Origin of the sequence: Pantoea sp. A4 (assembly GCF_000295955.2) — a bacterium.
GTDB classification, from domain to species: Bacteria; Pseudomonadota; Gammaproteobacteria; order Enterobacterales; family Enterobacteriaceae; genus Pantoea; species Pantoea multigeneris.
On the sequence record NZ_ALXE01000068.1, the window covers coordinates 1 to 115,343 of the forward strand.

The window sequence follows — 115,343 nt, forward strand, 5'->3', positions numbered from 1 at the left end:
ATGCATCGCGAAAGCAACAGACTTGCTGATGATTAAGGGGATTGTGCGGGGGAACAGACAGGAAAAAAAGGGCGGATAAAAAGATAAATAACGGGGCCAGCACAGTCGCCAGCCCCTTAAAACTCAGTCGCGCGGATACTGGTCGCTGTTCACCCAGGCGTGATCTTTCTCCCAGGTAAATTTCCACAGACGCACCGGCCCTGCCATCACGTTCAGGTAGTAGTTGTTGTAGCCTGCGATGGTTGCCACCGGGTGATAGCCGCGCGGCACGGTTACCACATCGCGGTTATACGGGGCCATGGCTTCATCCAGCGAGCGGTCATCGGTGTAGACGCGCTGCAAGGCAAAACCCGGTTCCGGGTCGAAGCGATGATAGTAAGTCTCTTCGAGGTAGGTTTCGTTTTCGCTGTCTTCTTCGTCGTGCTTGTGGCTCGGGTAAGAGCTGGTATCGCCTTCGTTGGTATAGACTTCCACCACCAGCAGGCTGTCAGCCGGTTTGTCATCCGGCAGGATGTTATGGACCAGACGCTTATTGTGCCCTTTGCCGCGCTGTTCGACGCCGACATCGCCCGGCGCAATCAGACGCGCAGGCAGGTTGCCCTGGCTCGGCGCATTACACACCGCCAGTTCCAAATCGCTCTCTGCCACCACTTCAACCTCATCGTTGTGTGGGACATAGACAGAATAAGGAGGGATGCGCTCGAACGGCGACATACGTCTGCCGATGTTCGGGAATTCAGCGTTACGCGTTTTTACTGAGGCCAGCCCGGCAACCAGTACCAGACACAGCTCTTTATCTCCGCTATTCAAACGCAGCGTATCGCCTTTTTTCAGCAGATAGGCATCAAAACCAACGTAACGCCAGCCTGCGTTCTCCGGCGTAACGTGTTGAATACGCCCGTTGCTGTCCGGCTTCTGTGCTTTTGCGAGTAAAGACATCCTGATCCTCCGTCATACTTCGCGTTACGGCCGTAGGGTCGCAACGCGCAGGGAATTAATAGCAGATGGGCTGCAGCGGCATTTCGCCCACTGCAGCCCAATCAAAGCCTGGCCGGATAAGATTAGCCCAGCGTTGGCATACTGAACTCAGACACCGTCTGCTGACCGCTCGGCCAGCGCGCAGTGGCGGTCTTCATGCGGGTGTAGAAACGCACGCCGTCTGGACCATGCACGTTCAGGGCACCGAACACGGAACGCTTCCAGCCACCAAAGCTGTGGAAGGCCATTGGCACCGGTACTGGCACGTTTACGCCAACCATGCCCGCTTCAACTTCCTGCACGAAGTCGCGAGCGGTGTTGCCGTTGCTGGTGAAGATAGCGCTGCCGTTGCCAAATTCATGGCTGTTAACCAGTTTCAGGGCGCTCTGGTAGTCTGGTGCACGCACAATGCTCAGCACCGGTCCAAAGATCTCTTCACGCCAGATGGTCATATCCGTGGTCACGTTGTCGAACAGCGTGCCGCCAACGTAGTAACCTTCTGCGTGGCCCGGCACCTGATAGTTACGACCATCAACAATCAGGGTCGCGCCTTCCTGCTCACCTTTGTCGATGTAGCCCAGCACTTTCTTCTGGTGCGCAGCAGATACCACCGGCCCCATTTCATTCTCTTCTGCACCCTGCTTGTGGCCAGGGCCAACGCGCAGGGCTTTCACCAGCGGCGTCAGGCGGCTGATCAGTTTGTCTGCGGTTTCATCGCCCACAGCAACCACAACCGGCAGCGCCATGCAGCGTTCACCCGCTGAACCAAATGCACCGCCCATGATGGCGTTTACGGTGGCATCCAGATCCGCATCTGGCATGACGATAGCGTGGTTTTTCGCGGCACCAAACGCCTGCACGCGTTTGCCGTGTGCGCTGGCGGTGGTATAGATGTGTTCCGCAACGCCGGAAGAACCAACGAAGCTAACTGCGGCAATACGTGGGTCTTTGTACAGCTGCTCAGCATCTTCGTTAGAGCTGTGTACCACGTTGAATACGCCATCTGGCAGGCCTGCTTCGGTCAGCAGTTCCGCCATGCGTACTGCGGCTGATGGGTCCAGGGCTGGTGGCTTCAGGACGAAGGTGTTACCGCACGCCAGTGCGATTGGGAACATCCACAGTGGCACCATCGCCGGGAAGTTAAATGGTGTGATACCCGCAACCACGCCAACCGGCTGCATCAGCGAGTAGCTGTCAACGCCAGTACCGACGTTAGCGGAGTATTCGCCTTTGATCAGGTGTGGAATACCGCAAGCAAATTCAATCACTTCAATACCACGCGTCAGCTCGCCCAACGCATCCGACCACACTTTACCGTGTTCAGAAACAATCAGTGCGGCCAGCTCATCACGGTGCTGTTCCATCAGCGCTTTGAAGTTGAACAACACGCGAGCACGACGCAACGGTGAAGTACGAGACCAGGCCGGGAAAGCGGCATGAGCGACTTCAATCGCATGGGCGACTTCATCAGCAGTGCTTTGCGTCAGCTCACGTACCACTTTACCAGTGGCAGGATCGTACACAGGGATGGTTTCGTTGCTGGCGCTGAAGGTCGTTTGACCGCCAATAAAGTTTCCTACGATAGTCATGTTGTTGCCTCTTTGAATGTGATGAGTTCCCTGCAGAGCTGCCGTGCTTAAGATCACGCTGCCTGACCAGGCAAAACCGAAAAGCGTGGTATGAACCTATTACAGTGGAATAAATTTTTCAAATAAATCTTTTTGAAAGATTCAATTTTAGAGGCCTGGATCGCATTTTTCTTCACAGGTGCATTACAAAACTGAAACGTCTACACCGCCCGCCGTGATTAGCGCTATAACCGCTATCGCCCCGCGCAGAAAGGAGTTTTACCGCGTCATATCGCCACGTTTTTTACCAGAGCCAGAAACGGAAAATGAAATTATTGCGAGGGAGATCTAATAATCTACATTTCATAATTCACTTAAAATGAAATAAATGTTTTCTTTAGGGCTGATTTTTTGTTTCGCTTCTTACTGACTTGTACTTGCTTACCTTACCTACAGGAGCCGTTTCCATGGCTATCGATCCAACCCGTTTTTGCATTAACCGTAAAATCGCACCGAATCTGTCTATTGAAGCCTTCTTCCAGTTGGTCACGCGTCTCGGCCTGCACAAAGTGGAGTTGCGTAACGATATGCCGAGTGGAAAAGTCACCGATGATTTGACCCCGGAACAGCTTCGTGCGCTGACGGAAAAGTACAACATTGAAATTATTACCATCAATGCGCTCTATCCGTTCAACCAGATCAGCGATGACCTGCTGGCCCGTGCTGAAGCACTGCTGCAAGAGGCGAAAAGTATTGGTGCACAGGCACTGGTGATGTGCCCGCTGAACGACGGCACCCGCATTGATGCACAAACGACGCTGGCAGCGCTGAAAACCCTGGCACCGTTGTTTGAAAAATATGGCGTGAAAGGTCTGGTCGAGCCGCTGGGCTTCCCTGTCAGTTCGCTGCGTTCGGCGGTTGAAGCACGCAATCTGATCCGCGAAGCCAGTCTGCCGTTCCAACTGGTGCTGGATACCTTCCATCACCATCTGTATGAAAATGCAGAGCAGGAGCAGGCCAACGCGGACATTACGCCGGACATTGGTCTGGTACACCTGTCCGGGGTGGAAGATCCACGCCCTACCGCAGCGCTGACCGACGAAGAACGCATTATGTTAACCGAAGAAGACCTGCTGAAAAGTGTGCAGCAGGTACAGGCACTGGAGAAACGAGGCTATAAGGGCATCTACGCCTTTGAACCTTTCTCTTCTGTGCTGAGCAGCTGGGATGAAAAGGAGATAGAACAACAAATTCGCCACAGTATCGCCTTGCTGCAAGGCTAGTATCGCGCGGAGTCGGTTTGCTGGCTCCGCACTACAGATCCTTATCTGTGTCTGCGGACACATTTTTTGGCCTCGGTCGGAGGCCGCTTTTTTCTTCTCTTCTCGTCAATCAACCCTGCCTTATTCCCTGCCACCCGGTAGCGCCTTGGTTCTGCCTGACGCGGCTAGCGTATGAAAACCCGCGGTGCCGAGCGGATACAACTGACGATATGCTTGCCCAGTTTCAACACATGATTCGCGGCCACTTACCCCTGATGGACTTCGCTGGGGGTTTCCGGCTCACGTCGCCGCAGGCGCAGCGTGCAGTAGAGCGCCAGGCACACCAATAATCCGGTCAGCAGATAAACAAACGAAAAGCCCACCAGGCTCATGATCAAACCCGCCAGCGGGCCAGTGATGCCAAGGGAAAGGTCCATAAACGCCGTATAGGTTGCCAGTGCGCTGCCCTGGTTTTGCTGCGGCACGCGCTTAACGGCCACCACGCCAATTGCCGGGAACACCAGTGAGAAACCCGCTCCGGTAAGAAACGCGCCCAAATTAGCCAGCCAGGGAGCAAAGGCACCCGCGACGAAAAACAGCCCTAATGCTTCCACAGCAAGACACACTGCCGCCACGAATAGCCCGCCATGACGATTAATCGCGTTCGGGAACAGCAACCGCGTGCCGACAAAAGCCGCACTGAAGAGCGAGAGCGCAAAAGCCGCTCCTTCCCAACCTCGCGCCTGATAGAACAGCGTAATAAAGGTCGCAATCACGCCAAATCCGGCGGAACCCATTGCCAGAATCAGGCCGTAGCCATACACCTTCCCCAACACCGCGCGGAACGGGAGCGGCTTGTTTTTACTGCCTTTAACACCGGGCTTCGGCAGCGCCAGCGCAATACCCAGCACGCATATCGCAATAACCACAGCCGCCAGCCACAACAATCCCCCGGTGCGATAGATCACCACGCCCAGTGGCGCACCAATCGCCATCGCCCCATAGGTGACAATCCCGTTCCACGAAATAACGCGACCAATGTGCAGCGATCCCACCTTTGCCACACCCCACAGTGAGGTGCCGGTACCACAGAAACTCTGCCCGGTGCCCAGGATGAGCCGCCCAATACACAACAGTACCAGGCTAATCACTGGCGTGTGCTGCGTAAAAGCCGCTAACAGGGTAAAGACGCCGCTGACCAGACATCCCGCCATGCCAAACACCACCACGCGTTTCGGTCCCCAGAGGTCGGCATACCGTCCGGCATGAGGGCGAGTAATCAGCGTGGCAACATATTGCAGGCTAATCACCAGACCGGCCCAAAAGGCGCTATATCCCAGGCTGTCATGGACAAAACCCGGCAGCACGGCCAGCGGCAAACCGATGGTGAGATAGCTGGCGAAATTGAAAATCACAATCGAGAGAATGACCAGGTTGAGCTGAAAACCGCTGGGAGCCGCTGCTGGTGTGGCTGGTTGGGGCATGACGTATTGCGCTCGTGATTGATTGAATTTGATTACGGTAAAATCACTATACCGCTTTTGCCGCCGCTTGCACTCACGCGGGTGCGCTGCTTCATCATTTCGTCATATCCCATCGCCAGACTAGCCGCCAGTAAATCCCAAAGAGGATCACAATCTGATGAAGCCTGCACCTGTTCAGGTGGCAGTGCGCGATCTCAACTGGTCAGTTGGGAAGCAGCGCATATTGCACAACCTGTCACTCACCTTCCCGGCGGGTGAAACCGTTGCCCTGCTCGGCCCTTCCGGCTGTGGCAAAAGCACCCTGTTAAAACTGCTGGCGGGCCTGACCCAGCCAGAAAGCGGCGAGATCTGGTTTGACGATCGCTGCATCGCTTCCGCCCGTTTCTGCACTCCGCCAGAAGGCCGCCAACTCGGTATGGTTTTTCAGGACTACGCCCTGTGGCCACACATGAGCGTTGCCCAAAATATTGCCTTCCCACTGCGTATGCGCGGCGTGGAGAAAGCCACGCTGCACTCGCGTGTGGAAGAGATGCTAACGCGCGTGGGGCTAGAGGGTTTTGCCCAACGTAAACCTTCCGCGCTCTCCGGCGGCCAGCAGCAGCGCGTGGCGCTGGCGCGGGCCCTGATCGCCGAACCTGCCATTCTGCTGTTTGATGAGCCGCTCTCCAACCTCGACCGGGATCTGCGTGAATCGCTGGCCCACAGCATGAAACAGCTGCTGCGCCAGAGTGGCACCACTGCGGTTTACGTCACCCACGACCGTGAAGAAGCGAACATCATTGCCGACCGAATTGTCCACCTGGCGCAGGGCCAGGTTCACTCCATCACCCAGAACGCAGGAAACCCCGATGCCCTCACACAACCGTTTTAAAACCAGCGCGCTTGCCGCCCTGATGATGACCAGTGCCATGATGGTGCAAGAAGCCCACGCCCTCACGGTCTACACCGCTGGCCCCGGCGCACTGGCCAAAAGCCTGGCGAGCGGCTTTGAGAAGCAAACCGGGATCAAAGTAAATATTTTCCAGGCCACCACCGGCAAAGTCATGGCGCGCCTGGAGGCAGAACAAGCCAATCCGCAGGCCGATGTGCTGATATCCGCCTCATGGGATACCGCAGAAGATCTGCACCAGCGCGGTTGGTTGCTGCCTTACCAAAGCCCGAATGCGGCCCAGGTTCCAGACGCCTATAAAAGTGCCGATTTCGTTGCCCAGGGGATCTCCGCACTGGGCATCGTGTGGAACAGCAAAAGTAATACGCCTGAGCCAAAAAGCTGGAGCGACCTGACTGGCCCGGCGTTTAAAAACAACGTCACTATGCCCGATCCGGCGCTGTCAGGTGCCTCAGCAGATTTGCTCATCGGGCTGCAAAACGCCGAAGGCGAACAGGCGTGGCAACTGTTTGATCGGCTGAAAAGCAACGGGCTGGTGATCAGTGGGCCAAACGCACAGGCCGTCGCACCGGTGTTGCAGGGGGCGAAAGCCGCAGTGTTTGGTGCGGTGGATTACGTCACCTACAACAACATTGCCCAGGGTGAGTCGGTGAAAGTCGTGTTCCCGCAGGATGGCACCGTCGCGGTACCGCGCCCGATGATGATTCTGAAAAACAGCCAACACGCCGCCGATGCCAAAGCCTTTGTGGATTACGTGTTGTCGCCAGAAGGTCAGCAGCAGGTTGCCGCCGCCTGGTTGATGCCAGCGCGCACGGATATCAAAGCACAGCGCCCTTTGATCACCGAAATCAAATTGCTGCCGCAGCGCGCCAGCGAAGGCAGTGAACGCGCCGCCACGCTACAACGTTTCCGCACGCTGTTTGGTCAGTAATATGCCACGCTCCTGGCTCAACCTGGCTATTTTGCTGGCGTTACTGCTGCTGGTGGCCCTGCCGCTGCTGTTTATTGTGTTGCAGGCGATCTTCCCGCTGCTCAGTGAGGGACGCTGGAGTGGGGCGTTTTCCGCCCTACCGCGTCTGTTAAATGACAGCGAACTGGTGCCGATGTGGACTGGCACCCTGAAGATCGGCGTCGGGGTAGCGCTGTGTAGCCTGATCCCCGGCCTGCTGTTGGGTAGCCTGCGTGGGCTGTTTCGCCTGCCCGGCGCTGCCCTGTGGGACCTGCTGTTGGTGGTGCCTTTCCTGACGCCGCCCTATATTGCGGCGTTAAGCTGGACGCTGGCGCTGCAACGCAACGGCTATGTGCAACAGCTCACCGGCATTAATTTCGACGGCCTGCTCTTTAGCGCCAGCGGCATGATGCTGGTGATGACGCTGAATATCTTTCCGGTGATCTACTTCGCCGTGTCGCGCACACTGCTGAGCAATGGGCAACGGCTGGCTTCCGTGGCTCGCGTCCATGGCGCTTCCCCGTGGCGCGCCTGGTGGCATATCACCCTGCCTCTGACGTTGCCTGCGCTGGCGGGCAGCCTGCTGCTGGCCTTCACCATGGCCATTGATGAGTATGGCGTGCCAGCGGCTCTTGGCACCCGCGCACATCTGACCTTGATGACGGTAGGCATTGAGCAGAAGCTGGGCGACTGGCCCATCGACCTGCCGGGCGCTGCCAGCCTGTCACTGCTGCTGAGCATGGTGGCGCTGGCAGCCTGGCTACTCCAGCGCCGGTTGAGTCAGCAGGAAGTCACAACGCAAAACGGCAAACCCAGTGCTTACGAAGGCATTCAGGCGGGCATCTGGGTTTACCCCATGTTGCTGTTGTTTGGGCTGACGGTGTTTCTGGCGGTGGTACTGCCGCTGTCATCCATGACCCTCAGTGGGCTGCTGAACACGCTATCCGGCGGCCTTGAGTGGAGCAACCTGTCGCTGCGTCATTTCTCCGCGCTGTTTAGTGCGCAGGGCGAGGCGTTGGGCGCATTTTCTACCAGCATCGGGTTGGCGCTGGCCGCCGCCCTGCTGACCGGGCTGCTGGGTTTCCTGGTGGCAACGCGCGTCAGTGAGGGCAAAAGTCGCGGCCTCGCCTGGCTGGATGGGCTGGCGCTGCTGCCCGCGGCCATGCCCGGCGTGGTGATTGGCGTGGGCCTGATTTTGGTCTGGAATCGCGGGTTTTGGCCGGTAACGCCTTATAACACGCTATTTATTTTGCTGATTTCCTATTGCTGCCTGCTGCTGCCGTGGCCGGTGCGCTATGTCAGCGGCGCGCTGCGTCAGCTTTCGCCTGCACTGGAATCTGCCGCCCGTGTGCACGGCGCATCGCGCTGGCAGGCGCTGCGCTGGGTGGTGCTACCGCTGGTGTCCCCTGCGTTGATTGCCGCCATGATGATGGTGTTTGCTATCGCCTCGCGTGAGCTGGTGACGTCTTTACTGTTAGCCCCCGCAGGCAGCCAAACCGTGGCACTGTTTATCTGGCGGCAGTTCGAGCAAGGTTCCGTGGGTGATGGCATGGCAATGGCCACCCTCACGCTGGTGGCTACGCTTACCCTGATGGCTCTGGCTCAGAGATTATTGCACCGCCAGCAACGTTGATTGACCGCCACCCGCGCCGCTCAGGCGCGGTGTGGCATCTCCTCCCTTCCTGAAATTCTCCGGCGCACGAAATAAAAGTAAAAAACCGGCTTCACGGGTCGATAAACCGTCAGTGGGCGCTGAATTTATCAGCGAAAAGCACGCTCGGCGTGGCGCAGGAACATGCTATGCTGCGTAAGCCCCTGCACCACCTGACTGACGCATTTCACTTCAGAGGACTCCGTGGTGCCGCCATTAAAACAAAAACGTGATTTAGGCTGGCTGTTGATCGTCTTAGCAGGATTGTTGCCACTGGTATTGGGCATTATCAGCACCGCTATTGAGGCTAAAAACAGCGTCCAGCACCAACAGGCTCTCGCAGCCAACACCCTGATCTCTCAGGCAGAAAAGATGAGTGACAGCGCATGGAATATGATCACCTCTCTGCGCCAGTATCACTACCAGCCCTGCGACAAAATTGAAAAACAGCTCCAGTTAGCTGGAACGCTGAACGCCTATTTTCGCTCTATCGGCACGTTGCGTGGCGATAACGTTAACTGTTCCTCCGCTTACGGCAATAACCCTGGCACCTTGCAGCAGATGATCCGCCGCGCCGTGCCGGTCACGGGCAAAGCCTGGTGGAGCCTGTCGATTGCCGGTACAGCGGGCGTGCCCGATCGCTCTGCGATTGTTTTTGTCCGCCAACTGCCGGACGGAGAGGGTTTTTGGGCGATTATTGACGGCCAGTATTTGCTGGACTTTATGAGTGCGGTTGGCAGTTCACAGGGTTATCAAATGCGCATGCAATTCAGCGGAGGCAGCGTTATTAGCCTCAACCACCCTGATAATCGTACCTCACTGTTTCACTCTATGACGTATCACGCCAGCTCATCCCGCTATCCGATTGATGTCACGTTAGTTGCACCCGGCAGCGAACTGGGCAACGCATGGCAGCGGGTGATGTTTATTTTTATGCCCATGGCGGCGATTTTTTCCCTGCTGCTGATGCTGTTAACCGCCAACTGGCTGCGGCGGCGCATCTCATGGCGTGATGAAATCCGCCGGGCCATTCAGGCGAAGCAGTTCCATATGAATTATCAGCCCATCTACAACAGTGAGAAGCAGCGTTGCGTTGGCGTCGAGGCGCTGATGCGCTGGCGTCGGCCCAATGGCGAACTGGTGCGACCCGATATGTTCATTAATGCAGCCGAAAGCGAAAAGATGATCATCCCACTGACTCATCATGTGCTGCATTTGATTGCTGAAGATGTGCAGCAATGGGCAGTGGAACCGGGCTTTCATCTCGCCATTAACGTGGCCGCAGAACATTTGCAGCACCCGGATTTCGTCAAAGATGTGCTGACCTTCGCACGCCGCATCGCCGACAAAAAACTCACCATCACGCTGGAGCTCACGGAGCATAGTCTGATCAAAGATGGTCCAGGCGTCGCGGCAAAGCTGGCTTCCCTGCGCGAGCGCGGGATTAAAGTCGCCATTGATGATTTTGGCACCGGCCACTGTTCTCTCAGCTATCTGCAAACTTTCGAACTGGATTACCTGAAAATTGATCGTGGCTTTATCAATGCCATTGAGCAACTTAACGGCGAGACGCCGGTGTTGGATGCCATTATCGCGCTAAGCCATAAGATCCAGTTGCAGGTACTGGGCGAAGGGGTTGAGAGTGCTTTGCAGTATCTTTATCTGCGTCAGCACGGGGTAATGTTTATTCAGGGGTTCTTTTATGCCCGCCCGATGGATAACGATCGTCTACGCAACTGGCTGAAAATTGAGGGAAAAACGCCGCTTGAAGGCGACGCAGTCGATTAAACCGGTTTGTCACCGCCCTCGCGTCGCTTCATCACGATGCGCAGGGCCACTTCAACACTGTCATCCTCCTGCTCTCTTTCCTGCCCATGACGCGCGTCCATCCGTTGGTGGATGCGCTCCAGCGTCGGCATCAGTTGCCCCATCAAATGCTGGTACTCTTCCATTGGACTGCTGGCACCGCGAGTGGGGTTGCGTTGCAACTCCTGCCAAACGCGCTGCACGCGGCGAATCTGTTCCAGGCTCTGCGCAGTGAGCCATCCCGCCTTGAACCAGCTATCCGCCTGCTGTACTAGCTCATCGGGATGCGCCGCCATACGCGCCAGCATGCTTTCCGCCCGCTCACCGCAGTGAATCCAGGCATGGGGAATCCCCTCTTTAACAGGCTCCGGGTGCTTGTCGACATAATACATTAATTTTTTTTCTACACTGTCGATCATCGCCAGCCAGGGATTAGTAAAAGGCTCGGTCTTTTTTCTTTGCATTATTCCTCCGCCCTCTGCGAGGCGCAGAGTATTACCGAATGTGATTCGGCTGGCAAGTCACAGGAGAAAAACCCTTTAAATCATAAATTAATCTTATGTTTATGATGATTCTCTTAAAAGCACGTCGCGAAATTTTTTTTCACCGCGAAAACCGCAGAATTTTTAGAGGAAAAAGCCAGTAGAAACGGGGCTTTCGGGTGAAATGTGACAACAATCACATAAAAACGCTATACTCTGTGGCGGAAAGCAATAATTTTAATAGTAATTATTGTGACGCATAGACAGGGAAATTTCGTTAACAGCGCTATGCTTTAATTTTCTCAACGCTGCGGTCTGAAGGCACTGAATCGGTTCGCACCGTTGAGGACTTTCATGTTCCAGAACAGGGTAAATATATGAAACTACGTAGGAAGCGTGTAAAACCTATTGGGCTCAGTGATGTCACCATCATTGATGATGCGCGGTTGCGCAAAGCGATCACTGCTGCGTCGCTGGGGAACGCGATGGAGTGGTTTGACTTTGGTGTTTATGGCTTTGTCGCTTACGCATTAGGGAAAGTGTTTTTCCCAGGGGCTTCTCCCGGCATCCAGATGATTGCCGCACTGGCCACCTTCTCCGTTCCCTTCCTTATTCGTCCGTTAGGCGGATTGTTCTTCGGTATGTTGGGCGATAAATATGGTCGCCAGAAAATCCTCTCCATCACCATCGTCATCATGTCCGTCAGTACCTTCTGTATCGGGTTAATCCCCTCTTATGCTTCGATAGGCATCTGGGCACCGATATTGCTGCTGCTTGCCAAAATGGCCCAGGGCTTCTCGGTAGGCGGTGAATATACCGGCGCTTCGATCTTTGTCGCCGAATATTCCCCGGACCGTAAACGTGGCTTTATGGGTAGCTGGCTCGACTTTGGTTCGATCGTTGGCTTCGTGATGGGCGCAGGTGTCGTGGTACTGCTCTCCACCATCATCGGCGAAGAGCGCTTTATGGAATGGGGCTGGCGTTTGCCGTTCTTCCTGGCACTGCCGTTAGGGATTGTGGGTCTGTATCTGCGCCATGCGCTGGAAGAGACACCTGCCTTCCAGCAACACGTGGACAAACTGGAACAAGGTGACCGCGAGGGCCTGCGTGACGGGCCAAAAGTGTCGTTTAAAGAGATTGCCAGCAAGCACTGGAAGAGCCTGCTCTCCTGTATCGGACTGGTGATCGCCACCAACGTCACCTACTACATGCTGCTCACCTATATGCCGAGCTATTTGTCGCATAACCTGCACTACTCCGAAGATCACGGCGTACTGATCATCATTGCGATTATGATTGGTATGCTGTTTGTGCAGCCGGTAATGGGCATGCTGAGTGACCGTTTTGGCCGCCGTCCGTTTGTGATTATCGGCAGTATTGCGTTGCTGATTTTCGCCATCCCGGCCTTTATGCTGATCAACAGTAATGTGCTGGGGCTGATTTTCGCTGGCCTGCTGCTGCTGGCCGTGATCCTCAACGCCTTCACCGGCGTGATGGCCTCCACCCTGCCAGCGATGTTCCCGACGCATATTCGTTACAGCGCCCTGGCGAGTGCGTTTAACATTTCAGTGCTGGTGGCAGGTTTAACGCCAACGCTTGCGGCGTGGCTGGTTGAGAGCACCAATAATCTGTATATGCCTGCGTACTATCTGATGGTGATTGCGGTGATTGGTCTGGCAACCGGTATCTATATGAAAGAGACCGCCAACAAGCCACTTAGCGGTGCAACGCCTGCGGCTTCGGATATCGAAGAAGCGCGTGAGATCCTGCAAGAGCATCACGATAACATCGAGCAGAAGATCGAAGATATCGACGTTGAGATTGCCCGCCTCGAAGCCAAACGTAAGACGCTGGTGCAGCAGCACCCGGATATCAACGAGTAATCTGCCTCTCTCGCCCTCTCCCTCTGGAGGGGGCTTTTTCTACCGCACACAAACCTTCATACCTGCTCTGTAAAAGGAGTACACTATTGACACTTTTTTATACTGTGTAGAAACGAGTATGTCTGACTTTTCCCTGATCCAGCGCCCGAGAAGGCTGCGCAAAAGCGCGCAAATGCGCGAACTCTTCCAGGAAACCACGCTGAGCCTCAACGATCTGGCCTTGCCGATTTTTGTTGAAGAAGGTGTGGATGATTACAAACCGATTGAAGCCATGCCGGGCGTGATGCGCATTCCTGAGAAGCGTCTCGCGTATGAAATTGAACGTATCGCGAAAGCGGGTATCCGCTCGGTGATGACGTTTGGTATTTCTCATCATACTGATGCCACCGGTAGCGATGCATGGCAGGAGAATGGTCTGGTCGCGCGTATGTCACGCATCTGCAAAGAGACCGTGCCAGAGATGATCGTGATGTCGGATACCTGTTTCTGCGAGTACACCAGCCACGGCCACTGTGGCGTGCTGTGCGATCACGGTGTGGATAACGACCAGACGCTGATTAATCTCGGCAAGCAGGCGGTGGTGGCTGCGCAGGCCGGTGCGGACTTCATCGCGCCATCGGCGGCAATGGATGGCCAGGTGAAAGCGATTCGTCAGGCACTGGATGCGGCAGGCTTTACCGACACCGCCATCATGTCTTACTCCACCAAGTTCGCTTCATCCTATTACGGCCCGTTCCGTGAAGCCGCAGGCACCGCGCTGAAAGGCGACCGTAAGACCTACCAGATGAACCCAATGAACCGTCTGGAAGCGATTCGTGAATCGCTGCTGGATGAAGCAGAAGGCGCGGATTCACTGATGGTGAAACCTGCGGGTGCTTATCTCGACGTACTGCGTGAAATTCGCGAACGCACTACGCTGCCGCTGGCGGCTTACCAGGTCAGCGGCGAGTACGCGATGATCAAGTTTGCGGCTCAGGCAGGCGCAATTGATGAGCGTAACGTGGTACTGGAAAGTTTAGGTGCCATTAAACGTGCCGGTGCCAACCTGATTTTCAGTTATTTTGCCCTTGATTTAGCAGAGCAAAAAGTGCTCTGATCCTCTTTAAACTCTGCGGCTGCGCTTTGCCGTCGCAGAGCTTTTCGTGAACACCAGTGAGTCACACCTGTTTTCTTATAATTAAAGAGTAAGACACATGAAAGCTCCCGAACTTCCGGTAGACGAACCCCAACGTCTGCAACAGTTGCGCGCGCTCAATCTGCTGCATACCCCTGCGGAGGAGCGCTTTGACCGTTTAACACGTCTTGCCCGTCGGCTATTTAATGCGCCAGTTGCGTTGGTGAGTTTGCTGGAAGAGGATCATCAGTGGTTTAAATCTGCCGCCGGTTATGCCGCGCAGACCGCGCCGCGTAATACCTCTTTCTGCGGCCATGCCATCTTGCAAGATGATGTGATGGTGGTGGAGAACGCGCTGGAAGATGAGCGTTTTCATGATAATCCGCTCGTGAATAATGAGCTGCCCGTCCGTTTTTACGCCGGTTGCCCGTTGCGTACCCCGAGCGGTGCGAAAGTGGGTACGCTGTGCATTATTGACCATCAGCCACGCCATTTTGACAGCGAGGATTACACCACGCTGCGCGATTTAGCGGCGATGGCGGAGTCAGAGCTGACCGCCTTCCAGACCGCAACGTCTGATGAGTTAACCCGCATCACCAACCGCCGTGGCTTTATGACGCTAGGCCAGCTGCTGTTAAACGAGTGCCTGGTGAAGCATCAGCCTGCCTGTCTGACCTTTCTCGACCTGGATAAATTCAAGCAGATCAACGATACCCTTGGGCACAAAGAGGGAGATCACGCGTTGATCGATTTCGCCGATGCGATGAAAGTGAGTTTCCGCAACGGTGACCTGTTTGCCCGTCTCGGCGGTGATGAGTTTGTTGTGCTGTTCCACGGCCTGCATCTTGATGATGCGCATCGCGTGCTGGTGCGCTTTGACGACTATTTGCAGCAGCACACGGAAAGTCGTCATCGACAATATATGCTGCATTTTTCCAGCGGCATCGTGGAGTTTGACCCGCTCCATCCGCTGAGCCTGGAGCAGCTACTGGAAGGCAGCGATGCCCGCATGTACGCAGCCAAACGCGAGAAGCACCAGACGCGGCAGTGATGATCCCTGCCGCCAATCCGACGTCAGGAACGTGAAAGGTCATTCAGCAGCTGTTGATTGAAGTGCGCCGGATCTTCCATTTGCGGGGCATGGCCCATACCGGGGAATTCGATCAGGTGCGCACCGGGGATCAACTGTGCCGCCTGTTTACCCAGCACATTGTAGTGTCCCAGTTTCGCCTTCACCGCAGGTGGCGCAATGTCGCTGCCAATCGCGGTGGTGTCCGCCGTCCCAATCATCAGCGTGGTTGGCACTTTAATGTCTTTCAGTTCGTAATAAACTGGCTGGGTGAAAATCATGTCGTAAATCAACGCCGAGTTCCACGCCACGCGCTGATGGCCCGGCCCGCTGTTCAATCCTGCCAACATATCCACCCATTGGTCATACTCTGGCTTCCATTTCCCTACGTAGTAAGTGCTTAGTTCATACTTCTTGATGCCCGCAGCATTGAGCTTCAGTTCACGCTGATACCACTGATCAACACTGCGCCACGGTGCGCCTTTCGCTTTCCAGTCTTCCAGACCGATGGGATTCACCAGCACCAGTTTGTGCGTCTGCTGTGGGTACATCAGCGCATAACGTACCGCCAGCATACCGCCGGTAGAGTGGCCGACGATGGTGGCATCCTCCACCCCAAGGCTCTGCAATAACTCATGGGTATTCTGCGCTAGCTGCTGGAAGGTGTACTGGTAATTTGCCGGTTTTGTGGAAGAGCAGAAGCCGATTTGATCGGGGGCGATAACCCGGTAGCCCTGCTGACTGAGTGCTTTGATAGTGCTGTCCCAGGTGGCTCCGCAGAAGTTCTTACCGTGCAGCAGCACCACGGTTTGTCCGTTAGCAGACTTTTCCGCAGGAACATCCATATATCCCATGCTCAGTTGCTGCTGCTGAGAAGCAAAACTGAAGTGATGCAACGGATAAGGGTAGCTAAATCCCTCAAGCTGCTCGCCATAAACATGCGCGGCAGAAGCTGAAGCACTTCCCAACAGCGCCAGTGAAACACACATCAGTGCCAATGGCTTCCTGAATGAAAACATCTGCTTATCTCCTGAGACGAAACGCGCAGTATGGCAATCAATGCGCGCGGCTGTATTGATGCCCCGTGCCTTATGCCGTCCAATCAGCAATCGCTCATCATGTGACCGGTAACACTGTTTTCCTGGCGATGCTTATCTAACATTACCTTTCTTGACATAATTTTAAGGAGTTCAGGATGAGTGCCCAACCTTTTTCAGGGAAAAAAAATCAGTCGTTTATCTGGTTTGTCTGTTTTATGGCAGCGCTGTGTGGCCTGCTGTTTGGTCTGGATATCGGCGTGATCGCCGGGGCGTTACCGTTTTTATCTAAAGATCTCAATATCAGTAATCATGCTCAGGAGTGGGTGGTCAGCAGCATGATGTTTGGTGCTGCCATCGGTGCCCTGGGCGCAGGCTGGCTCTCTTCCCACCTCGGACGTAAAAAAAGCATGCTGGCCGGTGCAACGCTGTTTGTGATTGGCTCGCTGTGGTCTGCTTTCTCTCCCAGCGTGGAATCGCTGATTGGTGCCCGCGTTATTCTCGGCCTCGCGGTGGGTATCGCTTCTTACACCGCTCCGCTCTATCTGGCTGAAATTGCCCCCGAGCGCGTGCGCGGCTCGATGATCTCCATGTATCAACTGATGCTGACCACCGGCATCTTAGTCGCCTATCTGTCTGACACCGCCCTGAGTTACAGCGGCAGCTGGCGTTGGATGCTGGGCGTGATCGCTTTCCCGGCGCTGATTTTATTCATCGGTGTCCTGTTCCTGCCAAACAGCCCGCGCTGGCTGGCCGCCCACGGCCGCTTCAATGAAGCACAGCGCGTGTTGGCGCGTTTGCGTAGCTCCGATGAACAGGCAAAGCAGGAGTTGGACGAGATCCGCGAAAGCTTGCAGGTCAAGCAGCATGGCTGGTCGCTGTTTAAGAGCAACAGCAACTTCCGTCGTGCCGTGTGGCTCGGCATTCTGTTGCAAGTGATGCAGCAGTTCACCGGTATGAACGTGGTGATGTATTACGCGCCAAAAATCTTCAGTATTGCGGGCTTCTCTAACACCCACGAGCAGATGTGGGGCACGGTGATCGTTGGTGCGGTGAACATGCTCTCTACGCTGATCGCCGTAGGTCTGGTGGATCGCTGGGGCCGTAAGCCGATGCTGGTGACCAGTTTCCTGATCATGACGGTGGGTATGGGCGTACTCGGCACGCTGTTGCATATGGGCGTAGAAACGCCGTTCCGTCAGTATTTCGCTATCGCTATGCTGCTGATGTTTATCGTCGGCTTTGCTATGGCCGCAGGCCCGGTTATCTGGTTGCTGTGCTCGGAGATCCAGCCACTGAAAGGACGCGATTTCGGGATCACTGCCTCCACTACCACCAACTGGGTTGCGAATATGGTGGTTGGAGCCACCTTCCTGACCTTGCTGGACACGTTAGGTAATGCGCCAACGTTCTGGTTGTATGCCGCGCTGAACGTGGTGTTCATCCTGATCACCATTTGGCTGGTGCCTGAAACCCGCCATGTCACCCTGGAACACATCGAACGTAACCTGATGCAAGGCAAAGCATTACGCGACATCGGTTCCTGATTGACCGCGAAAGGTTTTGCGGTACTGCTGCGGCGTCACGTTAAGCTGTTTTTTAAAATGACGCCGCAGCGCCAACGCTGAAGGAAATCCAGCCAAAAGTGCAATCTGCTCGACTGGGCGGTTGGATCCTTCCAGATAGCGTTGAGCCAGTGCAATACGCTGCTGCTGTAGCCATTGGCTAAAACACCCACCGGTGGTTTGCTGGAAGCGACGGGAAAAACTGCGGGAACTCATCAGCGCCTGGTTAGCCAGTTGCTGCAACGTCAGCGGTTCCTGGAGATGTTCAGCAGCCCAGTGCAGTGCTGCCATAAAGCGATCGCCATCTGGTCGGGTTATCACCGGCTGTTCAACATATTGCGCCTGCCCCCCTTGCCGATGAGGGGGGATCACCAGCATACGCGCCACCTGATTCGCTATCTCCATACCCCAACTTCTTCGCACCAGGTGCAAGCAGCAGTCGATACTGGCGGCAGTACCCGCCGATGTGATCGTCTGACCAAGATCGACATAGAGCACATCACGATCGATATCCACCGAGGGATAACGTGTGCTAAATGCCTGCATCCAGCGCCAATGGGTGGTGGCTCGTTTCTTCTCTAATAAACCCGCCTCAGCCAGAACAAAAGCACCCAGGCACAGCCCAACGATAGTTGCTCCGCGATCGGCCGCTTGCCGTATCGCCGATAGCAGCTCTGCTGACGGTTGTTTCTCATTCCAGCTCGGTACAACCACCACGTCCATCTGTTCCAGTTGCTCAAGACCCTGCCCGGCCACAATCGAAAATCCGCTGCTGGTGCGAAGCTCGCCGGGTTGCGTCGCACAGATATGTATTTGGTAGCACGGTGCACCCTCCCCCTGGTGAGCCGCCTCGAACACCGCCAGTGGCACAGAAAGATGAAAAGGGATGATGCCATCAAACACCACGACACCCACACGAATGGCCGGGCGAAATGGCGCAATCTGCACGTTCTTTGTCATTCACGGTACTCCTTGCGGGCTGCACTTCCGCACATACTGCGAGACAGAAAACAGCCCAACACCACGGAAATAATAAGGAACTGATAATGAAAAAATTGTTTACTTCTGGCACTTTGGCATTAGCAATGGCTATCAGTGGCAGCGCTATCGCCGAAACCCGAGAGGCGGCTAAAGCACCGACTATTCGTACACTAAGTAGCGCGCCTGCAACTACTGAGCTGGTAAAAAACCAGACGGCGCTGATCTTAATCGACTTCCAAAATGAGTATTTCCCGGGTGGAAAAATGGTCATCCCGGACGGCGAAAAAGCGCTGAACAACGCGAAACGCCTGACGGAATATGCGCATAAAAACGGTATGCCCGTCTTTTTTGTACGCCACCTCGGCCCCGCCAATAGTCCGCTGTTTGCTGAAGGTAGCCGGTTCTCCGAATTCCACCGCAATTTGCAACCCTCTACAGCGAAAGGCGACCGGATTATCGCCAAAGCCACACCCAGCTCGTTTGTTGGCACCGACCTGCACTCACAGCTGGAATCCCTGGGGATTAAACAGCTGATTGTTGCCGGACTGATGACCCATATGTGTGTCTCAAGCACCGCGCGTGATGCGGTACCGCTCGGTTACAGCGTGATTATTCCAGAAGATGCCGCTGCCACACGTGACCTGGTAAGTTGGGATAATAGCGTGGTTGATCATCGCTCACTACACCGTGCTGCATTGACGGGTGTTGCCGACGTGTTTGCTGAGATCAAAACCACGCAACAGGTGATCGACATGCCGTTAAAATAAGCGCTGTGCTCACAGATTCAGGCGTTGTGTAGCATCTATTGTTGCTACAGAAGAACAATCCGGCGGAGGGTTGCCGCCGGAGATAAAACCCGTAATATCGAAGGCAACAACACCGAATTATCTTACCCGAACCGGTTTCGGGGGTTTTAACAGAGGCCTAATCATGAGCAACAAAACAGTACAGTGGAACGGCGGCTTACAGCCAGAAGCGATCGAAATCCTGGCCAAAGAAGGCGGCATGATCGTCAGCCCAACCAAAGTTGGCTACATCATCATGACCTCTGATAAAGCCGGCCTGGAGCGTAAATTCGACGCTAAACAGCGTAACCGTAACAAGCCAGGTGTGGTTCTGTGCGGCTCAATGGAGCAGTTGAAAGAACTGGCTCAGCTGAACCCAGAAATCGAAGAACTGTATCAGCGCCACTGGGATGGCGATGTGCTGTTGGGCTGCATCCTGCCGTGGAAACAGGAAGCACTGGATCGCATCCCAACCGACGGCTCTAAAGAGCTGATGATGGATGGCCGTGAAACCAGCTGCTTCGTGATCAAGTTCGGTAAGCCGGGCGAGATTCTGGCGAAAGAGCTGTGGGAAAACCACGGTAAGTTCTCTTTCGCAAGCTCTGCTAACCCATCAGGCAAAGGCAACCGTGGCCTGGTTGAAGGTATCGGCGAGCGTATCGAAGAGCACGCTGACCTGATCATCGCTGCGAACGACTACGTGAAGTCTATCCAGCCAAACGAAGACCAGAAAACCCGCTATGAGCAGGGCGTGATGGTTTCCATGGTAGACAGCACCGGTAAACTGGTACCAGAGCAGAAAGGCGAACGTAAAGTCTCTCCTTGCCCAATCCTGATCCGTAAAGGTCTGGACGTAGACAAGATCATGTCTCACCTGTCGGACATTTTCCCTTCATGGGATTACCGTCACGGTGATTACTACTGATTAGCAGCGTGATGCTGTAAACCAAAAGCCTGCACATGTTGCAGGCTTTTTTGTGCCCGATTGACTTACGATCGGGCGAAAAACTGCTACCTTACAGCCCCTGCGCGCACGCCCAGGCGGAACTCCATGCCCACTGGAAGTTGTAGCCGCCCAGCCAGCCGGTGACATCCACCACTTCGCCAATAAAGTACAGCCCCGGAACGGACTTCGCTTCCATGGTCTTTGAAGAGAGCTGTGCGGTATCCACACCGCCTAACGTCACTTCCGCCGTGCGGTAACCCTCGGTGCCGTTGGGTTGCACCGGCCAGTGGTGCAGCAGCGTCACTAACGCCGCCTGCTGCTTGCTGTTTAACTGCTTGAGGCTCACATCCGGCAACTGCTGTAGTAATTGCAGAATTTCGACCAGCCGTTTTGGCAGGATCTTCGCCAGGCTGTTTTTCAGGCTGAGATTCGGATGGGCCGCACGCTGCACATTAATAAAGTCATCCAGTGAGGTTTCCGGTGAGAGATCGACATGCACAAACTCACCCGCCTGCCAGTAGCTGGAAATTTGCAGTACCGCCGGACCAGAGAGACCACGATGCGTAAACAGCATCGCTTCTTTAAATAGCGTGCCATCCTGCGCGGTAATGGTGGTTGGCAATGCCACACCAGACAGCGCCTGAAGCTGCTCCAGCAGCGGCTTATGCAAGGTAAACGGCACCAGACCTGCGCGAGTAGGCAGTACCTCAAGGCCGAACTGTTGTGCCAGCTGATAACCAAACGGCGAAGCACCTAATCCCGGCATAGAAAGCCCGCCACTGGCGACCACCAGTTTTGCTGCCTGCACCGTCGTGCCATTCAGCGTCAGGGTGTAACCCGCTTCATCGCGCTCCACGCTGATAATCTCGGTGCGCAAACGCAGCGTCACCTGGCCCTTCTCACACTCAGCCAGCAACAGATCGACAATCTGCTGCGCCGAATCATCACAGAACAGTTGGCCCAGCGTCTTCTCATGCCAGGCAATGCCATGACGATTGACCAGGTCGATAAAATCCCACTGGGTATAACGCGCCAGGGCAGACTTGCAGAAGTGCGGGTTTTGCGACAGATAGGCCGCAGGTTCGGCATAGAGATTGGTGAAGTTACAGCGACCACCGCCCGACATCAGAATTTTACGCCCGGCTTTTTTGCCGTTATCCAACAGCAGCACGCGCAAACCGCGTTGCCCGGCCTGAGCCGCACAAAACATCCCGGCGGCTCCAGCACCGATTACGATAACGTCAAATTTTTCCACGATGGTCACCTGTCAACTCTCAGAGGCGCAGATTGTAGTGAACGACTGGCGGCAAAGCTACCTTGGTGCGGGGTTATCCCCGATAAAGATGAGTGTTATTGCAGCGAAATGTCGTTAACCGGGCGATAAACCACGCGAATGGAGCAACGGAGTCAAAAAAATGCCGTAAATATGTCATATTGTAACACGCTCATTTTTAGGGATTTTTCCCATAACAAACCGCCGAAGTTACATAATTAAGTCAAAAAAGGGCTATATTTTCCTTTCCCATACAGCACGTTGTCGCGGATAATGCGCCGCGTTCATGTCCTCCAAAATGGCGTAACGCTTATGCTACATCTGTTTGCCGGGCTCGATGTCAGTACCGGCCTGTTATTAGTTTTAGCCCTGCTGTTCGTATTGTTTTATGAGGCAATCAACGGCTTCCACGACACTGCCAATGCGGTTGCTACGGTTATTTATACCCGTGCAATGCGGCCACAGCTCGCCGTGGCGATGGCGGGTATCTTCAACTTCTTCGGCGTCATGCTGGGTGGATTGAGCGTTGCATATGCGATTGTGCATATGTTGCCGACCGATCTCCTGCTGAATGTCGGTTCTGCACACGGTCTCGCCATGGTCTTCTCCATGCTGCTGGCGGCGATCATCTGGAACCTTGGCACCTGGTATCTGGGCCTGCCTGCTTCCAGCTCACACACGCTTATTGGCGCCATCATTGGTATTGGGTTAACCAATGCACTGATGACCGGCACTTCCGTGGTGGATGCGTTAAATCTGCCTAAAGTGGTGAATATTTTCCTGTCCCTGATCCTTTCGCCGATCGTCGGTCTGGTGATTGCTGGCACGTTGATTTTCCTGCTGCGTCGTTACTGGAGCAGCACTAAGAAGCGTTCACGCGTGCATATGACACCCGCCGATCGCGAGAAAATTGACGGCAAGAAAAAGCCCCCGTTCTGGACACGTATCGCCCTGATTGTTTCTGCCATTGGCGTGAGCTATTCACATGGTGCGAATGACGGCCAGAAAGGTATTGGTTTGATCATGCTGGTCCTGATTGGCGTAGCGCCTGCCGGGTTCGTGGTCAATATGAATGCCTCCGGGTATGACATCACCCGCACGCGGGATGCTGTTAATCACCTGGAACAGTATTATCAGCAGCATAACCAGACGCTGACGGAAATCGTGGCGCAGGCTCCACCTGCCGTGCCAGCTCCGGTTGAAACCGTGAATGGCCCACAAGAGTTCCATTGCGATAGCGCACGTGCGCTGGTTGCGGTGCAACACGCTCAGGGCTTGCTGAATAACCTGCAAAGTTACGATCAGCTCAGCATCGAACAGCGTGGCCAGATGCGCCGTCTGCTGCTGTGTATCGCAGATACCGCAGACAAAGCGTCTAAGCTGCCGGAAGTCAATGCCGACGACAAACGCTTCCTGAACAAGCTGAAAGGCGACCTGACCAGCACCATCGAGTACGCTCCGGTGTGGATTATTGTCGCTGTGGCGTTGGCGTTGGGCATCGGTACCATGATTGGCTGGCGTCGTGTGGCAACCACCATCGGTGAGAAGATTGGTAAAAAAGGCATGACCTATGCACAGGGTATGTCAGCGCAGGTGACTGCGGCCGTCTCCATCGGTATCGCCAGTTATACCGGTATGCCGGTCTCTACCACGCACATTCTCTCCTCTTCGGTGGCGGGAACCATGCTGGTAGACGGCGGTGGGCTGCAGAGCCGCACCATCAAGAATATCGCGATGGCATGGGTGTTTACCCTGCCGGTGTGTATTCTGCTCTCAGGCTCGCTCTACTGGCTGGCACTGAAGCTGGTGTAACCTCTAAGGGCGACGCAAGTCGCCCTTTTGCTTTCTGGCGTTTTAGGAAACAGCCCAAATTTACTTCCCTCCTTACTACGACTATATTTTTAGCAGTAGCGAAAAATATCCTGTCTGCTTTACATAATTCCTTAGCGCTACAGAACAACTTTGACGATTCACTTTTGACCTGAAAATTCATCAACTATCACGTCACTTTCATCGGTGAGGAGTGGTTTTTTCATGTCAAACGAGACGCGTTTTGCCCAGCACCACCAAGCTGACCATTTGAATAATACGCCCATTGATGCAGAGGGGGATCTTGAATCTTTGCGTCAGGCGGCACTGATACCGCTCTTCAGAGACCGCGGGGCGTCAACGATTGATCCCCCTTCAGAGGCAGCTTCCGGCCAAATCCAGCAAGATGAACCTTCCAGGGTTATGGATCATCTGCTACGCAACACCTATAGCCAAATGGTAGCCAGCATCCCCGGCAGGGCGATCGGTTTTGCCGCACAAACCATGGGAGCGCCTGTCTTTTATTTCCAGGCAGCAAAAATTGCTGGCCAGCTAGCGCTGGAACTTTTCCGTGCGTTTCGTCAAAGCCCAGGTTGGGTTGGCGTTTTGCTGAATTCGATGAATGCACTTGAGGCAGCACTGGCCTCAACCGCTATGGCCGCTTTATCGACCCCCACTGCGCAGGTACTGCTTCCCTATATCGCAGAATTTATGCTGGGCCATTTGCCCGCAACCATTGCTGAATCGGTTGCGATGATTGGGTGTGGGGCATTAAGTGGGATCAGCATGATGCCAGGCTTAGGGTCAGCCGGGTTTATTTTCTTACTGGCCCTCCTTGCCGCTTATTGTTACAGACATCGGCAGTTGCCTCCGCCTGAATCACTTCTGGGGAAAATCATTACCCGCGTACCCAATTTCTCCGCAGCAGCCAGTTCTGTGCTAAGCACGTTGAGCCTGCTTGCCCCACCGCGGGTAGGTTTGCAAAATCTTCTGTCAGGCGACTCAGTCATCGGCGAAAGCTCTACCGATTCTGATAATTTACAGGCTTCAGAGAACCCATCAGCTAGTCTGCCTTATCCAACGCCCGGTGAAAGGGTCAATCCAGTATCACTACCCGTTCCGCCACGAAATATCTCAGAACCGACCATCAGGCTGGGTTCACACGCCATCAGCCAGGATGTCACCACCTGGACATCACTCAATATTGCCGAGGGTGAAGCTGAAAGAGAAATCACCCGATTTAGCCACAGTAATAATGCAACACAACACAGCCATGAGAGCTGGAACGAAACAGCGGCTCAGGGCAAAGAACGTCTGGGTCGATTGACACAGCCTGGCACTTCTCCTCGCGAGAATCCCTTACTGGGTGCTTCAGCTAAACCGCCCCATAACAGCGTTGTTGGACCTGATGTCACCACCACCTTCCATCAACTGATTGATGAAGAACAGCCATTCCGTGGGGTGTATGTTGAGTTGGCAAATTTTGATCTTTCCATTGAACAATTAGCCCGACCGGAGAGTGATGTTAAAACGTCTCGCGCAACGCTTCCCTGGCTAGCCCGCTACACAATATTCGTGTCAGATCCGGCAGGCGAGGCGGTAACGGAGGTGCAGCGATATACTGATGTTCTTAACGCCGAGCAATATCAAAAGTTAGCGCTAACTCTGAACGCCCCAGTGCAAGATGTAGCCGCTATCTCAGTCTTAACGGATGGCTCAGATAACTTACCAGGGCTCAGAGCTGCACTGAATACTTTAGCGTCCCATGGAGACACGCAACGCTCTTCATTTGGAAATAAAATTAGCATTGTAGATATTGGTGAGAAAAAACATATTTCATCTGCTGGAAGCACTCACCCTGATAAAATCCCCACAGATAATATTTACAATAACGCTATCACCTCGGTGAAGTTATTAGCATCCGCAGCGACGGGAATAATTAATAAAAACCTCTCGGTTATATTAACATTTTTGACGTTAATTGATAACGCAATGACTAAACCTGCGCCTCAGGATGATTCTTATAAGGAAGAAAACGATGATTTTTCTGCTGAACTCATTGCATCTGATGAAAACACACTCAATCCTGATAGCGCTATTGATATACTTTTCAAGTATGAAAAATATTCACAAGCAACCGTAAAAATACTTAGAGAAATAGCTTATCAGGAAACTACAAAACATCTGAACATAGCAACTGTAAACTCTTCTGAGTTTCTTATTGACGTTGATAAAAAAATCTACAATGAAATTGTAGCCCAAAGAGGGAGAGAAAACCATACCATTGTAAATGAATTGATAGATGCATCAGAGCACCTTCACTCGATGCTGAGTAAAGATGATTCGGTGTATACTCTGGCTTATCTTTCTTCTTTATCTGGCACCATGAGCATACGCCCGCATCGATATGGAATCAGACAAACAGCGATTATAAAAAAGAGCATCGAAAATTTAGACATGCACAGGATAACCAACGCAATTAAAGAGTATGAAAGAAATTATAACAATCCAAATCATGTGTATAAAAAAGAAAACCTTGATCTGATAAAAAAAATTGAAACGATATATTCTTCAAATCTTAATGAAGTGCAAATCCAAAACATGATGACATATTATGACAGTGCGATAAATAGAGTAATTTATGACACCGGAATTTACTATGGTTCTGATAAAAAATCTAAAATAACAAAACACCTTGAATACATACTCATTTATAGAAATATGTTAGAACAGCTCGACAATGGGATTAAAATAAAAAAACCTCAGTATTTACGCCAAAGATATGACATCTCTGACAAGAACGAGATTCTTTATAACGAAACAAAAGCACAGAATGCATTTAAAGCGGAGATCGACGATTCATCTCCTCTTTTTACGAGGGAACACACGTATGCAAGGGGTGCAGAGATTCATAAAGAGGAATACAATAAATTTGACCCTGCCAGACCAGTTATTGTGAGCCTTGAGGAAGAAAAAGTACGTCTCGAGAAAGAAATAACAACAAAATATGAACATGCAGAATATGCTATACAATCAGAAATGGATGAAAAAACCATCGTCCAACGTATCAATAGTGTAATTTCTTATCAGTTCGCACTTTATTGCGTTGAAAAAGATATCGAAATACAAAAAGAATTTGATGTTAACAGAGAAAAAACAAAGTCAGTTGAACTTGAAGCCATACCCGATGGATTTTACCAGCTAAAAGCAGCAAAAGCTTATGCTGTGCAAAGAATCCTTGGAACAGAAAGCAATGAAAAATTAACATATCTGGATGATAAAATCGTTGAATTTGATCATTACCCAAAGGATGGGGATAAATACTTTGAATTAAATATTGCTGTTGCAAATATATTGCAGCAGCATAACAACAAAAAGGAAAACTTGTTTTATCGCGACGCTTTAAAATACTACAAGTCATTTAAAGAAGGTCTTATTGAAGAACAGAAAAGGGTTAGTGAATATCATTCGCTATACGATATGAAAAATAGCACGGTGTTCACTGATTCTGATGCCGGCATAGCTGAAAACCTTATCACTAACAGCGTATCTAATGCATATCTCGCTTCCAATGCGTCTGGTGCAGATATCGTTAAAACAGTATTTTTCCCGCTATCAATTTTAATTGGTAAACTAAACACTTCCGGAAATCATGGTGAAGGGTTGATAAAATATTACAAACAGTTTTCAGATTATTTAGAAAATGATATTGATAAAGAAAAAGATGCTATGGCTGATGAGGTTTTAGATAACGCAAATATAGATACCAACATGATATACAAGAGGGCTACATTTCATTCTTCTTATAAGGTAGAGATTCATAACCACAGGTTTCAACCTGTTGCTTTTGCTCCTCATATGTTTGATAAACCCATTGGTTCGGTGAGTTTCTTTAGCACTTCGGATGGAGTTAACTATATTTTCAGCACTATACATGGCCAAAATATCATTAAGAGAGACATCCGTGAGGTCAATGGCAAGAGAATGCATGGTTTCTATAAAAATTTATTATGGCAAGCTAATGGTGCACTAAGTATTACAGAAATGGATGATTTGATCGGCTATCTCTGGAATGGTAAGCCTCCCTTTAAAAAAGCGACACGGGGAGAAGAATCAGGAAAATACCTACATGATGAATATCTAATAAAAACATACGATATCTCAGAAAAAAGTATCTCAGTAAAAAACCTTGTTATGTCTTTAATAAAACTTAGTCTGCAAGAGAACCTGAAAATAATTAAGGAGAGCAAAAGAGTTAAAAAATGGTGGGAACACCTGTGTTCAATGATTCCTTTTTTTGACGTCATTCAAAGAAGCATGGTTGATGAGGGCTATAATTTTGAACTGGAGGACGTTATTCTTGATGCGATAGAACTAGGTTTTACAATTTTGAGCTTTGGGATAAGTGCAGCAGTGACAATCCCCGCAACATCCCTGAAGGTGCTTAATAGAGTTTATAAGACGGCTAAAGCTAGTGGCATAACGGGTAAAGCCATGAGGAATATCATGCGTAAAGCCATAACCAAAGAACTCCTAAAATTCACAGGTAATATTGCAAAATCTGCGGCAAAACATGTCGAATCTTTGGTTTTACCTTTGTCGCCATCAGACATAGTCAGTAAAAAATTGAAAACGATTTCTCTACCTAAAAAACTCATTTTAGAGCCTAACTCGCCCATCAATCAAAATAAAATTTTTAACGCCGCTGATTATCATGGTATTGAAAAGAAGTTGATACCCCAAGATCTTAGAGGAAAAACACTGAAGAATACGCTTAATCCTAATCTTTCTCAATGGGATGGCGGTCGTATGATTAGTCAAAAAATCGATCAAAACAACGCAGTAGGTAGGAGTATTATAAATTTCGAAGAGGATTTTATAAAAGACACAATAATGGTAAGAAGCAATGGAGCTCATAACCAACAGGGTGGCTTCGTTTCTTTAGGTCAGAGACATGCGATTCATCTGCAAGATAGTGATCTAATAAATGCCTATAAAGCTCTTAGCGAAAGCACGAAAGATACTATTGATATGTTTAAAAAAATAGAAGGTAAAATATCTTCTTCTCGCCAGGACGTAGTGGATTTTTTAAAAAATGACCTGCAGATTAGCGATGCCAGCGCTAAAAAATTGCTGAAAGATTTTGAAGACAAATTAACCCCGACATCAGGCATTGTACAATACACTGATGATGTAAATCTTGAAAATGTATGGTTAGCTGACACCGAAAATTACGCCGGGCTATCTCACCCCGGAGATCCTATGAAACGTATAGCCATAGGTTATAGCTCATTATTTGAGCCCAGAAACAAAAGAGTTTTCGCGCACGAAGCCAGCCATTATGGAGCTAATACCGATGATATTCTTTACCATGCCCCTATCGACCCCATAAAAAAATACAGCGACATTCGAGGTAATATTTATGATTCCATAACTAAAAGACCTTTTCCTGAAGACATGGGGAAGCATTTAAAAATACTCACTGACTCTGACTCACAGCTCGAAAACTTAAACAAAATAGAGAAAAATCTTGTCTCAAGCGTTATAACGAATGCCAATGGAAAAAAAACATTAGATGCCAAACAATTTGATATAGAAATGGACGATCTTTTGACTAAAAGAAATGATAAATCATTAGCTTGGGAACAAAGAATAGATGCTGATAAAAAGTTACAATCAGTCAAGCAGACAGTGGCTGATGTATTTTTAAGTGATGAGAAAAATCTTATTTACCTGTTCGATAAAAACGCTGACTCTTTCGCTTTATTATCCCAGGCAATGATGCATCGTTTTTTCCCTGGTCATAAAACTATAGAGTGAAATGCTTCTTCGACCATCTCAGAAGAAACTTTCCTCCGGAAATAGTGTAAAAAGTGAAAAGAAAAACCTTTTCTGGTTGAGAAAAACCTTCTCATGAGATAATGCATCTACTGATGTATATGTCCAGACAAATGACAGCCAGATAAATTTTCCCGCAGGCCATTTACATGGCCTGCTTTTTTTAATGCCAGATAATCAATCCCACCAGACTTACCACCACTAACCCGCACAGTGAACTGGTCAGAATAAACTGCCCACGCACCCGCTGGCAGCGGCGGATGAACTCATCGTCGTGGTGATCAAGATAACGCCGCGCCCAAATGTAGCGCACCAGCCGTACCTGCTTGCTGGGTTGACCGTGCGAAGTGAAAAACCCTGCGCCATCCACGTACTGGTACAGCAACGGATCGCAGCCGCGCAGCACCGCCAGCAGCGCTCGCAACGAAGAGAAATACCGCGCCATATTCACCAGACAAACCACACACAACGCCCAAAAGAGCGCGATAGTGCTGATCATGTTTACCTCCCGGCTGCGCTGTGCTCATCGCCAGACATCAGTGTTGTCGTTGTTATTGTGACCTGGACCGGCCAGAAACCCTGCCAGCTATTTTTAGTGTAGGAGAAACGAGAAAATTTTTTCCAGCGATGTTTAGCGTTTCACGCAACAGAGGCGCGACCTTTTTTGATCTACCTCACAGGCAAGCTGGGTTCTACAGGATTTTTAACACAACGGTCTATAATCAAGGTATAACAATAAGCTGCCGTTACCTGAGGCAACGCCCTGATGGCACAGCTTTATAACGGATGGCACCATCATTGACACGGCAGGCGCGTGGGTTGCCATCATGAATCTCGAGGAAGGAGTAATATCATGGCTTATAAACACATCCTGATTGCAGTCGATCTCTCTCCGGAAAGCCAGCTGTTGGTAGACAAGGCAGTTTCTCTGGCACGCCCTTACGATGCCAAAATTTCGTTGATTCACGTGGACGTAAACTATTCCGATCTCTACACCGGCCTGATTGACGTCAACTTAGGTGACATGCAAAAACGCATCTCCGAAGAGACACACAGCGCGCTGAAGAGCCTCTCTTCCAATGCCGGCTATCCGGTGACAGAAACCCTGAGCGGCAGTGGCGATCTTGGTCAGGTGCTGGTTGATGCCATCAAAAAATATGAAGTGGATTTGGTCGTGTGCGGTCACCATCAGGACTTCTGGAGCAAACTGATGTCCTCTGCACGCCAGCTGATCAATACCGTGCACATCGATATGTTGATTGTGCCGCTGCGCGACGAAGAAGACGAATAGTGAACCGGGCGGCGTAAAAGCCGCCCGTTTTATTTACGCCAGCGGCGGATAGATATCAAACCGATGACTTTTAGTCGTTACCGCATCCTGGGTGACGACGCCAGCTAACGGCTCTGCATAATCAGGCCGCTTCACCACAATGCGTTTTTTAGCCAGTCTGCGTGCCGGTTCCAGCAGCGCATCAGCATCATCATCAGCCCCTACCAGCGACTGAAACACACGCATCTCTTTCTTCACTAACGCACTTTTCTGCTTGTGCGGATACATCGGATCGAGATAAACCACGTCCGGCTGCGGTGTGATTTCGCTCAACGCCACCTGGCTGGCAACATGCAGCAGCGTCAGCCGCTCGCGCAGCCAGCCGCCGATCTCAGCATCCTGATATCCGCGCTGCAAGCCATCGTCCAGTAGCGCAGCCACCACCGGATGGCGTTCCAGCATGCGTACCCGACAACCTAATGCCGCCAGTACAAAGGCATCGCGTCCGAGTCCTGCGGTCGCATCCACCACATCCGGCAGATAGCCGCCTTTGATGCCCACGGCTTTTGCTACTGCCTCACCACGACCGCCGCCAAAGCGCCGACGGTGCGCCATCGCGCCAGAAACGAAGTCGACAAAGATCCCGCCGAGCTTCGGTTCATCCCGCTTGCGCAGTTCCAGATGCGTAGCGGTCAGCACCAGCGCCATCGGGTGAGTCTCATCCTGCTCTAAGCCCCAGCGCTGTGCTAAAGCCAGTAAGGCACCGTCTCCGGTGCCTGTTTCATCAACTAAACCAATTTTCACGCGGACGCTTCTTCCCGGATACCGTAGTGATCCAGCATCGCATCCAGCTGTGGTTCACGGCCACGGAAGCGTTTGAACAGCTCCATTGGCGCTTCAGAACCGCCACGCGTCAGAATGTTGTCGAGGAAAGACTGACCGGTTTCGCGGTTGAAAATTCCCTCTTCTTCAAAGCGTGAGTAAGCATCTGCGGCCAGCACGTCGGCCCACAGGTAGCTGTAGTAACCGGCGGCGTAGCCACCCGCAAACACGTGGCTGAAGGCGTGCGGGAAGCGACCCCACGACGGGCTTGGCACCACAGCCACCAGGCTTTTCACTTCACGCAGGGTTTCAAGGATTTGCGCCCCTTTTTCCGGGTTGAATTCGGTGTGCAGACGGAAATCAAACAGGCCGAACTCCAGCTGACGCAGGATAAACAGCGCCGCCTGGTAGTTTTTCGCCGCCAGCATTTTATCCAGCATCTCTTTTGGCAGAGGCTCGCCGGTTTCGTAGTGGCCAGAAATAAACGCCAGCGCTTCCGGCTCCCAGCACCAGTTTTCCATAAACTGGCTTGGCAGTTCGACGGCATCCCACGGTACCCCGCTGATACCAGAAACCCCAGCCGCTTCGATACGCGTCAGCATATGGTGCAAGCCGTGGCCGAATTCGTGGAACAGCGTGGTCACTTCATCATGGGTGAACAGCGCGGGCTTGCCCTGCACGGGACGGTTGAAGTTACAGGTGAGGTAGGCCACCGGTTTTTGCAGTGAACCATCCGCTTTACGCATCTGACCCACGCAGTCATCCATCCATGCCCCGCCACGTTTGTGCTCGCGCGCGTACAGATCAAGGTAGAAGCTGCCGCGCAGCTCACCGCTTTCATCAAACAGATCGAAGAAGCGCACATCTGGATGGTAGACATCCACATCTTTACGCTCTTGCGCGGTGATGCCGTAAATGCGTTTTACTACTTCAAACAAACCGCTGACGGCACGCGCTTCCGGGAAGTACGGGCGCAGCTGCTCATCGCTGATGGTATACAGGTGCTGTTTCTGTTTTTCACCGTAGTAGGTCAAATCCCACGGCTGTAGCTCGCTGGCACCGAACTCTTTCTGTGCAAACGCACGCAGGCGAGCCAGCTCTTTTTCACCCTGCGGACGCGCGCGGGTCGCCAGGTCATTGAGAAAGTCCAGCACCTGCTGCGGATTTTCCGCCATTTTGGTGGCTAAAGATTTGTGGGCGAAGGAGTCGAAGCCCAGCAGCTGAGCCAGCTCGTGACGCAGTGCCAGCTCCTCTTCCATGATCGGGCCATTGTCCCATTTACCGGCATTCGGGCCTTGATCTGAAGCGCGGGTGGAATAAGCGCGGTACAGCTCTTCTCGCAGTGCTGCGTTATCGCAGTAGGTCATGACTGGCAGGTAGCTTGGGATATCCAGCGTCAGCAGCCAGCCCTGTTGCTCTTTAGCTTCCGCCTGGGCTTTGGCCGCCGCCAGTGCGCTTTCCGGCAGACCAGACAGCTCACTTTCATCGGTGATCAGCTTGCTCCAGCCCATGGTCGCATCCAGCACGTTGTTGCTGTAGGCCGAGCCTAATTCCGACAGACGTGCAGCAATTTCACCGTAGCGCTGTTGCTTCTCTTTGCTCAGGCCGATACCGGAAAGCTCGAAGTCGCGCAGTGCGTTATCAACGGCTTTCTTCTGGGCGATATCCAGCCCGGCATACTGCTCGCCCTCTTTCAGGTCACGATAGGCCTGATACAGCCCTTCATGCTGGCCAACCCAGGTGCTGTACTCAGACAGCAGCGGCAGCGTCTGCTCGTAGGCTTCACGCAGTTCCGGGCTGTTTTTAACGGAATTCAGGTGGCTTACCGGAGAGAAAACGCGACCCAGATGGTCGTCCACTTCCGCCAGCGGCTGAACCAGGTTATCCCAGCTATACGGTGCGCCCTGCGCAACCACTTTTTCTACCTCAGCACGGCACTGCGCCAGTAACTCAGTAACCGCAGGGACGACATGTTCAGGTTTGATGGCAGAGAAAGGTGGCAGGGTAAAAGGCGTGAGTAACGGATTGGTCATAGCGCTGTCCTTGTATCGAAGTATGGGGCGCGGGGTCCGCGCAACGCAATTCCACTAACATGCGGCTAAGTGTAGTGAAAATCAATGGCAGCAGGGGTGTTAGAGGTGCGGAATGAGGTACCCCCACGATTAGTGAGCTGCGCAAAAATTTGATGATTACAAAATTGTGATCTCTGATTACATTTAAGTAACACTTCATTGATTTTAATCAAACGCCAGTCATTACAAGATTAATCAGGCTTGAAATGATAATAACATCAAGTTACTAATGCTGTGTTTGCAAATAGCATCACTAATTAACCTGGCAAATATTATAATTTAACCATTAAAGGATATAGATATGGATACGGTAGAAGAACTTAATGGAACTTATTTTTTTGATGGAATGCATAACTTAGATAAAATAGAATTATTATTTTGGGTTTTTATAGATGAGGCTGACAAACAACTTGGAGGTGTAAAGGATATTTTTGCACTGGCCTCTATTATAGGTGGATTGCCATTGATACCTGTAAGAGGAAAAATAGATGCTCGTAATGCTACAAAAGGAACCAGTTTTTTGTCATTAGCGGCTCGAACCCTTATAAAAGGAAGATTTAGAGAAAAAAAACTCACTCTGACATGGAATAACATGATCAAAGGAAAACCTACCTATACTAAAAATATAGGTGCTTTTGTTGGACGATGGGTTCCTTTTTTGGGAGTCGCAATAACTGCATATGATGTTACCATGATCACAACCAATGCTATTCGCCGTTATAACTTGATTGTCAAAAAGGTGGACAGAATACAATGAATAAATCCAATGAAATTATGCATCTCATCCAACAACATTTTTGGGAAATGTCTGAAGAGACCTCGCTGAATCTTGGCAACGAGCCGGTATTGCCGGAGGATGCAGAAGCTTTTTTTGTCGAGTTTTTTCAACGGTTCGCAGTAGATGCTGAGAATTTTGACTTCAGCCGCTATTTTCCTAATCCAGGCATTCGATTTTTACCCAATCGCATTCTGCCGGACTACCTGAAAACCCAACATCAGCCCGCGCAAAATCTGACGGTGAAAATGATTGTTGCCTCTGGCATCGCCGGAAAATGGCTCTACTGATCGGCCCAAAAGTCCTGAAGCCGCGTTGGAGATTACCCCGCATCTGTACGCCATCCCTGATATAATCCTCCGCCACAATCGGTTCTCATGCTTTTTCCTGCCATATCGCTGTGCGATAGCCTGTGGGGTAATCCGTGGGGTAATTTTTGTGCAAAAATTGACTAAAAATCAATTAAATTACTTTATATTCAACAGGATAAGACAGAATGCTTAGTTATCGCCACAGCTTTCACGCTGGCAACCACGCCGATGTGCTGAAACACACCGTTCAGAGCCTGATTATTGAATCGCTGAAAGAGAAAGAGAAACCGTTCTTCTATCTCGATACCCATGCGGGCGCGGGTCGCTATCAGCTGAGCGGCGAACACGCCGAACGTACCGGAGAGTATCTCGAAGGGATTGGTCGTATCTGGCAGCAGCCGGACGCACCTGAGCTGCTGGCACCGTGGCTTTCCGCAGTGAAATCGCTGAACCACAGCGGCAACCTGCGCTACTACCCAGGCTCACCGCTGATTGCCCGCCACCTGCTGCGTGAAGACGACAAGCTGCAACTGACTGAACTGCACTCCAGCGACTATCCGCTACTGCGCAATGAATTCAGCAAAGATGCACGCGCACGCGTAGAGCGTGCTGATGGCTATCAGCAGCTGAAATCAAAACTGCCACCGCCCTCGCGCCGTGGTCTGATCCTGATTGACCCGCCGTACGAAATGAAAAGCGACTATCAGGCCGTGGTGAAAGGGATTCAGGAAGGCTACAAACGCTTTAATACCGGCATTTTCGCACTGTGGTATCCGGTTGTGATGCGCCAGCAGATCAAACATATGCTGCGCGATCTGGAAGCCACCGGCATCCGTCGTATCCTGCAAATCGAGCTGGCGGTTCGCCCAGACAGCGATCAGCGCGGTATGACTGCCTCCGGCATGATTGTGATCAACCCACCGTGGAAGCTCGAGCAACAAATGCGTGAGCTGCTGCCGTGGCTGCACAAGACTTTGGTGCCAAACGGCAACGGCCACACCAAAGTAGAGTGGATTGTGCCAGAGTAAGACCTGAATCTGCGACGTGGATAGCGTGGTGCATTACGGCAGTGGTTGATTTACACAAACATAACCGGGAGCCTGTGCTCCCGGTTTTTCAAAACTCAAATACGGCAAAATCCTGCGCCAGTTCTGTGGCGGGAAACACCGCCTGGCACTCGGCCAACAGACGTTCTTTATCTTTCGCGATATAGCGTGAGCTGAAATGGGTCGCAATCAAGCGCTTCACCCCTGCCTGTTGAGCAACGCGTGCCGCCTGCACGGTGGTGGAGTGCCCGCGTCCGTTGGCTTTCTCCTCCATTGCCGCTTCCAGCGTGGTTTCATGCACCATCAGGTCCGCGCCCGCCGCCATCGAGAGCGCCGCTTCACAGGGCGCAGTATCACCAAACAGCGCCAGCACTTTGCCTTTGGTGGAGGGGCCAAGGTAGTCCGCCCCGTTGATCACCCGCCCGTCTGGCAGCGTCACGGTTTTTCCCGCTTTTAAATCCTGGAACCACACGCCACGCGGTACGCCTTCTGCCTTCAGCCGTGCCGCATCCAGAAAGCCCGGCTTGTCATATTGCTCAACCCGATAGCCATAGCACTCCACCACATGGTTCATCGGCCAGGCAGTCACGCGAAACTCGCCGTCATCCACAATCAATCCGGCTTCAATCTCGACGATTTCAAACGGAAAGGTGACAAATGAGCTGCTCAGCGTCAGGGCGGTTTCAATAAAGGCGCGAATGCCTTTTGGCCCATACACGGTTAACGGCTCCGGGATTGAAGCCATCGAACGGCTGGTGAGCAAGCCTGGCAGGCCAAAGATATGGTCACCGTGCAGGTGGGTAATAAAGATCTTCTGTAGCCGGCCTGGCTTGAGCGCGCTACGCATAAACTGATGCTGGGTGGCTTCACCACAGTCAAACATCCAGCTATCACCCCGTTCGTTGCGGGTCAGCGCGATGGCGGTTACGTTACGTTGCAGGCTTGGCGCCCCTGCGCCAGTGCCGAGAAATGTCAGTTGCATGCTATGCTTCCCTTTTAGCGGAAAGTAAATGTAAACCTCTTCCAGCTATAGGTGCAATCTTTGTGCTGGCCGCTGCGGCGGCGTTAAACTCTGTTCCACTCCCTCTATTAACTGAACGGACACACCATGACCCGACATTACGATTACCTCGCCATCGGCGGCGGCAGTGGCGGCATTGCTTCAATTAACCGTGCGGCGATGTATGGCCAGAAATGCGCCCTGATTGAAGCGAAAGAGCTGGGCGGCACCTGCGTTAACGTTGGCTGTGTGCCGAAGAAAGTGATGTGGCACGCGGCCCAGATTGCCGAAGCTATCCATCTGTATGGCCCGGATTATGGCTTTGATACCACCGTAAATCATTTTGACTGGCAGCGTCTGGTGGCCAATCGTAGCGCCTATATTGACCGCATCCACACCTCTTACGACAACGTACTGGGCAAGAACAAGGTGGATGTCATTAAAGGCTTTGCCCGCTTTGTGGATGCACATTCGGTTGAGGTTAACGGTGAAATTATTACCGCGAATCACATTCTGATCGCCACCGGTGGCCGCCCGGTTCAGCCTGATCTGCCAGGGGCAGAATTCGGCATTGATTCCGATGGCTTCTTCGAGCTGGATGCACTGCCAAAACGTGTGGCAGTCGTCGGCGCAGGTTATATCGCCGTTGAACTGGCTGGCGTCGTTAACGCGCTAGGCGCAGAAACGCACCTGTATGTACGTAAACATGCGCCGCTGCGCAGCTTCGATCCCCTGCTGAGTGAAACGCTGGTTGAGGTGATGAACACCGAAGGCCCAACCCTGCACACCCATGCCACGCCAAAAGCCGTGGTGAAGAATGCAGATGGCAGCCTGACCCTACAGCTGGAAAATGGCGATGAGCAAACGGTAGATTGCCTGGTATGGGCGATTGGTCGTGAGCCCGCCACCGACAATCTGAACATTACCGCCGCAGGCGTAGCGCTCAATGACAAAGGCTACATTCAGGTAGATAAGTTCCAGAATACCAACGTGTCTGGCGTGTATGCCGTGGGTGATAACACCGGCGCCGTTGAATTAACGCCGGTTGCCGTTGCCGCAGGCCGCCGCCTCTCTGAGCGCCTGTTTAACAACAAGCCGGATGAACACCTCGACTACCGCAATGTCGCCACCGTGGTCTTCAGCCACCCGCCGATTGGCACCGTAGGCTTAACCGAGCCCGAAGCGCGTGAGCAGTATGGCGACGACCAGGTGAAAGTGTATAAATCGGCCTTTACTGCGATGTATACCGCTGTGACCCAGCACCGCCAGCCGTGCCGCATGAAGCTGGTGTGCGTTGGCCCGGAAGAGAAGATTGTCGGTATCCACGGCATTGGCTACGGCATGGATGAGATGCTGCAAGGCTTTGCGGTGGCGTTAAAAATGGGCGCGACGAAAAAAGATTTCGATAACACCGTGGCGATCCACCCCACCGGTGCGGAAGAGTTTGTGACCATGCGTTAAGCCCCCTTTCACGCTTTGCGACCTGCCTAAACTGGCCCAACCGGGCCAGTTTTTTCTCTCAATAGTGCTGTTCGCCCTCCACTACAATGGCGGTTAAAGCTGGAACCCTGCCTGCATCTGCTCCAGCAAAAAGGCCACCAGCAGGCGGATTTTAGGTAACTGCTGCCGGTCGGCAAAGGTGAGAATATGCACCGGCATGGCGGGTGGCGTGCAGTCCGGGAGTAGTACTCTCAGCTTGCCTGCCTGAACGTCCTCAGCCAGCAGGACTTCCGGCTGCATAATAATCCCCAACCCCTTCAATGCAGCCTGGCGTAAGGCCTCGCCATTATTGATTGCCATGACCAGATTCACCGGCACTTTAACCGCCCGACCGTGCTGTTCAAATCCCCACTCATGGCCCGCACTGGGATGGGCGAACCCCAGGCAACGATGCTGCTGCAATTCATGGGGTGAGGCCGGAACACCGGCACGCTCCAGATAAGCCGGTGACGCGCACACCAGCGAGCGATACACCGGTAATGGCCGTGCGACCAGCGAGTTCATCTGCTCCAGAGGGCCGATATGAATGCGCACATCAATGCCTTCATCCGCCATATCCAGCACCCGGTCACTTAACACTAAATCCACCGTAACCTCGGGCCACTGCGTCAGGAACTGTGCCAACAGGGGCGTGAGCACGTGTACGCCTAAGGAGACCGGACAAGCCACCTTAAGGTGGCCTCGCGCTGACTGTTGCAGGTTCAACGCCGCTGACTCTGCATCGTCAATATCCGCCAGAATTTGGCGACAACGTTGATAATACTCCTGACCAAATGCCGTAAGACTTTGGCGGCGCGTGGTGCGATTGAGCAAACGCGTGCCGAGATGCTGCTCCAGCCCCTTAATATGCAAACCTATCATCGTTCCACTCAGGCGCAGTGTTTCTGCCGCCGCCGTAAAACTGCCCTGCTCGACCACCCGGACGAACACGCTCATGCTCTGTAATTTATCCATGATTACCTAGTGTGGCTTGTAGATGATGCAAACAAAACGGCGTTTATCCATTCAGCGTTTTCAATTTAAATCAGGCTTCACCTTTTGAGGAGCCAAAAATGATTTCAAATCCTGAACTACGTCAGCGCGGGATGGCGCTGTTTAACGCCCTGTATGGCAGCGGAGCCGGTCAGGCGCTGGAAGAGGATATGGCCGGGTTATGCCCTGATTTCACCGACATCTCTATTGAGTGGGCGATGGGCGGGATCTTGTCGCGGAGTGGTTTAGACCACCTGACGCGGGAGTTGGTGGTGATCGCTTCCTGCGTCACGCTCGGCCACACCGTGCCGCAACTGCGCGCACATACGCAGGCCGCGCTGAATGCCGGTGCCACGCGTGAGCAAATCATTGAAACCATCCTGCAACTGCTGTTCTACGCGGGCGGAGCCGCTGTACGGAACGCGCTGGTGAATGTGCGCGATCTGCTTAACCCCGCAGAAACCACAAAGTAGGATGTAAATTTGATGAACATATGATCTAAATAAAATCATATGTTAAATCGTAGTCAACGCCAGGTTAAGAAATAATTAGTGACTTAGCTCTCTGTTATGCCTTTATTTGCTATCTGCAACCATTTTCGCCCTGTATCTTTTGTTCTATTAGTGTTCGTTTGTTTAGTGGTGTCGATTGGCATTTACCGCTGAAGGCACCCGCACTTTGCAAAACAGACTCAACCAGCGGAACGAGGAGGCGACAGTGGAATACGGTATCGACGCCAGTAAATCGGCAGGACAGGAACGCTTTTACACGATCTATCTGATTATTATTGCCTGTATCGGCTGGTCGCTGGCGTCTTATGACGTCAACCTGCTGGTGCTGGCGCTACCGGACATCGCTCGCGAACTGCGGATCAACGAGCAGATGCTCGGCATTCTCGGCACCTTTGTCTATGGTGCGCAGTTCATCATTACGCTCCTGGTGGGTTACAGCATGGATCGCGTCGGCCGCAAGCTGCTGTGGATGGTGTGCCTGTGCGGCACTGCGCTATTCACCGGCATGACCTATTTTGTGCAGGATTTCTGGCAACTGGTGGCGGTGCGGGCGCTGGCTTCCGGGCTGGCTTACGCCGAACTGGCCGTGTCAATCACCCTGGTTAACGAACAGCTTCCGGCGAAAAATCGGGGTTTGCTCTACTCGATTGTTCAGGGGGGCTACCCGCTTGGGGTCTTCCTCGCTTCGGGCGTGTATATGCTGTTTGGCGATCACGGTTGGCGCACGGTGTTTCTGTTTGGCGCACTGCCTATCGCTGCCGTGATTATTGGCCGGGTGTTTATTCGCGAGTCCCACCGCTTCGAAAGTGAAAAGCTACAGCACAAGGAGGCCGACATTAATCCGCTGCGGATCCTGCTCACCTCGCCTCTTCTGCGTAACCGGTTGATCACTATGGGGCTATGCTGGATTTCCTACGGCATTAGCTATGTTGCGACCAACTTTTACATCACCTGGTGGCTAACCGAGCGCAAAGACTTTAGCGGCCATCAGGCCAGCGAACTGATGCTGTGGTGCGGCATTCTCGGTTTCTTCTTCTATATTCTCGGCGGTTGGATCGGCGAAAAAATTGGTCGTAAAAAAGTGATTACCTTTGCCGCGCTGTCTGTTGCCCCACTCTGTCTGCTGCTGCTGTGGTCGACCCAGTTCTGGCTGGTGGTGCTGCTCTATTTCCTGATTTTCCAACTGACCAACGGCATCTGGGCAGCGGCGGGCTATGTCTATCAGAGTGAAAGCTTCCCTACCCACGTGCGCGGCACCGCCATCGGCATTCTTTCTGCCATGATGGTGCTGGGCTTTATGCTCGGCAGTGCCCTGTGGACGCTGGCTTCCAGTCTGAATAGCCCCTCAGCCACCTGGATCATCGTGGCAGTGCTTGGCTCGCTGGGTACCTGGCTGACGCTACGTCTGAAGCATATCGAACCCGGCCAGGACATAGATGCCGGATTTGCAGCGCAGGAGCCACGCAATGGATGATCTCTTGCTGCGCTACGGCACGCGTGAGCTGCCGGAAAAAGGTGAAACCATTCGCTTTGGCGACTGGAGTTTTGAACTGGTGGCAGGCGACATTAAAAATATCTGCTTTGCCGGGACCGAGATAGTCCGCGCCATTGGCTATGTGGTACGAGATGCAAACTGGGGCACCTGGCCGCAGCAGCACCTGCATCCCACGCTTACCCGCACCGCACAGAGCCTGACATGGCGTGGCACTAGCCACTGCCATACGGAAAACGGCTGCAAGCTGACCATAGTGCGCGAGCTGGTCCTGACGCGTGATAACCAACTGCGCTACTCGGCCAGCGCCTGCCCGGATCGCGCCATGGAAACGGCCCGAAGCGGCATTACCGTGCTCTATCCGCTGCAAGGCGTCGCAGGCTCGCCAGTGGCGGTAACAGGCACCGATGGCTCAGTCACTCACGCCCACTTTCCTCTGCTGATTGAACCCTGGCAGCCGTTCCAGCACATCGCACAGTTGCGCTATCAACACGCTGCGGGCTGGCTGGTGAACACCGGGTACGCGGGTGAAGTATTTGAGATGGAAGATCAGCGCGCCTGGTCGGATGGCTCCTACAAAGTTTATTCCCGCCCGCTGGCCCTGCCGTGGCCCTACCGGCTAGCCGCTGAGGAGGCGCTAACCCAGTCAGTTTCACTGTCCGTTACGGCTATCAGCCCGGCCAGTAAAGCCTTACCCGCACTTCATCCCCTGGATGCGCACAATACTCTGCCCGCTACCGGCCTGCTGCTGACGGAGGCGCAGTGCGAAGAGCCGTCGCACGTAGTGGATGCACTTGCAGCGCTACGGCCTCAGCATCTGCTCGCGCACTATAACCCTGAGCAAAATAGCCCACACTGGCTGGCAACCCTGGCATGGATTAAGCGACAGAGTCAGCTACCACTGCTGCTGGAGTACGTATTACCGGTGCGGCAAGGAGAAGATTTCCGTCCTGCACTGGCGTTATTACAACAGCAGTTGGCCGAGGCGCACTTGCAGCCCGACGCGCTGATCCCTTCTCCCGCCCCCGATATGACCTCAACCCCGCCAGGGAGTGAATGGCCCTGGACACCCGCTCTGGAGGCAATCTACCGCACCACGCGGGAACTGTTTCCTGACTGCTCGCTCGGTGGAGGGATGCTAAGTTACTTCACGGAGCTGAACCGCAAACGCCCACCGCTCGGCCTGACCGATTTCATCACCCACGCCACCTGCCCGATTGTGCACAATGCAGATGACCGCTCAGTGGTGCAAACGCTGGAATCACTGCCTTACATCACCGCCACAACGCGATCGTTTATCGGTCGTCAGATGCCCTACTATCTCGGCCCGTCGATGATCAGCATGCGCAGCAACCCTTACGGCAGCCACGTTTATGCGAATCCGCAGCAGCGGCGGTTAACCATGACCCATGAAGATGTGCGTCATCGCGGCCTGTTTTTTGCCAGCTATCTGGTGGGCTATATGGCGGGGATTGTCGATGCGGAGGTCAGCCACTGGTGTCCGGCGGCGCTGTGCGGCTCCCTTGGCTTGCAGCCGTTGTTGAGCAGTAACCTGACACGCTGGCCCGCCTGGTATGTGGTGCGCTGGTTTGCAGCCCATGCGGGCCAACGCTGGAGAGCAGAGACGCCGCAACAAGGCGCGGTGGCGATCGTGATCGAAAACGGTGAGCAAGATCCGATCTGGCTGATCGCCAACCTCAACGATCGTGCGGTGACGATCCCCCTGCCGGAGGGATCGGTACAACAAAGCTGGTCGCTGGACAGCTACGGCTACCGGGAAAAACAGCGCCCGCTAGGCGGCACCATTTTTACCCTGGAAGCCTGTGCCGTGTGCGAGCTGACTATTGGGTCATATTGAGGATAGTACGGATGTTCTGCGCGGTGGTGGCGATGATATCAATCGCGCCGGTGCGCAACGCACCGAGGATTGCCATCGCTTTGGTGTTTTCTGAAGCGATGGCAATCACGCAGGGAATTTTGCGCAGCTCATCAATGCTCAGGCCAATCACTCTGTCGTTCATCACCGTATCCACATGCTGGCCCTGGGCATTAAAGAAGTCATAGCCCGCAATATCCCCGGTGACACCCTGATTCAGACTGGCATCAATGATTTCATGCGGGGTAAACCAGCCCAGCTTCACCATGTAGCTGTTTTCGTTCATATCGCCGATGCCGACCAGTGCGATATCGGCTTTACGTGCGCGATCCAGCGTCTCTTTAATCGTGCCATTCTGCATAAACGCGTCTTTTAACGCGCGATTTTCCACGTAAGCCGGTGCGTACAGGCTTTCGCTGATCCCACCAAATTTTTTCGCCAGGCGGCGGCTGATATGGTCGGCATTAATCGCATCGCCGGGGCGATGGGTACCGCCAATGCCACAGATAAAGTGGCAGTTACGCGTAGGCACCTGGCCTGGATAATCCGCAACGGAAGCCACATTGCGCCCCTGACCCACGGCGACAATCGCGTTGTCTTTCAGGTTCTGTGCCAGATGGCCGGACACCAACGCGGCGACCTGACGACGCTGCTCTTCGCCATCCTGGAGATCGAGGGCAATCAGCGCGCGTTGCAGTTGGGGAAAACGATCCAGCAGCTGTTGTTCCAGGCGGGTACTGAACACCGGGTGATAGCGAACGTTGATCTCAACGATCCCTTCTTCCCGCGCACGCTTCAGCAAACGACCCACTTTGATGCGCGAAATCCCAAATTTCCGCGCGATCTCCTCTTGGGTGATCTCATCCTGATAGTAGGCTACTGCAATTTCTGTCAGCAGTTCAAAGTCCTGAGATTGCGTGTTTTTATCCATCTTTTACCTTCTGGCAGCGGCAGGCAGCCTGAAAAGGTTCAGGCCTATCTGGACAGGAGTTATATCATTGATGCGGCTCATATCGCCAGGCATTGGCGCTGAGCCGCAGAGAGGGTCACGCTTTAGCGGCGAATAGCATCGATCTTCAACATGCGGGCAATCACAATATCCAGCTCTTTCTGGTCGAAGATCTGTTTCCAGTCAGGTTTAACGATCTTCTCACGCCCGTACTCCATGGCGATCATGCAGGCATCCGAGAATGGGTTGGTGGCGCGGAAAGCCACCGCCAGCGCAATTTGAATATGGCCGTACAGCATCGCTTTGGCCGCTTCTTCCGGTACACCGCTGTGTTTTACCGTTTCGTCCAACGCCTCTTTCATAAACGCCCCCACCATGCAGGCAACGGTTTCAACCAGCGTCGGTTCGAGGTAGGCAAGCTGCGTGACCGTAACCCAGTGCACCTGCTCTACCGGGCCATACATCACTTTGATGACGTTGCTCAGTTCGGCCTTCTGCTCTGCACTACCGGCCTCATAGGCGGCGGCAACGTGCTGTAGCGCGGCGACGCCGCCAAAAGCATCAGCGTGCTCTTCTTTGGTGTAACGCTCAAGGAAGACGGAAGGATGGCACGGGTGCGCCACGGCATACTCAATATCCGCTCGTTGGGCGATCAGGTTGGCGTAAGCCGCAGCGGGATCGAGGGTCAGCAAGATGGCACCGCTTTTCATCTGTGGCACCACACTTTCAGAGACTTTGCCCAGTACGATATCGGGTACCGCCAGGATCACCACATCGCTCAGGGGGACCACGCTGTTAGCGTCCGAAATTTCACGCCCTTCTGCCGCCACGCGCTGCTGGCCTTGTGGCGCACTTTCACAATAGAACATCTGATAGTCACTGCGTTGCAGATTGGCGGAGATACGCATCCCCATTTTGCCACCGGCACCAATCACGCTCACGGTTTTGATCTGGCTCATCGTTACTTCTCCTGATTCTGTTTACTACGTAAGAATTCGACGGTACGGGCGGTCCATTCGGCTTCACGCTCGCAGGTAGTCACGGCATCTTCCTGCCAGGGCAGCCAGTGTTCGACAATCTGGCTAATCCCCCGCTCCTGCGGGCGCACTGCCGCAATCATCGCGTCATAGTCCAGTAACCCACTGCCCATAGGCGCACCGCTAAAGGTGAAACCGACCCAGCCATCGCGTCGGGTAAATGCAAAATCTTTGATATGCAGATTGCCAACGCGTGCCGCCGTATTGGCAATCACATGCGCGGGCAGCTCCAGCCCGGCAACGCAGTTGGCCGGATCGAGACACACCGCCAGCCAGGGTGACAGGAAGCGGTTGATCACCGCCATCAGCGTGGTGCTGCTTACCTGCTCATAGGTTTCCAGGCACAGCTTCACCTGCTGGCGCGCAAAATCAGGCAGCACTTCGGCAATCAGCTCTGTGGCCTGCTCCGGGGTAGGCCGCAGCGTGGCGCTGTTAAACATCGAGCGAATAATTTTTGCACCCAGCCGTTCAGCCAGTTGCAGATAGCGACGCAGGTGCTCACTCTCCAGCCCACGTGTACCCAGCTCCAGCGTGATGCCAAGGCGATCCGCCTGCTGTTTCAGCGCATCCAGCTCCTCATCACGCCAGTTTTCCAGACCGGGATAATCGCAAATCTGAAACAGCGATAAATCGAGGGCGGCGGTCTGCTCCAGCATCTGCGCCAGCGTTAAAGGCTGTGGTACCCGTGCGGACATGCGCCAGAAAAAGGCGTAAGTACTGAGGCCGATCTGGCTCATAGTGCACCTGCCTGTGCCAGGGTACTGGCTTCATCAATGATGCGTTTAAGCGCGGCGGTATCATGGGCAAAACGTCCGAGGAACAGGCCATCCACATCCCCTCCGAGGCGCTGAATCAGCCCCGGTCCGGCGCTGCCACCGTAAATTACCCGATGGGAAATACCCGGCGGGGTGGCCAGTTGTTGCAGGCCAGCGCAGACCGCGCGAATGTAGCTGTCGGGGGCGGGTTGCGGTGCGCCAATCGCCCATTGCGGCTCATAGGCAAACAGAATTTCACCCTGCAACTGCTGCGCGGCCGCCTGGGCCAGCGCTTCGGCAAACTGTTGCTGGCAGAGCGCAATCGCCTGCTCCGGTGAGCCAGGCATCGCTTCGCCAATGCATAAAACCGGCGTTAAACCATGCGTCAGGGCTTGTGCGACCTTGGCCGCAATTTGTGTAGCATCTTCGTTGAAGTGACGACGACGCTCGGCATGGCCGATCTCAGCCAGCGTACCGCCCAGTTCCTGTAGGGTGCTGGCACTGACTTCCCCCGTCCAGGCTCCGTTTTCCGCCTGACAGATGTTCTGCCCGCCAAAACGCACTGGCGTGCCATGAAAAATCTCTGCAACCGCAGGGATCGCGGGGAACGAAGGCAGGATAAATAGCCCGACTTCGCCCTGCTGAATGGCCGGATGCTGGCGCGCTAGCGCTGCCACTTCACGGCACCATTGCAGGGTCTGTTGATAGCCAAAGTACATTTTCAGGCTGACGCCCAGCCAAATTACAGGTTGTGTCATCCCTTGCTCCTTAAACCGGGGTTTTGTCGTGCAGCAAACTGCCAACCGTGTTCACAATCAGCGCCAGTGAGATGGCTCCTGCGTCCGGCGTACCGAGACTTTTTTCCGCCAGTGGACGTGCCCGGCCCATTTTGGGTAACAGCTGCGCCGTCGCCTGTGCCGCGTCATGCGCCACCGTGGCCGCCTGTTGCCAGGCATCGCTCAGGCTGGCACCTTGCGCTACCGCCTGGCTCAGATGGTCACTAAACGGCACCAGCACATCCACCATGGTTTTATCGCCCGGCTGGGCTTTACCAAAGTGCATGATGCCTTCACGCGCATGGCGCACCCCAGTGGCTACGCGGCTGGCATCCGGCTCGTACTGATCGCCCAATGCAGTGCCGATGGCGGTTAATGCCACCCCCCACAGTGCGCCAGACGTGCCGCCCGCCTGATCGGCCCACGCATCAGCGGCACGGCATAACAAAGTCCCTGCGCCCGCGCCGCGAGCGGCAACCTCACGGGCTTTAGCCACGGCACCCAGCACACCACGCTCCATACCAATGCCGTGATCGCCATCGCCTGCAACGGCATCAATCCGCCCTAACTCTTCAGCACTGGCCTGAATTTGCTGCGCCATGGCTTCCAGTAGCAACAGCACTCGCTGCGCACTCTGTTGCGATACGGCAGAGGCTTCAGGCAGCGTCTCCTGTACTGGCTCTTCGCGCTCTGCCGGACTATGGGCTTCCGCGACAATCACACTCCCTTTGCGATAGGCAGGTGCATTGGCCGGGGCGTGCCATAAGGTTTCTAATGTCTCATCCAGCCACATCAGCGTGAGCGAAGCCCCCGCCATATTGAAGCTGGTGACAAACTCACCCACTTCCGGTTCTACCACCGTCACACCGGCGCTTGCCAGCAGTTGTGCCACCCGGCGGTAAACCACAAACAGCTCTTCATACTTCACAGATCCAAGGCCATTCAGGATGGCCGCTACGCGCTGACCCTTGGCCGCTGCAACGCCGGCAGGCAGCTCACTCAGCAGGTTGTCGACGAAAATCTCGGCCAACACATCGGCACGGGGGACCAGCGTATCCTTAATGCCTGGCTCACCATGAATGCCCATGCCCAGCGCCATATGGCCCTTTTCCACTTCAAACAGCGGATGCGTCGCGCCGGGCAAAGTGCAGCCAGAAAAGGCCACGCCAAAGGAACGCGTGCGCTGATTTGCGTGTTGCGCCAGACGGAAGACCTCCGCCAGATTGTGGCCCGCTTCCGCCGCTGCGCTGGCAACCTTGAACACCGCTAAATCCCCCGCAACACCGCGACGTTTCTCAATTTCGCTCACGCTCGCGCTGGAGATATCATCCGTCACCGGGAGCAACTCGCACGGGATACCATCAGCACGCAGCCGCTCACAGGCCTGGCCGAAGTGCAGTACATCCCCTGCGTAGTTACCAAATCCGAGCAGTACACCACCGCCATTATTCGCCGCCACGGCCACGTTGTAGATCTGCTGAGCAGAAGGCGAAGCGAACAGGTTGCCCATCGCCGCACCGTGCGCTAAACCCTGACCCACCAGGCCTGCAAACGCCGGGTAATGTCCCGATCCACCGCCAACGACAATCGCGACCGTGCCTGCTTTGCTGCGAGTACTGCGCACCACGCCACCCCGAACCTGACGGACTTTATCGGCGTTAGCCGCCACAAATCCTTCAATCAGTTCTGCCGCAAACGCTGAGGGTTGGTTAAACAGGTAAGTCATAATTAATGCTCCTGAACAAAGGGGGTGACGGGCAGAGGTTGGGAACGCTGGCGATTGAGCCACAGCATGAGCAGTGCAGAGAGCAGCATAAAGCCACCCACCACCAGCATCGGCAGGGTGTAGGCACCTGTTGCGTCATGTAACGCCCCCGTGATGTAACCCGCAGAGAATCCGGCGACATTGCCGAGGGTGTTAATCAGCGCTATTGCCGCAGCCGCTGACGCACCGCTCAGGAACTGGGTAGGCAGTGTCCAGAAGTTAGGTAGCGCCGCAAAAATCGCGCTGGCCGTGACAGCGATAACCAGCATGGTAGCCAGCGGAGAATCCATGTAGAGCGCGAGCGGGACGCTGATACCGCCCACCAGCGCTGGCAGGGCGATGTGCCAGGTTTTACAGCCACGTCTTGCCGCATCACGTGACCAGAACACCATCACCACCGCAGCCACCAGGTAAGGCGCGCCGGTAATAGCCCCTTTTTCCATGATGTTGAAGGTGGTGCCGAACTGCTGCTGGAAACCGCCGATAATGGTTGGCAGGAAGAACGCGAGCGCGTACAGCCCATAGATAAAACCGAAGTAGATCAGGCACAGCGTCCAGACGCGGCCGTTACGCATAATGCCGCGTACGCTGTGGTGGGCAGCCTGGCTTTTCGCCGCATGCTCCGCTTCCAGCGCCTGTGTAAGCCACTGCTTCTCTTCATCATTCAGCCATTTCGCCTGCTGTGGACGATCCACCAGCCAGAACAGCGCCAAAATACCGAGTGCAATGGCAGGCAGGGAAACGCCGACGAACATCACGCGCCAGCCCGCCATGCCAAACAGGCCATGCTGTTCAATCAGCGCTGCCGCCAGCGGCGCACCAAACACCACGGTCAGCGGTTGCGCCAGGTAGAACAGTGAAAGAATGCGGCTGCGCTGATGCGCGGGCACCCAGCTGCTGAGATAAAGGATCGCGCCAGGAAAGAACCCCGCTTCTGCAATACCCAGCAGCACGCGCAAGGTATAGAGCCCCTCAACGCTGCTCACCCAGGCAAACAGCAGTGAGACGATACCCCAGCTCACCATGATCCGCGCCAGCCAGCGGCGTGCGCCAAAGCGATGCAACGCCAGGTTGCTAGGCACTTCCAGCAGGATATAACCGATGAAAAACAGGCCAGAGGCGAGGCCAAACTGCAAGGCGGTTAATCCCAGATCTGCCGACATGCCGTTGGGTCCAGCGAAAGAGATGGCAGTGCGGTCGAGAAAGTTAATAAAGAACATCAGCGCGACAAACGGCACCAGCCGCCAGCTGATTTTGCGCATGGTGCGCTGTTCTACGTCTTGCTCATTGCGTGATGTCATGGCGGGCCTCGCTTAAAAGTGGGGGATAAGCAAGGGGTACGCAGGGTACGTATCCCATGGTGGTGTCGGAAAGATGTTCTGCTGTACGCATCATTGAGTCCTCTCGGGTCTTCTTGTGTACTGATAACGAACAAATGAACACTACATGTATAATTGAACATCTGACAGATGCAAACCTGAAATTTGTGATCTGACGCATACCCGGTGATTTTTCCTCATAAACCCTGCTCACAGCGCTAATGACCGCAAAAATGCACCACAAAAACAGTGGCGCAGACCACAAAAAGCGACGACCACAAAAAACAAATGAAACTATATTGAACATATGCTCAGTTTTGTGGCAGGCTAAAAATGAAGCTTCAGCCGCCTGCGGTGTTCAGGCCGCTGTACCCTGTAAACTGGTGGAGAAGATCATGAAAACGATTGCAATTGGTGCCGATGATGCAGCTATTGAGCTGAAAAACCTGATTAAAAAGCAGCTGGAAGAGAAGCAGTACGAGGTGCTGGATTACAGCAATGATGCGCGTAATGACCGCCCGATGTACCCGGATGTCGCTTTTGCGCTGGCGACAGCAGTGAAGGAGGGTCATCACGAGCGAGGTATCCTGCTGTGCGGCACAGGGATTGGCGTGGCGATTGTTGCGAATAAAGTGCCGGGCGTACGCGCAGCGCAGTGCCATGACACCTTCTCCGCCGAGCGGGCGCGGAAAAGTAATAATGCCCAGATCATGACAATGGGCGCACGCGTGGTGGGACCAGAGTTGGCGAAAACGATCGTTAACGCCTGGCTGGCGTCAGAGTTTGAAGGCGGCGGCTCTACCGCAAAAGTGGATAAGATCGATTACTACGAACAGGCTTGCCAGGCGCATTCCGCCTGATAGCGGCTCGTTTTTTTAGCGCGTCTTAGCAGGGTGATGGCCCTGCTAATCTCGCTGCGCAAAATGAAACATTTACGCTACATCACTACCCCTAACAAATGTTACTTACAAGTAACTTTTGTTAGCTAACCTGCGCGTTATGGCTTGAATGTCAGCCCACCATAGAGAAATTTACCGCGCTCAAGGCTGATTGCCGCCAGCGACTCGCTTTGCGGTTCCTGCAACAGCGTTTGCAGCAGTACACCGAGGTAACAACCCGCCAGCACTTCCACCGGCACTTCGGCTGAGAAGAAACCTCTTTCCTGCTCAATGCGCATATTACGGGCGATCCAGCGCTGGAGTTTGCGCCGCGTTTCTGCGTCCTGCGGCTGCTGGAACAGGCTAATCCGGGTCAGATTGCGATTACTGGTGAAGAAGGTCAGGTAGCGGTGGAAGCTTTCCGTCAGATTAGAGAGCACATTTTCACGCGGCAGAGCGGCATCAATCAGGAGCGAAACCACCAGTTCTTCCAGCTCTTCATCAAAGCGAGCAATCAGCTGCTGGTAGATCGCCTCTTTACTGGGGAAATAGCTGTAAAAGCTGGGCTGAGTCACCCCGGCGGCCTGCACAATATCGCTGATACGTGTGCCGTGAAACTGCTTTTCCGCAAACAGATCGGCAGCCACTTCCAGTAAGCGTTCGCGGGTTTTTTCGCCTTTGGTCAGCGAGGATTTTTTCGATTGCATAACAGCGCCTGCGGTAAAAATGAGCGATTACAGTAACATAGTTTGCCTGCCACGCTGAGTGCAATCGTCACGATCCGCCCGGATCGGCACGGCTTTGGCGATCGCTAAACCGTGCATAAAATGCTTAAAACTTACTATCGAGTAAGTTTTATCTGGAAAAACCTTCGCGCCATATGTAATTTACGTTAACTGTTTGTAAAGAAACCTCAGATACAGACAGCCTTCCCGATCCCCTTTTTCAGGAAACTAACGTGAACTCTTCAATACCTGATACATCGCACCCCAGCCTGCTACTGCGTATTTCCGCCGTAGTGGTGCTGCTGTTTGGGCTGGCGCTGGCCGGTGGCGGCCTGTGGCTTGCCGTACTGGGCGGTTCCTGGTACTACCTTGTTGCAGGGATTTTACTGCTGGTAAATGGCGTTTTACTGTGGCGCGCCAGTCGTCTCACCACCCTGCTGTTTAGTCTGATCTTGTTTGGCACCACCCTTTGGGCGCTGGCCGAAGTCGGTTTTAGTTTCTTCCTGCTGGCACCCCGCCTCGATATTCTGGTGCTGCTCGGCGTGTGGCTGCTGCTGCCATTCACCTGGCGTTCTCTCCCGGCGGAGCAGCGCCCAGCGCAAAAACCACTGCAGGGTGCGCTGGTGCTGGCCATACTGACGCTGGGTGTTTCACTGCTGTTTACCCATAACGACATTGAAGGCAAGCTGCCCGAAGCCACCGCCAGCGAGAGCAGTGCGCAGCAAGATCCCGCAGTGCCGGATGGCGAGTGGCATGCCTATGGCCGCACCCTGGCGGGTGAGCACTCCTCTCCCCTGAAACAAATTACGCCGCAAAACGTTGATAAGCTGAAAGTCGCCTGGACCTTCCGCACGGGCGATATCATCGGCAAAAACGATCCGCTGGAGTCGACGTTTGAAGTCACGCCGCTAAAAGTCGGACATACCGTTTATCTTTGCAGTCCACATCAGCGGGTGTTTGCGCTGGATGCCAGCACCGGCAAACAACTCTGGACGTTTGATCCTCAGGTCAAAGATGACCCCACCTGGCAGCATCTCACCTGTCGCGGCGTCTCTTATCACGCGACTCCGGCTGATGCACGCGCCAGCGATGGCACGACACCCCCTGCCGAATGTCAGCAGCGTATTATCCTGCCAACCAACGACGGTCGGATGTTCGCGCTGGATGCCAACAGCGGCCAGCGCTGCCAGAACTTTGGCCAGAACGGTGAAATCGATCTGAAAGATGGCATGACGGTGAAAACACCGGGCTTCTATCAGGGAACCTCACCGCCCGTGGTCACGCGCCAGCTGATCATCATGGCCGGTGCCGTCACCGATAATTACTCCACCGAGGAGCCTTCTGGTGTCGTGCGTGGTTTTGATGTCTACACCGGCAAACTGGTGTGGGCGTGGGACCCTGGTGCGGCGGATGAAAATGCGCTGCCCTCTGCGACCCATCACTACACGCCGAATTCGCCTAACTCGTGGACGTTGCTGGCAGCCGATGAAAAACTCGGTCTGGTGTATGTGCCGGTGGGCATGTCGACGCCGGATATCTGGGGCGGTAATCGTACGCCGCTGGGCGAGCGCTATACCAGTTCACTGGTAGCGTTGCAGATTGCCACCGGCAAACGCGTCTGGTCTTATCAAACCGTTCACCACGATCTGTGGGATATGGATCTGCCGTCCCAGCCGAGCCTGGTCGATCTGAAAACCGATCACGGCGTCGTCCCGGCGATCTATGCGCCAGCGAAAACCGGTAACATCTTTGTACTGGATCGCCGCGACGGTAAGCTGATCGTGCCCGCGCCAGAAACCCCCGTACCGCAAGGTGCAGCGCCTGGCGATCGCACATCGCCAACCCAGCCTTATTCGGAGCTGACGTTCCAACCCAAGCAGAAGCTGACGGACAAAGACATGTGGGGTGCCACGATGTTTGACCAGCTGGCGTGCCGCATTATGTTCAAGCAGATGCGCTACGATGGCCCGTTCACGCCACCCAATACGCAAGGCACGCTGGTGTTCCCCGGTGATGTCGGGATGTTTGAGTGGGGCGGCATTGCGGTTGATCCACAGCGCCAGATTGCGATTGCTAACCCAATGGCATTCCCGTTTGTGTCGAAGTTGATTCCACGCGGGCCGGGAAATCCGGCGGCACCCAATGCAGAGCATCCACCAGGCAGTGAGATTGGCGTACAGCCAATGTATGGCACGCCTTATGGTGTGGATCTGCATCCGTTCCTGTCACCGGTAGGCTTGCCTTGCCCGGCTCCACCTTGGGGTTATATTGCCGGTATCGATCTGCGTACACATCAAATTATGTGGAAGCACATCGTCGGCACCACGCGTGATGCCACTCCGCTCCCCCTGCCGTTTAAGGTCGGTATGCCAATGCTGGGCGGCACCATGGTCACCGCTGGCGGCGTGACCTTCCTCACCGCCACAATGGATAACTATATCCGGGCATTTGACGTCACCACTGGTAAAGAGCTGTGGAGCGATCGCCTGCCCGCTGGCGGCCAGTCCACACCGATGACCTACAGCGAAGGCGGCAAGCAATATATTGTCACCGCCGCAGGTGGCCACGGCAGCTTTGGTACCAAACAAGGCGACTATGTGGTCGCTTACGCCCTGCCTTAAGCACTTACCGCACAGCCTCCAACAGGAGGCTGTGCATTTTCTCATTCCACCTTCACAATCACACGGCGATAGCTAGTGAGGCTTGGTGAGCCATTATCCGTGACGGCCAGAATCACATGTTCCGTGCCGCTGTGTTTTGCCTGCACGTCGATTTGCTCACCGCTGTCTTTGGCGTAGTGCAGAACCTCCGGGGCTTCCAGCGCCTCCTTATCGCGGCTGGCTTGCAGTTCCGCGATCAAAGCAGGATTAGACACCTGCACTGCCGCTTCCGGGTAGGCAATCCAGCGATAGCTCAGCGGGTTCCCATCCGGATCGTGCGAGCCTTTAGCGGACAACGTGAAGTGTTGTCCGACTTTGACATTGATCCACAGCGGTTGCAGTCCGGTGCTGTTATTCACCACCGCCACAGGGTTGTGGTTGGCGGACGCATAGTCTTTGATGGTCCAGTCCATGCGCGCCGCGAAATCATGCTGGAAAGCCTCGCGCCAGCGCCAGATGCTGGCCTGATTTGAGGTGTAGGTTTTGCCATCACTGCCGGTCACCGTATCGGCGGCATTGGGATTGCCAGGGAAGAAGTCACCCCCGCTGGTCCAGACAGGATGTGGCTCATTTTGTGGCTGGCGCAGAATATAGCGCCCGCCCCAACCGCCCCAGCCGGGGTTCATTTCGCTATCCAACCCGTTACGAATCAGACCAAGGAAAGCAGGCGTATCCCCTTCCATAATAAAGGCGTAATGCAGGTAACCTTTGCCCATTGGCCCTTTACTGCGGATATTTTTCTCCAGCCACTCTTGTGACACCGTGGTGAAATCAGCACCCGGTGCATTGCGGTAGTAGCGATCGCCGCTGATGCCGGTCCAGGTGGCGCGGGCATAGTCTTTACCATCCTGGCTGGAAGGATCGACGATATAGGTAATGGCAGGATAGTGGCTGCGCACCCAGTAGCCCGCATCATCCTGGTCGGAAATGGAATACACCACCAGGTTTTGCGTCAGTGCCGTCACCTGGTTTGCCGGGAGCTTAGCGGAGAGATCGGTCAGCGCCTGCGCCAGCGTGTTAGCACCGCCCCACAGGCCAATAAACAGCGGTCGGCTGCTGTCAGTAGAACGTTCAATGGCGGCCAGTAAATGCTGTGCTCCCACCGAGCTTTTCCCCGGCCCTACATCTGCCATGCCGTAACCCGGCTGACCTGCTGCAATCACCGCTTCCAACGTCGCAGCGCTGGGAAAGTGGGGATCGTGTTTCAGCAGATTAGGTTGTACTGCGGCGTAGTGGCTGAGCACCAGCCGCATTTTGTCCGGGCTGACGGTATTTTTTTGCCAGGTGGAGGTGGTTGCCACTAACCCTTCAATGTCCAGCTCATTGCTATAGACCAGCAGGCGCGTCAGCGACATTTGATCGTCGGGCTCATTACCAATGTCTGACAGCACAAACACCCGTGGCTTGGCCTGATAGGGCAGAACCTTTTCCGCCGGTTGCTCTGCGTGGGCCATGCAAGTCATACCCGCCAGCATCAGTGCCAGTGCGGTTTTTTTCATGATCATTATCGTTATCCCTGTTGATTTCCTTGTCCGGGCCGGAGGATTTTTCTCGCCCAAAACCAACTTAGTTAACAAAGTTAATTAAGTAAACGGCGCTGTATCAGGCTGTTAACGGGATCACAAAAAAGTCAGGTTAGGCAGGCAGAAACCGCTTCCGCGCTCAGGGTTAACAGGCCTTGCAAACTCTGGTTGTGGCCTAGTCGTAGCCAGGTGATGTCCAGGGTATTCATCTGTTCAAGCGGGTGCTGTGCCAGACGTTGACGCAGCTGCGGGATCAGCGTGTCAGGCGCACTTTCAAAGAACTCACCCGCCAGCACGACGTGACGAAGGTTATGAACCGGTGCGGTACAGCAGATGGCAAAACACAGCGCTTCCAGTGCATTTTGCTCCTGCTGGGGCTGGAAAGCCTTTTCCATCCCGCCCGCAAAAGGCAGGTGCACGATCTCCGGGTAGTATCCGTTATCCCCCAGAACCACCGATCCATTGAGGAACAGGCCATAACCCAGGCTGCCAAGGCCGGGCAGCAACGCCAGCCAGGAGTTCAGCTGTGGTAAAGCACGCTGGATCATTACGCTGGAGCACCAGGCAATGTTCATCACCGCCACATCTATGCCGATCTGCTCACCCAGTTGTGTCTTGAACGCTATCTGAGTTTCCTGGAACAGCGGGCATCGCCGCACCACGCCACTGAACTGCTCAATCCCTCCTTGCAGCGCAATACCGACATGCCGTAGCTGCTGGCGCGAGACGTGTGCCGCAGCCGTCAGTTGAACAATGACCTGCTCTAGCTGGTGGAGGACCGCAGCAGTACTTTGCGCGGAGATAAAATCATGGTCGCATTGCGCCAGCGTGACCGTCGGGCAGGCGTAATCACACAGGTAGGCTTCCAACCGATAGCCCCGCACCATCACACTGATGCTGTAGTAACGACCTTGCGCCAGCGCCAGTAGCATGTGCGGACGACCAAAATCGCCCTCCTGCGCCCCCTCTTCGACGATGGTGCCCTGCGCAATCAGTTCACTGCTCAGGCGAGTCATATAGGCACGCGTTACACCCAGTTGCTGTGCCAGCGTCGCACGCGAAGCCGGGGCGATCAGCAGGGAGTTGAGCAGTTGCTGGCGATAATTCATGGGCGGGATCTCTTAACAGGAAGCGGCTGTTATAACATTGTTGAAAAGCGGGTTGAAAGCGCCAGTAGCCGCTTATTGATGTTTCATGGCACTGAGTCGATAAGCGCAGCACATATCCGCCAGCCGGGCAGCGTAGTCACTGAGCTCCTGCTGTGAGCGGGCGGTTTGTGACAGACGTTTCCCCACCGAAGTCAGCGTGGTCCAAATCAGGGTGGCGACCTGCAACCGCTCTTCCCCTGCAACCCCGGCCAGCACCTGCGCCATCATCAGTTCGATGGCTTCCTGCTCCCGATCTCTTGCCTGATGAACTTCGGGCGCATCGTGATAGTAGGGGGCGGCATGTTCCAACGCGCTGCGCAGAGCCACTTCGTCATACTCCGACTGCACAAACGTCAATACCAGCTGCCGCAGCCGCTGTTCGGGTTGCAACGTTTCATCCAGCAGGATCGAACGTAATAGTGTGCCGTTTTGCTGCCACTCATCGCTTTGTAAGGCAAAGAGCAGCGCGGCTTTGTTGGGAAAATACTGGTACAACGAACCGATACTCACACCCGCCCGTTCCGCTACGCGTGCCGTGGTAAAACGCGGCATCCCTTCTTGCAGTAAAACCTGAGTAGCTGCCTGCAAAATAGCCTCAACCAGCCGTGCTGATCGCGCCTGCTTAGGGGATTTTCGTGAGGAAATACAGGGGGTTTCACGCTGGCTCATCGACGTCTCCGGGAATGCGATTATTAAATGCGATGAATTATTCGTATTCTGACTCTAGCACAAACGCACACCTTAAAGGCTGGAAAATACGCATGAACACCCTGACTACCGCACCCGTTGCTCCACTGTTAGAACAGCTCCTGATCGCCTCTGAAAGCGCCTGGGAACAGGACAGCGAACTCAGCCGTTTTTGGCACCAGCTGGACAAAAACCAGCGGCAGGAAATGATGCAAGGCAAAACGTCCTACATTGAGTTGTACAGCGCACTGCGTGACATGCCGCTGGCCGTATCCCGTGAGACGGGCAAGTTGCTGTATATGTTAGCGCGCTCAAACCGGGCGCAGAACGTAGTGGAGTTTGGCACCTCATTTGGCGTTTCGACCATTCACCTTGCTGCCGCCTTGCGCGACAACGGGGGTGGCCGCCTGATCACCACGGAATTTGAGCCATCTAAAGTCGCGAAAGCCACTGCACATCTGCAACAGGCGGGTCTGGCGGATTTAGTCGAGATCCGCACCGGGGATGCGCTGCAAAGCCTGAGCCACGATGTCCCCGCCGGGATTGATTTACTGCTGCTGGATGGCGCAAAAGGCTTGTATCTCGATATCCTGCGCCTGCTCGAAGACAAGCTGCGCCCTGGCACTATTATCCTCGCGGACGATGCCGATCACAGCCCGGAATACCTGCACTACGTACGCAACCCCGCTTCCGGCTACATGACCGTGGCGCTGGCGGAAGATATTGAGATCACCTTGCGACTGGGCTAACTGCTCTTTTTCATCACTAAATTATTTTTTAAAAGGTCAAAATAGACCTCTAATATTCGAATATCGCCCATAAGAGGTCTATAATGACCTCTTGATGTTTCGTATACTGAGGTTCAGTTATGGCAAATTTAATGCATTTGTTCTCAAACCCCACAGAGATTGCCAGCGGTATTGGACAAAACGTACTGAAACTGCGACTTGCAAAGAATCTCTCTCGGAAAACACTGGCACAACGTTCAGGTGTTTCAGAGTCTTCAATAAAACGTTTCGAGACCTCAGGCACCATTTCTCTGAGTTCGCTCATCCTTCTGGCCATTGCGCTGGATGAAATTACCCCAGTGGCACAACTGTTCCAATCCGTACCACCACGCACCATTGAGGAGCTGAATAACCGTCATCGTCAACGGGGCACGCGCTAATGTTCAAATCAACCCAGGCACTGCAAGTCTCTATGAACGGTATCTTAGTAGGGAAACTGCAGAAGATTGATGGCTCAGGCATCCATTTTAGCTATGCAAAATCCTGGTTAGCAGAGGGTTTTAACCTTTCGCCTTTCACCATGGATTTCACGGAAAAGCCACAGCTCGCCAAAGATAATCTGTTTCGCGGATTACACGGACCGTTTGCTGATTCATTGCCAGATGGATGGGGCTTACTGTTAATGGACCGCTTTTTTGACAGTCATTTTGGCGATGGCACCGCGAGAAAGCTGACCCCCCTGGATCGCTTAGCCTATCTAGGCGAGCGCGCAATGGGCGCTTTTGAGTATCACCCTACTGTCGAATATGGGGAACATAGTAATGACATCAATCTGGCCGAACTCTATGAAGCTTCCGTTGAAATACAATCTGGGCAGACTAATGAAGTCTTACAATCATTACGTATGGCTGGTGGCTCACCCGGCGGTGCCCGGCCTAAAGCGATCGTAGCGATTTCACGCGAAGGTAACCAGGCTAGCTCAGCTTTTGAATCCTTACCTGAAGGTTTTGATCACTGGATAGTCAAATTTCGAGCCCTGGATGAGCCTTGGGAAACCGGAGCAATTGAGCAAGCTTATGCCATCATGGCTGGACAGGCTGGCATCGTAATGCCTGAAACGCGGCTACTTGAAATTCCAGTTCAGAATGACCAACGTAATGAGCGCATATTTGCCACCAAACGCTTTGATCGCGTAGGTAACAGAAAGCGCCATATGATCACCGCGTGTGCTTTAGCTTATGCCAACTTTAGAGAACCATCGCTGGATTACAGCGACCTGCTTAAGCTAACCCATATGCTGACAAAAAATGCGGTGGATGTGGAAAAAATGGCCCGCTTAATGGTTTTTAATGCCCTAACTCACAATTACGATGATCACAGCAAAAACTTCGCGTTCCTGTATAACTCAGACAGCCGTACAGCAGAGGAAGACAACTGGAGTCTGGCTCCCGGATATGATTTAACCTTCTCTGAAGGTATGGGAGAACACACTACTGCTTATGCGGGTAGAGGAAAGCCCAATCGCAAATCAATTCTCGATTTATGCAAACCCTATCCATTTTTGAAACCTGATGAATACATTGAACAAACCTTAGATGCCCTGGCTAACTGGAAAAACGTTTTCAATCAGTTAAATATCAATGATAAAGCGGGTAAAGGAATATTCAAAATTCTTGAGCAGCAATGGAAACAATTTTAGCCATTGAAACAAGCCTTCTTTGAATGTGCTCAGTCAACCAGCATCAGCTCCTTAGCCCACTGGCCGATCAGTTCGGCGGCGGGGCGCGGTTGCGCCAGGGCCACCGCTTGTCCGGCCCAGTAAGCGCCATACCCGGCGACCTGCTGGGCACTGGCCGCCTGCGCCAGCGCTTTGCCTAGCGCATAGGTCAGCGGGTAATCGGGGATCTCCTCGGCGGTCGCGGTGCGGGTTTGACGGGTGAATGCGCTTTCCAGACTGCGCGCTGGACGGCCTGAGATTGCCGCCGTCATCACCGTGCTGGCCGGGTGACTGGCGCGGATCATCTCACGGTAAGTCGCATCGCTGGCGGCTTCCGGGCAGAGTAAAAAAGCACTCCCCAACTGCGCGGCCTGAGCGCCCAATTGCAGTGCGGCCGCAATGCCCTGGCTGGTCATGATGCCGCCTGCCGCAATCAGTGGGAGATCAACGGCCTGATGCAGAATCTGCACCAGCGCCAGCGTACTCAGCTGTTGATCCGGCTGCTGTGGATCGAACATGCCACGATGCCCACCCGCTTCATAACCCTGTGCCACAATGCCATCGATGCCGCTGGCAGCACTCTGTTGTGCCTCTGTCAGCGAGGTCGCCGTGGCGAGCAGCACAATACCCTGAGCTTTCAGTTTTTCAATCACCGCCTGTGGTGGGAGGCCAAAGTGAAAACTCACCACCGCTGGGCGAGTTCTGAGTAGCACATCCAGTAACGCATCATGGTGATTAAAACTGGTGTAAATCTCCGACAGTGCCGCAGGGGGAGAAGCATTGAGACGGGTAAATTCTGGCTGTAAACGCGCGATCCACGCCTGCTCTTGCGTTGGGTTACGTCGTGCAGGTTGATGACAGAACAGATTGACGTTAAACGGACGGGACGTCAGTGCCTGGGTTGCCTTGATCTGCGCCTCCGCCTGCTCTGCCGTACTGGCTCCCAGCCCGAGAGACCCCAATGCACCGGCATTACTGACAGCGGCCGCCAACTGCGGGGTGGCAACACCGGCCATCGGTGCCTGAATAATCGGGAGTTTCACACCTAATCGATCGCTTAACAGAGATTGCATCACACACTCCTGCTTGAACTTCGCCATTTGCTGCCCCTAAAATCTCCTGGTGAGAGGTAAACTTCAACATCGTTCCCATTTTGAGAATCAAACATGAACCATACTTCACTCGAAATTTTTTGCGTGGTGGCTGGGGAGCTGAGTATTACCCGTGCGGCCAGGCTACTGGGGCGCGTACAGTCCAATATCACCACCCGTATTCAGCAGCTAGAAGAAGAGTTAGGCGTGGCGCTGTTTGTACGCGAAAGCAAACAACTACGGCTGTCTGCGGAAGGGAAACAGTTTTTGCAGTATGCCAAAAAGCTGCTGGCGTTAGCCGAAGAGGCGCGTCAGTCATTGCACCCACAGCATCCGGCGGGCACTTTGCGCCTCGGGTCGATGGAGTGTACCGCGGCTAGCCGCCTGGCCGGGCCACTGGTGGCGTTCAGTAAGGCTTTTCCCGACGTGCAGCTCACCCTGACTACCCAACCCACCCAACAGTCTCTGGCGGCAGTGGTTAACGCGGAGCTGGATTGTGCGCTGGTGGCCCTGCCCCGTGCCGCTGATGGCACGCCGGTGTGTCCACCCGAACTGAGTGCGCTGCCGTTATTTGATGAAGCTTTACTGCTGTTACTGCCGGTGAGCTTACAGGGGATAGGTGATTACAGCGAGGTGCAGGGCGTTACGCTGGCAACCTTCCGTGCCGGATGCAGTTACCGGGCGCTGGCGGAGCAGTATTTACCTGCCCCGCTGTCGATGCAGGAAGTCAGTTCTTATCACACCATGCTGGCCTGCGTGGCGGGCGGCAACGCGGTCTGCCTGTTGCCCGCCAGCGTATTAGCGTTGATGCAGCACCCACAATCGCTGCACAGCCTGCCGGTGTGTAACGCCATGACCTGGCTGGTATGGCGTAATGGCTACAGTTCGCCCGCTTTCAACCAGCTTCGCCATCTGCTGAGCGAGGCAGCAAAGTCAGCAGCGCGGCAATAAACAGAGCCGCCGCAGCGCTAAACAGCGAAGAAGCAAATGAACCAGACAGGCTGTATAACGCGCCTGCGAGCAGCGGGCCGACAATCTGCCCGATGCCATACAGTGCGGTCATCGCGGCAATCATATTGAAATTCACCACATGCGCCAGTCGACGTGCGGCTGAGAGGGCGATAGTCACCGTCCCCATAAAGGTGAAACCTACCAACAGTGCGCTGGCAAGGCACATCAGCAGGGACTGGCTGAACGCCGGTAAACTGACGCCCACCGCCTGCACCAGCAGGTTGGTGGTAAAAGCGGGACGGTAGCTAAAGCGTGCCACCAGGCGGTGCCAGATAAAACAGGAGGGCACGGCTGCCAGGCCGAATACCGCCCAGATCTGAATCGGATCAACCCCTTTCAGCGAGCCACTCAAAAACAGCGGCAGGTAAGTCGCGGTAATGATGTAGCCGAACCCTGCCAGCCCGTAAATCGCCAGCAGACGGTAGGCCTCACGCGAGTTTTCACCCTCACTGCTGTGCTGCGAACCCTGCTGCACAGTGGTCGTCAGTAAATTCGCCGGGCTGCTAAAGAGCCGGAACACCAGCGCCAGCAGAACCAGCGCACTCAATGCACACACGCCCCACAGGGTATAGCTGGAGAGTGTTAACGCTTTACCCAGTGAGATAAGCTCTGCCGAAATAAAAATACCCGCGCCTACGCCAGAAAACAGCAGCGGTGCGCCTTGCATATGTTTCATGTGCTGGAGCAGCCATTGCGAACCGGCTACCAGCGTGAAGGCACTAAATACCCCGGCCAGGCCACGAATCGTAATGATCCAACCCGCCGATGAAACCACGGCCAGTAATCCCATTGCGGCAATGGTGCCGAGCAGTGCCAGGCGGCAAAACAGGCTGGCACGCTGCGGCTGGAGCTTAGCCAACAGAAGTGCCCCCGCGAGATAGCCCGCATAGTTGGCGGATGCGGCAAGGTTGGCCTGATGCAGCGTCAGCACCCCTTCACTCAACATGCGTGGAAGAATGCCGGTATAGGCAAAGCGACCATAGCCCATGCCAATAATCAGCACGACGCAGCCTGCCAACGCTAGCAGCAGGCCGTGGTGCTCGGGTTTAAAACGGTGGGCGGATAACATGTCTGCTCCTGGTGGGAAGAACGATCAATCGTTTAATCTCAAAAAAAGAATGATGGTAATTAAGTAATCTTTTATTGAGATATTATCGATTCGTGTACAGCCCGACAAGCGCAAGTTTATGTTACTTTGAGCCACTTCTCTGCGAAGAGAACCGCGTTATGCCAGGAGAAGTTGCTGCCACAGCGCCTGCAAACGCGGGCTGATTTCCGCGTGATCCAGCAGCTGTTGTGCTGATGCCTCCGGGAGCACCAGCGGAAGATCCAGCGAAGCATATGGGCTGCATGCCTCAAGGACGTTGCCGCCCATCAGACCCAGCGTGGTGGTCAGCTGCTGTTGCGCCGCCACCGCCCGCACCGAGACGTTAGGAAAGGCAATCGGTTTATCGGTCAGCTCCCCGCTCCCGACAATCCAGTCGAGGGCATTCTTCATCACGCCGCTGACGCCCAATGCATATTCGGGGGAGGCCAACAACACAAGATCTGCCCGCGCTAACGCAGCACGCCATGCACGCACTGCCCTGTCGTCACACCCGTCACGATCCGGATTAAACAGCGGCAAATCGGCCAGATCCGGGTAGATCTGATAATTGACCGATGCGGGAGCCAGTAGCTCCATCGCACGTAAAAAGCGGAGATTCAGCGACTCCGCGCGTAAACTCCCGCAAACCGCCAGCACATTTTTCCTGTTGCTCATGTTGATGCTCCATATCGTTGAAAAGCCAAAGCAGCACCAGCTTACCGGTCTGGGGCACAAATATGGCTAACTAATCCGTTATATTTTATGATTGCCCCGCCTATACCTCATCAAACACTCGCTGTAGTGAAGCCTCTTCCAGCGCCTGATATAAGCTGAATTCATCCGTGACCCGGCAGCCCAAAGCCGCTTCAAACGCCGCTTTATTGGGGCTACCCTGGCTCACGCCGCTGCGTTCACTATCAAGATTAGACTGGAAGATCCCTGCGGCACTGACCGGTAAGAAGTCTTCGTAGATGATCGGGGTTGCTGTGATGACCCCGGCGGCCAGTAGCGCTTCCAGATGCTGGCGGGAATTCTGTGCGGCGGGCAGTGGTTGTCCTGCGGCCAGCGCATAGCGGAAATAGCCGAGCTTTTGCTGGCGTAGCGTGGTTTCATCGTCCGGGAACTGCGTGAAGGCGGCGGCATCATTCTGTTGTAGCAGGCGATCGTACAACGCGCGGCCTGTTGGCGTCAGCGCCATACCACGCTGTTCGATCTCCCCGAAGCGGGCAGTATGTTTGCCTTCTGCATGGTCGCTAAACACAATTTGCTCGCTCAGCGCCTTAAAGCTGGTTTGTCGCAGCAGGATCGGCACCTGACGGCGCGGCGGTCCCTCAATACTCTCTTTTGGCGTGATCTGGTACTCCGGCATCGCCGCCTGCACCGCATCGATGTTTAGGGTACGCGGCGTCAGGTGGTTAATGTGTGGGCCTTTGAAGCACACCACGTCAGCCACGAGCCGATGCTGTTCTGACAAGGCATTGTAGGTGGCAAAGTCGACCTGAGCCTCCCGATGCCAACGGAAGGTTTCCAGTGCTTCACGCACAAATTCATCGGCTTCTGCATCGTCCAGGCCACCTTGCTGCTGGCTATGTGCGATCAGTTCACGCGCGCGTGGCGTGAAGATATCGCGCTGGTTCAGGATGGACTCTGCCCGCTGGCGCAACTGGTCGTCAGCAATCAGCTCTAAGCGGAGCAGCGAAGTAAAGACGCGGAACGGGTTGAAGCGCAGTGAAGCTTCATCGGTGGCGCGGAAGGCGGTGGAGTGTACCGGCACTCCGGCAGCAGAGAGATCGTAATAACTGACCGGCTGCATCCCCATCACCGCAAACAACTGGCGCATAGTAGAGAGCTCCTGCGCGGTCCCGAGGCGGATGGCGCCGTGGCGCTCAACGTTAAGGCGGTTAAGTTCTTCCTCACGTTCATCGGCGCTGAAGGTCGCGGGATATTGCTGCAAATACGCGCCGTTAACGCGCTGTACAATTTGCAGTAGCGTGCCATATTGCGGCACCTCGCGCTGGTACATCTGCGACATCGCTTTAGAAAAACGATCGCGAATCACATCCGGGGAAATAAAGCGCTGCATCTTTCTCTCCTTAAACCTGTAGGGTATAAAACGCCTGTGCAGTGACTGGCGCAAAATAGCGATCTGGCGACCACCCCGCGGTGTGCACGTTGATGAATAGCGTAGCAAGATGTGGGAGGTCGGTAGCGCGAGAGGTGTCACGAATAGGGTGTTTCCCTATGAATTTCTTACACATCGCGCCGGTTATCCCGCATGGAAACAAAAAAGGGGCAGGTCACTCAAACGAAAAAAAGCCGGGTATCCATTCTTTTTTTTCCTGTCATCAGGGCGCTGGACTGGCGACACGTGACTGGATCCAGTCGATAAAGCCCGTCACTTTCGCTGCGTGGCGCGCATTTTCAGGCACGGCGATGTAGTAAGCATTTTCAGGCGAAACCATACTGTGCGACCACGGGATAACTAACTTTCCTTCCCGCAACTCCTCTTCCACAAACATGCGCGGCACCAGCGCAACACCACAACCGACCTTCGCCGCCTGAATCGACATTAAAAAGGTTTCAAAACGGGGGCCGTGATAGCTGTGTTCGGTATGCAGGCCCTGCGCTTCATACCAGTCATGCCAGGCTTCAGGCCGGGTAGCACTCTGCAATAACACCAGGTGCGTCAGCTCCAGAGAAGAATTTAAAGGATGAGGCGGTAAAATTGCCGGAGAACACACGGGCACCACTTCTTCATCCAGCAATTTAATACAGCAAGCTTTGGGCCAGTTTGCACGGCCATAATAAAAAGCGATGTCGATATTCTCTTCATCAAAATCAAAAATATCGATCCGACTCGAAATATTTAAATAAACATTGGGGTGTTTAAAACGGAAACCATTCAGGCGTGGCATAAGCCAGTGGACGCCAAAGGTGGGCAGCGCATTGACATTGAGCACCTCATTACGGCTACCGTAGGAGAGCATATAACGGGTCGACATTTCGACCTGCGTTAATACTTTTCTCACTTCTGTGAGATAGATCGAGCCCTCCTGCGTCATCTGTAATCTTTTTCGCACGCGTTGAAACAGGCTGGTCGCCAGAATAACTTCCAGTTGGCCAACCTGTTTACTCACCGCACTCTGGGTAATGTTTAACTCTTCCGCCGCTTTCGTGAAACTTAAATGTCGGGCAGAAGCTTCAAAACACTGCATTGAAATCAACGAGGGCATATAGCGACGATTCATATCACCTTCACAACTTTACGGAATGAATTAAATCAAAAATGTCGTTTGTTCCAACTTGCCAGCGCCGTCAATACTGGCTCAGGGAAAGTTTTTGTCAACTAAATAATAGGTGATGGAATGATTAAGGATCTGATGCTGCGCCTCGGCGTTGAAGAAAATACCTGGCTGGGCGGGGATTATGCCGTCAATTCGCCAATTGATGGCAGTGTAATTGGCAGGATTAAATTTCATTCTGCCGAGGAAGTGGATCAACGCATTGCAAAAGCGCAAGACGCCTTTTTACTCTGGCGTCAGATCCCGGCACCACGTCGTGGTGAACTGGTGCGACTCTATGCCGAACAGCTGCGCCGCCACAAGGAAGAACTGGGCGCATTAATCACCTGGGAGTGCGGAAAAATCTTGCAGGAAGGACTGGGTGAAGTACAGGAGATGATAGACATTTGCGATCTGGCGGTGGGCCAGTCGCGCCAGCTGTATGGCCTGACCATCGCCTCAGAGCGCCCAGGTCACCATATGCGCGAAAGCTGGCACCCGCTGGGGGTCATCGGCATTATTACCGCGTTTAACTTCCCGGTCGCACCGTGGGCGTGGAATGCTGCCCTGGCGCTGGTATGCGGCAACAGTCTGCTGTGGAAACCCTCGGAAAAAACGCCACTTTGCGCCTTAGCCGCGCAGGCACTGTTAGACAAAGCGATTGCGCAGTTTGGGCCAGAAGCCCCAGACGGGCTAAGCCAGGTCATTCTTGGAGCGCGCACGCAAGGCGAACAGCTCACTAATGACCGCCGCATCCCTTTGATCAGCGCCACGGGCAGCACGCGTATGGGGCTTGAGATTGGGCCGCAGGTTGCAGCACGCTTTGGTCGTAGCATCCTTGAGCTGGGCGGGAACAACGCGATGATCGTCTCTGAACAGGCCGATCTCGATATGGCATTACGCGCCATTGTTTTTTCTGCCGTCGGCACCAGCGGCCAGCGCTGCACCAGCCTGCGCCGTTTGATTGTACAGCGTTCGGTATTGGCAGATTTACTGCCACGCCTTAAGCAAGCTTACAGCAATGTCAGTATCGGAAATCCGCTCAATGGCTCGCTGCTCGGCCCACTGATTGATGCTGATGCCTGGGGCGCCATGCAGCAAGCCCTACAGCAGGCAAAAGCCGCCGGAGCCCGTATCTCCGGCGGCGAACGCGTTTTAGAGAACAAATATAGCGCGGGTTATTACGTCTCCCCGGCGATTGTGGAAGTGGATCGCCAGCATGATTTTGTCCGTCGCGAGACATTCGCCCCCATCCTCTATGTGCTGCCTTATGACACGCTGGATGAGGCGATAGCGCTGAATAATGATGTGCCACAAGGGCTCTCCTCCTGCATCTTCACCACCGATGTCCGTGAAGCTGAACGCTTTATTTCGGCTACCGGCAGTGACTGTGGCATTGCCAATATTAATATCGGCCCCAGTGGGGCAGAAATTGGTGGGGCGTTTGGTGGCGAAAAAGAGACGGGCGGCGGGCGTGAATCCGGCTCGGATGTCTGGAAAAGCTATATGCGTCGCCAGACCAATACCGTCAACTATTCCCGAGAGTTACCGCTAGCTCAGGGGATTAAATTTAACTAAATCCAACGTGAAAGCTGCCGTCTCATCGGCAGCTTTTTCTATCACTATTTCCTATGGTAATGCTGCTTTTTTTCTTCGCTTTCCGGCCGCAAAAATAGATTAACCCATCATATTTAATGCAGTTCCTTCTCGGGAGTTTGTATGGAACAGAGGTGTTTATGGGAAAGTACATCGCCTGAATCAGCGCTGACCTTTCCGGTTTTATCTTCAAAGGTAGAAAGTGATGTCGTTGTGATTGGCGGGGGCATTACGGGCTTATCCACCGCCCTGCACCTTGCTGAACGCAATATGTCGGTCACCCTACTGGAAGCAGGTGAGATTGCACAGGGTGGCTCCGGGCGTAATGTCGGTCTGGTTAACGCGGGAGCGTGGATCCCACCGGATGATATTCGCGAGGTGCTCGGCAACGAGAACGGCGAACGGGTAACCCGCATGATGGGCGAGGCACCAGCCCTGGTCTTTTCCCTGATCGACCGCCATGGTATCCGCTGTGATGCCACACGCAGTGGCACCTTACACCTTGCACACAACGCCACGGGGGTGAAAGATCTGACCCGCCGTTTTCAGCAGTTGAGCAGCCGTGGCGCGCCCGTTGAGTTGCTGAATCAGTTTCAGGCACAGCAACTGGTGGGCAGTGCCAGCGTCCCCGCTGCGCTGCTGGACAAACGGGCAGGTACGCTGAACCCCACCGCTTACACTCGTGGGCTGGCACGTGCAGCCGCCGCCGCGGGTGCACGTATTTTCACGCAAAGTGGAGTCACTGGCTTGAGCCGCAACGGGTCTGGCTGGCGAGTACAGACAGCCCGTGGCGAGGTTAAAGCCGACCGCGTAGTTTTAGCGACCAATGCCTATACCGAGGATGACTGGAACTGTATTAAAGCCCACTTTTTTAAAGCCTACTATTTTCAGGTGGCGTCAGAACCCCTTAGCCAGAGCGATGCGCAGATCATTTTCCCTGAACGCCAGGGCTCCTGGGACACCAAAACGGTGCTGAGCAGTATTCGTAAGGATGTGCATGATCGGTTACTGTTCGGCACGATGGGCTCCGCTTCCCGTAAACCGCTCGCCTGGATTCGCGGCTGGGTCAATAGCCAACTGCGCTTCTACTTTCCATTCCTGCGTAACGTGAAGTGGGAATGCAACTGGACCGGCACCATTGGCTTTACCCCAACCCACACCTTTCGTATTTTTGAGCCCCTGCCGGGCATGTTAGCGGTGAGTGGTTACAATGGCCGGGGTGTCACCACGGGAACGGCGGTGGGGAAAGGTTTTGCACACTATCTGGCTACCGGCAGTGAAGATTGCCTGCCGCTGCCGCTGTTGCAGTATTCGCCGGTAAGTAATACGACGTTACGCTCGGCGGTGTTTGAAAATGGTTTTACCCTGTATCACTCGGGGCAGATTTTGCGGGTATTTGCCTGATCATTGTTATGTCCGTGCGGCGGTAAACACCGCACGGGCAACAGTTTATTTCGTTGTCTGATACGCCGGTTTACGAAGATGACTCTGCGCAGTCCCCACCAGATCAGCCTTGCGTCCACGGGTGGTATACAGCCCACATCCCAGCATAATTAGCGTGACTGCGGCCGTCATTAGCGTCTCATAACGATACTGCTCAGACACGAACATATAGCCCAATACCGCCACAATCACCGCAATCGTTGCCAGCGTCAGCCACGGGAACAGCCACATGCGGAACTCCGGCTCAATGCCCTGCCGCTGTAAGGCGAAACGCATACGCAGCTGGGAAATCGCCACCACCAGATAAACGATCAGCGCGATTGCGCCCGTGGTAGAGAGCAGGAAGTCGAACACTTTGCCAGGGAACGCGTAGTTGGCGAAGCAACCGACAAATCCGGCCAGCGTAGAGCTCAGCACAGCAATGCGTGGAACGTTTCCTTTAGAGACACGGCACATTCTGGCTGGCGCATCACCACGCGTTCCAAGGGAGTAAAGCATACGTGAAGCCGTATAAAGTCCCGAGTTCATGCAGCTACAGACCGCGACAAAGACCACGATATCCACCATCAATTTCGCGCCCGGAATATTCAGCTGAGAGAGCGCATACTGGAAGGTGCCCTGTGTCTTCAGGCCCGCGTCATTCCAGCCTACCAGTGAGACAACGAGGAAAATCGAGAGGATATAGAACAACGCGATACGGTAGACCACCAGACCATTGGAACGCCGAATCTGCTCTGCTGGATTATCTGACTCCGCTGCGGCAATAGTGACAATCTCCGCGCCAAAGAAGGAGAAAATGGTAATCAACACACCGGAGAGGACTGCACCGAAGCCATGTGGCATAAAGCCGCCATGATCCCACAGGCGTGAAACACCACTGATATTGGAAGTGGGTAAATGGCCAGTTATCGCCACAATACCAATCACAATAAAGGCAATAATTGCCGCAACTTTTACAATAGAGAACCAGAACTCAAATTCACCAAAGTTTTTCACATTAAACAAATTGGTGATGGTTAACAGCACCATAATGGCAACGGTAAATAGCCATGCTGGAATTTCAGGCACGGCGGCATTCAGGATATTAGCGCCCGCAATAGCTTCCACTGGAATAATAAGTACCCAGAACCACCAATATAGCCAGCCGATGGTAAATCCTGCCCAGGGACCAATCGCTTTGGTCGCATAAGTTGAAAATGATCCCGAGTCCGGGTGTAATACCGCCATCTCACCCAGCATTCGCATTATCACTAATACCATTAATCCGGTAATTGCATAAGAAATGAGTATGGCTGGCCCCGCCATCGCAATGGCACTGGAAGAACCAACAAACAGCCCTGCACCGATAATTCCTGCAATAGAAATCATAGCCACTTGCCTGCTGGACAAACCATTCCCGAGGGATGAAGCATTATTATCTGTCTGATTCATAGGAGTTCCTGCGTGGTTGTGATGATGTCTGGCTTTCTCTGGCAATACAGGTAACAGGTGAGAGTAATAATTATCGCCATAATGTCGGAGAGAAAGAAATCATCAAGTTGGTTTGCAATAATATTTTCTTATCTTCCTGATAATTATTTATATTTATCCTTGAGCGTTATTGAGTATCTGTAAGAGTAAATAAACTTCCAAACGACAATTGGGAATGAGTTGATTCTTTTTTTTCCTGACTTTTTACTGTTCTCCAGGGGAGATTATTTCCCTGTCCGGTTGTCAAACCGGCCACAATCCTTTCATCAACACTGTGTACCCGTTCACACCCCTGGCGTTTCCTCTGGGTCAAATGAGTGATACATTCGCACCCCTTAGACCGAGGAGATCGTATGACGGATTTTGCCACCCTGGCGCAGTCACTGCAGGCACAAGCAGAAAGTGAAAAACAACAACGACAAACCGCAGATAAACACCTGATTGAGCAAGTGGTTGCTATTTATGGTCAAAAAGCCGTGGCAGAACTGCTGCGTCAGGTGGATGAACGCGAATGGAGCAGAGAGTCGCTTAACCGCTGGATTAACGGCAAATGTGCCACCAAAGCGCTGACCTCATCTGAAGTGCGTCTGTTAGAGCAGATGCTGCCACAGCCCCCTGCACATCACCCTGATTATGCTTTCCGTTTTATCGACCTGTTCGCCGGGATCGGCGGTATTCGCCGTGGCTTTGATGCCATTGGCGGCCAATGTGTCTTCACCAGCGAGTGGAATAAAGAGGCGGTGCGCACCTATAAAGCTAACTGGTATCACGACCCGGAACATCACCAGTTCAACACCGATATCCGCCAGGTGACGCTTAGCGACCAGACGGACGTGAGTGAACAGCAGGCCTATCAACACATCAATAGTCAGATTCCCGATCACGATGTATTGCTGGCGGGCTTCCCGTGCCAGCCCTTTAGCCTGGCGGGTGTGAGTAAAAAAAATGCGCTGGGGCGCGCACATGGTTTTGAGTGTGAAGCCCAGGGCACACTGTTCTTTGACGTTGCCCGTATCATTACCGCTAAGCGTCCGGCCATTTTTGTGCTGGAGAACGTGAAGAACCTCAAGAGCCACGACAAAGGCAACACCTTCCGCATCATCATGGAAACCCTCGACGAGCTGGGTTACGAAGTGGCCGACGCCGACGCCGGTAAAGACGATCCGCGCATTGTTGATGGCCGTCATTTCCTGCCACAGCACCGTGAGCGTATCGTGCTGGTCGGTTTCCGTCGTGACCTGAATCTGCATCAGGGCTTTAGCCTGCGCGATGTCCAGCAGCATTATCCTGCCCAGCGCCCGGCTTTTGGCGACCTGCTGGATGCAGAAGTCGATCCCCGCTATATCCTGAGCGAAAAGCTGTGGGACTATCTCTACCGTTATGCGAAAAAACATGCAGCGCGCGGTAATGGCTTCGGTTTCGGTCTGGTGAACCCGCAGGATGCCAACACGGTGACACGCACCCTGTCGGCACGTTACCACAAAGATGGTTCGGAAATTCTGGTCGATCGCGGCTGGGATCGTGCTGTAGGGGAAGAGAACTTCCAGGATGCAGCCAATCAGCTGAACCGTCCGCGCCGCCTGACGCCGCGCGAATGTGCACGACTGATGGGCTTTGAACAACCTGGCGAGAAACAGTTCCGCATTCCGGTATCAGATACGCAGGCCTATCGCCAGTTTGGTAATTCGGTGGTGGTTCCGGTGTTTGCTGCTGTCGCCCGCTTACTCCAACCGCGCATTTTACAGGCCGTTGCGGCGCGGAAAAAAAGCTAATCTGAGCCGCGCATAATCAGTGCTGTAATCGGCATTTAATGCGATCGCGCTGCCACGACATAATTCATGCAACCACGGTTCCTACCCGGAGAATGAACTATGTCTGGCAGTGCGCAATCCCCTGTGGCGATCTCCCATATCGCCTTTCTTACCCCTGGAAACTACCCCGATCATCACCCACTGAGCGGCCTGGAAGAGACGTTGCAGCTTTTTACCTATGGTGAAGAGCTAGGCTACAACGGAGCATGGGTGCGCCAGCGCCATCTTGAACATGGCGTCTCTTCTGCCAGCACTTTTCTTGCGGCGGCCACCCAGCGCACCCGCAAAATTGAGCTGGGCACCGCCGTGATCCAGATGGGTCTGGAGAGTCCCTTCCGCCTGGCAGAAGATTTGCTGACGGTGGATGTGCTCTCGTCCGGCCGACTCAACGTGGGCCTGAGCGCCGGGAAACCTAATCATGTGGAGCTGGTGGGCCATTCCGTCTTCCACGGCGAGTGGGAACAGCAGGATTTCTCTTACGATCGCGTGCTGGCACTGCGTGAAAACCTCAGCGGTCGCTACTTCGGGGATGAGGAGACCTATATTGTCTCTCCCGGCAATCGCCAGCGCCCGCGCGTGCAGCCCCCTTCACCGGATCTCGCTAACCGCCTGTGGTACGGCGGCGGCTCGTTGCGCTCGGTGCAATGGGCGGCGGAAAACCAGTTCAACCTGCTGATTGGCAACCTGACCTCCGGGGAAGATACCGATGACTATTATCAGGCTCAATTGACACAGCTAGCGCATTTTCAGGCGCATCTGCCTGCGGGAACGACGCGTAAGCCGCGCATTGCCGCAGGCCGCGTGATTATCCCGACCGACAGCGCCTCTGCGACCACCCGCCAGCGCTACCGGGATTTTGCCGCCAGCCGTTATGAACGCACGCTGACACCACAAGGGCCAAGACGCACCCTGTTCTCGCGCGATATTGTCGGCAGTAGTGAAGAGATACTGGCACGCCTGCTGCAAGATCCCGTTCTGCGTCAGGTTGATGAACTCCGGCTGGAACTGCCTTATGAATTTACCGTCAGTGAGTATCGCCAGATCCTCACTGATTTTATTACCCGCATTGCACCGGGCTTAGGCTGGAAGCCTTAAACCTGCCCTGAACACCACTCCGTTGAGTGGTGTTTTCCTTCCCGATACCGTCAGCCAGATAGTCAACTAAATCGTGACAGTGATTGCCATTGCAGCCGATTGTTGAACAAATTCGTTTACGTATAATTCATCACATCGGAAGCGCAAACGCCTTCCCCCCTACTAACCCAGGAGCACATCATGATCGAGCAAAGATTGTCAGAACAACGCGGTGTTGGTGATCACGGCTGGCTGAATTCACGCCATACCTTCTCTTTCGCCAGCTACTGGGACCCAGAGCAGGTTGGCTTCTCTGACCTGTTGGTGATTAACGACGACCGTGTCGCGCCTTCACGTGGTTTTGGTGCTCACCCGCACCGCAACATGGAGATCATCTCCTATGTGCTGGAAGGTGCGTTAGAGCATAAAGACTCAATGGGCACCGGATCGGTCATCGTCCCTGGCGATGTTCAGCTCATGAGCGCAGGTTCTGGTGTCACACACAGCGAATTTAACCACTCCAAACAGGATGGAGTGCACTTCCTGCAGATCTGGATTGTGCCGGAAGAGAACAATACGCCACCGCGCTACCAGCAAATCTCCGTGCCTGCGGCAGAAAAACAGGGCCATCTGCGTCTGATTATCTCGCCGGAAGCGCAAGAAGGATCGCTGAGCGTGCGTCAGGACATCCGCATCTACAGCGGACTGTTCGACGGTGATGAGCAGCAGACTTTCGCGCTGGATGCTGACCGCTATGCTTACATTCATGTGGCCCGTGGCAGCATCAAAGTGAACGGTATTGAATTTAAAGCCGGTGATGGCGCACGCGTTCGTAACGAAAGCAGCCTGACCTTTAGCGAAGGCGAACAGGCCGAAGTCTTGCTGTTTGACCTGCGTCCGGTTGAAGTGAACCATCCAACCCGTTAATCATCCCTCTCTATCGGCCACTGTTAAGTGGCCGTTTTTAATGAACTTTTTCTATTTTCAGTACACCCATCTCATTGCCTGACTTCCAGGCGGCTTCCCTTTTCCTAAGGAGTTTCAGATGGACGTACAAAGCGCCCTGTATCACATACACAACAACTTCAAAACTTTCGACCAGGACAAAAGCGGCTGGCTCGATATGAAAGAGCTCAGCAATATTGCCAATGGCACCGGCGGCACTTACAGCCAGCAAAAAGATCGCGAGGCGGCACAAACACTGCTCAATAATCCCGAATATTTTGCGAAAGCGGATAAAACCCACTGGTGGCAAAGCCGCGATGGCCAGGCCACTCAACAGAGCCTGTACGAAGTGGCTAAAAAGACGCCTTCAGGCATAGGCGCGCTGGATTTTAGCCAAACCAGGCCGGGTTGCGAGATGGCAGCCATGCCTGGCTGGGGCATTGGTAATGGTAATGGTTTCAGCGGCGGTAACGGCTTTGGTAACGGTAATGGTTTTGGTAGCGATAATAGCTTCGGCGGCAATAATCAGTCAGGCCTGCTCTCCCAGATGGGCAAGATGATGAGCACAATGATGGAGAGCATGATGTCGATGTTTAAAAACCTGATGAGCTTCAGTCCGTTTCGCTTTTAACCTTCCAGGGTAGCTACGGCTACCCTCCTTACCCCGTAACACGTTACCAGTCGATTTTCTGTGATGTTGCGCGTAGGCTAGTCGTTATCAATTGCTTACACGCCCTCTCAACTTATGATTATCCGTCCGCAACAGCACTGGTTCCGTCGGCTGCTTGGCTGGCATGGTTCAGTACTGCCGCACATTCTGTTTCGCCTTGGGCTTAATCTGGCAATGTCGGTGATCGCAATTCTGACCTACCAGTGGTATCAGGGTTTTGGCTTCCGCCTGACCATTGCGCCTTTTAGCCTGCTTGGTGTTTCGATTGCTATCTTTCTTGGCTTTCGCAATAACGCCAGCTATGCGCGTTTTATTGAAGCCCGCTTACTCTGGGGGTCGTTGGTGATCACCCACCGCTCGCTGTTACGCCAGATCAAGAGCATTCTGCCGCAACAGGAACAGGCTGCACGTGAGTTTGCGGCGCTGCAAATGGCTTTCAGCTGGAGTCTGAAACATCAGTTACGTGAGACCAGTGGCCGGGAAGATCTGCTGAGATTAGTACCAGAACGCTGGCGCAATGAGGTGATGAACAGCCCGCTGCCCACCAACCGGCTGCTGCTGTGTATGGGAACCTGGCTGGGCGAACTGCGCAGCAAAGGCGCAATCAGCGATATTTTATGGCAAAGCGTGGACGCCAATCTAAATCAGCTTTCCGCAATCATGACCGGCTGTGAGCGTATTGCCGGTACACCGATTCCGTTTGCCTATACGCTGATTTTGCATCGCACCGTTTACCTGTTCTGTAGCCTGCTGCCGTTTGCGCTGGCCGCCGACCTGCATTTTATGACACCGCTGGTCTCGGTATTTATTTCCTATACTTTTCTGTCGCTGGAGTCACTGGCGGCTGAGCTGGAAGCGCCGTTTGGTGAAGAACCTAACCACCTGCCGCTCAACGCGATGTGTGTCACCATTGAACGCAACTTGCGGGATATGAACGACGATCTGCCGCTGCCCGCCCCCGCTCTGCCCGACAGCAACTTCGTGCTGAATTAAGTGGGCTAACCCAGATTATCCAGCCAGCGCACATAGGCCTGATCCCACAGTGCCGCTGGCGTCCCCGCTTTACCCAGTCCAAACCCATGCCCACCCTGGCTAATTTGAATCAGCTCAACCGGCACGTGATTACGGCGGCAGACATCACGCATGAGTTCAGTGTTATAGGGGTTAGAGGTATGGTCATCTTCAGCCTGTGCGAGAAAGGTCGGCGGATAGTGGCCAGTGACATAATTTTGCACGGACCAACGGGCTTCATCACTGGCCGTCGCGTCTTTACCCACCAGGATCAGGTGGGTTGAAGTGTGCTGATACGGTGCCTCGAGAGTAATCACCGGGTAAATTAAACCGGCGCTGTCCACCGTCGGCGTAATATCATCGAGTGCATCCTGGCGTGGATAAGAGGAAAAATCCGGGCGACCAGCGGCCATTCCCAGCAAATGCCCACCTGCAGAAAACCCCAGCACATGAACTTTTCGCTCAAAAGAGCGCACCAGCCGAATCGCGCGTTGGGCGTCCTGGAGCGGAGCCAGGTGCCCCGCTTGCCACTGCTCATGAGGTAAACGGTAGCTCAGCACATAGGCGGTATAGCCATTGGCATTGAGCCAGCTTGCCACCGGCCAGGCTTCACGCCCCATGCCAATTTGACGGTAGCCACCGCCTGCGGCGATCAATACGGCTTCACCATTCGGGTGCTCAGGTCGGAAACGTTGAATTGAGGGGCTGACGATATTGGTCCACGAGCCGTTACGGCTGATTTTGATCGGACCAGACGGGCCTCCCCCTCCGGGCGGATCATCTGGCCAGAGGGGAATAATGTCATCCCGGGCAAATAGCTTGCCCGCTGTCATCGAAAACAGCACGACTCCAGAGCCGAGTAAAAAGTGACGACGCGTAATCATAGAACCTGCATTTATCAATCAAAAGGTCATGCCAGCCTTTTAATGGCTGGGTCTTATTGTCATGCAGGTCCTGTGCCAGACGGCGCAGATTATGTGCGCAATTGTCAGGCGAAATCCAGCGTATTTATGTGACAGTTTGCAGAAATTTTACTCAGCCTGCGTGGCGTTAATCTTCCTGCTGAAACTGTGTCATAACCGACTGGGTACATTGCTGTTCGTTGACGCGCAGCTTACTGCGCTCTGCGTCATCCAGCTGTAACCAGGCAGCCGCAACTTCGCTGGCTTTTTCTTCATCAAAAACAGGTTGTTGCAGTGCTGAAGATGACTGACTGCCTGCAATTCCACTTTTGATTTTCGCCACATAGCTCTCTGCGGTTTGCGTGGTTTTTTCGCTGTGCACAATGTGACACAGCTGGCTGGCGTATACGCTCTCTTCGCCGTCGTCAGCTGCCCAAGCCCCTGCTGAAAGCAGCATACCCGACACGATCACTACGCTAAATTTCATTTTGTTCTCCTGTTGTGCAGAAATGTACGGAGCCTATTTTAAATCTGATTGCGTTGGCGTGCAGCACGCCAGTTAAGGAGTGGCGTAACCGTCACACCATGCACCACAATGCTGCAAACTACCAACGTCAGGGCCATATCGATTACCACCTGCGCCTGGTTTCCCACCATGCCGTGCACCCACGCCCAGGCAATGTAGTTGATACTGCCAATGCCGCGAATCCCCAACCACCCAATCAACAGCCGTTGGTCCAGAGGAATGCCGCACCCCAGGGTCGTTAGCCACACCGCCAGCGGGCGCACGATGGCAAATAACAACAGACCCAACAGAATGCCGGTGACGTTCCAGTGCTGCGCCAGCGTCACGCCAAGCACCACCATCATCGCGGCAGCCAGCAGGCGTTCAATGGTGTCACCAAACGACAGAGCATCGCCGACCACCAGACCCACGGATTTCACCATGCCGCTGCCGCCGTGTTCTAAACGCTGGTTGGGATTCACCAACGTTTCCGCAGGCATCACTCGCTGCTCTTCAGGCAGATCTTGCGGCGGATAACGCCGCACCACCTGCAACTCAGCCCGTCGTAACCCGACGCCAGCGGCGAAAGTGGCGAGGAAACCGGAAGCATCCAGCGACTGTGCAATCGCATAGCTCAGGGCGATCAGCGCCAGGGCGAGAAAATCATTCGGCGCAGTATCCTCATGTGCGCTGCGCAGATGCGTGGCTAACAGGCCAATCAACCGGCCTAAGGCATAGCCCAGGAGGAGGCCGCCGCCAATCGCCCAAAGGACATCGACGCCAAACCAACTGCCCACCGCAGCCAGGTTGGTATTGTCATAATTGAGCAGCAATACTGCCAGCATGAGCAGCGGTAGCGCAGAGCCGTCGTTCATGCCTGCTTCGCTGGAGAGGGCAACGCGCAGCGCATCGTCATCGCGAGCATCATTCACGGAAATCAGGCTGGCTAACACCGGATCGGTCGGGGCGACAATCGCGCCAAACGCCAGACACAACGGCCAGGAGAATCCGGTTAGCCAATGCATCAACAGCGCCATCCCGGCTACCGTTAGCAGCATCGCAGGGAAGGCTAACCTCAACCCTATGCGCCAACTGTGCGCGCGCAGCGGCAGGCGTAGCTTAAGGCCCGTGATAAATAACGAGGCCGCCATCGTGATTTCGGTGATGTGCAGTGCCAGAGTGGCATGGGAGATAATATCGAGGTGCAGCAGGTCAAGCATCCACGGGCCACAGAGGATACCGGCCAGCAGATAGAGTCCAAATGACGTCACTGGTCCACGGTGAATCCACCCTGAAGCCAGTGACATTAAGAGCAGTAAAGCGCCAGTTGCTGCAGTCCAGGCCAGAAAGTCCATCATATTCCCACAATCGCTGAAGATGATGTTTAAGCCTGGCACAGGATTGCGTTTCTATCGGCGATCAGTTTTTCAGGTGGCTGCTGCACAGGCGGACAATCAAACTTGCCGCACCCGCTACCGTGGCCAGCGTCACTACGCCAGTCCAGCCGAAGTGGGCCAACGCTGCGCTGCCCAGCGCCGCACCTGCCGCCATACCAATAAAGACCACCGTGAACAGCAGTGCATTCAGGCGGCTGCGTGCTTCCGGTGCAAGGCTGTACACCAGGCTCTGGTGAGCAACCAGCGAGGTCTGAACACCGAGGTCAAAGCCGATGGTGCTGAGGATAATCAGCCCCAGCTGCGCGGGCAGTGGCAACAGCGGCAGCAGGAACATCAGTCCAAACGACACCGTCACCAGGCCCGCGCCAACCTGCGTCACTCGTGCTGGGCCAATACGGTCAGCAAAGCTACCTGCCAGCGGTGCAGCCAGTGCACCCGCTGCACCTGCCAGACCAAATGCCCCTGCTACGGCGCTATCCAGATGGAAGCGTTCGCTTAGCATCAGCGCCAGCGTTGACCAGAAGGCGCTGAACGCTACGGAGAGCAAGCCTTGCGCCAGTGCCGCACGGCGCAGCGTCTGGTGGTGCTGCCACAGGTGAGCCAGAGAGAGCAGCAAGCGCGGATAGCTGACATTAGTGCCCGGTTGGAAGCGTGGCAGCGCACGCCACAGCGCAATACTGATCATCAGCACCATCGCTGCTGCAAGGTAGTACATGCTGCGCCAGCCAAAATATTCGGCCATGAAACCGCTGACTACGCGGGAAAGCAAGATACCCACCAGCAGCCCGGTCATGACGGTTCCTACCGTTTTGCCCCGGCTACGCTCCGGTGCGAGGGCAGCAGAAGCGGGCACGATATCCTGTGCTACCGTGGCGGTCAGCCCGGTCACAAAGCTGGCAATTAACATCGCATTCAGACCGCCAGAGAAACCACACAGCAGCAAGGCGGCAACCAGCAGCAAGCCTTTGATCAGGATGATCTGACGGCGATCGTGGCGATCGCCCAGCGGGGCAAGTAACAGAATCCCGAGTGCATAACCTGCCTGGGTCAGCATCGGTATCATACCGACGCCACCAATGCTGGCGTGGAACTGCTTGCTGATGATATCCAGCATCGGCTGGCTGTAATAAATAGAGGCGACGGAGACACCCGCGCCAGCGGCCAGGGTGAACACCAGCGGGCCAGGTAATTTTTCTGTCGATGCAGCAGATATGCTGTTAATCGCGGACATGGTTGTTATCTCCAGGGGGTCAATGCGGCTATTAAACCCTGTTCGAGCTATACGTGGTAGAGTGATAAAAAGCAAAACGGATATACGTGAAACGTATGAGCAAAACCACAGCCACCTCTGATCGCATCGAACTGATGCAGACCTTTATCCGCATCGTAGAGAGCGGCAGCCTGTCTGCGGCTGCGGCACAGTTGGAAACCACGCAGCCGACCATTAGTCGCCGCCTGCAGACGCTGGAACAGCGCCTTGGCCTGAAGCTCATCCTGCGTACCACCCACGCGCTAAAGCTGACCGATGATGGTGAGCGCTGCTATGCGCAGGCCCGGCAGCTGCTAGCCACCTGGCACGCGCTGGAAGATGAACTGACCGGTGCCAGTGACGACCCGATTGGCACACTGCGCGTCAGGGCGCCGCATGCTTTTGGTCAGGACCAGATGATTGCGCCGCTGCTGTCATGGATGGAGCGCTATCCACGCCTGAATGTGGAGTGGATGCTGAACGATCGCACCCCGGATTTTATCGCAGAAAATATCGACTGTGCGATTCAGGTCGGTACGCCAACGGATACCTCGCTGGTCACCATTTTGCTGGCCGAAGTCCCGCGCATTGTGGTCGCCGCACCCGCTTTACTGGCGCGCTATCCATCCATGAATAACATCCAGCACATCTCCGACCTGCCGTGGCTGGCACTGACCAGTTTTTACACCAAAGAGATCGCCTTGCAGCGGCAAACTGACGGGGAAACGCTGAATATCGCCATCGCTCCACGTCTCAGCAGCGATAGCCTGTATGCCGTGCGTCGGGCAGCACTGGCGGGAATGGGTGCGGCGGTGATGCCCGCCTGGGTGGTGCAGGAAGATATTGCGCAGGGTGCTCTGGTGCAGCTGGTGCCCGAATGGCAGGCTCCCCCGCTGCCCGTGTGGCTGACCTATCCCTGGGCCAGCTACTATCCGGCGCGGCTGCGGCACTTCTTCGCGATGGTGCGTGAAGAGATGCCGCAGTTAGCTGGCGCGCGTCCGGCCAGCCAGCGCTAATCAGTGGCTTTTATCGTAGCGAGACATGCGGTCAAGGTAGCCCATGACAAACGCCGACAGGACAAACGTCAGGTGGATAATCACATACCACATCAGTTTGTCGTTCTCGACGCTGCGTGCTTCCATGAACACCCGCAGCAGGTGAATAGAGGAGATGGCCACGATGGAAGCCGCCACTTTATTTTTCAGTGAGCCGGAGTCCATTTTGCCCAGCCAGCTGAGCTTCTCTTTGTGTTCATCGATATCCAGCTTCGAAACAAAGTTCTCGTAGCCAGAGAGCATCACCATCACCAACAGTCCGCCTACCAGCGTCATATCGACCAGCGACAGCAGCAGCAGGATCAGGTCATTTTCGCTGACGCTGAAAATCTCCGGCAGCAGATGATACAACTCCTGGAAAAACTTGATGGTCAGCGCCAGCAGGCCCAAAGAGAGGCCAAGATAGACCGGGGCCAGCAGCCAGCGTGATGCATACATCAGGTTCTCGGTAAAACGTTCCATAACTTCCCACACCTCATCAGACATTTTCCGCAGTATACCGGATGTTGTGTGAATTTATTTCAGTAGCAAGAAAAGTCTTGGCCGGGAGAAAACTGTGCGCCAGCGCAGATAAGCAAAGCGATTTCATGCAGATAAGCAAACAGGTTGTGAGCTTGTTAGCAAAGCCGCTATCTCGCCGTTGTGCAATTTTTAGCTGCCCCGTACGCTCTAAATGGTTTCAATGATCCATTTAAAATCAAAATGGAAATTAAATTCCAAACATCAGTACCGGGGAGCTTGCGATGAAGAGATCTGCATTAGTATTGCTGTGCCTGCTGGGAATGTCTGCTCCGGCGCTGGCAGAGAAAATTGGCGTGTCAATGGCCTACTTCAACCAGAACTTTTTGACCATCATCCGTCAATCGATGGAGAAAGAGGCTAAAGCACAGGGCGTTGAGGCACAGTTCGAAGATGCCAACGGCGATTCCGGTAAACAGACCGATCAGGTGCAAAATTTTATCAATAACGGCGTCGACGCGATTATTGTCGATCCGGTCGACTCAGCCAGCACCCCCGTGCTGACTAAAATGGCGCAGCAGGCCAAAATTCCGCTGGTGTATGTGAACCGTGCACCGGGCGATAAAACCTTGCCTGCGGGCGTGGTGTTTGTCGGGTCTGACGAGCGCGAATCCGGTACGTTGCAGATGGAAGCGCTGGCAAAAATGGCGGGCTACAAAGGCAACGTCGCGATCATGATTGGTAACCTGTCAGATTCCGGTGCGAAACAGCGCACCAAAGACGTTGAAGACGTGGTGAAAAAATACCCGAACATGAAAGTGGTCCTGAAAGAGACCGCTAACTATGCCCGTGACGAAGGGATGAACCTGATGCTGAAATGGCTCACCAACGGCGAAAGCATCAATATCGTTGCGGCCAACAATGACGAAATGGCGATCGGTGCCGCCATGGCTATTCGCCAGAGCAAAGTCAAAGATCCGATTCTGGTCGGCGGCATTGATGCCACGCCCGATGGCCTGAAAGCGCTGGCAAACGGTGCTATTGCCGTCACGGTGTTCCAGGATGCGGTCGGTCAGGGTAAAGCGGCGGTCGAAGAGGCGCGGCTGCTGGTGAAAGGCGAAAAACGCGATACTCACCGCTGGATCCCGTTTGAGCTGGTGACCAAAGAAAATATGCAAAGCTATGTAGAACGAGCGAAGTAGGAAATCTACGTTCAAGCGCGCCGATCACACGCATCGACACAAGGTTACGTCAGAAACCCGGCGAGTATTTGCTAAGCTGTTCTCTTCACCGGACGGAGAAAAAGTGACTATGTTGTATCGCCGTTTTGAACGTTTTATCAATATCTTCCAGGATGCACCCACCGATGCGCCGCCGACCAAAGTCGGCGCATTTTATCTCTACTACCTGCGCCAGGTGTGGCCAAGCTTCGCTATCTTACTAGTGGTGGGGCTGGTGGGTGCGCTGATTGAGGTCGCGCTGTTTAGCTACCTCAGCCGGATTATCGACCTGGTTAACCACTCTACCCCTGCCACGCTGTTCCGCGATAACTGGCCGGTCCTGCTGTGGATGGGGTTTGTCGCCATGATCCTGCGGCCCATTTTTATCGCGCTGCACGATGTGCTGGTGCATCAGACCATTAACCCCGGCATGACCAGTATGATCCGCTGGCAGAACCACAACTACGTGCTGCGTCAGAGCCTTAACTTTTTCCAGAATGACTTCGCCGGGCGCATCGCCCAGCGCATTATGCAGACCGGTAACTCCCTGCGTGATTCCGCCGTACAGCTGGTGGATGCCATCTGGCATGTGTTGATTTATGCCCTGACGGCGCTGTTTCTGTTCGCCGAAGCCGACTGGCGGCTGATGATTCCGCTGCTGCTGTGGATCTTCACTTACATTGCCGCACTGCGCTACTTTGTGCCGCGCGTAAAAGCGCGTTCGGTGATCTCTTCCGAAGCACGTTCGAAGCTGATGGGCACCATCGTCGATGGTTACACCAATATCACCACGCTGAAACTGTTTGCCCATAACGATCTGGAAAAACAGCACGCCAGAGCGGCGATTCAGGAGCAAACGGACACCACACAGCAGGCGGGCCGCATGGTGACCCGTATGGATGTCACCCTCTCGACCCTCAACGGCATTCTGGTGGTGGCAACCTCTGGCCTGGCACTGTGGCTGTGGAGCCAGTCGCTGATAAGCGTAGGGGCGATTGCGCTGGCCACCGGTCTGGCGATTCGCCTGGTCAACATGTCGGGTTGGGTGATGTGGGTGGTGAACGGTATTTTCGAAAATATCGGTACCGTGCAGGATGGCCTGACCACCATCGCTCAGCCGCTGAGCGTACAGGATGTACCGCAGGCCAAAACGCTGCGGGTTACGCGCGGTGAGATCCGCTTTGCCGATGTCCGTTTCGACTACAACGGTAGCCGTCAGGTGATTAATCACCTCAATTTGCAGATTCAGCCTGGGGAGAAAATTGGCCTGATTGGCCCTTCTGGCGCGGGTAAATCCACGCTGGTGAATCTCCTGCTGCGCCTGTATGACCTGAACGGCGGCCAGATTTTGATCGACGATCAGGATATCGCGCAAGTCAGCCAGCAGAGCCTGCGCGGGCAGATTGGCATGATTACGCAGGATACCTCGCTGCTGCACCGTTCAATCCGCGATAACCTGCTGTATGGCCGCCCCGATGCGACCGAGCAAGAGCTGGCACAGGCAATTCACCGCGCGCGCGCCGATGAGTTTATTCCTCTGCTGTCCGACCCACAGGGCCGAACCGGGCTGGATGCACACGTTGGCGAACGCGGTGTAAAACTCTCGGGTGGGCAGCGCCAGCGTATTGCCATTGCACGGGTGCTGCTGAAAGATGCTCCAATCCTGATTATGGATGAAGCCACGTCAGCGCTGGATTCTGAAGTGGAGGCCGCGATTCAGGAGAGCCTGGAAGGGTTGATGGAGGGCAAAACGGTGATTGCCATCGCTCACCGCCTGTCGACCATCGCCAAAATGGATCGCCTGATTGTGTTAGAGAAGGGCCAGATTGTTGAAATCGGTAGCCACCACGAACTGCTGGCGAAAAACGGCCTGTATGCCCGCCTGTGGCAACATCAGACCGGAGGTTTTGTCGGCGTTGATTAATCACCGCGCCGAAATGGCAGGGACTCGCGTGCCTCAACGGCCCAGGCCCGCACCCCTGCCCGTTCTTCGTTAAGAAACTGCGCCACCGCTTCACGCAGGCCCGGATGCTGCAACTGATGCCAGGAACGGGTCAGTTGCGGCTCAAAGCCGCGCACCAGCTTATGCTCGCCCTGCGCGCCGGCATCAAAACGTTGCAGGCCATGCGCAATCGCATACTCCATGCCCTGATAGAAACAGGTCTCAAAATGCAGGTGGTTAAACTCCGCCAGGCATCCCCAGTAGCGGCCATATAAGGTGTGGCTGTCGACCAGGTAGAAGGCCATCGCCACCGGCTGTTCGCCCAGTGAGGCGATCACCACCCGAATTTGCTCCGGCATTCTGGCCGCCAGCAGGCTAAAGAAATGCCGGGTCAGATAGGGGCGCTGGCCGCGCACCGCGTAGGTGTTGGCATAACAGGTATAGATAAAATCCCACTGCGTTTCCGTTAGCTCATCGCCCTGATACCAGCCAAAGGTGAAGCCACTCTCTGCCACCTGCTCACGCTCTTTCCGCATCTGCTTGCGCTTACGCGACATCAGCGTGGCGAGAAAATCCTGAAAATCCCCGTAGCCGTGATTGAGCCAGTGATACTGACAGCCGAGCCGTTCCAGCCAGTGTGGCTGCTCACTTAACAGTGCGTCTGCCGGGGCATCGGTGAAATTGATATGTGCACCGCTCAAGCCCTGCTGTGCCAGATAATCGGGCAGGTCGGCAAGCAGTTGCCGCGCAGCCATCGCATCTCCCAGCAGTCGTGCGCCACCCACCGGACTGAACGGGATCGCCCCAAGCCATTTGGGATAATAGCGAATGCCTGCGCGCTGGCAGGCATCTGCCCAGCCGTGGTCAAAGACGTACTCGCCCGATGAGTTGTGTTTACGGTAACCGGGAATGGCGGCGGTAATTTGCCCTGCCTCTTGCCACACCAGATGTTCACTGCGCCAGCCCGATTCCGGACGCACGCTGTGGCTCTCTTCCAGCGACAGTAAAAAAGCATGGCGCAGAAACGGCTGGTCGTCTGGCAGCAGCCGATCCCAGTTTTCCGGCGCAATATCGGTCAGAGTGTGCAAGGCGCGAAGTGGCATCAGGGGTTCCTTCAATCTGGACTGGCTGTCAGTCAAACAGGTTTTGCGGTGCGGGGGAAGCCCGGTGGCACTGAATGCAACCTGACCGTATACTCGGTTTTTTTAGCCTGAGGGGTGGATAGATGGATCGGCTCGACTGCGATCGCATGTTTGTTGCGGTGCTGGAACTCGGCAGTTTCGCCGCCGCCGCCACACGCCTGGGCACCAGCAGCGGCCAGGCGTCAAAACTGGTTTCCCGCCTTGAGCAGCAGCTCGGGGTGCAACTGTTCAAACGCAGCACGCGCGCCCTTTCTCCCACAGAAGTGGGACTGGCCTATTATGAGCGGGTGAAAACCTTGCTGGAGGCCTTCGATGCACTGGATACCTCAGTGCGAGATACCGCGCAATCCCCGGTAGGACGCCTGAAAATCAGCGTGCCAGGCACCTTTGGCAGCGTGGTGCTCTCCCCAGTGCTGGTGGAATTTGCCCGGCGCTATCCGCGTATAGAGCTGGATGTCAGCTTTTCCGATCGCCCCGCGAACGTTGTGGATGAGGGCTTTGATCTGGCGATTCGCATTGGCAATCTGAGCGACAGCAGCCTGGTGGCTCGACGACTCAGCGACATCCACATCTGTGTGGCTGCCGCCCCCCACTATCTGCAACAGTTTGGCACGCCGCAGCACTGGAACCAGCTTGAGCATCATCAGTGCATTACGGATACCAATTTTCGTGACCCGTGGCACTGGCCGTTTGTCTCCTGTAGCGGTGAAGTGGTGAATGTGCCAGTGCGAGGCCGACTGCGCTTCTCCAATACGGAAGCCTGCTTACAGGCGGCTGTTGCGGGCCTTGGCATCGCGCGGTTGCCTGACTTTATCGCCGCCAGTGCCCTGCATCGTGGCGACATCACGCTGATACTAGAATCCTGGGCTGAACCGCCGCTGGGTCTGTTCGCTCTCTATCCTTCGGCACGTCATCTGGCACACAAAACCCGCCTGTTGATTGATTTCCTCGCCCACCACTTTGCCAGCACGGCTCACTAACGCCATTCCTTCCATTATGGAAGGAATTATTCCCTTTTTGCCCGGATTATCACCGCTATGGCAGCAGGCTAAGCTGTGTGCAGTAAAGACACAGGAGCTAAAGTGATGTTGGTAAACGGTCAGTGGAGTGCAGAGTGGCACCCGGTACAGGCAACAGATAAACAGGGTGGCTTCGTCCGCCAGACCTCCAGTTTTCGTCACTGGATAAGTCACGACGGCAGCACTGAATTTGCCGCAGAGCCCAATCGCTACCATCTGTACGTAGCGTTAATCTGCCCGTGGGCCTCGCGCACGCTGATCGCCCGTAACCTGAAAGGGCTGCAGTCGGTCATCAGCGTTTCCGTCGTGGAGCCCCAGTTGGGTGAGCAAGGCTGGGGCTTTGGTGATTATCCTGGTGCGAATCGCGATACGCTAAACGGCGCACGCTATCTCCATGAGCTGTATACCCGCGCCGCCGCAGATTTTACCGGACGCGCCACGGTGCCGGTACTGTGGGATAAAAAGCTGAATACCATCGTGAACAATGAGTCAGCGGATATCCTGCGTATGCTGAACAGCGGCTTTGGCACGCTGGCGGACGATCGCTATGATCTGTATCCCGCCGCATTGCAGCAGGAGATCGATGCACTCAATGATCGGATCTATCCGCGCCTGAATAATGGCGTTTACCGCACCGGATTCGCCACCACGCAGCAAAGTTATCAGCAGGCATTTACCGAGGTGTTTAGCGAGCTGGATGATCTGGAGGCAAGGTTGAGTGATGGCCGCACCTTCCTGTTCGGCGAACATCTGACCGAGACGGATATCCGCCTGTTTGTCACGCTGGTACGTTTTGACGTGGCCTATCACGGCCTGTTTAAGTGTAATTTGCGCCGCCTGCATGACTATCCGCGACTGAGCCGCTATCTGAAGAGTATGCTGGCGGTTTCTGGCGTGCGTGAAACGGTCAATATCGACCATATCAAGCAGGGCTACTACTCGATTAAAGCGCTCAACCCGAACGGTATCGTGCCTGTCGGGCCGGACATGAGTGAATATGGATTACAGGAAACCAGACATGCCTAAAGCATTAGTGATTTTTCTGCACGGCGTTGGCAGCAATGGGGCCGATCTCGCCCCGCTCGGGCAACACTGGGCTACCTTGCTGCCGGATGTGCAGTTTGCCGCACCCAATGCCCCCTTTGAGTTTGAAGGCGGCTTTGGCGGCTATCAGTGGTTTAGCCTGACGGGCGTTACCAGTGACAACCGGCCACAGCGTGTGCGGGCAGCACGTGAGGCGTTTGATGCCACGCTGACGCAGATTATGGCGCAGTACGGCATGGCAGAGGCATGGGATAAGGTGATTCTGGTGGGCTTTTCGCAAGGCTCGATTATGGCGCTGGATGCACTGGCAACTGGCCGTTATCCATTGGCGGGCGTGGTCGCGTTTTCCGGGCGTCTGGCATGCGATGATGCCCTTACCCCACGCCAGCACACCCCGGCTTTATTGATTCATGGCCAGGCCGATGGCGTGATTCCGTGGCAAGAGAGTGAAAGCGCCTGTCAGCGTTTGCAGGCAGCCGGTCTGCCGGTTGAACTGGCCTATGAACGCTCGACCGAACACACCATTTCCCCGGAAGGCGCGCTGCGAGCGGCGACATTTATCGCCCAGTGTCTGCGCGATTAAGTCCATGAAAGGGTGCGCTACTCACGCACCCTTGCGCTTATCCCAGTAAATTCACCAGGGCAAAACCGGCAAACGTCATCAGCAGCGAACCGATCACGTGCGTCATCACACTGGCCATCGCCCACAGATATTTCCCGCCCTGCAACAGCACCATAATTTCTGCCGAGAAGGTCGAGAACGTGGTCAGCCCACCGCAGAAGCCAGTAGTAATTAACAGCTTCCACGCGGGATCGAGCTGCGGGTTACGCAGAAACCACGCCAGTGCACCGCCAATGATAAATCCGCCAACCAGGTTAACGATCAGCGTGCCAGGCGGCAAATTGGGGAACAGTGCATTAAAACGCATCGCCAGCAGCCAGCGCAGCGTACAGCCTGCGGTGCCGCCAATCATTACGGCCAGTAAAGACTTCAACATGAGTGAGTTCCGAAGTAAGACACGTATGCGGTGGCGTGAGGCGGGACGTGCCTGACACTCCACCGCCTCAACGTGAGGTTTATGGATTATGTCAGGCGTCATCAGCCGCTGAATCAGCAGGCGGTTGGGAAAGGTGGAACGCCATCACCCTGTGCCACAGCATAACGCTGGCCAGGCGGTAAAACAACGGCGGCATTTATCTTTGAGTGATGCAGGAGAATTCAGTCCGGTTCTCCGCTGCATAGCCGTTCCTGAGCCTCCAGAATAAGCTGACGCTGCTCATCAATGCGCGTGGCGGAGTAGATATCGATATTCAAGGTATTCGCTTCGCCATCGGTTAATGCGCGGTAGCACAGCCCTTCCTGATTAAACTTACATTTTGACTGCGGCATCAGTGCAAATCCTTTTCCCCTGGCGATGTGGCTCAGCATGACCAGCGAGTCATCCGGCTCTTTCACTCTTTTCAGTGAAAAGCGCAGCCGGGAGAAGTAATTTTCACACTTATCGTAAAACAGCGGATTCGCACTGCGCGAAAACCAGAACAGCGGTAAATCCGCGACATCTTCCAGCGCCACTTTCTCTTTCAGGCTGGCAGGATGGGCAGAAGGCATCGCTACTAACAGCGGTTCTCGACACACCCAGCGATACCGCACGGTGTCTTCATGGTCGAGGCTCTTTTCGCCGGTAAGCACCAGATCAAGGGTATTTTTAGATAAGCACTGTAGTAGCTGAGACGAAGTCAGATTCGGCGTCTCAATGTCATTGACGGCATCAAGTTCGATCAGCTTATCGCTAATTGGTGATATCAACTCAAAATTCAGCGTGCGGGTGAGACCAATTCGCAGGCTCCCTTCATTCAACAGGGTTCCTGATTTTAATGCATTGAGTTCATAAAGAATGCTTTCCGCTTTCACGACCAACGCCCGCCCAGCTTCGGTCAGGCTGACATCATGTGTCGTTCGGCTGAAGAGCTGCTTGCCGAGGGTGGCTTCAAGGCATTTAATTTGCCGGGTAAGCGGGGGCTGTGTCATAAGCAGGCGTTCAGCAGCCCGGCGAAAATTCAGTTCATGGGCCACCGCAAGAAAGCACTGTAGCTGCTTCACACTCGGCAGGTTGTTGCTGATAAGGTGCACTGCGGTACTCATAGATTCCATCCTGTCGCGGCAATACCTAAATTGTATTACAGATTTAACAATTCCATCAATTTCGTCAATTGATAAATTTACCTCGTCGCCAACACCCCCAGTTTTTTAAAAAAAACTCATTCATCTCTGCATAAATATTAAAAACCATCACCGTTGTTAAAATAACTTCGAGGTAAAACATGACTATTGAAAATACTCCGCAAACGATGACATTACGATCGTGGCTTGCGCTATTTATCCTGGCACTTTCCACCTTTACCATAGTGACGACCGAACTCGCGCCCGTTGGTTTATTAACACCGATCGCTGAAGGTTTAAACGCTTCCGAATCAGCAGTAGGCATGACCGTTTCACTTTACGCCTGGGTTGGCGCGCTAAGCGCGCTTTTTGCCTCGGTATTTCTGGGCAATGTCGCTAAAAAACGCCTTTTGCTAACGTTAACCGTCGTGCTATTTCTCTCTAACGTCCTCGCCGCCACGGTGAATACTTACTCAATGCTACTTGCAGCGCGAATTATTGGTGCGTTAGCGCATGGCGCATTCTGGGCGATGATTGGTGCGGCTGCGGTTGCTATGGTGCCTGCTAAATATGTGGGTGCTGCAACCTCTATCGTGTTTGGTGGCGTTTCCGCTGCCAGCGTATTCGGTGTCCCCATTTCAAACTTTATTGGCATTCACTTTGGCTGGAGACAAGCATTCTGGTCGATGGCAGTATTTAGCGTCATCGCTTTTACAGGTATCACGGTACTGATTCCGCAAATTAACAGCAAAAGTTCGATTGGATTTGCTGCACTGAAAAGCGTATTTAAATCCTCTACATTGTGGAAAATTTACTCTGCCACGCTGTTGGCCGTAACAGCGCACTTTGCCGCCTTCACCTACATTGAGCCGTGGTTGAATACACAAGCGGCCTTAAGTAAATCAATCATCCCGATGGTGCTGTTTGTTTACGGTATTGCTGGACTGGCTGGCAACTTCCTTACTGGTCTGGTGATCGACAAATATCTCAAACCCACCGTATCCATTTCAGTCTTGCTAATTGGTGCAGTGCTGCTGTTTACTGGATTATCGGGTTCTACCCTCTCAGGCACCGCAGTCTTTGCCTCCATCATCATCTGGGGTGTGGCAATATCAGGAATCTTCGTGGGCTTCCAGACCTGGGTATTACGTATGGCGGAGGATAAAGCTTTTCCTGCCTCAGCGGTTTACGTTTCATTTTTCAATACGGCAATTGGTGTTGGAGCATCGGTGGGCGCATGGATAGTTTCCGCCTATTCTCTTCCGATGCTATATAGCGTTGCGGGTACGGCGATTGCGCTATCTGTGCTGCTGGTCGCGGCCATTCCTGCCAAAGTTAAGCGCCAAGAAAACACGGTGCTTGCACCAAGGCACTGATCAATGGATAAAAAAATCCGTAATCTTTAAGAGATTACGGATTTTTGCTGTCTGGCTTATCCGTCAGGCATTAACGCCTTTCATTCCTTCCGCAGAGTAGCGCCCGCCTTTAATTTCAACGCGATGATGGATGCCATTCAGCAGCGCAATATCTTTATCTTCAAGGGTAATCTCTGCCGCTTGCGCATTTTCGACCAGATAATCTGTATGTTTGGTACCGGGAATTGGCACTAACTTCTCATACTGAGCCAGCAGCCAGGCGATGGCTATCTGTCCTGGGGTGCAGTGATATTTCTCCGCCAGAGGGCGAATAACCTCCAGCAGTTGAGCGTTATGATCGAGGTTGGACTGTACGAAGCGGTCGTTGTGCTTGCGGAAATCCCCATCGACAAAATCACTGTTTTTAAGGTACTTACCGGTCAAAAATCCCCGACCTAATGGCGAGTATGGCACCAGTCCAATATCCAGTTCTTTTACCGTGGGCAGAATGTCTTCTTCAATGTCACGTGTCCAGAGTGAATACTCTGTTTGAAGTGCAGTGACGGGATGCACCGCATACGCACGACGAAGTGTTGCAGCCGAGACTTCACACAAACCAATATGTTTAATTTTACCCTGCTGAACCAGTTGCTTCAGACACGCCATGCTCTCTTCAATGGGTGTCTCCTGGTTAATCCGGTGAAGGTAGAACAGGTCAATGCATTCTACGCCGAGGCGTTTAAGTGATTCATTACAGCAGCGGGTAATATAATCGGGTTGATTAATGATGGTTCGCGCGTAAGCGTCATCAGGTGAACGGAATACTCCACACTTGGTCGCAATTTTAAACTGATCTCGCGTTGCCTTATCAAGGCGTGCAAGAAAGTGACCAATAAGACGCTCATTGTGTCCCCGGCCATACTGGTCGGCGGTATCAATAAAGTTAATATCTAAATCCACCAGCTTATGTAAGAGCTGCAAGGATGCAGCGTCATCTGTGTCGCCATAAAATTCGCTCAAGCCCATGGCGCCATAGCCGATGGCACTGACACTAAGATTCTGGGATAAATTTCGGGTACGCATAGTTTCTCCTTTTTTTTCAGAAAGACTATTGTTCCACCCCCATGACGGTTTCTGAATTTCCAGTTTTGTGATACAGAAAAGGTATTAATGCACGCCTTCGTTGTTTTGGTTTGTTTAAAAAAGAACAGGTTAGCCGACCAAATGGCCTGCATAACCTGCTCGGCTAGCAGGATTAATTACTGTTTAGCAGGCAAATAGTAATAGCTGGTTTCAAAAGGTCGTAGTCGTCGGATAGCCTCAGGCTTAGGGGGCACCGGATAATTGCTGAGCAACACCTGCCACTCGGCGGCTTCGACGGGAACCTGAAAACACTGAGTTTCTGCCGTCATATTGCCGACCACCAACAGCGTTTGCCCCTGCCAGCGGCGCTGGTAACACCAGACCGCAGCATGTTGCGGCTGGAGATCCTGATAGTTTCCCAGCGTCAGAATGGCGTAACGCTTACGCAGCGCAATCAGCCGCTGATAGGTGTAATACACCGACTCATCATCCGCCAGTGCCGCCTGCACATTGACCTGCTGTACGTTATCCGCCAGCGGTAACCAGGGAACGCCTGTGGTGAATCCCGCTTGCTCACTGCTTTCCCACTGCATCGGCGTGCGGCTGTTATCACGCGATTTACAGGCCAGTATCGCCAGAATCTCACTTTCCGCCTGCCCGGCTGCCAGCCATGCAGCATGGATGTTGCGGCTCTCCACATCCTGGTACTGATCAATCCGGCTGTAGTGCGGATTGGTCATCCCAATCTCTTCACCCTGATAGATAAACGGTGTTCCCTGCATACCATGCAGTAACATGGCCCAGCATTTTGCTGCCGTGCTGCGGTGTTCGCCATCATCCCCAAAGCGTGACACGATGCGCGGCTGGTCGTGGTTACACCAGAACAGCGCACTCCAGGCAATGCCGCACATGCCCTGCTGCCACTGGGCAAACAGTTGTTTGAGGGCAATATAATCGGGTGCAGCCAGCGCCCACTTATTACCCGCCGGATAGTCCACTTTGAGATGATGGAAGTTAAACGCCATCGACAGCTCTTGTGCAGTATGTGCAGCATAGCGCTGGCAGCGCTCCAGCGAAGTTGAGGACATCTCTCCTACCGTCATCAAGCCCCGTGGCGTAAAGACCTCACGGTTAAACTCCTGCAAAAACTCATGGATACGTGGCCCATCAGTGTAAAAACTGCGCCCATCACCGCCCTCAATGTCATCGTGAAAATCTTGCTGCTTCGACACCAGGTTAATCACATCCAGGCGCAGGCCATCGACCCCTTTATCGGCCCAGTAGTGGCATACCGATTTCAGTGCCGCACGCACCAGCGGATTTTCCCAGTTGAGATCGGCCTGCTCCGGCGCGAACAGGTGCAGATAGTAACTCTGGCGCTTTTCGCTCCACGCCCAGGCACTCCCGCCAAACTTAGACTGCCAGTTATTGGGTGGCGCATCGGGTGAGCCTTCACGCCAGATATAAAAATCGACCCACGGAAACTCGCCATTCTCGGCACGCTGGAACCACTCGTGCTGGGTGGAGGTGTGGTTAAACACCATATCAAGAACAATGCGCAAGCCACGTTGATGGGCCTGTGTGACCAGCTGCTCAAACACTTCGAGCGTGCCAAACATCGGATCTATCGCGTAATAGTCCGCCACGTCATAACCATTATCGACCTGCGGCGAGGCAAAAAAGGGGGTGATCCACAGTGCGTCCACGCCCAGCGCGCTGAGATAATCCAGCCGTTGCGTGATCCCTGCGAGATCGCCAATGCCACTGCCGGTACTGTCCTGAAAACTCCTGGGATAGATTTGATAAACGGTGGCCGTACGCCACCAGGGCAATGCCGCGAGCGCATGACTTTCCTGCATTATGCTGGCTCCTGCTGGGCTGGTACTGCGGCTGCTTTGAGATTGCGGCGGAACAGAGTGATGGTCAGCAACATCGGCACCAGAATCGCCACCAGCATGGCAACGGCAAATACTGACCAGAAAGTGGGCTGAATTGAGAGAATCCCTGGGATACCGCCCACGCCGATCCCGTTCGCTAAGACCTGATTCAGGCCACAGATGAAACCGGCCAGGGCAGCGCCGATCATCGCACACAGCATCGGATAGCGATATTTCAGGTTCACACCGTACATGGCCGGTTCCGTCACGCCCAGCCACGCGGAGATGGCTGCTGGCACCGTGAGTTCACGTTCACGGCGATCGGGGTTGGCGATGATGATACCTACCACAGCCGCGCCCTGAGCGATATTGGAGAGCGCAATGACAGGCCACACGGGTGTGCCTCCGATGGACTGAATCATCTGCATATCAATCGCCAGCGTGGTCTGATGAACGCCGGTAATCACCATTGGCGCATAAAAGAAACCAAACAGCGCCGTTCCCACCGGAGCAAAACTGCCGGTCATCGTCTGGCGGATAACAAACGCCAACCCTTCACCCACCGCGCGTCCGGCGGGGCCAATCAGGCTGTGGGCTAAAAACACCGCGATCAAGAGTGACGTGACAGGCACCACCACCAGCGTCAATGAGGCTGGCACCCACTGCCTGAGCCTGCGTTCGATGAAGGCCAGCGCCAGCCCAGCAAACAGTGCCGGAATCACTTGCGCCTGGTAACCTACCCGTTCAATCTGGAACAGCCCGAAATCCCATACGGCAGGTGCTTCACTGCCTAACAGGTAGGCATTCATGAGTTGAGGTGAGACCAGCGTGATGCCCAGCACGATACCCAGAATGGGCGAAGTCCCCATTTTGCGTGCGACAGACCAGCAAATACCCACGGGTAAATAGAAGAAGATGGCTTCGCCGACTAGCCACAAGAAATCATACAGCCCTTGAATACCGGGCCAGGATTGTATCAGGGTTTTTCCGTCACTAAAGACCACATCCCCCAATACATTACGAATGCCAAGAATCAAGCCGCCACTTATTAACGCCGGTAACAGTGGGAAAAATATTTCAGCGAAGTGCGACAACAAAGCCTCATGCGGCTTCATGTTACTTCTCGCTGCTGATTTAATATCTCCAGATTCCTGATGGGATATATTTAGCTGTTTAATTAACGCATGATAGTAATTATCGACATCAACCCCGATGATCACCTGGAACTGCCCAGCGTTAGCAAAACAGCCTTTGATGCCCGCTAACTGGCGGATAGCCTCTGGATTGGCTTGTTCTGGCCGGTGCAACACGAACCGCAGCCGCGTAATGCAGTGAGAGAGTGAAGCTACGTTCTCTTTCCCGCCTACCAGTGTGATAAGTTCATGGATTATTTTATTATCAACTTTGCTCATGAAATCCCTTGATGTGCTAAAAAACAACAGCTGAAAATAATAATCAGCACGGGATTTATGTCGACAAAAATATCTCTTTAAGTTATCGCAGATCACAAAAAAAGCGATAGACAAACAACGCTAAATAAATAAAAACCTGACGATGATCCAACTAATTAAATTAACGTGTTTAAGTAAATAGAAAAGCTAATTATATAAAAAACCCTGTAATTCATGGCGAATTACAGGGTTGATTTCAGGCAATGGTATTACGCAAGCGCCCGATTTTTTCAATCTCAACTTCGATCACATCACCCGAGAACATAAACAGTGGCGGGGTACGTTTTTTACCTACGCCACCCGGTGAACCGGTGATGATCACGTCGCCCGGTGAGAGGGGGCTGAACGCTGAGATATACTCAATGATGTTGGCAACTTTGTGCACCATACTGCCGGTCGTGTCGTTCTGCACTTCGCGACCATTCAGGAAGGTTTTAATTGCTAACTGCTGCGGATCGCCAATCGCATCCGCCGTGGTCATCCAGGGACCGAAACCACCGGTTTGCGGCCAGTTTTTCCCGGCTGTAAACCAGGTGAACTGCATGTCACGTACGGTAGCATCCATAAAGCAGCTGTAACCGGCAACCACGTCCAGCGCATCTTCTGCTTTCACTGCGTGTGCGGGTTTACCGATGATGACGGCTAACTCGCCTTCAAAATCGAACTCTTGCGTGACTTCCGGTTTTAACAACTTAGCTTCGTGGCCTGCCAGAGAATCGGCAAAGCGAATGAACAGCGTGGGTGCATCCTGGGTTTCCGCAAACTCTTTGCGCTTATCGGCGTAATTCATGCCGACACAGAACACCTTACCTGGGTTTTCAATCACCGGCAGGAGACGCACTGCGGAAAGGGGGTAATCAGCGGGTTGTTTTGCCAGCTCGGCGAGGTCGCCTAAGCCATTACGTGCAAGCAGGGTTTTCAGGTCGGGACAGTCGCTACCGAAGCGCGCGCCAAGGTCCACAATCCCCTCTTTTACTACGATACCAAAACTCTTCGTTGCCTGGTCTAAATGATAAAAACTGCAAAGCTGCATTACTGCCTCGTTATGGATTTCAAAAATCGCGCGCAGGGTAACAAAACTGGCGCAAAAAATCGGCATCAAAGCATCTTTTTTCGTTTCAAAGCACTTTTTGTTGTTAAGCCACCTGTAGAGGCAGCCTGTCACGGGGATATACAGCAGATTATCGCGCCCCCTTTGTGGGAACGCGATAAAGAGGGGGATTAGGCGAAGATGCCGAGATGTTCAGACAGGATAGTAAAACCAATCGCGATCAATACCACACCGCCCAGCACTTCAGCCCACTTACCCAGTACCGGGCCGATAAAGCGTCCAACCAGCACGCCGGTGGTCGCCATGACGGTGGTGGCCATGCCAATCATCAAAGCCGTAGTGACAATATTCACCTGCAGGAACGCCAGGCCTACGCCGACCGCCAGTGCATCCAGGCTGGTCGCTACGGCTGTCAATGCCAGCACCATGAAGCCGTGGCTCTGCGGCGCTTCACAGGGTTCTCCTGCCGTCTGGCGCATGCCTTCCATAATCATTCTGCCGCCCAGTATCGTCAGCAGAACAAAAGCCACCCAGTGATCCCAGGCCATGATGTAGCGACTCGCCATCAGGCCAATGCCCCAGCCAATCAATGGCGTGAGCATTTCAATCACACCGAAGATCAATCCGGTGCGGAGGGCTTCTTTCAGACCCGGGCGATGTAATGCAGCGCCTTTACCCAGTGCTGCAGCAAAAGCATCCATCGACATGCCGAAGGCCAGAATCAGGGTGGCGATAAAAGTCATATGCATCCAATAGCGTTCACACGCGTCACAGCCTGCGTGATTCGCATATTTTTATGATTAACAAAAAGTGCGCGCAGTCTACCATGTGAAACCGCATAAAAAAAGACAGCAAAATCAGGGGTTTAAATATAGCAAAGGCTATAACTTTTACGCATGGCTAAATTTAGTGGCTAAGTTAGTGCTGTATAAGCATTTTTCAGGCCAGGTTAAACGCGGGATTGAAGCAATCGGAGGATTACCGGACAATACCCGCCTGGTGATTTGGGAAGATAAGTATGAAAAATCCGTTAGAAACCCTCATTATTCCTGGTGGTATTCTGCTACTGGGCTTTCTCTCCGCGCTGCTTTTGCCTGCGCCATCGTTTGGTCTGCAGATGGCAAAGCAGATCCAATCAACTTTGCACCTCCAGGATCTCAACCAGCTCTACACCATTATCTATTGCGTGTGGTTTCTCTTGATGGGCACGGTGGAGTTTTTCGTCATTCGCTTCCTCTGGCGGCGAAGCTCTGCGCGTTGAATGATCGGTTGCCGATGCCATAAGCCAGTCCTTATGGCCCGGCGCTGCATGAGACGAAGATTTTTGCCGCAAAAATGTAACATTATTTTTACACAGAGCCTGAAAAAGCCCCGTTTCTGTGAAAGCGCACGATTTCACCACGCAACAAATAGTTAACATTTTCAGCCAGTTAAACAGACTGCGATTTTTTCTGTTGTCCGCCTCTTCCCTCTGCTATGACGCATTTATGCAACATTTTTACGTCATAACCTCCTGAGTTAGCGCTAAAAATTCCCTTATGACAGAGAGGGCGGGATGATTAATTCTTATGCTGAATCATTTCCGCCTTTAAAAAATAAACAAACGTTTAAATCCAATGCGAGAATGTTATATTCGATAGCTATAGCATAACGTGCAGTTACGTTATCACCCCTTAACAGAACCTGAGTCTTAACCTTTGAGAAATAGCTTCACACGCCCTGCAGAAGCGTGACTATTTCGCCTGCGATTCTGTTGAGTATCAGGTCAACAGGAGAGGAGATCTCGCCTCATGAGCAATACTGCTGTAAATCTGCCGCTGGCAATGAGTGTGGCTGCGGGCCGCGTTCAGGAAAGAAAAGAAGTCGATGTGTTGTTGATCGGCGCAGGCGTAATGAGTGCCACCCTGGGGACCTGGTTACAGGACCTGGAACCCGACTGGACCATTGAAATGGTCGAGCGGTTGGACATCATTGCTGAAGAGTCCTCTAACGGCTGGAATAATGCCGGGACCGGTCACGCCGCACTGGCTGAGCTGAACTATACGCCGCAGAACGCGGATGGCACGATTGATATCAGCAAAGCTGTTGCGATCAACGAGTCTTTCCAGATCTCACGCCAGTTCTGGGCTTACCATGTTCAGAAAGGCAATTTGCATACGCCGCGCAGCTTTATCAACAGTACGCCGCATATGAGCTTCGTCTGGGGTGATGATAACGTTTCGTTCCTACGCAAACGTTTTGATGCGTTGCAAAAAAGCACCCTGTTCCGTGGTATGCACTTCTCGGATGATGCGGACAAAATCCGTGACTGGATCCCGCTGGTGATGAATGGTCGTGAGCCTGGCCAGAAAGTGGCTGCCACCTGGACCGAGATGGGCACCGATGTGAACTTTGGTGAAGTGACACGCCAGCTGATCGCTTCATTAGAGAAAAAAGAGAATTTCCGCCTGCAACTCCGTCAGGAAGTGCGTGATATTACACGCCTGAACGATGGCCGCTGGCAGGTGAAGTTGCACAATCTGACCACCAATAGCTCGCGCACACTGATCGCCCATAAACTGTTTATCGGTGCTGGCGGTGCCGCGCTGCCTCTGCTGCAGAAATCAGGCATTCCTGAAGTGCAGGGTTACGCGGGTTTCCCAGTGGGTGGTTCATTCCTGGTAACGGAAAACCCGGAAGTGGTGCAGCAACATATGGCGAAGGTCTACGGCAAAGCCAGCGTGGGTGCGCCGCCGATGTCAGTCCCACACGTCGATACGCGCGTGCTGGATGGCAAGCAAGTGCTGCTGTTTGGCCCGTTTGCGACCTTCTCAACCAAATTCCTGAAACAAGGCTCACTGCTGGATATGTTCAGCTCGCTGAACGGCGGCAACCTGTTCCCAATGGTGCAGGTCGGTCTGAAGAATTTCGATTTGGTGAAATATCTGGTTGAACAGGTTCTGCAAAACGATAACGACCGCCTGGAAGCCCTGCGCGCGTATGTCCCACAAGCGAAAGCAGAAGACTGGCGTCTGGTGACGGCAGGCCAGCGTGTGCAGATCATCAAGAAAGATGGCAAACAGGGTGGCGTACTGCGCCTCGGAACCGAAGTTGTGACCTCTAATGACGGTTCAATTTCCGCACTGCTGGGCGCTTCGCCGGGTGCCTCAACCGCCGCACCAATTATGTTAGAGCTGCTGCAGAAGATGTGCCCTGAGCAGATGAAGTCACCCGAGTGGCAGACACGTATTCGCGCGGTGATCCCTTCATGGGGTCGTAAGCTGAATGGTGATGTCGCGCTGACGGAGAAAGTGCTGGCGGATACCAGCCGCGTATTGCAGTTGACCTATGCTCCGGTCACGCCAACCGCCGCTAACGATGAAGCACGCGAAACGGCGCACGTTGTGGGAAAGTAAAACCCTGACGGCACCTAATCAGCCCGGCCTGTGCCGGGCTTTTTTATGTCCGTCAGAGCAGGGCAAGCGCATCACTCAGCATCCAACCGGTGGTCGCCACCAATGACAACGCCATGACGCCATTAAACAGCCGCCGTTTTGCTGCACTTTGCAGATGGACTCGCAGGCGGTCGCCCATTACTGCCCATACCAGGATGCAGGGCAGGTTCAGCAACATAAACCCGATCATCACCGTGAGCAGCCCACTGCTGGCGCTGTACAACAGCGCGACATTACTCGCCATTAACCAGGCTTTTGGGTTGATGGCCTGAAAACAAGCGCTACCAAGCAACGTCATCGGACGGGCTTCAGCATTTTCCTGTGGCGCACCCGCACGCCATAACTTCCACGATAACCACAGAAGATAGCTACATCCCGCCAGCGTCAGGGGGAGGCGAATAGAGGACATCCAGTGCAGTAATACCTCCAGCGCCACACCGGCCAACACCGTCTGTACCGCACAGCCCAGCAAAATACCAAACACCATGGGTAGCGTACGACGCAGACCAAAGTTCACGCCGGAAGTCGCCAGCAGCAAATTATTTGGCCCCGGGGTGATCGACATGACGGTGACGTAACTGAAAAATGAGGGATCAAGCATGGTCTGGCTCCTGTTTAGCAACTCAGGCCATGCTAAAGCGCAAAAGACAATGGTAACAGAGACACAATTCTCCTATTGTAATGGTTACAGTTTCTCTGTTTTTAAATTGTACCCATTCAAGTCGGAGGCTATTGTGTCCGTTGCCCTCAGCAGTGACCCGTTATACCAACAGTTGGCCGAGCATTTTGCTACCGCCATCCATCAGGGCACGCTTAAACCCGGTAAACGCCTGCCGGCTATTCGGCGCGTGGCGCAATCGCACCAGGTGAGTGTGAACACCGTGATTAGCGCCTGGCAGATGCTGGAAGATCGTGGGCTGATTGAGTCACGCCCTCAGTCGGGCTACTACGTCCGAGGCGTTCTGCCTGAAGTCACGCGCAACAGTAAACACAAAACGAAAATCAAGGCACCGGCCAGCGAGAAACTGGATCTGATTGAGCAGGTCTTTGCCGCACAAAACCATCCCGACTACACCAATATTTCCCTTGCTTGCCCACAGGATGCCGATCTCTATCCGGCGGCCAAACTGGGGCGTATTTCCGCTGCTCTTCTACGGCGTAATCCTGGCATCATCGGTCGCTACGCGCTTCCGCCGGGTAGTGAGCACTTACGGGAGGAGATTGCACGCCGTGCGCTACATGCCGGAATGCGGCTCAATACCGATGAGATCACCCTCACCCACGGCTGTATGGAGGCCTTACAGCTGGCACTGCGGGCGGTTGCTAAGCCCGGAGACTGTATTGGGCTGGAATCCCCCACGTACTTCTTCTTGTTCCCCCTACTGGCCTCGCTGGGGCTGAAAGCGTTGGAAATCCCTACCGATCCACAAGATGGGCTGGCGCTGGATGCACTGGAACTGCTGCTACGTGAAAATCGTATTCAGGCACTGATTGCGATGCCAAGCGCGCAGAACCCGCTGGGTTGCTGCATGCCACTGGAGAATAAGCGTCGCCTCGCCAAGTTGGTAAGCACTTACAAAGTTCCATTAATCGAAGACGGGTTGTATGACGAATTGCAGTTTGACTGGCCGCTCTCTCCGGCGGTCAAAGCCTTTGATCGTGAGGGTTGGGTCATTTACTGCACCAGTTTTACCAAAACCGTCGCCCCCGATTTTCGTATCGGCTGGACCGCAGCAGGACGTTTTCATCAGGAGATTGCCCGGCTGAAGGCGGTCTCTTCCATGGCAGAGTCCATGCTGCTGTCAGAGACGCTGGCACAGTTCCTTGCCAGTGGCGGCTACGATCACCACCTACGTAAGCTGCGCCGTCGCTATGCGGCAAACCTGGATGAAGCGCGCGGGCTGATTGCGCGTCACTTTCCACAAGGCACCCGCGCTACCCTGCCGCGCGGTGGCTTTGTGTTTTGGGTGGAGCTACCGGGTGATGTCGATACGGTGGCGCTCTTTCAGCGGCTGCTACAAGAGCAAATTTGCCTGACGCCCGGTGCGCTCTATTCGCTGAGCCATCGCTTTGATCATGCATTAAGGCTCTCTTGCTGCTATCCCTTTAATGAGCGCTATGTCTGGGCGATTAAACGCACTGGCGCGCTGGCCTGTGAAATGAGTGGTTTGCCGCCCGGCCAGGATTAAGGTGTACCGTTACGGCCCCAGCGCGTGTAACCCGCGCGATGGGTGAGCAGCTCGTAGTAGCGACGCACCGCCGGATAATCAGGATGGTCGAGCGGCGTTTCAAACCAGCGGTTCACCGCCAGACCAATGGGGATATCCGCCAGCGTGAACTCCTGGCCGGTAATGTAGCGCCCGGATTTGGTTAGCTGCTGGTTAAGAATACCCATGGTGTGCGACCAGCCCTTGCAGGCCGCCGCCAGCAAACGCGGATCCTGATGTGCCGGTGAATTACGCACCAGAGACATAAACGCATAGCGCCATGAGGTATTGAGCTCGGTGGCTTGCCAGTCGATCCACTGATCGACCACTGCCCGCTCCTGCGGTGCCAACGGATAGAGCCAGCTGCCGTAATAGCGATTACAGAGGTAGCGCAGAATGGTGTTCGATTCCCACAGCACAAAGCCGTCGTCTTCAATCACGGGGATCATGGCGTTGGGGTTCAGGGCAAGAAAAGCCGGTGAATGGGTCGAAGCAAAACCTTCACCCCAGTCTTCACGTTCAAAATCCAGCTCCAGTTCGTCACAGAGCCAGAGCACTTTACGCACGTTAATTGAGGAGGCGCGTCCGAGAATTTTTAGCATTGATAGCAAGCTCCTGTTGCCGTTTCCTTGCTTCATTCTTAGCCGCGTTAAACCCCAGATGCAATGGTTGTTGTCCAATAAACCGCTTTAAAGGAGTAACAATGCAAGTCGCGTTTAAACAAGTGGATGTCTTCAGCAGCACGCCGTTCAAAGGTAACCCGCTGGCCGTGATTTTGGATGCACAAAGTCTGGATGATAGCCAACTGGCGGCCATTGCCCGCTGGACCAATTTGTCGGAAACGACCTTTGTACTGCCCGCCAGCGACCCGGCGGCAGACTATTTTGTGCGTATTTTCACGCCTGATGGTGAGTTGCCCTTCGCCGGGCATCCGACGCTTGGCACCGCACATGCCCTGCTCGAAGCCGGTATCACGCCGAAAACGCCGGGTAAGTTAGTGCAGCAGTGCGGGGTTGGTCTGGTGGATATTGCCATCGCGGAGAGTGGTGCTCTCGCCTTTGCCGCGCCACAAGCCGTATTAACCCCGTTCGACGATGCGTTACTCAGCAATGCCCTCAACAGCGATGCGTTTGACACCACCCGCCCGGTCATGGTGGCGGATATGGGCATTCGCTGGTTAGTCGTCCCGCTGGAGAGCGCTGAAGCCGTACGTGCAGTGCGCGCTGATGCCAGCGATCTGGCTCGCCTGATGAAGCACGCCGGGGTGAACGGCGTCATGCCGTTTGGCCCACTGCCAGCCGGTGAGGCAGAGCAGTTTGAAGTCCGTGCCCTGCTGATTGAGAACGGCAGCCTGTGCGAAGATCCGGTAACGGGCAGCGCCAATGCCTGCCTGGCACGCTACTTTGCTGCACTGGGCCAGACGCAAGATTACTTCGCTCGCCAGGGCAGCGTTATCCAGCGCGAAGGACGCATTCAGGTGAACTTCACGCCTGAAGCTATCTGGATTGGTGGACAGACGGTGACGGTGATCAGCGGAACTATCGAGCTATAAACAGAACCGGCATCAGGGCACACCTGATGCCGGTTTATCGCATTACAGTGACTGGCCGCCAGAAGCTTCAATGCGTTGTGCGGTGATCCAGCTGGTTTCATCACTGAGGATAGCGCTGATGGCATCACCGATATCATCCGGTAATCCCACGCGGCCCAGTGCCGTCAGCGAGGCAATCTGCTCGTTCAGCGCTTTAGTATCACGCACGCGTCCACCACCAAAATCCGTTTCAATCGCGCCGGGTGCCAAAATGTTGACGCAAATACCGCGTTCACCCAGCTCTTTTGCCTGATAGCGCGTCAGGACTTCCATCGCACCTTTGATTGATGCATAAGTCCCGGAACCTGGCAGCGTCATGCGGGTTAATCCGCTGGAGATATTAAGGATACGGCCACCCTCGATAATCAGCGGCAGCAGCGTCTGCGTCAGGAAGTACGGCCCCTTGAAATGGACGTTAACCAGCGCATCAAACTCCTCTTCAGTGGTCTCAGCCAGCAGCTTATAGTGACCGTGACCGGCGCTGTTCACTAAATAATCAAAGCTGTCACGCTGCCAGTGATTTTGCAGCGTCGTTTTAACCTGCTGGCCGAACTCCGCAAACTGGCGAATATCGCCCACATCCAGCTGTAGCGCCACTGCACGGGCTCCCAGCGCTTCGATCTCCTTTACCACCGCCTGGGCTTCTTCAGCATGGCTGCGGTAGGTAAACAGAATATCTACGCCCCTGGCGGCCAGTTTTAGCGCCCCATTCTTGCCTAAACCACGGTTTCCGCCGGTAATTAACGCAATTTTATGACTCATGATTCGCCTCAGTTGGAAAATTGAACACCCGATAAGGATATTCAATGCGAATTGATCTATAAACACAGGTAGATGCGCCGCACTGTTTCACTGATAACAACAATCGAGATCAGAGATGGATAAAATTCACGCAATGCAGGTGTTTGTAAGAGTAGCCGAAATGGGCAGTTTTACTCGCGCAGCGGAAAGCCTGGGATTACCCAAAGGCAGCGTATCGCGCCAGCTTCAGGCACTGGAAAATCAGATGGGCACCCGCTTATTGCATCGCACTACTCGCCGGGTACAACTGACACAAGATGGCCTGGTCTACTACGATCGCTGCCTCGACTTGCTGGCGATGCTGGATGATGTAGATAGCTTGTTCCAGCACGATCCGGCGACACTCAGTGGCAAGTTGCGGGTCGATATGTCTGTCGCCATGGCGACCACCACCATTTTGCCGCGCCTGCCTGAGTTTTTGCAGCAGTATCCCGGCATTGAGCTGGAACTGAGTTGCAGTGACCGACAAGTGGATGTGGTGCGCGAAGGGTTTGACTGCGTCATCCGCGTGGGTGAACTGAAGGATTCCGGCCTGATTGCGCGAAAAATTGGCACCCACACCCTGATCAACTGCGCCAGCCCTGGCTATCTTTCTCGCTTCGGGATGCCCACCCGGTTAGAGGATTTGTCACAGCACGCGATGGTGCATTACGCTCAACAGCTGGGGCAGCCCAATGCCGGGTTTGAATATTTTGACGGTAAGCAGTGTCATTACATCCATACTGGCGGCGTGCTGACGGTAAACAGCACCGAAACCTATCGTGCCGCCTGCATCGCCGGGCTGGGCATTATTCAGGTCCCTGCGGTGGGTATTCAGCCGCTGCTGGAGTCAGGCCAACTGGTGGAAGTCCTGCATCATTTCCCGGCCAAACCGATGCAGGTCTCACTGCTGTATCCACATCGCCGCAATGTGGCACGCCGCGTGCGGGTATTTATGGAGTGGTTGGGGCAGGTGCTGCAAGAGTATGTGACCTGAGTGACTATACTGAAGTGTGAACAATTAACAGGAAGATAAGTTGTAATGACGGATAAAGAGAAAACCGAAGAAAAACCGCTGATTGATATTAAAACCGGCCACGCCTCGGTAGATCGTTCAATCCGGCGCGTATCACGCTTTGCCAGTTGGTTCAGGGCGATTCCGGCGGTGGCCCATTTCCTGCGTGCCATCGATCGTTTTAACGATCGCCTTGGCAGCCAGTTTGGTGCGGCCATCACCTACTTCTCCTTTCTTTCGCTGATCCCGATTTTGATGGTCTCTTTTGCCGCCGTGGGATTTGTACTGGCCTCGAACCAGGATCTTTTAACTAATCTGATCAATAAGATCGTCAGTAGCATCAGCGATCCTACGCTGGCAAACACGCTCAAGAATACGGTGAATACGGCCATTCAACAGCGTGCCACCGTGGGATTAACCGGTTTATTGCTGGCGCTCTATTCCGGTATCAACTGGATGGGCAATCTGCGTGAAGCGGTGAGAGCACAGTCGCGTGATGTGTGGGAGCGTAAACCCGACGATCAGGAGAAAATCTGGAAGAAATATGTGCGTGACCTGCTCTCTCTGCTGGGGCTGATGCTGGCCTTAGTGATCACGCTAACGCTGACTTCGGTGGCGGGTGCGGCACAGGCAGCGATTGTTTCTGCATTAGGGCTGGATGGGATTGACTGGCTGCGTCCGGCGCTCACCACCATTGCGCTGACCATCTCCATCCTCGCTAACTATCTGCTGTTTTTGTGGATTTTCTGGATTTTACCGCGCCATAAACCGCGCAAAAAAGCGCTGTTTCGCGGTACGCTGCTGGCGGCTATCGGTTTTGAAGTGATTAAATTCATCATGACGCTGACGCTGCCGAAGCTGGCTTCGTCGCCCTCAGGTGCCGCTTTTGGCTCCGTATTGGGTTTGATGGCCTTTTTCTACTTCTTCGCCCGTCTGACGTTGTTCTGCGCCGCCTGGATAGCCACGGCAAAGTATAAAGACGATCCAGAACTACCGCAGCCCCATCAGGCAGAATATAAATCTAATGGCTAACTTTTATTTCGCCAAATACCAGAGTAATTCGCTGTAAATCCCAGGTGAATCCCGGTCATCCGCCGGGATTCATTCATTAGCAAACATGATCGTCTTTTTCGGCGAAAAAGCCCGATTTAGCATGGTTTTCCGCCATTGAATGGTGCTATGGAGCTGCGTAGTATTCTGTTTCTCTATTTATAAATAAGAAACAATTATGCAAGCTTCCATCACAGAGTCACCCGAGAGAAAACACGACGAAACGCCGGTCAATTCGCGCGGAAAAGTGGTCGTGGCTTCTCTAATTGGCACCGCCATCGAATTTTTTGATTTCTATATTTACGCCACTGCGGCAGTCATCGTCTTCCCGCATATTTTCTTCCCACAGGGAGATGCAACGGTTGCCACGCTACAGTCACTGGCGACCTTTGCGATCGCCTTTGTAGCCCGTCCGATTGGTTCCGCGTTGTTTGGTCACTTTGGGGACCGTGTTGGGCGTAAAGCCACACTGGTCGCCTCGCTGCTAACGATGGGTATTTCTACCGTTGTGATTGGCCTGCTACCGAGTTATGACTCAATCGGCGTTGCCGCTCCGCTGCTGCTGGCGCTGGCTCGCTTTGGTCAGGGCTTAGGCCTGGGCGGCGAATGGGGTGGCGCAGCTTTGCTGGCGACCGAAAATGCCCCTGCGAAGAAACGCGCGCTGTATGGCTCCTTCCCACAGCTCGGCGCACCGATTGGCTTCTTCTTTGCCAACGGCACGTTTTTGCTGCTCTCATGGCTGCTGACAGACACCCAGTTTATGCAATGGGGCTGGCGCGTGCCGTTCGTGCTCTCCGCCGTGCTGGTGATCATTGGCCTGTATGTCCGCGTTTCGCTGCATGAAAGCCCGGTATTTGCCAAAGTGCAGAAAGAGAAAAAGCAGGTAAAAATGCCGATTGGCACGCTGCTGAGCAAGCATTTGACCGCGACGATTCTCGGCACCTTTATCATGCTCGCAACCTATACCCTGTTCTACATCATGACCGTGTATTCCATGAGTTATGGCACCGCACCAGTCCCTCACGGTCTCGGCTTCTCACGTAATAGCTTCCTGTGGATGCTGATGGTGGCGGTGATTGGCTTTGGTGTGATGGTGCCGATTGCGGGCCTGCTGGCTGACCGCTTTGGCCGCCGCAAAACCATGATTGTCATTACGCTGCTGATGATCCTGTTCTCATTCCTGTTCCCGAGCATGTTGGGTTCAGGCTCACAGCCACTGGTGATGATCTTCCTGCTGCTTGGTCTGAGCGTAATGGGCCTGACCTTCGGTCCGATGGGTGCCCTGTTGCCTGAGCTGTTCCCGACCGAAGTGCGTTATACCGGCGCATCATTCTCCTACAATCTGTCGTCTATTCTGGGTGCTTCTGTTGCGCCATATATCGCCAGTTGGTTAACGGCGAATTATGGTTTGCAGGCGGTGGGTTATTATCTGGCGTCGATGGCGGTACTCACGCTGATAGCGCTGATTGCCTGTAAAGAGACACGTCATCAGACGTTGTATGAAGCAGTATAATCGTTGCTGTTTGGTGTGATGAAACCCGGCTTAGGCCGGGTTTTTTATTGGTGGGATTGGTGCGATTTGCGGCCTGAGGGAAATGTTCTGCTATCAGGCATAAAAAAAACCCCGGCAAGCCGGGGTTCTTCTTGTGCTGAAAACTGTGTCGCGTGTGGCTTAGCCAGCAACAGCGATACGTTTCATGTCGGTCATGTAGCCACGCAGCTTACGGCCAACCGCTTCGATTGGGTGCTGACGAACGGCTTCGTTAACGTCACGCAGCTGTGCGTTATCAACCTGAGTACCTTCAACGGCTTTGCCCAGATCGCCTGGCTGCAGCGTGGTCATGAACTCTTTCAGCAGCGGTACTGCCGCGAAGGAGAACAGGTAGTTGCCGTATTCTGCGGTATCAGAGATAACCACGTTCATTTCATACAGACGCTTACGTGCGATGGTGTTCGCGATCAGCGGCAGCTCGTGCAGTGATTCGTAGTAAGCAGACTCTTCAATGATGCCTGCATCGATCATGGTTTCGAAGGCCAGCTCAACGCCCGCTTTCACCATGGCAACCATCACAACGCCTTTGTCGTAGTACTCTTGCTCGTCGATTTTACCTTCGAACTGTGGTGCGTTCTCGAATGCAGTTGCACCGGTCTCTTCACGCCAGGTCAGCAGGTTTTTGTCGTCGTTCGCCCAGTCAGCCATCATACCGGAAGAGAATTCGCCAGAGATGATGTCATCCATGTGTTTCTGGAACAGCGGAGCCATGATGGTTTTCAGCTGCTCAGACAGTGCGTAAGCACGGATTTTCGCCGGATTAGACAGGCGATCCATCATCAGGGTGATACCGCCGAATTTCAGTGATTCGGTGATGGTTTCCCAGCCGAACTGAATCAGTTTTTCGGTGTAAGCTGCGTCATGGCCTTCTGCTACCAGCTTGTCGAAGCACAGCAGAGAACCGGCCTGCAGCATACCGCACAGGATGGTCTGCTCGCCCATCAGGTCAGATTTCACTTCTGCAACGAAGGAAGATTCCAGTACGCCAGCACGGTCGCCACCGGTTGCAGCAGCCCAGGCTTTAGCGATTGCCAGGCCTTCACCTTTTGGATCGTTTTCTGGGTGAACCGCGATCAGGGTTGGAACACCGAAACCACGCTTGTACTCTTCACGCACTTCGGTACCTGGGCACTTCGGTGCTACCATCACAACAGTGATGTCTTTACGGATGGTTTCACCAGATTCAACGATGTTGAAACCGTGTGAGTAGCCCAGCGCTGCGCCGTCTTTCATCAGAGGCTGAACCGCCTGAACCACTGCTGAGTGCTGTTTGTCTGGAGTCAGGTTAACGACCAGATCCGCCTGTGGGATCAGCTCTTCGTAGGTACCTACTTTGAAGCCGTTATCGGTCGCTTTGCGGTAAGAAGCACGCTTTTCAGCGATCGCTTCAGCACGCAGTGCGTAAGCGATGTCCAGACCGGAGTCACGCATGTTCAGACCCTGGTTCAGACCCTGAGCGCCACAGCCAACGATAACGACTTTTTTGCCTTTCAGGAAGCTTGCGCCGTCCGCGAACTCATCGCGAGACATGAAACGACATTTACCCAACTGCGCTAACTGGTTGCGCAGATTCAGAGTGTTGAAATAGTTAGCCATGAGAACTCCGGTTCGCTGTGGTTCGGTTTCGCTACTGCTTATGCCGTAACGTAATGACCTTATCATATGACAGGAAATCTGTTGCTTAAATTGATATATTAACAACGTCACGTTGCAGGTTTTGCAACACCATTTTGAGGCTGGTATTACATGGATTTACGCGATCTGAAGCTGTTTCTTCATCTGGCGGAAAGCTGCCACTTTGGCCGTACCGCGCGAGCTATGCATGTCAGCCCTTCAACTCTCTCGCGCCAGATTCAGCGGCTGGAAGAAGATGTGGGTCATGCGCTGTTCCTGCGTGATAACCGCACCGTAACCCTGACCGAAGCAGGCGAACGGCTGCGCCAGTTTGCTCAACATACGTTGCTACAGTACCAACAGCTGCGCCATGTGATGGACCTGAACGGGCCTTCGCTCAGCGGTGAGTTACGTATTTTCTGTTCGGTTACCGCAGCCTATAGCCATCTTCCCCCGATTCTGGACCGCTTCCGCGCGGAGCATCCGCAGGTGGAAATTAAGCTGACAACCGGTGACGCCGCCGATGCAGTAGAGAAAGTGCAGTCGGGTGAGGCTGATTTATCCATTGCCGGACGCCCCGAAACACTGCCCGCCAGTATCGACTTTACCCCGCTGGGGTTGATCCCGCTGATCATGATTGCGCCAGCCTTGCCATGCCCGGTGCGAGCGCTCGCCACGGACGATCAACCTGACTGGGGACAGATCCCTTTTATCCTGCCGGATCAGGGGCCGGTGCGCCGTCGTGCCGATATCTGGTTCCGCCGTCAGCGCATTGCTAATCCGCAAATTTACGCGACCGTTTCCGGCCATGAAGCGATGGTTTCGATGGTAGCGTTGGGCTGTGGTGTGGCATTGATGCCGGAAGTGGTGCTGGAAAACAGTCCAGAACCGGTGCGCAATCGCGTGTTAATTCTGGAGGATGTGGAGACGCTGGCACCGTTTGAACTGGGCGTTTGCGTACAAAAAAAGCGGCTCGGAGAGCCGCTGATTCATGCGTTCTGGAACCTGCTGTAATTACTGCCCGGCGAGGAAGAAGCGAAACGCCGGGTTGCTCGCTTCATCGTGCCATTCGTAGCCCAATGCCGTGAGATGGGTTTCGAAGTTTGGCTCTTTGTCGTTGGCTTCAAAAGCCGCCAATACGCGACCAAAATCCGTACCGTGGCTGCGATAGTGGAACAACGAGATATTCCAGTGCGCGCCCAGCGTCTGCAAGAACTTCAGTAACGCACCCGGCGCTTCCGGGAACTCAAAGCTAAACAGACGTTCGCGCAGGGGTTTTGACGGACGTCCGCCCACCATGTAGCGCACGTGCAGCTTCGCCATCTCGTCATCCGACAGATCCACCACCTTGTAACCATTCTCATTGAGCTGGCTGATGATCTCACTGCGCTCTTCCACGCCGCGTGTTAAACGCACGCCGACAAAGATGCAGGCATCATCGGCATCCGCATAACGGTAGTTAAACTCGGTGATTGAACGGCCACCCAACGTCTGGCAGAACTTGAGGAAACTCCCCTGCTGCTCAGGAATGGTCACCGCCAGCAGCGCTTCACGCTGCTCGCCCAGCTCACAACGCTCTGAGACATAGCGTAAGCCATGGAAGTTAACGTTCGCGCCCGACAGTACATGCGCCAGTCGCTCGCCTTTGATGTCGTGCTGCTGAATGTATTTCTTCATGCCTGCCAGCGCCAGCGCACCCGAAGGTTCCGCTACTGCACGCACATCTTCAAACAGATCCTTCATCGCTGCGCAAATCGCATCGCTGTCTACGGTGATGATGTCGTCGAGATACTCTTTGCACAGGCGGAACGTTTCGCTACCGATGCGCTTCACCGCAACACCTTCAGCAAACAGACCGACGCGCGCCAGATCCACCGGCTCACCGGCATCCAGCGCCGCTTTCAGGCAGGCTGAATCTTCTGACTCGACGGCAATCACTTTGATTTGCGGCATCAGTTGCTTGATCAGCACCGCCACACCGGCCGCGAGGCCACCACCGCCAACCGGCACGAAGACACGATCGAGATGTGCATCTTGTTGCAGCAGCTCCATTGCCAGCGTGCCCTGACCAGCGATCACCGCCGGATGGTCGAACGGATGGACAAAGGTGTAACCCTGTTGCTCAGCCAGTTCAATCGCTTTGGCTTTCGCTTCATCGAAGTTGGCACCGAACAGATAAGCCTCACCGCCAAATGCGCGCACTGCATCAACCTTGATGTCTGCCGTGGACACCGGCATCACAATCAGTGATTTGATGCCAAGCGTGCTGGCCGAGAGCGCCACGCCCTGCGCGTGGTTACCGGCCGAAGCCGTAATCACGCCGCGCGCTTTTTGCTCTTCGGTCAGCCCGGCAATCATCGCGTATGCGCCACGCAGCTTGAAGCTGTGCACCGGCTGACGATCTTCACGCTTCACCAGAATGGTGTTGCCAAGACGCGATGAAATTTTTTCCATTTTTTGCAGCGGCGTGACCTGCGCAATTTCGTACACAGGCGCACGCAGCACCGCGCGCAAATACTCCGCGCCGTTAGGCGACGCAGAAAGCGGTTGAGACTCAGCCATCAGTTGTTAGCCTCCCAGCTTAGACTTATCGCGCACCGCGCCTTTATCGGCACTGGTCGCGAGTGATGCATAAGCACGCAGAGCGAATGAGACAGCACGTTCACGGTTATGTGGCGTGTACGCTGCATCTCCGCGCGCCAGCTCTTTTTCACGACGGGCATGGATTTCGTTGTCTGGCAGATCCAGGTGAATACGACGGTTCGGGATATCCAGCTCGATCATATCGCCATCCTGAATCAGCGCGATGGTGCCACCGCTCGCCGCTTCTGGAGAGATGTGACCCACTGAAAGACCCGAAGAACCACCAGAGAAACGGCCATCGGTGATCAGCGCACAGGCTTTGCCCAGACCCATGGATTTCAGATAGGTGGTCGGATAGAGCATTTCCTGCATGCCCGGACCGCCTTTTGGCCCTTCGTAGCGGATAACAACGCAATCGCCAGCCACCACTTTTCCACCGAGGATCGCTTCTACCGCATCATCCTGGCTTTCGTAGACTTTTGCCGGGCCTTTGAAGGTCAGCAGCTCAGCATCAACGCTGGCGGTCTTAACGATACAGCCATCTTCAGAGATGTTGCCGTACAGAACGGCTAAACCACCATCCTGTGAGAAGGCGTGTTCGCGGGTACGGATACAGCCATTTTCACGGTCATCATCCAGCGTGTCCCAACGACAATCCTGTGAGAAGGCCTGCGTGGTACGGATACCGGCTGGGCCCGCGCGGAACATTTTCTTCACCGCTTCGTCTTCGGTCAGCATGATGTCGTACTGATCCAGAGTTTCACGCATACTCTGCTGCAACACGTTGCGCGCAGTGGTGTCGATCAGCCCGGCACGATCCAGCTCGCCCAGAATAGCGACAACACCACCGGCACGGTGCACATCTTCCATGTGATACTTCGGCGTACTTGGTGCCACTTTGCACAGGTGCGGCACTTTACGTGACAGGCGGTCGATATCCGACATGTTGAATTCGATTTCGCCTTCCTGTGCTGCTGCCAGCAGGTGCAGAACGGTGTTGGTGGAGCCGCCCATGGCGATATCCAGCGTCATGGCGTTCTCAAACGCGGCTTTGGTGGCGATGTTGCGTGGCAATACACGCTCATCATCCTGCTCGTAATACTTTTTGGTCAGGCTAACAATGCGCTTACCGGCGTTGAGGAACAGCTCTTTACGGTCGGCGTGAGTCGCCAACAGTGAGCCGTTGCCTGGCTGTGCCAGACCCAGCGCTTCGGCCAGACAGTTCATGGAGTTCGCGGTGAACATCCCTGAGCAAGAACCACAGGTTGGGCAGGCAGAACGTTCAATTTTATCGCTGTCTTCATCGCTGACGTTCGGGTTAGCGCCCTGAATCATGGCATCAACCAGATCCAGCTTGATGATTTTATCGGACAGCTTGGTTTTACCGGCTTCCATTGGGCCGCCGGACACAAAGATCACCGGGATATTGAGGCGCAGTGACGCCATCAGCATGCCTGGGGTGATTTTGTCGCAGTTGGAGATACACACCATGGCATCGGCGCAGTGCGCGTTCACCATGTACTCCACGGAATCGGCGATCAGCTCGCGCGAAGGCAGTGAATACAGCATGCCGCCATGACCCATGGCGATACCGTCATCCACGGCGATGGTGTTGAACTCTTTAGCAACGCCACCGGCAGCTTCGATTTGCTCAGCCACCAGCTTGCCCATGTCGCGCAGGTGCACGTGGCCCGGCACGAACTGGGTGAATGAGTTAACTACGGCGATAATCGGCTTACCGAAATCGGCGTCTGTCATCCCTGTGGCGCGCCACAAGGCGCGGGCACCCGCCATATTACGGCCATGGGTGGTGGTGGCGGAACGGTACTTAGGCATGCTCTATTTACTCCAGTCTGAAAAATGACGCGGGTACATGGGCACCCGCGTTACTGTCTTGTTATGGATTAACCTGATCCAACCAGCCGTACTTGTCTTCAGTTTCACCTGTGAACAGGCCGAAGAATGCGCTCTGAATTTTGGTGGTTACTGGACCACGTTTACCTGCACCGACCTGAATACCATCCACGCTACGTACTGGGGTGATTTCTGCCGCAGTACCTGACATGAACACTTCGTCAGCCAGGTAGAGAGATTCGCGTGACAGCGTCTGCTCGCGCACTTCGATACCCAGATCTTTTGCCAGTTTGATGATGGCGTCACGGGTGATGCCTGGCAGTGCTGAAGAGGTGAATGGCGGAGTAAACAGGATGCCATCTTTCACTTCAAACAGGTTTTCGCCCGCACCTTCAGAGATGTAGCCGCTGGTATCCAGAGCAATACCTTCCTGATAGCCCGCACGACGCGCTTCGCTACCCACTAACAGTGAAGAAAGGTAGTTACCACCCGCTTTTGCCGCGGTTGGCAGGGTGTTTGGTGCAACACGGTTCCATGAAGAAACCATCGCATCGATACCATTTTCCAGTGCTTCAGC

At 54.0% G+C, this 115,343-nt stretch carries 97 protein-coding genes and 1 riboswitch (1 of these 98 running past the window's edge); of the genes, 49 read left to right on the top strand and 48 right to left on the bottom strand.

From position 1 onward, the window contains the following. Positions 1-123: 123 nt before the first annotated feature. On the bottom strand, positions 124-939 hold the full coding sequence (gene iolB / locus B880_RS0123055; RefSeq protein ID WP_017349820.1) for a 5-deoxy-glucuronate isomerase: 816 nt from the start codon (positions 937-939) through the stop codon (positions 124-126). Between the two features lie 122 nt (positions 940-1,061). Further along, entirely contained in the window at positions 1,062-2,567 is a 1,506-nt protein-coding gene (locus B880_RS0123060; protein WP_017349821.1) for a CoA-acylating methylmalonate-semialdehyde dehydrogenase, read from the bottom strand. Positions 2,568-3,013: 446 nt separating this feature from the next. On the opposite strand from B880_RS0123060, the gene B880_RS0123065 reads away from it, so the two are divergent. After that, a complete protein-coding gene (locus B880_RS0123065; protein WP_017349822.1) occupies positions 3,014-3,829 on the top strand; it encodes a TIM barrel protein in 816 nt (271 codons plus the stop codon). Between the two features lie 245 nt (positions 3,830-4,074). Here B880_RS0123065 and B880_RS0123070 read toward each other — a convergent pair whose 3' ends face one another. Then, positions 4,075-5,292: an MFS transporter gene (locus B880_RS0123070; RefSeq protein WP_017349823.1), complete on the bottom strand. Its 1,218-nt coding sequence runs from the start codon at positions 5,290-5,292 to the stop codon at positions 4,075-4,077. Between the two features lie 157 nt (positions 5,293-5,449). Between B880_RS0123070 and B880_RS0123075 the strand changes: the two genes are divergently transcribed. From B880_RS0123075 to B880_RS0123090, 4 genes are all read left to right on the top strand, one after another. Continuing rightward, positions 5,450-6,163: an ABC transporter ATP-binding protein gene (locus B880_RS0123075; protein WP_017349824.1), complete on the top strand. Its 714-nt coding sequence runs from the start codon at positions 5,450-5,452 to the stop codon at positions 6,161-6,163. Continuing rightward, positions 6,141-7,112 (top strand): ABC transporter substrate-binding protein, encoded by a 972-nt coding sequence (locus B880_RS0123080; RefSeq protein WP_017349825.1) that lies wholly within the window; start codon positions 6,141-6,143, stop codon positions 7,110-7,112. The genes B880_RS0123075 and B880_RS0123080 overlap by 23 nt, the downstream gene beginning before the upstream one ends. Position 7,113: 1 nt before the next feature. Then, complete coding sequence (locus B880_RS0123085) at positions 7,114-8,763, top strand: ABC transporter permease (protein WP_026042861.1); 1,650 nt, start codon at positions 7,114-7,116, stop codon at positions 8,761-8,763. 225 nt (positions 8,764-8,988) lie between these two features. Next, positions 8,989-10,569: an EAL domain-containing protein gene (locus tag B880_RS0123090; protein WP_026042862.1), complete on the top strand. Its 1,581-nt coding sequence runs from the start codon at positions 8,989-8,991 to the stop codon at positions 10,567-10,569. On the opposite strand, the gene B880_RS0123095 is transcribed toward B880_RS0123090, so the two are convergent. Continuing rightward, complete coding sequence (locus B880_RS0123095) at positions 10,566-11,051, bottom strand: hypothetical protein (protein WP_017349828.1); 486 nt, start codon at positions 11,049-11,051, stop codon at positions 10,566-10,568. The two genes, B880_RS0123090 and B880_RS0123095, sit on opposite strands and share 4 nt — an antisense overlap. A 395-nt stretch (positions 11,052-11,446) precedes the next feature. Here B880_RS0123095 and proP point away from each other — a divergent pair, with 395 nt between their 5' ends. The 3 genes from proP (at position 11,447) to B880_RS0123110 (ending at position 15,117) form a co-directional block, all read left to right on the top strand. Beyond that, a complete protein-coding gene (gene proP, locus B880_RS0123100) occupies positions 11,447-12,952 on the top strand; it encodes a glycine betaine/L-proline transporter ProP (protein WP_017349829.1) in 1,506 nt (501 codons plus the stop codon). Positions 12,953-13,070: 118 nt separating this feature from the next. Beyond that, positions 13,071-14,048, top strand: coding sequence for a porphobilinogen synthase (gene hemB / locus B880_RS0123105; protein ID WP_026042863.1), 978 nt, complete (start codon positions 13,071-13,073; stop codon positions 14,046-14,048). 97 nt (positions 14,049-14,145) lie between these two features. Next, the gene (locus tag B880_RS0123110) at positions 14,146-15,117 is read left to right on the top strand and encodes a GGDEF domain-containing protein (RefSeq protein ID WP_017349831.1); all 972 of its coding nucleotides are present in this window, start codon (positions 14,146-14,148) and stop codon (positions 15,115-15,117) included. A 23-nt stretch (positions 15,118-15,140) separates the two neighbouring features. Here the strand turns inward: B880_RS0123110 and B880_RS0123115 are convergent, their stop codons facing one another. After that, on the bottom strand, positions 15,141-16,154 hold the full coding sequence (locus B880_RS0123115) for an alpha/beta fold hydrolase (protein ID WP_017349832.1): 1,014 nt from the start codon (positions 16,152-16,154) through the stop codon (positions 15,141-15,143). 176 nt (positions 16,155-16,330) lie between these two features. Between B880_RS0123115 and B880_RS0123120 the strand changes: the two genes are divergently transcribed. Continuing rightward, positions 16,331-17,719: a sugar porter family MFS transporter gene (locus B880_RS0123120; protein WP_017349833.1), complete on the top strand. Its 1,389-nt coding sequence runs from the start codon at positions 16,331-16,333 to the stop codon at positions 17,717-17,719. Here the strand turns inward: B880_RS0123120 and B880_RS0123125 are convergent. Continuing rightward, entirely contained in the window at positions 17,699-18,697 is a 999-nt protein-coding gene (locus tag B880_RS0123125; RefSeq protein WP_017349834.1) for a GlxA family transcriptional regulator, read from the bottom strand. The two genes, B880_RS0123120 and B880_RS0123125, sit on opposite strands and share 21 nt — an antisense overlap. 86 nt (positions 18,698-18,783) lie before the next feature. On the opposite strand from B880_RS0123125, the gene B880_RS0123130 reads away from it, so the two are divergent. After that, the gene (locus tag B880_RS0123130) at positions 18,784-19,485 is read left to right on the top strand and encodes a cysteine hydrolase family protein (RefSeq protein ID WP_017349835.1); all 702 of its coding nucleotides are present in this window, start codon (positions 18,784-18,786) and stop codon (positions 19,483-19,485) included. Between the two features lie 163 nt (positions 19,486-19,648). After that, positions 19,649-20,428, top strand: coding sequence for an L-threonylcarbamoyladenylate synthase (locus B880_RS0123135; protein ID WP_017349836.1), 780 nt, complete (start codon positions 19,649-19,651; stop codon positions 20,426-20,428). Positions 20,429-20,519: 91 nt separating this feature from the next. On the opposite strand, the gene B880_RS0123140 is transcribed toward B880_RS0123135, so the two are convergent. After that, entirely contained in the window at positions 20,520-21,704 is a 1,185-nt protein-coding gene (locus tag B880_RS0123140) for an NAD(P)/FAD-dependent oxidoreductase (RefSeq protein ID WP_017349837.1), read from the bottom strand. A 330-nt stretch (positions 21,705-22,034) separates the two neighbouring features. Between B880_RS0123140 and pitA the strand changes: the two genes are divergently transcribed. Further along, complete coding sequence (gene pitA, locus B880_RS0123145) at positions 22,035-23,534, top strand: inorganic phosphate transporter PitA (RefSeq protein WP_017349838.1); 1,500 nt, start codon at positions 22,035-22,037, stop codon at positions 23,532-23,534. A 222-nt stretch (positions 23,535-23,756) separates the two neighbouring features. After that, a complete protein-coding gene (locus B880_RS0123150; protein ID WP_017349839.1) occupies positions 23,757-29,351 on the top strand; it encodes a hypothetical protein in 5,595 nt (1,864 codons plus the stop codon). A gap of 181 nt (positions 29,352-29,532) precedes the next feature. On the opposite strand, the gene uspB is transcribed toward B880_RS0123150, so the two are convergent. Continuing rightward, complete coding sequence (gene uspB / locus B880_RS0123155) at positions 29,533-29,868, bottom strand: universal stress protein UspB (RefSeq protein ID WP_017349840.1); 336 nt, start codon at positions 29,866-29,868, stop codon at positions 29,533-29,535. A 354-nt stretch (positions 29,869-30,222) separates the two neighbouring features. Between uspB and uspA the strand changes: the two genes are divergently transcribed. After that, entirely contained in the window at positions 30,223-30,660 is a 438-nt protein-coding gene (gene uspA / locus B880_RS0123160) for a universal stress protein UspA (RefSeq protein ID WP_017349841.1), read from the top strand. A gap of 33 nt (positions 30,661-30,693) precedes the next feature. Here uspA and rsmJ read toward each other — a convergent pair whose 3' ends face one another. Both rsmJ and prlC read right to left on the bottom strand, forming a co-directional pair. Then, complete coding sequence (gene rsmJ / locus B880_RS0123165) at positions 30,694-31,443, bottom strand: 16S rRNA (guanine(1516)-N(2))-methyltransferase RsmJ (protein ID WP_017349842.1); 750 nt, start codon at positions 31,441-31,443, stop codon at positions 30,694-30,696. Then, positions 31,440-33,494: an oligopeptidase A gene (gene prlC / locus B880_RS0123170; RefSeq protein WP_017349843.1), complete on the bottom strand. Its 2,055-nt coding sequence runs from the start codon at positions 33,492-33,494 to the stop codon at positions 31,440-31,442. Before prlC ends, rsmJ begins: the two co-directional genes overlap by 4 nt. A 340-nt stretch (positions 33,495-33,834) precedes the next feature. Here prlC and B880_RS0123175 point away from each other — a divergent pair, with 340 nt between their 5' ends. The 3 genes from B880_RS0123175 to B880_RS0123185 all read left to right on the top strand — a co-directional run bounded on the left by B880_RS0123175 (position 33,835) and on the right by B880_RS0123185 (position 35,647). Beyond that, entirely contained in the window at positions 33,835-34,290 is a 456-nt protein-coding gene (locus tag B880_RS0123175; protein WP_017349844.1) for an STM2901 family protein, read from the top strand. Then, positions 34,287-34,598 (top strand): DUF1493 family protein, encoded by a 312-nt coding sequence (locus B880_RS0123180; RefSeq protein WP_017349845.1) that lies wholly within the window; start codon positions 34,287-34,289, stop codon positions 34,596-34,598. The genes B880_RS0123175 and B880_RS0123180 overlap by 4 nt, the downstream gene beginning before the upstream one ends. A gap of 206 nt (positions 34,599-34,804) precedes the next feature. Next, positions 34,805-35,647, top strand: coding sequence for a 23S rRNA (adenine(2030)-N(6))-methyltransferase RlmJ (locus tag B880_RS0123185; RefSeq protein WP_017349846.1), 843 nt, complete (start codon positions 34,805-34,807; stop codon positions 35,645-35,647). 88 nt (positions 35,648-35,735) lie between these two features. Here B880_RS0123185 and rnz read toward each other — a convergent pair whose 3' ends face one another. After that, a complete protein-coding gene (rnz, locus tag B880_RS0123190) occupies positions 35,736-36,647 on the bottom strand; it encodes a ribonuclease Z (protein ID WP_017349847.1) in 912 nt (303 codons plus the stop codon). Positions 36,648-36,773: 126 nt separating this feature from the next. On the opposite strand from rnz, the gene gorA reads away from it, so the two are divergent. Continuing rightward, complete coding sequence (gene gorA / locus B880_RS0123195; protein WP_017349848.1) at positions 36,774-38,126, top strand: glutathione-disulfide reductase; 1,353 nt, start codon at positions 36,774-36,776, stop codon at positions 38,124-38,126. Between the two features lie 93 nt (positions 38,127-38,219). Here the strand turns inward: gorA and B880_RS0123200 are convergent, their stop codons facing one another. Continuing rightward, on the bottom strand, positions 38,220-39,119 hold the full coding sequence (locus B880_RS0123200; RefSeq protein ID WP_017349849.1) for a LysR substrate-binding domain-containing protein: 900 nt from the start codon (positions 39,117-39,119) through the stop codon (positions 38,220-38,222). Between the two features lie 98 nt (positions 39,120-39,217). Between B880_RS0123200 and B880_RS0123205 the strand changes: the two genes are divergently transcribed. The 3 genes from B880_RS0123205 to B880_RS25490 all read left to right on the top strand — a co-directional run bounded on the left by B880_RS0123205 (position 39,218) and on the right by B880_RS25490 (position 42,999). Next, on the top strand, positions 39,218-39,610 hold the full coding sequence (locus tag B880_RS0123205) for a carboxymuconolactone decarboxylase family protein (RefSeq protein ID WP_017349850.1): 393 nt from the start codon (positions 39,218-39,220) through the stop codon (positions 39,608-39,610). Between the two features lie 244 nt (positions 39,611-39,854). Next, positions 39,855-41,123: an MFS transporter gene (locus tag B880_RS0123210; RefSeq protein ID WP_017349851.1), complete on the top strand. Its 1,269-nt coding sequence runs from the start codon at positions 39,855-39,857 to the stop codon at positions 41,121-41,123. After that, a complete protein-coding gene (locus tag B880_RS25490) occupies positions 41,116-42,999 on the top strand; it encodes a hypothetical protein (RefSeq protein ID WP_017349852.1) in 1,884 nt (627 codons plus the stop codon). The genes B880_RS0123210 and B880_RS25490 overlap by 8 nt, the downstream gene beginning before the upstream one ends. Here B880_RS25490 and B880_RS0123220 read toward each other — a convergent pair. The 6 genes from B880_RS0123220 to B880_RS0123245 all read right to left on the bottom strand — a co-directional run bounded on the left by B880_RS0123220 (position 42,983) and on the right by B880_RS0123245 (position 49,600). After that, on the bottom strand, positions 42,983-43,948 hold the full coding sequence (locus B880_RS0123220) for a sugar-binding transcriptional regulator (protein WP_017349853.1): 966 nt from the start codon (positions 43,946-43,948) through the stop codon (positions 42,983-42,985). The genes B880_RS25490 and B880_RS0123220 overlap by 17 nt on opposite strands. Before the next feature lie 122 nt (positions 43,949-44,070). Further along, positions 44,071-44,925: a phosphogluconate dehydrogenase C-terminal domain-containing protein gene (locus tag B880_RS0123225; protein ID WP_017349854.1), complete on the bottom strand. Its 855-nt coding sequence runs from the start codon at positions 44,923-44,925 to the stop codon at positions 44,071-44,073. 2 nt (positions 44,926-44,927) lie between these two features. Next, positions 44,928-45,740, bottom strand: a complete 813-nt coding sequence (locus B880_RS0123230; protein ID WP_017349855.1) for a sugar phosphate isomerase/epimerase family protein — start codon at positions 45,738-45,740, stop codon at positions 44,928-44,930. Beyond that, on the bottom strand, positions 45,737-46,516 hold the full coding sequence (locus tag B880_RS0123235; RefSeq protein ID WP_017349856.1) for a triose-phosphate isomerase family protein: 780 nt from the start codon (positions 46,514-46,516) through the stop codon (positions 45,737-45,739). Before B880_RS0123235 ends, B880_RS0123230 begins: the two co-directional genes overlap by 4 nt. 10 nt (positions 46,517-46,526) lie before the next feature. Next, positions 46,527-48,260 carry a dihydroxyacetone kinase family protein gene (locus B880_RS0123240; RefSeq protein WP_017349857.1) on the bottom strand — a complete coding sequence of 578 codons (1,734 nt, stop codon included), beginning with the start codon at positions 48,258-48,260 and terminating at the stop codon, positions 46,527-46,529. Between the two features lie 2 nt (positions 48,261-48,262). Then, on the bottom strand, positions 48,263-49,600 hold the full coding sequence (locus B880_RS0123245; RefSeq protein WP_017349858.1) for an MFS transporter: 1,338 nt from the start codon (positions 49,598-49,600) through the stop codon (positions 48,263-48,265). Between the two features lie 413 nt (positions 49,601-50,013). On the opposite strand from B880_RS0123245, the gene rpiB reads away from it, so the two are divergent. Further along, complete coding sequence (gene rpiB, locus B880_RS0123250; protein WP_026042865.1) at positions 50,014-50,478, top strand: ribose 5-phosphate isomerase B; 465 nt, start codon at positions 50,014-50,016, stop codon at positions 50,476-50,478. A 137-nt stretch (positions 50,479-50,615) separates the two neighbouring features. Here the strand turns inward: rpiB and B880_RS25495 are convergent, their stop codons facing one another. After that, positions 50,616-51,203, bottom strand: coding sequence for a TetR/AcrR family transcriptional regulator (locus B880_RS25495; RefSeq protein ID WP_017349860.1), 588 nt, complete (start codon positions 51,201-51,203; stop codon positions 50,616-50,618). Between the two features lie 251 nt (positions 51,204-51,454). Between B880_RS25495 and B880_RS0123260 the strand changes: the two genes are divergently transcribed. Continuing rightward, positions 51,455-53,842, top strand: a complete 2,388-nt coding sequence (locus B880_RS0123260; RefSeq protein ID WP_017349861.1) for a membrane-bound PQQ-dependent dehydrogenase, glucose/quinate/shikimate family — start codon at positions 51,455-51,457, stop codon at positions 53,840-53,842. 41 nt (positions 53,843-53,883) lie between these two features. Here the strand turns inward: B880_RS0123260 and B880_RS0123265 are convergent, their stop codons facing one another. The 3 genes from B880_RS0123265 to B880_RS0123275 form a co-directional block, all read right to left on the bottom strand. Beyond that, positions 53,884-55,386, bottom strand: a complete 1,503-nt coding sequence (locus tag B880_RS0123265; RefSeq protein WP_017349862.1) for a nucleoside hydrolase-like domain-containing protein — start codon at positions 55,384-55,386, stop codon at positions 53,884-53,886. 125 nt (positions 55,387-55,511) lie between these two features. After that, the gene (locus B880_RS0123270) at positions 55,512-56,513 is read right to left on the bottom strand and encodes an ROK family protein (RefSeq protein WP_017349863.1); all 1,002 of its coding nucleotides are present in this window, start codon (positions 56,511-56,513) and stop codon (positions 55,512-55,514) included. A gap of 72 nt (positions 56,514-56,585) precedes the next feature. Further along, complete coding sequence (locus B880_RS0123275; RefSeq protein WP_017349864.1) at positions 56,586-57,221, bottom strand: TetR family transcriptional regulator; 636 nt, start codon at positions 57,219-57,221, stop codon at positions 56,586-56,588. A 92-nt stretch (positions 57,222-57,313) separates the two neighbouring features. Here B880_RS0123275 and B880_RS0123280 point away from each other — a divergent pair, with 92 nt between their 5' ends. From B880_RS0123280 to B880_RS0123290, 3 genes are all read left to right on the top strand, one after another. Next, positions 57,314-57,988: an O-methyltransferase gene (locus tag B880_RS0123280; protein WP_017349865.1), complete on the top strand. Its 675-nt coding sequence runs from the start codon at positions 57,314-57,316 to the stop codon at positions 57,986-57,988. 119 nt (positions 57,989-58,107) lie between these two features. Next, complete coding sequence (locus B880_RS0123285; protein WP_017349866.1) at positions 58,108-58,407, top strand: helix-turn-helix domain-containing protein; 300 nt, start codon at positions 58,108-58,110, stop codon at positions 58,405-58,407. Next, positions 58,407-59,666, top strand: coding sequence for a type II toxin-antitoxin system HipA family toxin (locus tag B880_RS0123290; protein WP_017349867.1), 1,260 nt, complete (start codon positions 58,407-58,409; stop codon positions 59,664-59,666). Before B880_RS0123285 ends, B880_RS0123290 begins: the two co-directional genes overlap by 1 nt. Positions 59,667-59,695: 29 nt before the next feature. Here the strand turns inward: B880_RS0123290 and B880_RS0123295 are convergent, their stop codons facing one another. After that, positions 59,696-60,757, bottom strand: a complete 1,062-nt coding sequence (locus tag B880_RS0123295) for an NAD(P)H-dependent flavin oxidoreductase (RefSeq protein WP_017349868.1) — start codon at positions 60,755-60,757, stop codon at positions 59,696-59,698. Positions 60,758-60,850: 93 nt separating this feature from the next. On the opposite strand from B880_RS0123295, the gene B880_RS0123300 reads away from it, so the two are divergent. Beyond that, positions 60,851-61,726 carry a LysR family transcriptional regulator gene (locus tag B880_RS0123300; RefSeq protein ID WP_017349869.1) on the top strand — a complete coding sequence of 292 codons (876 nt, stop codon included), beginning with the start codon at positions 60,851-60,853 and terminating at the stop codon, positions 61,724-61,726. On the opposite strand, the gene B880_RS25500 is transcribed toward B880_RS0123300, so the two are convergent. From B880_RS25500 to B880_RS0123320, 4 genes are all read right to left on the bottom strand, one after another. Continuing rightward, entirely contained in the window at positions 61,671-62,855 is a 1,185-nt protein-coding gene (locus B880_RS25500; RefSeq protein WP_017349870.1) for a YbfB/YjiJ family MFS transporter, read from the bottom strand. The genes B880_RS0123300 and B880_RS25500 overlap by 56 nt on opposite strands. A gap of 156 nt (positions 62,856-63,011) precedes the next feature. Continuing rightward, entirely contained in the window at positions 63,012-63,548 is a 537-nt protein-coding gene (locus tag B880_RS0123310; RefSeq protein ID WP_017349871.1) for an NADPH-dependent FMN reductase, read from the bottom strand. Between the two features lie 100 nt (positions 63,549-63,648). Further along, entirely contained in the window at positions 63,649-64,956 is a 1,308-nt protein-coding gene (gene hglS, locus B880_RS0123315) for a 2-oxoadipate dioxygenase/decarboxylase HglS (RefSeq protein ID WP_017349872.1), read from the bottom strand. 262 nt (positions 64,957-65,218) lie between these two features. Beyond that, positions 65,219-66,121, bottom strand: a complete 903-nt coding sequence (locus B880_RS0123320) for a LysR substrate-binding domain-containing protein (protein WP_017349873.1) — start codon at positions 66,119-66,121, stop codon at positions 65,219-65,221. Positions 66,122-66,238: 117 nt separating this feature from the next. On the opposite strand from B880_RS0123320, the gene amaB reads away from it, so the two are divergent. Continuing rightward, positions 66,239-67,732 carry an L-piperidine-6-carboxylate dehydrogenase gene (amaB, locus tag B880_RS0123325; protein ID WP_017349874.1) on the top strand — a complete coding sequence of 498 codons (1,494 nt, stop codon included), beginning with the start codon at positions 66,239-66,241 and terminating at the stop codon, positions 67,730-67,732. Positions 67,733-67,873: 141 nt separating this feature from the next. After that, positions 67,874-69,154, top strand: coding sequence for an L-pipecolate oxidase (amaA, locus tag B880_RS0123330; protein ID WP_017349875.1), 1,281 nt, complete (start codon positions 67,874-67,876; stop codon positions 69,152-69,154). Positions 69,155-69,199: 45 nt separating this feature from the next. Here the strand turns inward: amaA and B880_RS0123335 are convergent, their stop codons facing one another. Further along, positions 69,200-70,624, bottom strand: a complete 1,425-nt coding sequence (locus B880_RS0123335; RefSeq protein WP_017349876.1) for an amino acid permease — start codon at positions 70,622-70,624, stop codon at positions 69,200-69,202. A gap of 392 nt (positions 70,625-71,016) precedes the next feature. On the opposite strand from B880_RS0123335, the gene B880_RS0123340 reads away from it, so the two are divergent. From B880_RS0123340 to B880_RS0123360, 5 genes are all read left to right on the top strand, one after another. After that, positions 71,017-72,435 carry a DNA cytosine methyltransferase gene (locus B880_RS0123340; RefSeq protein WP_017349877.1) on the top strand — a complete coding sequence of 473 codons (1,419 nt, stop codon included), beginning with the start codon at positions 71,017-71,019 and terminating at the stop codon, positions 72,433-72,435. Between the two features lie 99 nt (positions 72,436-72,534). Continuing rightward, a complete protein-coding gene (locus tag B880_RS0123345; RefSeq protein ID WP_017349878.1) occupies positions 72,535-73,569 on the top strand; it encodes an LLM class flavin-dependent oxidoreductase in 1,035 nt (344 codons plus the stop codon). A gap of 180 nt (positions 73,570-73,749) precedes the next feature. After that, entirely contained in the window at positions 73,750-74,475 is a 726-nt protein-coding gene (locus tag B880_RS0123350; protein WP_017349879.1) for a pirin family protein, read from the top strand. A 118-nt stretch (positions 74,476-74,593) separates the two neighbouring features. Next, positions 74,594-75,124 carry a hypothetical protein gene (locus B880_RS0123355; protein ID WP_017349880.1) on the top strand — a complete coding sequence of 177 codons (531 nt, stop codon included), beginning with the start codon at positions 74,594-74,596 and terminating at the stop codon, positions 75,122-75,124. A 114-nt stretch (positions 75,125-75,238) separates the two neighbouring features. Next, positions 75,239-76,156 carry a bestrophin family protein gene (locus B880_RS0123360; protein WP_017349881.1) on the top strand — a complete coding sequence of 306 codons (918 nt, stop codon included), beginning with the start codon at positions 75,239-75,241 and terminating at the stop codon, positions 76,154-76,156. A 5-nt stretch (positions 76,157-76,161) separates the two neighbouring features. Here B880_RS0123360 and B880_RS0123365 read toward each other — a convergent pair whose 3' ends face one another. The 4 genes from B880_RS0123365 to B880_RS0123380 form a co-directional block, all read right to left on the bottom strand. Further along, positions 76,162-77,058: an alpha/beta hydrolase gene (locus tag B880_RS0123365; RefSeq protein ID WP_017349882.1), complete on the bottom strand. Its 897-nt coding sequence runs from the start codon at positions 77,056-77,058 to the stop codon at positions 76,162-76,164. 166 nt (positions 77,059-77,224) lie between these two features. Further along, positions 77,225-77,563, bottom strand: coding sequence for a hypothetical protein (locus tag B880_RS0123370; protein ID WP_017349883.1), 339 nt, complete (start codon positions 77,561-77,563; stop codon positions 77,225-77,227). A gap of 38 nt (positions 77,564-77,601) precedes the next feature. Continuing rightward, positions 77,602-78,936 (bottom strand): cation:proton antiporter, encoded by a 1,335-nt coding sequence (locus B880_RS0123375; protein ID WP_017349884.1) that lies wholly within the window; start codon positions 78,934-78,936, stop codon positions 77,602-77,604. Between the two features lie 64 nt (positions 78,937-79,000). Continuing rightward, the gene (locus B880_RS0123380) at positions 79,001-80,209 is read right to left on the bottom strand and encodes an MFS transporter (protein WP_017349885.1); all 1,209 of its coding nucleotides are present in this window, start codon (positions 80,207-80,209) and stop codon (positions 79,001-79,003) included. Between the two features lie 95 nt (positions 80,210-80,304). Between B880_RS0123380 and B880_RS0123385 the strand changes: the two genes are divergently transcribed. Continuing rightward, positions 80,305-81,243 carry a LysR family transcriptional regulator gene (locus B880_RS0123385; protein WP_017349886.1) on the top strand — a complete coding sequence of 313 codons (939 nt, stop codon included), beginning with the start codon at positions 80,305-80,307 and terminating at the stop codon, positions 81,241-81,243. On the opposite strand, the gene B880_RS0123390 is transcribed toward B880_RS0123385, so the two are convergent. After that, a complete protein-coding gene (locus B880_RS0123390; RefSeq protein ID WP_026042866.1) occupies positions 81,244-81,744 on the bottom strand; it encodes a TIGR00645 family protein in 501 nt (166 codons plus the stop codon). Positions 81,745-82,025: 281 nt separating this feature from the next. Between B880_RS0123390 and B880_RS0123395 the strand changes: the two genes are divergently transcribed. Beyond that, positions 82,026-82,943 (top strand): sugar ABC transporter substrate-binding protein, encoded by a 918-nt coding sequence (locus B880_RS0123395; protein ID WP_026042867.1) that lies wholly within the window; start codon positions 82,026-82,028, stop codon positions 82,941-82,943. Between the two features lie 109 nt (positions 82,944-83,052). Next, complete coding sequence (locus B880_RS0123400) at positions 83,053-84,885, top strand: ABC transporter ATP-binding protein (RefSeq protein WP_017349889.1); 1,833 nt, start codon at positions 83,053-83,055, stop codon at positions 84,883-84,885. On the opposite strand, the gene B880_RS0123405 is transcribed toward B880_RS0123400, so the two are convergent. Beyond that, entirely contained in the window at positions 84,882-86,006 is a 1,125-nt protein-coding gene (locus B880_RS0123405) for a GNAT family N-acetyltransferase (RefSeq protein WP_017349890.1), read from the bottom strand. The genes B880_RS0123400 and B880_RS0123405 overlap by 4 nt on opposite strands. A gap of 122 nt (positions 86,007-86,128) precedes the next feature. On the opposite strand from B880_RS0123405, the gene B880_RS0123410 reads away from it, so the two are divergent. The 3 genes from B880_RS0123410 (at position 86,129) to B880_RS0123420 (ending at position 88,691) form a co-directional block, all read left to right on the top strand. Beyond that, positions 86,129-87,025: a LysR family transcriptional regulator gene (locus tag B880_RS0123410; protein WP_017349891.1), complete on the top strand. Its 897-nt coding sequence runs from the start codon at positions 86,129-86,131 to the stop codon at positions 87,023-87,025. Between the two features lie 105 nt (positions 87,026-87,130). Further along, a complete protein-coding gene (locus B880_RS0123415; RefSeq protein WP_017349892.1) occupies positions 87,131-88,090 on the top strand; it encodes a glutathione S-transferase family protein in 960 nt (319 codons plus the stop codon). Next, positions 88,083-88,691: an alpha/beta hydrolase gene (locus tag B880_RS0123420; RefSeq protein WP_017349893.1), complete on the top strand. Its 609-nt coding sequence runs from the start codon at positions 88,083-88,085 to the stop codon at positions 88,689-88,691. Before B880_RS0123415 ends, B880_RS0123420 begins: the two co-directional genes overlap by 8 nt. Positions 88,692-88,728: 37 nt before the next feature. Here the strand turns inward: B880_RS0123420 and crcB are convergent, their stop codons facing one another. Both crcB and B880_RS0123430 read right to left on the bottom strand, forming a co-directional pair. Next, entirely contained in the window at positions 88,729-89,106 is a 378-nt protein-coding gene (gene crcB / locus B880_RS0123425; protein ID WP_017349894.1) for a fluoride efflux transporter CrcB, read from the bottom strand. Positions 89,107-89,191: 85 nt separating this feature from the next. After that, positions 89,192-89,264, bottom strand: a riboswitch (Fluoride riboswitch). 63 nt (positions 89,265-89,327) lie between these two features. Continuing rightward, positions 89,328-90,251, bottom strand: a complete 924-nt coding sequence (locus B880_RS0123430; protein WP_017349895.1) for a LysR family transcriptional regulator — start codon at positions 90,249-90,251, stop codon at positions 89,328-89,330. 179 nt (positions 90,252-90,430) lie between these two features. Between B880_RS0123430 and B880_RS0123435 the strand changes: the two genes are divergently transcribed. Next, positions 90,431-91,645: an MFS transporter gene (locus B880_RS0123435; RefSeq protein ID WP_026042869.1), complete on the top strand. Its 1,215-nt coding sequence runs from the start codon at positions 90,431-90,433 to the stop codon at positions 91,643-91,645. A gap of 63 nt (positions 91,646-91,708) precedes the next feature. Here the strand turns inward: B880_RS0123435 and B880_RS0123440 are convergent, their stop codons facing one another. From B880_RS0123440 to mntP, 5 genes are all read right to left on the bottom strand, one after another. Further along, positions 91,709-92,707 carry an aldo/keto reductase gene (locus B880_RS0123440; RefSeq protein WP_017349898.1) on the bottom strand — a complete coding sequence of 333 codons (999 nt, stop codon included), beginning with the start codon at positions 92,705-92,707 and terminating at the stop codon, positions 91,709-91,711. Between the two features lie 176 nt (positions 92,708-92,883). Next, positions 92,884-94,566 (bottom strand): alpha,alpha-phosphotrehalase, encoded by a 1,683-nt coding sequence (gene treC, locus B880_RS0123445; RefSeq protein WP_017349899.1) that lies wholly within the window; start codon positions 94,564-94,566, stop codon positions 92,884-92,886. Beyond that, positions 94,566-95,996 (bottom strand): PTS trehalose transporter subunit IIBC, encoded by a 1,431-nt coding sequence (gene treB, locus B880_RS0123450; RefSeq protein ID WP_017349900.1) that lies wholly within the window; start codon positions 95,994-95,996, stop codon positions 94,566-94,568. Before treB ends, treC begins: the two co-directional genes overlap by 1 nt. 235 nt (positions 95,997-96,231) lie before the next feature. Continuing rightward, entirely contained in the window at positions 96,232-97,068 is an 837-nt protein-coding gene (locus B880_RS0123455) for a fumarylacetoacetate hydrolase family protein (RefSeq protein WP_026042870.1), read from the bottom strand. 188 nt (positions 97,069-97,256) lie between these two features. Continuing rightward, positions 97,257-97,829, bottom strand: coding sequence for a manganese efflux pump MntP (gene mntP / locus B880_RS0123460; protein WP_017349902.1), 573 nt, complete (start codon positions 97,827-97,829; stop codon positions 97,257-97,259). A 275-nt stretch (positions 97,830-98,104) separates the two neighbouring features. Here mntP and B880_RS0123465 point away from each other — a divergent pair, with 275 nt between their 5' ends. After that, the gene (locus tag B880_RS0123465) at positions 98,105-98,347 is read left to right on the top strand and encodes a DUF1158 domain-containing protein (RefSeq protein ID WP_017349903.1); all 243 of its coding nucleotides are present in this window, start codon (positions 98,105-98,107) and stop codon (positions 98,345-98,347) included. Positions 98,348-98,876: 529 nt separating this feature from the next. Then, complete coding sequence (gene mqo, locus B880_RS0123470) at positions 98,877-100,481, top strand: malate dehydrogenase (quinone) (protein WP_017349904.1); 1,605 nt, start codon at positions 98,877-98,879, stop codon at positions 100,479-100,481. A gap of 52 nt (positions 100,482-100,533) precedes the next feature. Here the strand turns inward: mqo and B880_RS0123475 are convergent, their stop codons facing one another. Next, positions 100,534-101,121, bottom strand: a complete 588-nt coding sequence (locus B880_RS0123475; protein WP_017349905.1) for a LysE family translocator — start codon at positions 101,119-101,121, stop codon at positions 100,534-100,536. 133 nt (positions 101,122-101,254) lie between these two features. Here B880_RS0123475 and B880_RS0123480 point away from each other — a divergent pair, with 133 nt between their 5' ends. Then, positions 101,255-102,709 carry an aminotransferase-like domain-containing protein gene (locus B880_RS0123480; RefSeq protein ID WP_026042871.1) on the top strand — a complete coding sequence of 485 codons (1,455 nt, stop codon included), beginning with the start codon at positions 101,255-101,257 and terminating at the stop codon, positions 102,707-102,709. Here B880_RS0123480 and B880_RS0123485 read toward each other — a convergent pair. Beyond that, complete coding sequence (locus tag B880_RS0123485) at positions 102,706-103,329, bottom strand: glutathione S-transferase family protein (protein WP_017349907.1); 624 nt, start codon at positions 103,327-103,329, stop codon at positions 102,706-102,708. The genes B880_RS0123480 and B880_RS0123485 overlap by 4 nt on opposite strands. Positions 103,330-103,430: 101 nt before the next feature. Between B880_RS0123485 and B880_RS0123490 the strand changes: the two genes are divergently transcribed. Beyond that, complete coding sequence (locus B880_RS0123490) at positions 103,431-104,279, top strand: PhzF family phenazine biosynthesis protein (protein WP_017349908.1); 849 nt, start codon at positions 103,431-103,433, stop codon at positions 104,277-104,279. Between the two features lie 42 nt (positions 104,280-104,321). Here the strand turns inward: B880_RS0123490 and B880_RS0123495 are convergent, their stop codons facing one another. Further along, positions 104,322-105,080, bottom strand: a complete 759-nt coding sequence (locus tag B880_RS0123495) for an SDR family NAD(P)-dependent oxidoreductase (protein WP_017349909.1) — start codon at positions 105,078-105,080, stop codon at positions 104,322-104,324. Between the two features lie 115 nt (positions 105,081-105,195). Between B880_RS0123495 and B880_RS0123500 the strand changes: the two genes are divergently transcribed. The 3 genes from B880_RS0123500 to B880_RS0123510 all read left to right on the top strand — a co-directional run bounded on the left by B880_RS0123500 (position 105,196) and on the right by B880_RS0123510 (position 108,676). Continuing rightward, a complete protein-coding gene (locus tag B880_RS0123500; RefSeq protein ID WP_026042872.1) occupies positions 105,196-106,095 on the top strand; it encodes a LysR family transcriptional regulator in 900 nt (299 codons plus the stop codon). A gap of 45 nt (positions 106,096-106,140) precedes the next feature. Further along, on the top strand, positions 106,141-107,145 hold the full coding sequence (gene yhjD / locus B880_RS0123505) for an inner membrane protein YhjD (RefSeq protein WP_017349911.1): 1,005 nt from the start codon (positions 106,141-106,143) through the stop codon (positions 107,143-107,145). 196 nt (positions 107,146-107,341) lie between these two features. Further along, a complete protein-coding gene (locus B880_RS0123510; RefSeq protein ID WP_017349912.1) occupies positions 107,342-108,676 on the top strand; it encodes an MFS transporter in 1,335 nt (444 codons plus the stop codon). A gap of 159 nt (positions 108,677-108,835) precedes the next feature. On the opposite strand, the gene ilvC is transcribed toward B880_RS0123510, so the two are convergent. After that, a complete protein-coding gene (gene ilvC / locus B880_RS0123515) occupies positions 108,836-110,311 on the bottom strand; it encodes a ketol-acid reductoisomerase (protein ID WP_017349913.1) in 1,476 nt (491 codons plus the stop codon). 150 nt (positions 110,312-110,461) lie between these two features. Here ilvC and ilvY point away from each other — a divergent pair, with 150 nt between their 5' ends. After that, on the top strand, positions 110,462-111,343 hold the full coding sequence (gene ilvY, locus B880_RS0123520) for an HTH-type transcriptional activator IlvY (protein WP_017349914.1): 882 nt from the start codon (positions 110,462-110,464) through the stop codon (positions 111,341-111,343). On the opposite strand, the gene ilvA is transcribed toward ilvY, so the two are convergent. The 3 genes from ilvA to B880_RS0123535 all read right to left on the bottom strand — a co-directional run. Then, positions 111,344-112,891: a threonine ammonia-lyase, biosynthetic gene (gene ilvA, locus B880_RS0123525; protein WP_017349915.1), complete on the bottom strand. Its 1,548-nt coding sequence runs from the start codon at positions 112,889-112,891 to the stop codon at positions 111,344-111,346. It lies immediately after the preceding gene. A 6-nt stretch (positions 112,892-112,897) separates the two neighbouring features. Further along, a complete protein-coding gene (ilvD, locus tag B880_RS0123530) occupies positions 112,898-114,748 on the bottom strand; it encodes a dihydroxy-acid dehydratase (RefSeq protein WP_017349916.1) in 1,851 nt (616 codons plus the stop codon). Between the two features lie 61 nt (positions 114,749-114,809). Continuing rightward, on the bottom strand, positions 114,810-115,343 hold the 3' portion of the coding sequence (locus tag B880_RS0123535) for a branched-chain amino acid transaminase (protein ID WP_017349917.1). The gene runs 396 nt beyond the window's last position; only the last 534 of its 930 coding nucleotides appear in the window; its start codon lies beyond the right edge, outside the window — the gene reads right to left on this strand; it ends in the stop codon at positions 114,810-114,812.

Coding starts and splice junctions, on each gene's coding strand:
- iolB (WP_017349820.1), bottom strand. CDS start 939: ATGTCTTTACTCGCAAAAGCACAGAAGCCGGACAGCAACGGGCGTATT.
- B880_RS0123060 (WP_017349821.1), bottom strand. CDS start 2,567: ATGACTATCGTAGGAAACTTTATTGGCGGTCAAACGACCTTCAGCGCC.
- B880_RS0123065 (WP_017349822.1), top strand. CDS start 3,014: ATGGCTATCGATCCAACCCGTTTTTGCATTAACCGTAAAATCGCACCG.
- B880_RS0123070 (WP_017349823.1), bottom strand. CDS start 5,292: ATGCCCCAACCAGCCACACCAGCAGCGGCTCCCAGCGGTTTTCAGCTC.
- B880_RS0123075 (WP_017349824.1), top strand. CDS start 5,450: ATGAAGCCTGCACCTGTTCAGGTGGCAGTGCGCGATCTCAACTGGTCA.
- B880_RS0123080 (WP_017349825.1), top strand. CDS start 6,141: ATGCCCTCACACAACCGTTTTAAAACCAGCGCGCTTGCCGCCCTGATG.
- B880_RS0123085 (WP_026042861.1), top strand. CDS start 7,114: ATGCCACGCTCCTGGCTCAACCTGGCTATTTTGCTGGCGTTACTGCTG.
- B880_RS0123095 (WP_017349828.1), bottom strand. CDS start 11,051: ATGCAAAGAAAAAAGACCGAGCCTTTTACTAATCCCTGGCTGGCGATG.
- proP (WP_017349829.1), top strand. CDS start 11,447: ATGAAACTACGTAGGAAGCGTGTAAAACCTATTGGGCTCAGTGATGTC.
- hemB (WP_026042863.1), top strand. CDS start 13,071: ATGTCTGACTTTTCCCTGATCCAGCGCCCGAGAAGGCTGCGCAAAAGC.
- B880_RS0123110 (WP_017349831.1), top strand. CDS start 14,146: ATGAAAGCTCCCGAACTTCCGGTAGACGAACCCCAACGTCTGCAACAG.
- B880_RS0123115 (WP_017349832.1), bottom strand. CDS start 16,154: ATGTTTTCATTCAGGAAGCCATTGGCACTGATGTGTGTTTCACTGGCG.
- B880_RS0123120 (WP_017349833.1), top strand. CDS start 16,331: ATGAGTGCCCAACCTTTTTCAGGGAAAAAAAATCAGTCGTTTATCTGG.
- B880_RS0123125 (WP_017349834.1), bottom strand. CDS start 18,697: ATGACAAAGAACGTGCAGATTGCGCCATTTCGCCCGGCCATTCGTGTG.
- B880_RS0123130 (WP_017349835.1), top strand. CDS start 18,784: ATGAAAAAATTGTTTACTTCTGGCACTTTGGCATTAGCAATGGCTATC.
- B880_RS0123135 (WP_017349836.1), top strand. CDS start 19,649: ATGAGCAACAAAACAGTACAGTGGAACGGCGGCTTACAGCCAGAAGCG.
- pitA (WP_017349838.1), top strand. CDS start 22,035: ATGCTACATCTGTTTGCCGGGCTCGATGTCAGTACCGGCCTGTTATTA.
- B880_RS0123150 (WP_017349839.1), top strand. CDS start 23,757: ATGTCAAACGAGACGCGTTTTGCCCAGCACCACCAAGCTGACCATTTG.
- uspB (WP_017349840.1), bottom strand. CDS start 29,868: ATGATCAGCACTATCGCGCTCTTTTGGGCGTTGTGTGTGGTTTGTCTG.
- uspA (WP_017349841.1), top strand. CDS start 30,223: ATGGCTTATAAACACATCCTGATTGCAGTCGATCTCTCTCCGGAAAGC.
- prlC (WP_017349843.1), bottom strand. CDS start 33,494: ATGACCAATCCGTTACTCACGCCTTTTACCCTGCCACCTTTCTCTGCC.
- B880_RS0123175 (WP_017349844.1), top strand. CDS start 33,835: ATGGATACGGTAGAAGAACTTAATGGAACTTATTTTTTTGATGGAATG.
- B880_RS0123180 (WP_017349845.1), top strand. CDS start 34,287: ATGAATAAATCCAATGAAATTATGCATCTCATCCAACAACATTTTTGG.
- B880_RS0123185 (WP_017349846.1), top strand. CDS start 34,805: ATGCTTAGTTATCGCCACAGCTTTCACGCTGGCAACCACGCCGATGTG.
- rnz (WP_017349847.1), bottom strand. CDS start 36,647: ATGCAACTGACATTTCTCGGCACTGGCGCAGGGGCGCCAAGCCTGCAA.
- gorA (WP_017349848.1), top strand. CDS start 36,774: ATGACCCGACATTACGATTACCTCGCCATCGGCGGCGGCAGTGGCGGC.
- B880_RS0123200 (WP_017349849.1), bottom strand. CDS start 39,119: ATGGATAAATTACAGAGCATGAGCGTGTTCGTCCGGGTGGTCGAGCAG.
- B880_RS0123205 (WP_017349850.1), top strand. CDS start 39,218: ATGATTTCAAATCCTGAACTACGTCAGCGCGGGATGGCGCTGTTTAAC.
- B880_RS25490 (WP_017349852.1), top strand. CDS start 41,116: ATGGATGATCTCTTGCTGCGCTACGGCACGCGTGAGCTGCCGGAAAAA.
- B880_RS0123220 (WP_017349853.1), bottom strand. CDS start 43,948: ATGGATAAAAACACGCAATCTCAGGACTTTGAACTGCTGACAGAAATT.
- B880_RS0123225 (WP_017349854.1), bottom strand. CDS start 44,925: ATGAGCCAGATCAAAACCGTGAGCGTGATTGGTGCCGGTGGCAAAATG.
- B880_RS0123230 (WP_017349855.1), bottom strand. CDS start 45,740: ATGAGCCAGATCGGCCTCAGTACTTACGCCTTTTTCTGGCGCATGTCC.
- B880_RS0123235 (WP_017349856.1), bottom strand. CDS start 46,516: ATGACACAACCTGTAATTTGGCTGGGCGTCAGCCTGAAAATGTACTTT.
- B880_RS0123240 (WP_017349857.1), bottom strand. CDS start 48,260: ATGACTTACCTGTTTAACCAACCCTCAGCGTTTGCGGCAGAACTGATT.
- B880_RS0123245 (WP_017349858.1), bottom strand. CDS start 49,600: ATGACATCACGCAATGAGCAAGACGTAGAACAGCGCACCATGCGCAAA.
- rpiB (WP_026042865.1), top strand. CDS start 50,014: ATGAAAACGATTGCAATTGGTGCCGATGATGCAGCTATTGAGCTGAAA.
- B880_RS25495 (WP_017349860.1), bottom strand. CDS start 51,203: ATGCAATCGAAAAAATCCTCGCTGACCAAAGGCGAAAAAACCCGCGAA.
- B880_RS0123265 (WP_017349862.1), bottom strand. CDS start 55,386: ATGATCATGAAAAAAACCGCACTGGCACTGATGCTGGCGGGTATGACT.
- B880_RS0123270 (WP_017349863.1), bottom strand. CDS start 56,513: ATGAATTATCGCCAGCAACTGCTCAACTCCCTGCTGATCGCCCCGGCT.
- B880_RS0123275 (WP_017349864.1), bottom strand. CDS start 57,221: ATGAGCCAGCGTGAAACCCCCTGTATTTCCTCACGAAAATCCCCTAAG.
- B880_RS0123280 (WP_017349865.1), top strand. CDS start 57,314: ATGAACACCCTGACTACCGCACCCGTTGCTCCACTGTTAGAACAGCTC.
- B880_RS0123285 (WP_017349866.1), top strand. CDS start 58,108: ATGGCAAATTTAATGCATTTGTTCTCAAACCCCACAGAGATTGCCAGC.
- B880_RS0123290 (WP_017349867.1), top strand. CDS start 58,407: ATGTTCAAATCAACCCAGGCACTGCAAGTCTCTATGAACGGTATCTTA.
- B880_RS0123295 (WP_017349868.1), bottom strand. CDS start 60,757: ATGCAATCTCTGTTAAGCGATCGATTAGGTGTGAAACTCCCGATTATT.
- B880_RS0123300 (WP_017349869.1), top strand. CDS start 60,851: ATGAACCATACTTCACTCGAAATTTTTTGCGTGGTGGCTGGGGAGCTG.
- B880_RS25500 (WP_017349870.1), bottom strand. CDS start 62,855: ATGTTATCCGCCCACCGTTTTAAACCCGAGCACCACGGCCTGCTGCTA.
- B880_RS0123310 (WP_017349871.1), bottom strand. CDS start 63,548: ATGAGCAACAGGAAAAATGTGCTGGCGGTTTGCGGGAGTTTACGCGCG.
- hglS (WP_017349872.1), bottom strand. CDS start 64,956: ATGCAGCGCTTTATTTCCCCGGATGTGATTCGCGATCGTTTTTCTAAA.
- B880_RS0123320 (WP_017349873.1), bottom strand. CDS start 66,121: ATGAATCGTCGCTATATGCCCTCGTTGATTTCAATGCAGTGTTTTGAA.
- amaB (WP_017349874.1), top strand. CDS start 66,239: ATGATTAAGGATCTGATGCTGCGCCTCGGCGTTGAAGAAAATACCTGG.
- amaA (WP_017349875.1), top strand. CDS start 67,874: ATGGAACAGAGGTGTTTATGGGAAAGTACATCGCCTGAATCAGCGCTG.
- B880_RS0123335 (WP_017349876.1), bottom strand. CDS start 70,624: ATGAATCAGACAGATAATAATGCTTCATCCCTCGGGAATGGTTTGTCC.
- B880_RS0123340 (WP_017349877.1), top strand. CDS start 71,017: ATGACGGATTTTGCCACCCTGGCGCAGTCACTGCAGGCACAAGCAGAA.
- B880_RS0123345 (WP_017349878.1), top strand. CDS start 72,535: ATGTCTGGCAGTGCGCAATCCCCTGTGGCGATCTCCCATATCGCCTTT.
- B880_RS0123350 (WP_017349879.1), top strand. CDS start 73,750: ATGATCGAGCAAAGATTGTCAGAACAACGCGGTGTTGGTGATCACGGC.
- B880_RS0123355 (WP_017349880.1), top strand. CDS start 74,594: ATGGACGTACAAAGCGCCCTGTATCACATACACAACAACTTCAAAACT.
- B880_RS0123360 (WP_017349881.1), top strand. CDS start 75,239: ATGATTATCCGTCCGCAACAGCACTGGTTCCGTCGGCTGCTTGGCTGG.
- B880_RS0123365 (WP_017349882.1), bottom strand. CDS start 77,058: ATGATTACGCGTCGTCACTTTTTACTCGGCTCTGGAGTCGTGCTGTTT.
- B880_RS0123370 (WP_017349883.1), bottom strand. CDS start 77,563: ATGAAATTTAGCGTAGTGATCGTGTCGGGTATGCTGCTTTCAGCAGGG.
- B880_RS0123375 (WP_017349884.1), bottom strand. CDS start 78,936: ATGGACTTTCTGGCCTGGACTGCAGCAACTGGCGCTTTACTGCTCTTA.
- B880_RS0123380 (WP_017349885.1), bottom strand. CDS start 80,209: ATGTCCGCGATTAACAGCATATCTGCTGCATCGACAGAAAAATTACCT.
- B880_RS0123385 (WP_017349886.1), top strand. CDS start 80,305: ATGAGCAAAACCACAGCCACCTCTGATCGCATCGAACTGATGCAGACC.
- B880_RS0123390 (WP_026042866.1), bottom strand. CDS start 81,744: ATGGAACGTTTTACCGAGAACCTGATGTATGCATCACGCTGGCTGCTG.
- B880_RS0123395 (WP_026042867.1), top strand. CDS start 82,026: ATGAAGAGATCTGCATTAGTATTGCTGTGCCTGCTGGGAATGTCTGCT.
- B880_RS0123400 (WP_017349889.1), top strand. CDS start 83,053: ATGTTGTATCGCCGTTTTGAACGTTTTATCAATATCTTCCAGGATGCA.
- B880_RS0123405 (WP_017349890.1), bottom strand. CDS start 86,006: ATGCCACTTCGCGCCTTGCACACTCTGACCGATATTGCGCCGGAAAAC.
- B880_RS0123410 (WP_017349891.1), top strand. CDS start 86,129: ATGGATCGGCTCGACTGCGATCGCATGTTTGTTGCGGTGCTGGAACTC.
- B880_RS0123415 (WP_017349892.1), top strand. CDS start 87,131: ATGTTGGTAAACGGTCAGTGGAGTGCAGAGTGGCACCCGGTACAGGCA.
- B880_RS0123420 (WP_017349893.1), top strand. CDS start 88,083: ATGCCTAAAGCATTAGTGATTTTTCTGCACGGCGTTGGCAGCAATGGG.
- crcB (WP_017349894.1), bottom strand. CDS start 89,106: ATGTTGAAGTCTTTACTGGCCGTAATGATTGGCGGCACCGCAGGCTGT.
- B880_RS0123430 (WP_017349895.1), bottom strand. CDS start 90,251: ATGAGTACCGCAGTGCACCTTATCAGCAACAACCTGCCGAGTGTGAAG.
- B880_RS0123435 (WP_026042869.1), top strand. CDS start 90,431: ATGACTATTGAAAATACTCCGCAAACGATGACATTACGATCGTGGCTT.
- B880_RS0123440 (WP_017349898.1), bottom strand. CDS start 92,707: ATGCGTACCCGAAATTTATCCCAGAATCTTAGTGTCAGTGCCATCGGC.
- treC (WP_017349899.1), bottom strand. CDS start 94,566: ATGCAGGAAAGTCATGCGCTCGCGGCATTGCCCTGGTGGCGTACGGCC.
- treB (WP_017349900.1), bottom strand. CDS start 95,996: ATGAGCAAAGTTGATAATAAAATAATCCATGAACTTATCACACTGGTA.
- B880_RS0123455 (WP_026042870.1), bottom strand. CDS start 97,068: ATGCAGCTTTGCAGTTTTTATCATTTAGACCAGGCAACGAAGAGTTTT.
- mntP (WP_017349902.1), bottom strand. CDS start 97,829: ATGACTTTTATCGCCACCCTGATTCTGGCCTTCGGCATGTCGATGGAT.
- B880_RS0123465 (WP_017349903.1), top strand. CDS start 98,105: ATGAAAAATCCGTTAGAAACCCTCATTATTCCTGGTGGTATTCTGCTA.
- mqo (WP_017349904.1), top strand. CDS start 98,877: ATGAGCAATACTGCTGTAAATCTGCCGCTGGCAATGAGTGTGGCTGCG.
- B880_RS0123475 (WP_017349905.1), bottom strand. CDS start 101,121: ATGCTTGATCCCTCATTTTTCAGTTACGTCACCGTCATGTCGATCACC.
- B880_RS0123485 (WP_017349907.1), bottom strand. CDS start 103,329: ATGCTAAAAATTCTCGGACGCGCCTCCTCAATTAACGTGCGTAAAGTG.
- B880_RS0123490 (WP_017349908.1), top strand. CDS start 103,431: ATGCAAGTCGCGTTTAAACAAGTGGATGTCTTCAGCAGCACGCCGTTC.
- B880_RS0123495 (WP_017349909.1), bottom strand. CDS start 105,080: ATGAGTCATAAAATTGCGTTAATTACCGGCGGAAACCGTGGTTTAGGC.
- B880_RS0123500 (WP_026042872.1), top strand. CDS start 105,196: ATGGATAAAATTCACGCAATGCAGGTGTTTGTAAGAGTAGCCGAAATG.
- yhjD (WP_017349911.1), top strand. CDS start 106,141: ATGACGGATAAAGAGAAAACCGAAGAAAAACCGCTGATTGATATTAAA.
- B880_RS0123510 (WP_017349912.1), top strand. CDS start 107,342: ATGCAAGCTTCCATCACAGAGTCACCCGAGAGAAAACACGACGAAACG.
- ilvC (WP_017349913.1), bottom strand. CDS start 110,311: ATGGCTAACTATTTCAACACTCTGAATCTGCGCAACCAGTTAGCGCAG.
- ilvY (WP_017349914.1), top strand. CDS start 110,462: ATGGATTTACGCGATCTGAAGCTGTTTCTTCATCTGGCGGAAAGCTGC.
- ilvA (WP_017349915.1), bottom strand. CDS start 112,891: ATGGCTGAGTCTCAACCGCTTTCTGCGTCGCCTAACGGCGCGGAGTAT.
- ilvD (WP_017349916.1), bottom strand. CDS start 114,748: ATGCCTAAGTACCGTTCCGCCACCACCACCCATGGCCGTAATATGGCG.